This window comes from Alcanivorax sp. MD8A, from assembly GCF_002888555.1.
Taxonomy (GTDB): Bacteria; Pseudomonadota; Gammaproteobacteria; order Pseudomonadales; family Alcanivoracaceae; genus Alcanivorax.
The window spans coordinates 1-108,162 of the sequence record NZ_AQOQ01000013.1; the positions used below are offsets into that span (position 1 = coordinate 1).

Annotated in this window: 116 protein-coding genes; 89 read left to right on the forward strand and 27 right to left on the reverse strand. The window is 57.8% G+C overall.

Going from position 1 to position 108,162, the window contains the following annotated elements; translation table 11 throughout:
* The 11 genes from A15D_RS17340 to A15D_RS08575 all read left to right on the forward strand — a co-directional run.
* A partial coding sequence (locus A15D_RS17340) for a hypothetical protein (protein ID WP_233192181.1) occupies positions 1-255 on the forward strand: 255 nt, incomplete at its 5' end.
* A gap of 234 nt (positions 256-489) precedes the next feature.
* Positions 490-1,803, forward strand: coding sequence for a nucleotide sugar dehydrogenase (locus A15D_RS08530; RefSeq protein ID WP_102791589.1), 1,314 nt, complete (start codon positions 490-492; stop codon positions 1,801-1,803).
* A gap of 7 nt (positions 1,804-1,810) precedes the next feature.
* Positions 1,811-3,277: a glycosyltransferase gene (locus A15D_RS08535; RefSeq protein ID WP_102791590.1), complete on the forward strand. Its 1,467-nt coding sequence runs from the start codon at positions 1,811-1,813 to the stop codon at positions 3,275-3,277.
* Between the two features lie 57 nt (positions 3,278-3,334).
* Complete coding sequence (locus A15D_RS08540; RefSeq protein ID WP_102791591.1) at positions 3,335-4,471, forward strand: PilZ domain-containing protein; 1,137 nt, start codon at positions 3,335-3,337, stop codon at positions 4,469-4,471.
* Positions 4,453-5,802, forward strand: a complete 1,350-nt coding sequence (locus A15D_RS08545) for a tetratricopeptide repeat protein (protein ID WP_102791592.1) — start codon at positions 4,453-4,455, stop codon at positions 5,800-5,802. The genes A15D_RS08540 and A15D_RS08545 overlap by 19 nt, the downstream gene beginning before the upstream one ends.
* Positions 5,783-7,168, forward strand: coding sequence for an alginate export family protein (locus tag A15D_RS08550; RefSeq protein WP_102791593.1), 1,386 nt, complete (start codon positions 5,783-5,785; stop codon positions 7,166-7,168). The genes A15D_RS08545 and A15D_RS08550 overlap by 20 nt, the downstream gene beginning before the upstream one ends.
* Positions 7,169-7,170: 2 nt before the next feature.
* Positions 7,171-8,589: an MBOAT family protein gene (locus tag A15D_RS08555; protein ID WP_102791594.1), complete on the forward strand. Its 1,419-nt coding sequence runs from the start codon at positions 7,171-7,173 to the stop codon at positions 8,587-8,589.
* Positions 8,590-8,601: 12 nt separating this feature from the next.
* Positions 8,602-9,741, forward strand: a complete 1,140-nt coding sequence (locus tag A15D_RS08560) for an alginate O-acetyltransferase (RefSeq protein WP_102791595.1) — start codon at positions 8,602-8,604, stop codon at positions 9,739-9,741.
* Positions 9,674-10,300 carry an alginate O-acetyltransferase AlgF gene (locus A15D_RS08565; protein WP_102791667.1) on the forward strand — a complete coding sequence of 209 codons (627 nt, stop codon included), beginning with the start codon at positions 9,674-9,676 and terminating at the stop codon, positions 10,298-10,300. Before A15D_RS08560 ends, A15D_RS08565 begins: the two co-directional genes overlap by 68 nt.
* A 16-nt stretch (positions 10,301-10,316) precedes the next feature.
* Positions 10,317-11,732, forward strand: coding sequence for an alginate biosynthesis protein AlgX (locus tag A15D_RS08570; protein ID WP_102791596.1), 1,416 nt, complete (start codon positions 10,317-10,319; stop codon positions 11,730-11,732).
* Positions 11,720-12,790 (forward strand): polysaccharide lyase, encoded by a 1,071-nt coding sequence (locus tag A15D_RS08575; RefSeq protein ID WP_102791597.1) that lies wholly within the window; start codon positions 11,720-11,722, stop codon positions 12,788-12,790. The genes A15D_RS08570 and A15D_RS08575 overlap by 13 nt, the downstream gene beginning before the upstream one ends.
* Here the strand turns inward: A15D_RS08575 and A15D_RS08580 are convergent.
* Genes A15D_RS08580 through A15D_RS08590 form a run of 3 tightly spaced genes read right to left on the reverse strand, consistent with a single transcriptional unit; the run spans position 12,747 to position 16,842 of the window.
* Positions 12,747-14,048: a right-handed parallel beta-helix repeat-containing protein gene (locus A15D_RS08580; RefSeq protein WP_233192182.1), complete on the reverse strand. Its 1,302-nt coding sequence runs from the start codon at positions 14,046-14,048 to the stop codon at positions 12,747-12,749. The two genes, A15D_RS08575 and A15D_RS08580, sit on opposite strands and share 44 nt — an antisense overlap.
* Positions 14,045-15,412: a phosphomannomutase CpsG gene (locus tag A15D_RS08585; RefSeq protein ID WP_102791598.1), complete on the reverse strand. Its 1,368-nt coding sequence runs from the start codon at positions 15,410-15,412 to the stop codon at positions 14,045-14,047. The genes A15D_RS08580 and A15D_RS08585 overlap by 4 nt, the downstream gene beginning before the upstream one ends.
* Complete coding sequence (locus A15D_RS08590; RefSeq protein WP_102791599.1) at positions 15,409-16,842, reverse strand: mannose-1-phosphate guanylyltransferase/mannose-6-phosphate isomerase; 1,434 nt, start codon at positions 16,840-16,842, stop codon at positions 15,409-15,411. The genes A15D_RS08585 and A15D_RS08590 overlap by 4 nt, the downstream gene beginning before the upstream one ends.
* Positions 16,843-17,241: 399 nt before the next feature.
* Between A15D_RS08590 and rpsJ the strand changes: the two genes are divergently transcribed.
* The 29 genes from rpsJ (at position 17,242) to A15D_RS08735 (ending at position 31,357) form a co-directional block, all read left to right on the forward strand.
* Entirely contained in the window at positions 17,242-17,553 is a 312-nt protein-coding gene (rpsJ, locus tag A15D_RS08595; protein ID WP_022986497.1) for a 30S ribosomal protein S10, read from the forward strand.
* 45 nt (positions 17,554-17,598) lie between these two features.
* Positions 17,599-18,234 (forward strand): 50S ribosomal protein L3, encoded by a 636-nt coding sequence (gene rplC / locus A15D_RS08600; protein ID WP_022986496.1) that lies wholly within the window; start codon positions 17,599-17,601, stop codon positions 18,232-18,234.
* Between the two features lie 14 nt (positions 18,235-18,248).
* Entirely contained in the window at positions 18,249-18,851 is a 603-nt protein-coding gene (gene rplD / locus A15D_RS08605) for a 50S ribosomal protein L4 (protein ID WP_022986495.1), read from the forward strand.
* Positions 18,848-19,144, forward strand: coding sequence for a 50S ribosomal protein L23 (gene rplW / locus A15D_RS08610; RefSeq protein ID WP_022986494.1), 297 nt, complete (start codon positions 18,848-18,850; stop codon positions 19,142-19,144). The genes rplD and rplW overlap by 4 nt, the downstream gene beginning before the upstream one ends.
* An 18-nt stretch (positions 19,145-19,162) precedes the next feature.
* Complete coding sequence (gene rplB, locus A15D_RS08615; protein WP_102791600.1) at positions 19,163-19,987, forward strand: 50S ribosomal protein L2; 825 nt, start codon at positions 19,163-19,165, stop codon at positions 19,985-19,987.
* Positions 19,988-20,009: 22 nt separating this feature from the next.
* A complete protein-coding gene (gene rpsS, locus A15D_RS08620; protein ID WP_102791601.1) occupies positions 20,010-20,285 on the forward strand; it encodes a 30S ribosomal protein S19 in 276 nt (91 codons plus the stop codon).
* 10 nt (positions 20,286-20,295) lie between these two features.
* A complete protein-coding gene (gene rplV / locus A15D_RS08625; protein ID WP_022986491.1) occupies positions 20,296-20,640 on the forward strand; it encodes a 50S ribosomal protein L22 in 345 nt (114 codons plus the stop codon).
* A 4-nt stretch (positions 20,641-20,644) separates the two neighbouring features.
* Entirely contained in the window at positions 20,645-21,343 is a 699-nt protein-coding gene (gene rpsC / locus A15D_RS08630; protein WP_022986490.1) for a 30S ribosomal protein S3, read from the forward strand.
* Between the two features lie 13 nt (positions 21,344-21,356).
* Positions 21,357-21,770: a 50S ribosomal protein L16 gene (rplP, locus tag A15D_RS08635; RefSeq protein ID WP_022986489.1), complete on the forward strand. Its 414-nt coding sequence runs from the start codon at positions 21,357-21,359 to the stop codon at positions 21,768-21,770.
* 3 nt (positions 21,771-21,773) lie between these two features.
* Entirely contained in the window at positions 21,774-21,965 is a 192-nt protein-coding gene (gene rpmC / locus A15D_RS08640; RefSeq protein WP_022986488.1) for a 50S ribosomal protein L29, read from the forward strand.
* A 2-nt stretch (positions 21,966-21,967) separates the two neighbouring features.
* Positions 21,968-22,231 (forward strand): 30S ribosomal protein S17, encoded by a 264-nt coding sequence (rpsQ, locus tag A15D_RS08645; RefSeq protein ID WP_022986487.1) that lies wholly within the window; start codon positions 21,968-21,970, stop codon positions 22,229-22,231.
* Positions 22,232-22,281: 50 nt separating this feature from the next.
* Positions 22,282-22,650 carry a 50S ribosomal protein L14 gene (gene rplN / locus A15D_RS08650; RefSeq protein ID WP_022986486.1) on the forward strand — a complete coding sequence of 123 codons (369 nt, stop codon included), beginning with the start codon at positions 22,282-22,284 and terminating at the stop codon, positions 22,648-22,650.
* A 15-nt stretch (positions 22,651-22,665) separates the two neighbouring features.
* Positions 22,666-22,974 carry a 50S ribosomal protein L24 gene (rplX, locus tag A15D_RS08655; RefSeq protein WP_102791602.1) on the forward strand — a complete coding sequence of 103 codons (309 nt, stop codon included), beginning with the start codon at positions 22,666-22,668 and terminating at the stop codon, positions 22,972-22,974.
* 13 nt (positions 22,975-22,987) lie between these two features.
* Positions 22,988-23,527, forward strand: coding sequence for a 50S ribosomal protein L5 (gene rplE, locus A15D_RS08660; RefSeq protein WP_102791603.1), 540 nt, complete (start codon positions 22,988-22,990; stop codon positions 23,525-23,527).
* Between the two features lie 11 nt (positions 23,528-23,538).
* The gene (gene rpsN, locus A15D_RS08665; protein WP_022986483.1) at positions 23,539-23,844 is read left to right on the forward strand and encodes a 30S ribosomal protein S14; all 306 of its coding nucleotides are present in this window, start codon (positions 23,539-23,541) and stop codon (positions 23,842-23,844) included.
* 31 nt (positions 23,845-23,875) lie between these two features.
* Complete coding sequence (rpsH, locus tag A15D_RS08670) at positions 23,876-24,268, forward strand: 30S ribosomal protein S8 (protein WP_022986482.1); 393 nt, start codon at positions 23,876-23,878, stop codon at positions 24,266-24,268.
* Positions 24,269-24,299: 31 nt separating this feature from the next.
* Positions 24,300-24,833: a 50S ribosomal protein L6 gene (gene rplF / locus A15D_RS08675; protein ID WP_022986481.1), complete on the forward strand. Its 534-nt coding sequence runs from the start codon at positions 24,300-24,302 to the stop codon at positions 24,831-24,833.
* Between the two features lie 17 nt (positions 24,834-24,850).
* Positions 24,851-25,201, forward strand: a complete 351-nt coding sequence (gene rplR, locus A15D_RS08680; protein ID WP_022986480.1) for a 50S ribosomal protein L18 — start codon at positions 24,851-24,853, stop codon at positions 25,199-25,201.
* A gap of 12 nt (positions 25,202-25,213) precedes the next feature.
* Positions 25,214-25,711 carry a 30S ribosomal protein S5 gene (rpsE, locus tag A15D_RS08685; RefSeq protein ID WP_022986479.1) on the forward strand — a complete coding sequence of 166 codons (498 nt, stop codon included), beginning with the start codon at positions 25,214-25,216 and terminating at the stop codon, positions 25,709-25,711.
* Positions 25,712-25,734: 23 nt separating this feature from the next.
* Positions 25,735-25,917 carry a 50S ribosomal protein L30 gene (rpmD, locus tag A15D_RS08690; RefSeq protein WP_102791604.1) on the forward strand — a complete coding sequence of 61 codons (183 nt, stop codon included), beginning with the start codon at positions 25,735-25,737 and terminating at the stop codon, positions 25,915-25,917.
* A 3-nt stretch (positions 25,918-25,920) separates the two neighbouring features.
* On the forward strand, positions 25,921-26,355 hold the full coding sequence (rplO, locus tag A15D_RS08695; protein ID WP_022986477.1) for a 50S ribosomal protein L15: 435 nt from the start codon (positions 25,921-25,923) through the stop codon (positions 26,353-26,355).
* Between the two features lie 11 nt (positions 26,356-26,366).
* A complete protein-coding gene (gene secY, locus A15D_RS08700) occupies positions 26,367-27,749 on the forward strand; it encodes a preprotein translocase subunit SecY (RefSeq protein WP_102791605.1) in 1,383 nt (460 codons plus the stop codon).
* Positions 27,750-27,766: 17 nt separating this feature from the next.
* Entirely contained in the window at positions 27,767-27,883 is a 117-nt protein-coding gene (rpmJ, locus tag A15D_RS08705; RefSeq protein ID WP_008928865.1) for a 50S ribosomal protein L36, read from the forward strand.
* Positions 27,884-27,998: 115 nt separating this feature from the next.
* Positions 27,999-28,355, forward strand: a complete 357-nt coding sequence (gene rpsM / locus A15D_RS08710) for a 30S ribosomal protein S13 (protein WP_022986475.1) — start codon at positions 27,999-28,001, stop codon at positions 28,353-28,355.
* Positions 28,356-28,390: 35 nt separating this feature from the next.
* Positions 28,391-28,789, forward strand: a complete 399-nt coding sequence (gene rpsK, locus A15D_RS08715; protein ID WP_102791606.1) for a 30S ribosomal protein S11 — start codon at positions 28,391-28,393, stop codon at positions 28,787-28,789.
* 16 nt (positions 28,790-28,805) lie between these two features.
* Complete coding sequence (rpsD, locus tag A15D_RS08720) at positions 28,806-29,432, forward strand: 30S ribosomal protein S4 (protein ID WP_102791607.1); 627 nt, start codon at positions 28,806-28,808, stop codon at positions 29,430-29,432.
* Positions 29,433-29,452: 20 nt separating this feature from the next.
* Positions 29,453-30,460: a DNA-directed RNA polymerase subunit alpha gene (gene rpoA, locus A15D_RS08725; protein ID WP_022986472.1), complete on the forward strand. Its 1,008-nt coding sequence runs from the start codon at positions 29,453-29,455 to the stop codon at positions 30,458-30,460.
* A 50-nt stretch (positions 30,461-30,510) separates the two neighbouring features.
* Positions 30,511-30,894, forward strand: a complete 384-nt coding sequence (rplQ, locus tag A15D_RS08730; protein ID WP_022986471.1) for a 50S ribosomal protein L17 — start codon at positions 30,511-30,513, stop codon at positions 30,892-30,894.
* 127 nt (positions 30,895-31,021) lie between these two features.
* Positions 31,022-31,357, forward strand: a complete 336-nt coding sequence (locus tag A15D_RS08735; protein WP_102791608.1) for a DOPA 4,5-dioxygenase family protein — start codon at positions 31,022-31,024, stop codon at positions 31,355-31,357.
* Between the two features lie 77 nt (positions 31,358-31,434).
* On the opposite strand, the gene A15D_RS08740 is transcribed toward A15D_RS08735, so the two are convergent.
* The 5 genes from A15D_RS08740 to A15D_RS08760 form a co-directional block, all read right to left on the reverse strand.
* The gene (locus tag A15D_RS08740; RefSeq protein ID WP_102791609.1) at positions 31,435-31,827 is read right to left on the reverse strand and encodes a hypothetical protein; all 393 of its coding nucleotides are present in this window, start codon (positions 31,825-31,827) and stop codon (positions 31,435-31,437) included.
* 144 nt (positions 31,828-31,971) lie between these two features.
* A complete protein-coding gene (locus tag A15D_RS08745; RefSeq protein WP_102791610.1) occupies positions 31,972-33,237 on the reverse strand; it encodes a glycerophosphodiester phosphodiesterase family protein in 1,266 nt (421 codons plus the stop codon).
* A 113-nt stretch (positions 33,238-33,350) separates the two neighbouring features.
* A complete protein-coding gene (locus tag A15D_RS08750) occupies positions 33,351-34,151 on the reverse strand; it encodes a hypothetical protein (RefSeq protein WP_102791611.1) in 801 nt (266 codons plus the stop codon).
* Between the two features lie 2 nt (positions 34,152-34,153).
* Entirely contained in the window at positions 34,154-36,982 is a 2,829-nt protein-coding gene (gene uvrA, locus A15D_RS08755; protein WP_102791612.1) for an excinuclease ABC subunit UvrA, read from the reverse strand.
* A 140-nt stretch (positions 36,983-37,122) separates the two neighbouring features.
* Complete coding sequence (locus A15D_RS08760; RefSeq protein WP_102791613.1) at positions 37,123-37,773, reverse strand: response regulator transcription factor; 651 nt, start codon at positions 37,771-37,773, stop codon at positions 37,123-37,125.
* A gap of 292 nt (positions 37,774-38,065) precedes the next feature.
* Between A15D_RS08760 and A15D_RS08765 the strand changes: the two genes are divergently transcribed.
* The 5 genes from A15D_RS08765 (at position 38,066) to gspD (ending at position 43,837) form a co-directional block, all read left to right on the forward strand.
* Positions 38,066-39,442: an MFS transporter gene (locus A15D_RS08765; protein WP_102791614.1), complete on the forward strand. Its 1,377-nt coding sequence runs from the start codon at positions 38,066-38,068 to the stop codon at positions 39,440-39,442.
* Positions 39,443-39,516: 74 nt separating this feature from the next.
* Positions 39,517-40,029 carry a single-stranded DNA-binding protein gene (gene ssb, locus A15D_RS08770; protein WP_102791615.1) on the forward strand — a complete coding sequence of 171 codons (513 nt, stop codon included), beginning with the start codon at positions 39,517-39,519 and terminating at the stop codon, positions 40,027-40,029.
* Positions 40,030-40,038: 9 nt separating this feature from the next.
* Positions 40,039-40,779 (forward strand): type II secretion system protein N, encoded by a 741-nt coding sequence (locus A15D_RS08775; RefSeq protein WP_102791616.1) that lies wholly within the window; start codon positions 40,039-40,041, stop codon positions 40,777-40,779.
* 124 nt (positions 40,780-40,903) lie between these two features.
* Positions 40,904-41,761: a type II secretion system protein GspC gene (gene gspC / locus A15D_RS08780; RefSeq protein ID WP_233192184.1), complete on the forward strand. Its 858-nt coding sequence runs from the start codon at positions 40,904-40,906 to the stop codon at positions 41,759-41,761.
* A 33-nt stretch (positions 41,762-41,794) separates the two neighbouring features.
* Positions 41,795-43,837 (forward strand): type II secretion system secretin GspD, encoded by a 2,043-nt coding sequence (gene gspD / locus A15D_RS08785; RefSeq protein ID WP_233192185.1) that lies wholly within the window; start codon positions 41,795-41,797, stop codon positions 43,835-43,837.
* 105 nt (positions 43,838-43,942) lie between these two features.
* Here gspD and A15D_RS08790 read toward each other — a convergent pair whose 3' ends face one another.
* Together A15D_RS08790 and A15D_RS08795 are read right to left on the reverse strand one after the other, a co-directional pair.
* The gene (locus tag A15D_RS08790) at positions 43,943-44,956 is read right to left on the reverse strand and encodes a hypothetical protein (protein ID WP_102791617.1); all 1,014 of its coding nucleotides are present in this window, start codon (positions 44,954-44,956) and stop codon (positions 43,943-43,945) included.
* Complete coding sequence (locus A15D_RS08795; RefSeq protein ID WP_233192186.1) at positions 44,940-46,433, reverse strand: adenylate/guanylate cyclase domain-containing protein; 1,494 nt, start codon at positions 46,431-46,433, stop codon at positions 44,940-44,942. The genes A15D_RS08790 and A15D_RS08795 overlap by 17 nt, the downstream gene beginning before the upstream one ends.
* A 174-nt stretch (positions 46,434-46,607) precedes the next feature.
* Here A15D_RS08795 and A15D_RS08800 point away from each other — a divergent pair, with 174 nt between their 5' ends.
* Entirely contained in the window at positions 46,608-47,573 is a 966-nt protein-coding gene (locus tag A15D_RS08800; protein ID WP_102791618.1) for an alpha/beta fold hydrolase, read from the forward strand.
* Entirely contained in the window at positions 47,563-48,036 is a 474-nt protein-coding gene (locus A15D_RS08805; RefSeq protein ID WP_102791619.1) for a nucleoside triphosphate pyrophosphohydrolase family protein, read from the forward strand. The genes A15D_RS08800 and A15D_RS08805 overlap by 11 nt, the downstream gene beginning before the upstream one ends.
* Before the next feature lie 177 nt (positions 48,037-48,213).
* Here A15D_RS08805 and A15D_RS08810 read toward each other — a convergent pair whose 3' ends face one another.
* Positions 48,214-50,220 carry an SDR family oxidoreductase gene (locus A15D_RS08810; protein ID WP_102791620.1) on the reverse strand — a complete coding sequence of 669 codons (2,007 nt, stop codon included), beginning with the start codon at positions 50,218-50,220 and terminating at the stop codon, positions 48,214-48,216.
* A 249-nt stretch (positions 50,221-50,469) separates the two neighbouring features.
* Between A15D_RS08810 and A15D_RS08815 the strand changes: the two genes are divergently transcribed.
* From A15D_RS08815 to A15D_RS08840, 6 genes are all read left to right on the forward strand, one after another.
* Complete coding sequence (locus A15D_RS08815) at positions 50,470-51,102, forward strand: TetR family transcriptional regulator (protein ID WP_102791621.1); 633 nt, start codon at positions 50,470-50,472, stop codon at positions 51,100-51,102.
* Between the two features lie 122 nt (positions 51,103-51,224).
* On the forward strand, positions 51,225-51,542 hold the full coding sequence (locus A15D_RS08820) for a hypothetical protein (RefSeq protein ID WP_022986453.1): 318 nt from the start codon (positions 51,225-51,227) through the stop codon (positions 51,540-51,542).
* A gap of 98 nt (positions 51,543-51,640) precedes the next feature.
* The gene (locus tag A15D_RS08825) at positions 51,641-52,318 is read left to right on the forward strand and encodes a nitroreductase (RefSeq protein ID WP_102791622.1); all 678 of its coding nucleotides are present in this window, start codon (positions 51,641-51,643) and stop codon (positions 52,316-52,318) included.
* Between the two features lie 58 nt (positions 52,319-52,376).
* Entirely contained in the window at positions 52,377-52,739 is a 363-nt protein-coding gene (locus A15D_RS08830) for a putative quinol monooxygenase (protein WP_022986451.1), read from the forward strand.
* Between the two features lie 119 nt (positions 52,740-52,858).
* Positions 52,859-53,788 carry a MoxR family ATPase gene (locus A15D_RS08835; RefSeq protein ID WP_102791623.1) on the forward strand — a complete coding sequence of 310 codons (930 nt, stop codon included), beginning with the start codon at positions 52,859-52,861 and terminating at the stop codon, positions 53,786-53,788.
* Positions 53,788-55,149 (forward strand): VWA domain-containing protein, encoded by a 1,362-nt coding sequence (locus A15D_RS08840; RefSeq protein WP_102791624.1) that lies wholly within the window; start codon positions 53,788-53,790, stop codon positions 55,147-55,149. The genes A15D_RS08835 and A15D_RS08840 overlap by 1 nt, the downstream gene beginning before the upstream one ends.
* Here the strand turns inward: A15D_RS08840 and A15D_RS08845 are convergent.
* On the reverse strand, positions 55,146-57,563 hold the full coding sequence (locus tag A15D_RS08845; RefSeq protein ID WP_102791625.1) for a hybrid sensor histidine kinase/response regulator: 2,418 nt from the start codon (positions 57,561-57,563) through the stop codon (positions 55,146-55,148). The genes A15D_RS08840 and A15D_RS08845 overlap by 4 nt on opposite strands.
* Positions 57,564-57,691: 128 nt before the next feature.
* On the opposite strand from A15D_RS08845, the gene A15D_RS08850 reads away from it, so the two are divergent.
* Entirely contained in the window at positions 57,692-58,243 is a 552-nt protein-coding gene (locus A15D_RS08850) for a porin family protein (protein WP_102791626.1), read from the forward strand.
* A 68-nt stretch (positions 58,244-58,311) separates the two neighbouring features.
* On the opposite strand, the gene A15D_RS08855 is transcribed toward A15D_RS08850, so the two are convergent.
* Both A15D_RS08855 and A15D_RS08860 read right to left on the reverse strand, forming a co-directional pair.
* Positions 58,312-59,652 carry an AarF/ABC1/UbiB kinase family protein gene (locus tag A15D_RS08855; RefSeq protein WP_102791627.1) on the reverse strand — a complete coding sequence of 447 codons (1,341 nt, stop codon included), beginning with the start codon at positions 59,650-59,652 and terminating at the stop codon, positions 58,312-58,314.
* Between the two features lie 197 nt (positions 59,653-59,849).
* Positions 59,850-60,278 (reverse strand): phasin family protein, encoded by a 429-nt coding sequence (locus A15D_RS08860; protein WP_102791628.1) that lies wholly within the window; start codon positions 60,276-60,278, stop codon positions 59,850-59,852.
* A 254-nt stretch (positions 60,279-60,532) separates the two neighbouring features.
* Between A15D_RS08860 and A15D_RS08865 the strand changes: the two genes are divergently transcribed.
* Entirely contained in the window at positions 60,533-60,913 is a 381-nt protein-coding gene (locus A15D_RS08865; RefSeq protein ID WP_102791629.1) for a hypothetical protein, read from the forward strand.
* Positions 60,914-60,932: 19 nt separating this feature from the next.
* Here A15D_RS08865 and A15D_RS08870 read toward each other — a convergent pair whose 3' ends face one another.
* Complete coding sequence (locus A15D_RS08870) at positions 60,933-61,151, reverse strand: hypothetical protein (protein ID WP_102791630.1); 219 nt, start codon at positions 61,149-61,151, stop codon at positions 60,933-60,935.
* Positions 61,152-61,332: 181 nt separating this feature from the next.
* Positions 61,333-62,166 carry an NAD(P)-dependent oxidoreductase gene (locus A15D_RS08875; RefSeq protein WP_102791631.1) on the reverse strand — a complete coding sequence of 278 codons (834 nt, stop codon included), beginning with the start codon at positions 62,164-62,166 and terminating at the stop codon, positions 61,333-61,335.
* Positions 62,167-62,349: 183 nt separating this feature from the next.
* Here A15D_RS08875 and A15D_RS08880 point away from each other — a divergent pair, with 183 nt between their 5' ends.
* The 4 genes from A15D_RS08880 to A15D_RS08895 are packed head-to-tail and all read left to right on the forward strand — an operon-like array spanning position 62,350 to position 65,208.
* Positions 62,350-63,366 (forward strand): AraC family transcriptional regulator, encoded by a 1,017-nt coding sequence (locus A15D_RS08880; protein ID WP_102791632.1) that lies wholly within the window; start codon positions 62,350-62,352, stop codon positions 63,364-63,366.
* Between the two features lie 55 nt (positions 63,367-63,421).
* Entirely contained in the window at positions 63,422-63,820 is a 399-nt protein-coding gene (locus A15D_RS08885) for an HIT domain-containing protein (RefSeq protein ID WP_102791633.1), read from the forward strand.
* A gap of 2 nt (positions 63,821-63,822) precedes the next feature.
* Positions 63,823-64,014, forward strand: coding sequence for a CPXCG motif-containing cysteine-rich protein (locus tag A15D_RS08890; protein WP_102791634.1), 192 nt, complete (start codon positions 63,823-63,825; stop codon positions 64,012-64,014).
* A gap of 15 nt (positions 64,015-64,029) precedes the next feature.
* Positions 64,030-65,208, forward strand: a complete 1,179-nt coding sequence (locus A15D_RS08895; RefSeq protein ID WP_102791635.1) for a sodium:proton antiporter — start codon at positions 64,030-64,032, stop codon at positions 65,206-65,208.
* 6 nt (positions 65,209-65,214) lie between these two features.
* Here the strand turns inward: A15D_RS08895 and A15D_RS08900 are convergent, their stop codons facing one another.
* The 3 genes from A15D_RS08900 to A15D_RS08910 are packed head-to-tail and all read right to left on the reverse strand — an operon-like array spanning position 65,215 to position 67,054.
* The gene (locus A15D_RS08900; protein ID WP_102791636.1) at positions 65,215-65,475 is read right to left on the reverse strand and encodes a SelT/SelW/SelH family protein; all 261 of its coding nucleotides are present in this window, start codon (positions 65,473-65,475) and stop codon (positions 65,215-65,217) included.
* The gene (locus A15D_RS08905; protein ID WP_102791637.1) at positions 65,475-66,056 is read right to left on the reverse strand and encodes a YajG family lipoprotein; all 582 of its coding nucleotides are present in this window, start codon (positions 66,054-66,056) and stop codon (positions 65,475-65,477) included. Before A15D_RS08905 ends, A15D_RS08900 begins: the two co-directional genes overlap by 1 nt.
* 26 nt (positions 66,057-66,082) lie before the next feature.
* Entirely contained in the window at positions 66,083-67,054 is a 972-nt protein-coding gene (locus A15D_RS08910) for a polyprenyl synthetase family protein (protein WP_102791638.1), read from the reverse strand.
* A gap of 290 nt (positions 67,055-67,344) precedes the next feature.
* On the opposite strand from A15D_RS08910, the gene rplU reads away from it, so the two are divergent.
* The 4 genes from rplU (at position 67,345) to proB (ending at position 70,491) form a co-directional block, all read left to right on the forward strand.
* On the forward strand, positions 67,345-67,656 hold the full coding sequence (gene rplU, locus A15D_RS08915) for a 50S ribosomal protein L21 (protein ID WP_022986435.1): 312 nt from the start codon (positions 67,345-67,347) through the stop codon (positions 67,654-67,656).
* 32 nt (positions 67,657-67,688) lie between these two features.
* Positions 67,689-67,949, forward strand: a complete 261-nt coding sequence (gene rpmA / locus A15D_RS08920) for a 50S ribosomal protein L27 (protein ID WP_022986434.1) — start codon at positions 67,689-67,691, stop codon at positions 67,947-67,949.
* Positions 67,950-68,093: 144 nt separating this feature from the next.
* Positions 68,094-69,281: an Obg family GTPase CgtA gene (gene cgtA / locus A15D_RS08925; RefSeq protein ID WP_022986433.1), complete on the forward strand. Its 1,188-nt coding sequence runs from the start codon at positions 68,094-68,096 to the stop codon at positions 69,279-69,281.
* A 103-nt stretch (positions 69,282-69,384) separates the two neighbouring features.
* Positions 69,385-70,491 (forward strand): glutamate 5-kinase, encoded by a 1,107-nt coding sequence (proB, locus tag A15D_RS08930; protein ID WP_102791639.1) that lies wholly within the window; start codon positions 69,385-69,387, stop codon positions 70,489-70,491.
* 149 nt (positions 70,492-70,640) lie between these two features.
* On the opposite strand, the gene rpsT is transcribed toward proB, so the two are convergent.
* A complete protein-coding gene (rpsT, locus tag A15D_RS08935; RefSeq protein WP_022986431.1) occupies positions 70,641-70,907 on the reverse strand; it encodes a 30S ribosomal protein S20 in 267 nt (88 codons plus the stop codon).
* A 283-nt stretch (positions 70,908-71,190) separates the two neighbouring features.
* On the opposite strand from rpsT, the gene murJ reads away from it, so the two are divergent.
* From murJ to A15D_RS08995, 12 genes are all read left to right on the forward strand, one after another.
* The gene (murJ, locus tag A15D_RS08940; protein ID WP_102791640.1) at positions 71,191-72,756 is read left to right on the forward strand and encodes a murein biosynthesis integral membrane protein MurJ; all 1,566 of its coding nucleotides are present in this window, start codon (positions 71,191-71,193) and stop codon (positions 72,754-72,756) included.
* A 72-nt stretch (positions 72,757-72,828) separates the two neighbouring features.
* Entirely contained in the window at positions 72,829-73,794 is a 966-nt protein-coding gene (gene ribF / locus A15D_RS08945) for a bifunctional riboflavin kinase/FAD synthetase (RefSeq protein ID WP_102791641.1), read from the forward strand.
* Positions 73,791-76,598 (forward strand): isoleucine--tRNA ligase, encoded by a 2,808-nt coding sequence (ileS, locus tag A15D_RS08950; RefSeq protein ID WP_102791642.1) that lies wholly within the window; start codon positions 73,791-73,793, stop codon positions 76,596-76,598. The genes ribF and ileS overlap by 4 nt, the downstream gene beginning before the upstream one ends.
* A gap of 78 nt (positions 76,599-76,676) precedes the next feature.
* The gene (gene lspA, locus A15D_RS08955; RefSeq protein ID WP_102791643.1) at positions 76,677-77,171 is read left to right on the forward strand and encodes a signal peptidase II; all 495 of its coding nucleotides are present in this window, start codon (positions 76,677-76,679) and stop codon (positions 77,169-77,171) included.
* A complete protein-coding gene (locus A15D_RS08960) occupies positions 77,164-77,634 on the forward strand; it encodes a peptidylprolyl isomerase (protein ID WP_102791644.1) in 471 nt (156 codons plus the stop codon). Before lspA ends, A15D_RS08960 begins: the two co-directional genes overlap by 8 nt.
* A 97-nt stretch (positions 77,635-77,731) precedes the next feature.
* A complete protein-coding gene (gene ispH / locus A15D_RS08965) occupies positions 77,732-78,667 on the forward strand; it encodes a 4-hydroxy-3-methylbut-2-enyl diphosphate reductase (RefSeq protein ID WP_102791645.1) in 936 nt (311 codons plus the stop codon).
* Positions 78,668-78,934: 267 nt separating this feature from the next.
* A complete protein-coding gene (locus A15D_RS08970) occupies positions 78,935-79,408 on the forward strand; it encodes a GspH/FimT family pseudopilin (protein ID WP_255407672.1) in 474 nt (157 codons plus the stop codon).
* Entirely contained in the window at positions 79,408-79,929 is a 522-nt protein-coding gene (gene pilV, locus A15D_RS08975; protein WP_233192188.1) for a type IV pilus modification protein PilV, read from the forward strand. Before A15D_RS08970 ends, pilV begins: the two co-directional genes overlap by 1 nt.
* Positions 79,926-80,660 carry a PilW family protein gene (locus tag A15D_RS08980; RefSeq protein WP_102791647.1) on the forward strand — a complete coding sequence of 245 codons (735 nt, stop codon included), beginning with the start codon at positions 79,926-79,928 and terminating at the stop codon, positions 80,658-80,660. Before pilV ends, A15D_RS08980 begins: the two co-directional genes overlap by 4 nt.
* Positions 80,657-81,196, forward strand: coding sequence for a PilX N-terminal domain-containing pilus assembly protein (locus tag A15D_RS08985; protein WP_102791648.1), 540 nt, complete (start codon positions 80,657-80,659; stop codon positions 81,194-81,196). Before A15D_RS08980 ends, A15D_RS08985 begins: the two co-directional genes overlap by 4 nt.
* A 9-nt stretch (positions 81,197-81,205) precedes the next feature.
* A complete protein-coding gene (locus tag A15D_RS08990; RefSeq protein ID WP_102791649.1) occupies positions 81,206-84,235 on the forward strand; it encodes a PilC/PilY family type IV pilus protein in 3,030 nt (1,009 codons plus the stop codon).
* A 14-nt stretch (positions 84,236-84,249) separates the two neighbouring features.
* On the forward strand, positions 84,250-84,699 hold the full coding sequence (locus A15D_RS08995; protein ID WP_102791650.1) for a type IV pilin protein: 450 nt from the start codon (positions 84,250-84,252) through the stop codon (positions 84,697-84,699).
* On the opposite strand, the gene A15D_RS09000 is transcribed toward A15D_RS08995, so the two are convergent.
* Entirely contained in the window at positions 84,696-85,211 is a 516-nt protein-coding gene (locus tag A15D_RS09000) for a GspH/FimT family pseudopilin (protein WP_158245795.1), read from the reverse strand. The genes A15D_RS08995 and A15D_RS09000 overlap by 4 nt on opposite strands.
* Before the next feature lie 98 nt (positions 85,212-85,309).
* On the opposite strand from A15D_RS09000, the gene A15D_RS09005 reads away from it, so the two are divergent.
* Positions 85,310-86,401: an FAD-binding oxidoreductase gene (locus A15D_RS09005; RefSeq protein ID WP_102791652.1), complete on the forward strand. Its 1,092-nt coding sequence runs from the start codon at positions 85,310-85,312 to the stop codon at positions 86,399-86,401.
* Here A15D_RS09005 and A15D_RS09010 read toward each other — a convergent pair.
* The 3 genes from A15D_RS09010 to A15D_RS09020 are packed head-to-tail and all read right to left on the reverse strand — an operon-like array spanning position 86,350 to position 89,530.
* The gene (locus A15D_RS09010) at positions 86,350-87,735 is read right to left on the reverse strand and encodes a sigma-54 dependent transcriptional regulator (protein WP_102791653.1); all 1,386 of its coding nucleotides are present in this window, start codon (positions 87,733-87,735) and stop codon (positions 86,350-86,352) included. The genes A15D_RS09005 and A15D_RS09010 overlap by 52 nt on opposite strands.
* 12 nt (positions 87,736-87,747) lie before the next feature.
* Complete coding sequence (locus A15D_RS09015) at positions 87,748-89,301, reverse strand: PAS domain-containing sensor histidine kinase (protein WP_102791654.1); 1,554 nt, start codon at positions 89,299-89,301, stop codon at positions 87,748-87,750.
* Complete coding sequence (locus A15D_RS09020) at positions 89,291-89,530, reverse strand: PP0621 family protein (RefSeq protein ID WP_022986415.1); 240 nt, start codon at positions 89,528-89,530, stop codon at positions 89,291-89,293. Before A15D_RS09020 ends, A15D_RS09015 begins: the two co-directional genes overlap by 11 nt.
* Positions 89,531-89,679: 149 nt before the next feature.
* On the opposite strand from A15D_RS09020, the gene A15D_RS09025 reads away from it, so the two are divergent.
* A complete protein-coding gene (locus tag A15D_RS09025) occupies positions 89,680-91,305 on the forward strand; it encodes an NAD+ synthase (protein ID WP_102791655.1) in 1,626 nt (541 codons plus the stop codon).
* Positions 91,306-91,435: 130 nt separating this feature from the next.
* On the opposite strand, the gene A15D_RS09030 is transcribed toward A15D_RS09025, so the two are convergent.
* A complete protein-coding gene (locus A15D_RS09030) occupies positions 91,436-92,248 on the reverse strand; it encodes an outer membrane protein assembly factor BamD (RefSeq protein WP_102791656.1) in 813 nt (270 codons plus the stop codon).
* Positions 92,249-92,304: 56 nt separating this feature from the next.
* Between A15D_RS09030 and rluD the strand changes: the two genes are divergently transcribed.
* From rluD to clpB, 3 genes are all read left to right on the forward strand, one after another.
* Positions 92,305-93,279 (forward strand): 23S rRNA pseudouridine(1911/1915/1917) synthase RluD, encoded by a 975-nt coding sequence (gene rluD, locus A15D_RS09035; RefSeq protein ID WP_102791657.1) that lies wholly within the window; start codon positions 92,305-92,307, stop codon positions 93,277-93,279.
* Between the two features lie 74 nt (positions 93,280-93,353).
* On the forward strand, positions 93,354-94,106 hold the full coding sequence (pgeF, locus tag A15D_RS09040; protein ID WP_102791658.1) for a peptidoglycan editing factor PgeF: 753 nt from the start codon (positions 93,354-93,356) through the stop codon (positions 94,104-94,106).
* Positions 94,107-94,360: 254 nt separating this feature from the next.
* Positions 94,361-96,946, forward strand: a complete 2,586-nt coding sequence (gene clpB, locus A15D_RS09045) for an ATP-dependent chaperone ClpB (protein WP_102791659.1) — start codon at positions 94,361-94,363, stop codon at positions 96,944-96,946.
* Between the two features lie 89 nt (positions 96,947-97,035).
* On the opposite strand, the gene A15D_RS09050 is transcribed toward clpB, so the two are convergent.
* Positions 97,036-97,497, reverse strand: a complete 462-nt coding sequence (locus A15D_RS09050) for a DUF4124 domain-containing protein (protein ID WP_102791660.1) — start codon at positions 97,495-97,497, stop codon at positions 97,036-97,038.
* 459 nt (positions 97,498-97,956) lie between these two features.
* Between A15D_RS09050 and A15D_RS09055 the strand changes: the two genes are divergently transcribed.
* A complete protein-coding gene (locus A15D_RS09055) occupies positions 97,957-99,678 on the forward strand; it encodes an acetolactate synthase 3 large subunit (RefSeq protein WP_102791673.1) in 1,722 nt (573 codons plus the stop codon).
* Positions 99,678-100,169, forward strand: coding sequence for an acetolactate synthase small subunit (ilvN, locus tag A15D_RS09060; RefSeq protein ID WP_022986407.1), 492 nt, complete (start codon positions 99,678-99,680; stop codon positions 100,167-100,169). The genes A15D_RS09055 and ilvN overlap by 1 nt, the downstream gene beginning before the upstream one ends.
* Positions 100,170-100,243: 74 nt before the next feature.
* Here ilvN and ilvY read toward each other — a convergent pair whose 3' ends face one another.
* Entirely contained in the window at positions 100,244-101,128 is an 885-nt protein-coding gene (ilvY, locus tag A15D_RS09065; protein ID WP_022986775.1) for an HTH-type transcriptional activator IlvY, read from the reverse strand.
* A gap of 149 nt (positions 101,129-101,277) precedes the next feature.
* On the opposite strand from ilvY, the gene ilvC reads away from it, so the two are divergent.
* The 7 genes from ilvC (at position 101,278) to A15D_RS09100 (ending at position 107,958) form a co-directional block, all read left to right on the forward strand.
* Entirely contained in the window at positions 101,278-102,294 is a 1,017-nt protein-coding gene (gene ilvC, locus A15D_RS09070) for a ketol-acid reductoisomerase (RefSeq protein ID WP_031227132.1), read from the forward strand.
* Between the two features lie 95 nt (positions 102,295-102,389).
* Positions 102,390-103,172 carry a CDP-diacylglycerol--serine O-phosphatidyltransferase gene (gene pssA, locus A15D_RS09075; RefSeq protein WP_102791661.1) on the forward strand — a complete coding sequence of 261 codons (783 nt, stop codon included), beginning with the start codon at positions 102,390-102,392 and terminating at the stop codon, positions 103,170-103,172.
* A gap of 162 nt (positions 103,173-103,334) precedes the next feature.
* Positions 103,335-104,615: a CHASE2 domain-containing protein gene (locus A15D_RS09080; RefSeq protein WP_102791662.1), complete on the forward strand. Its 1,281-nt coding sequence runs from the start codon at positions 103,335-103,337 to the stop codon at positions 104,613-104,615.
* Positions 104,612-105,424 (forward strand): hypothetical protein, encoded by an 813-nt coding sequence (locus A15D_RS09085; protein ID WP_102791663.1) that lies wholly within the window; start codon positions 104,612-104,614, stop codon positions 105,422-105,424. The genes A15D_RS09080 and A15D_RS09085 overlap by 4 nt, the downstream gene beginning before the upstream one ends.
* Before the next feature lie 154 nt (positions 105,425-105,578).
* Entirely contained in the window at positions 105,579-106,256 is a 678-nt protein-coding gene (locus A15D_RS09090) for a hypothetical protein (RefSeq protein ID WP_102791664.1), read from the forward strand.
* Between the two features lie 122 nt (positions 106,257-106,378).
* Entirely contained in the window at positions 106,379-107,374 is a 996-nt protein-coding gene (gene msrP / locus A15D_RS09095) for a protein-methionine-sulfoxide reductase catalytic subunit MsrP (RefSeq protein WP_102791665.1), read from the forward strand.
* Positions 107,374-107,958, forward strand: coding sequence for a sulfite oxidase heme-binding subunit YedZ (locus tag A15D_RS09100; RefSeq protein ID WP_102791666.1), 585 nt, complete (start codon positions 107,374-107,376; stop codon positions 107,956-107,958). The genes msrP and A15D_RS09100 overlap by 1 nt, the downstream gene beginning before the upstream one ends.
* The last annotated feature ends 204 nt before the right edge of the window (positions 107,959-108,162 follow it).

The following is a 108,162-nucleotide window of genomic DNA, read 5'->3' on the forward strand; positions in this document are numbered from 1 at the left end:
CAAGATCACCGAGTAATTCGTTACCCGGTATCAGAAAAAGGGGTCGCTTCGGCGGCCCTTTTTTTATGTCTGATTTTTGGGTTGAGTCACACGCAGGTAACGGGTGCTGTTTTTCCACCGTTTCGAGGGGATATTTCTCTCGCTCGCTATTCGTACCCTGTGGCGACGGGGCTATACCCGCCAGCGATGACCCCTTTCATCTTTATCAGCAAAAGCGATGGCTCCATATTGGCTACCCATCGACAGGCTTGCTGACTACCCGTTCTCCTCTGGTGAAAAATCCGTTTGAGATCATACCTGCGGCTAGTTGACGCGGCTTTTAACCTGTCCCCGAAGAATGCCCTGCCAAAAAAACTGCTAGTAAGAGCGTTCCCTTTTGGTGTTACCCCTCTACACATTTTTAAATCTCGGGCGTTAGATAGTCCTCACGGTTCGAGTGTGTATCTCGCCGCTTAACGGGAACGTTGTTCAACTACTGGGGATAAGGGAATGTCCACGATTTCTGTCTTTGGGCTGGGCTATGTTGGCGCAGTCTGCACCGCCTGCTTTGCCAACAAGGGCCATACCGTTATCGGTGTGGATGTCAGTGAAGCCAAAGTCGCTCAGGTTCGACGGGGGGAGTCTCCCATTGTTGAAGACGAACTGGGTGATTACCTGGCGAAGGGGGTAGCAGAAGGCCGCATCACCGCGACCACTGACTGTGCCACTGCCGTGCGTGATTCCCGGATTTCGTTTGTCTGTGTGGGCACGCCGAGCGACGAGACCGGTAACCTGAATACGCGTTATCTGAAAGCGGTGTGTGAAGAGATTGGGCAATCGCTACGTGACAAGGATGATGTGCACCTGGTGGTGATTCGCAGCACGGTGCTGCCTGGGCTGGTGCGCGGGGAGCTGTTGCCCATTCTTGAGCAGGCCTCGGGCAAAAAGGCCGGAGAGGACTTTCTGCTGGCGGTCAATCCGGAGTTCCTTCGTGAGTCCACCGCGATCAAGGATTTTTTCAGCCCGCCCATGACTGTCATTGGTGGAATCAATGACGCCTCTTCCGATGCACTGGCGACCGTGTACGAAGGCATTGATGCCCCGGTTGTCCGTCTGGCACTGGAAGAAGCTGAGCTGGTCAAGTATGCCTGTAACTCCTGGCATGCCACCAAAGTCTCCTTCGCCAATGAAATCGGCAATATCGCCAAGCAGGCGTCGGTTGATGGGCGGCGGGTGATGGATGTGGTGTGCATGGATAACAAGCTCAACCTGTCCAGTTATTACATGAAACCCGGGTTTGCCTACGGGGGCTCCTGTCTTCCAAAGGATGTCCGGGCGCTGAATGCCTGGTGCGACAAGGTGGCGCTGCCGTCGCCTCTGTTGCGATCGTTGGCGACCAGTAATGACAACCAGGTGGAGCGGGCCATGGCCATGATCCGCCAATCCGGCATGAAGAAAATCGGCATGCTGGGATTGAGTTTCAAGCCGGGCACCGATGATCTTCGCGAGAGTCCCCTGGTCACGTTGGCCGCCCGCTTGCTGGAAGAGGGCTTCACTCTGTCCGTCTATGACAGCAACGTCTTGCACGCGAGCAAGCACAGCCCGGTTGCGGCCCAGCTATGGGAAAGTTATGGCCCGGTCTTTCATTGTCTGAATGATGACATCGATGCTCTGGTCAAGGTCAGTGAGGTGGTGGTGGTGGGCCATTCAACTGCGGAATTCCAGCAGGTTGCGGATGGCGTAAACAGTGGACGGCTGTTGATCGACCTGTGCGGATATTTGCCAGGTGTATCCATGGGCGATCGTCAGGGCATCTGCTGGTAAGTTGCCGATGAAGACGTTCACGGAGTGGCTACTGTGGATCACCGTGGTGATGGCGCTGGCATTGCTGATCGAACCGGCGTATCTGGATAGCAGCGACAAGAAGTTCATTCTGATTATCGGTGCCATCGGGCTGTGGCGGTATTCCATGGGGGCCATGCACCTGGTTCGCGGGATCTGGTTCATGCAGGTGGCGTTTCCTGCCCTGCGTCGTCGAGTGGATGAAGATCCTGGCCGTTATTTGCCGAGCCATGTCTATCTGGTGGTAACCAGTTTCCGCATACCGGCAGATACGACCTGGAACGTCTATGCGAGCGTATTCCGCGAGGCCGTGAATTGCGGGGTGCCTGCGACGGTGGTGGTCTCCATCGTCGAGCGAGGTGACGAACGTCTTATTCGCCAGTGCCATCGGCAGTTCGATCCAGATCAGTGCAGCAAGTTGATCATTTGCCGGGCGCGTGGCACGGGCAAGCGTGATGGGCTGGCTATGGCGTTCCGTGCGGTGAGCCGCTGTATGCCAGACCGTGATGCGGTCGTCGGGGTCATTGATGGCGACACCATGTTGGCACCGGATTGCGTCAGGGACTCAGTCGTGTTCTTCGGCTTGATGCCGAACCTGGGCGGCCTGACCACTAACGAGCAATGCGTGGTCCGGGGCAGTCGGGTGATGCGCGATTGGCACACCATGCGGTTCGCCCAGCGACACTTGAATATGTGCTCCATGGCTTTGTCGCGGCGGGTGCTGACCATGACCGGGCGGATGTCCTTTTTCCGGGCGGCAGTGCTGACCGCGCCAGAGTTTATTGCGGATGTGGAGTCAGATTATCTGGATCACTGGCGGCTGGGCCGGTTCCGGTTCCTCACCGGTGATGACAAATCCAGCTGGAATTCACTGATGACGCTGGGCTGGGACACCTTCTATGTACCGGATGCCCACACCTTGACGGTAGAGCACCCGCCGCATCATCGCTTTGTGCCTGCAACGCTGCAGTTGATGTTTCGCTGGTATGGCAATTCATTGCGACAGAATTTGCGCGCAACGCGGCTGGGGTGGCGACGTCTGGGATTGTTTACCTGCTTTGTGCTGTATGACCAGCGTATCAGCATGTGGACCTGCCTGATTGGTCTGACCGCCGCCTTGTTGATGGGGTTGCTGGATAACGGTCAGCTGTTGTTTGTGTATGTGTTCTGGATCGCCCTGTCTCGCACCCTGGTGGCGGCACTGTTGAATGTGACCTATCACCCGGTTGGGCCGCTCTATCCTGTGTTGCTTTATTACAACCAGGTGGTGGGATCGATGGTAAAGATTTTTGCCCTGTTTCATCTGGACCGGCAGAGCTGGACTCGCCAGAAAACACGGCTGGCAACGCAAAGCGGCGGGTTTGACATGATGCTCAGTCGTATCAGTTCCAAAACCATGTTGATGTCGAGCGCTGCAATTTTTATCTGCGTCATGTACCTGATTGCGATGGGGTAAGCGAGAGCAGGGCCTGAAGGGGACAGGGCCGTGTGGAAGGATTTGGAGGGAAGGATCATGGAAGAAAAACAGATTCGCCAGGTTCACGAATCCCAGGAGGAGCGCCAGCACGTCAGAGTGCGGCTCAACGGGAACCTGAGGTTGCGGCTGCAGAGCCCGGTGAAAGGCATTTTTTCACTGGAAGATGTGTCGATGGGCGGTTTGTCATTTATTGCAGGGCAGGTAGATCTGCCGCCGGGGTCGTTGTGCCATGGTGAAGTGGTGTTTCGACTTGGGCGTGCCAACCTGTCCATGCCGATCAGTTTTCGCATCATCTACCAGGATGACAGCAGCAAGCGTACGGGTGGCGAGTTTACCGTTATCGACCAGGAAAACGCGGACTTGTTGAGGTTGTTGATAAGCAATTACCTGGCGGGCGAATTAACGTCGCTGGATGACGTGATCGACAACATGAAACGCGAGAATTATGTGACGGCGCGAAAAGGCAAGCAGGTGGCGCCGGCGCGCAGTCTTGTCGAGCGTTGCAAGGCGGTGCTGATCAGCGGTGTGTTCTTTGTCCTGGGTTTGTTGGCGTTTGTCTTTGTCGCTTACAAACTCTATCAGCATGCCTTCATGATCAAGGCGGCAGACGCCTGGATCAGTCTGCCAGGCAAGACGCTGATCATGCCGGAGAATGGCTATGTTCAGATGTTGATCCCGGAAGGGACAGACGCCGTTGAGAAAGGCCAGCCATTGATGACGATCTCGTCACGGTTGGTGGCACGGCTGAACAATGGTGTTTTGCTGGATTCGCTGGATGCCAAACAGGTCAAAGGCTTGCTGGATGCTGCGGTCTTCGAGGTGACGCTGAACAGCCCCTGTGACTGCACGATTGCCGAACAGATGGTTGCCGATGGCGAGTATCTGCACGACGAATCCCCACTCATGCGACTGGTGGAAAAAGACGCCCCTGCCCGAGTGGTGGCACTGTTTGACCTGTCCGCTGAGCGCTTGCCCGGGCGCGCTGATGAGGCCGTTACTATCCAGTATCTGGACGGCAAGAAGGAAACCGCCGCAGAGGTGGTCGAGATGGTCAGAGATGAAGCGTCGGGCAAGCTGCGCATGGAGATTCAGCCGCAGCGTAGCCTGCCGCTAAGTGCCCAGCATCAGCCCGTCAGCGTTATGGTGCATCCCGCATGGCTGCCCGTGCTCTGATTGCTGCGCTGCTGGCGGTTCAGCTGGCTGGCTGCCAGCTTCCGGCGGACACCCGTCATGCCCGTTATCAGCTCTCCCTGGGGAACACCGAGCAAGCCAGGAAGCAGCTTAAGGGGCTGGCGGAGGCCGGCGACCCGGCAGCGCAGATCGAATACGCCAAATTGATTGCCGCTGACCAGGGCAGTGACCCGGCGGAGGCCATGGTGTGGTACCGGCGCGCCTGGGAGCAGCAGGACTATCGGGCGGGGCCGGCCAGTTTGCACCTCTACAAGCGCTATCAGGGCAGTGTTGGCTTTGGCGAAACACGGGCCCGGGAATTGTTGCGCCCTCTACGCCCTCTGGAGAGTGAGCAGGATTTGAGTCTGGCACTGGATATCGCGGTGCTCTACCCCGGGGCGGTCACGGATCGACAGTGGCAACAATGGTTGGCGCTGTATCGCCGCAGCTGTATTCAGGACTGTTATTTCGCCACCTATGCAGGGCGCTACGCCCAGCATCGGGGGGATATCGAAGAGGGCGCCCAATGGTATGAGCAGGTCCTTCACCGGGATCCACGAGCGGTGGAATATCTGCAGGATCTGTTCTGGCAGGCGGGTACCCCGGAACGCTTTGTCTCAATGATCAGGAGCATTGAAGGGGATGTGTCGCTGGACGGCATCTACTGTCTGCGCATCGCCACCCTGATCAAGGCCAATGCCACCACCGCCGAGCACGACCCTCTGGTGATGCGCTGGTTGCAGCGCGCCGCAGACAAGGGGGAGCCACTGGCCATGGTTGAGCAGCTTCAATACATGCTGGCCTGGCCAGGGGTGTATTCCTACGACGAGTTTTCTGAGGCCGTGACAACGTTGACTCCGCTGGATTCTGCCATGGCAACGTATTTCCGTGCCCGGGGGGATCTGCGGGAGGAGTGGTTTGAGCTGCGGCCGCAGCGGGCCCAGCGTGATTTGCTGGCGCTGGCGGATGCAGGGATGGCCCGCGCCTACCTGCCGCTGGGGGAATTGTATGAGAGTGGCTATCTGGGGGAGGCAGACATGGAACGTGCGGTGAAGTTTTACCTGCTGGCAGCGGAATCTGGGCTGGCGCAGGGGGATGTGTCCCTGGCCAGGCTGTACTCAACGGGCAAAGGCGTCGCCCGGGATCCTGTCAGAGCCTATGCCCATCGGGAGGCGAGCAAGGTGTTGCTGCCACGCACTGCCCGGCGGGAAAGTGAGCAGTCTGTGCCATTGCCGGAAGGTCTGCTACCTGCCGGGCAGCAGGCAGCCGGCCGGTTGATCGCGGCACGTAAACACTGGCTGGAGGAGCAGTTCCATGTTGCCTTCACGCAGTAGTGTTTGGCGCCTTGGGGCGGTGCTGATGGTATCGCTGGCAACGGTGGCTGCGGCGGCCCCCCTGCCACGTCACGAATATGATCAGCGTTTATATCTGAGTGCCGGGGAATCGCCGGATTATCAGCAGCTTTTCCAGGATGGCAGTACCGAGGCCAATGGTGTACTGCGATATGAACCCCGTTATCACTGGCGAAGCGGTGATACCGAGTGGCATCGCTGGGACGCTGAGGTGCGGGCAAAACTGCTGGTGGCTGCCGGTCGGCCCAGTAGTCTGCAAGCCGATGAAAATGGCCGCATTCGGGAAGATGAGCATTACGCAGAGTTGCGGGATGCCTGGGTGCGACGTCGCATGCTGTTTGGTCAGCCATCTCTGTCGCTGGCACTGGGGCGCCAGACCTACAAGGATGAAGAAGGGCTGATGTGGGATGGGCCACTGGAAAGCCTGCACTTTGCCTATCAGGCCAGCCAGTGGCGAGCCATGGTGGCGGTGGGGCAGCAGCTTTCCTCCTATCGCAGTGATGATTCGGATCTGGACCCTCGTGATGAGGATGTCCGGCGGGTTTTTCTCGGTGCCGGGCATCAGTGGCTGCCGGGGCATTGGTGGGACTGGCAAATGCACTGGCAGGACGATGTCTCCGGTACCCAGAAAGAGCGTATTGACGACCTTCTGGATGTGCGGGATTTCAACGGTTATTGGTCAGGGCTTAGGCTGCAGGGGGAGGCCGGTAGCGATACCCGCATCGGCTATATCCTCAACGGTATTTACCAAGAGGGTAACAGCAAGACCTTTGTTGCCAGCGGTGCAGGTGGTGCCCAGAGTGACGAGTCCATTATCCGCGGCCATTTCTGGATGGCTGAGCTGTACGGGCGTCTGGATAACCTGAGCTGGCGCCCGTCGCTAGGGGTGCGTGCGGCCAGCACCGATGCGCCGGAAACTGATCGGGATGGTTATTTCCAGAGTCGCCTGCAAAGTAACCGGCGTGCCGGGGTAGCCGATCTGTCTACCGGTGTGTTGGGCGATATGCTGGATTACGAGATGCACAATCTGGAATTCGTGGCCGCCTATTATCGGCAGCAATTATGGCCGCGGGCAGACCTGGAGGTGCTGGGTGGGGCGCTGAAGCGTATGGATCCGGCCTTGCGCGTCAGCAGTCCCATCCGCAACCCCCTGGTAGACGGTGAGGATGATCTGGGCCGTGTCTTGAATGTGGCGCTTGGCTGGCGTTCTTATCCGTTGGCAATTTCCGAGCGGCGGCAGATGCAGCTGTCTGCCCGCTTGAGTTATTCCGCTTTCGAGATGGGCGATGCCTATCAGCGGGCGGAACAAATTCATCAGGTGCTTCTGGTTATCGCAGGGAGGTGGTAGCCATGGTGTTCTCATCGAACTTGTTCGTATTCCTGTTTTTGCCCTTGTTCCTGGCGGCGTACTACCTGACACCTTCGCGTTGGCGAAACTGGACCATTCTGATCGGAAGTTACCTGTTTTACGCTTGGTGGCGGCCGGATTTCCTGTTGCTGTTCATCGCCATTACCTTATGGAACTACGGTTTTGCGCTGGCGGTGCACCGTTACCGCGAGACGCCAAGGGGGATATATTGGCTGGTGCTTGGGGTGCTGGGGGATTTGGCGGCCCTGGGCTATTTCAAGTATGCCAATTTCGGTGTTGAATCCATCAGTCAGTTGATGGTGTCGGTGGGGCTGAATCCTTTCTACCTGGAAGCGATTATTCTGCCGCTGGGCATTTCCTTTTATACCTTTCAGGCCATGGCCTATCTGGTGGACGTGCACCGGGGCGATGCACAGCCTACCCGCAGCTTCATCAATTTTGCCGCCTTTATCTCTTTCTTTCCCCAGCTGATTGCCGGGCCGATCTTGCGTTACCGGAACCTGGAGAAACAGTTCGAACAACGCACGCATTCCATGGAGCTGTTTTCGCTGGGGGCCAGCCGTTTTCTGTTGGGTTTCATCAAGAAGGCGCTGATCGCGGACAGCATTGCGCCGGTGGCAGGTTATCTGATGGCGGCGCCAGAGCCGGGTTTTGTCGATAGTGCTTTCAGTGTGGTGTTGTCGACTCTGCAGCTGTATTTCGATTTTTCCGGGTACTCGGATATGGCGATAGGCCTGGGAATGATGATGGGCTTTCGTTTCCAGGAGAACTTCAACCAACCGTTCGTGTGCCAGAGTGTCACAGAGTTCTGGCAGCGCTGGCACATCACCCTGTCTCAGTGGTTGCGAGACTACCTGTACCGGCCTCTGAAGAAGACCCTCAACTGGTCGGTGGGGGCGGCGACCTTTACGACATTGACCCTGGCCGGTTTGTGGCATGGAGCGGATCTGGCTTTCCTGTTCTGGGGGGCGGCTATTGGCGGCATGATGGTGCTGGAGCGCCGTCTGGGGTGGGTGACCAGCATGTCGACACCGTATTCGTTGTGGCGTAACTACCGCGCCCAGATTTACCTGTGGCTGATCTGGCCCCTGTTTCTCACCGGTAACCTGTCCGACGCGGGTCGAATCATGGGGGGGCTGATCGGGCTCAATGGTATTGGAAGTCTGCATAACCTTGCCCTTTGGGTTTCTCCCATGACGCTGTTTTTCTGTGTTGTGGCGTTGGTCTGGGATCGTGCCAGCGCATTTTTCAACAAGCGCTACTACCTGGGGCTGGATAAGGAAAACGTTTTTCAGAGTGTGAGTGGTTGGCGGGTGCCGTTGTTGTGGGCGGGCTTTGTGCTGGCGGTAACGCGGTTGTCGGCAGAGTCCTTTTCTCCTTTTCTGTATTTCCAGTTCTGAGCGGAGGCCACCATGATTCCCATGAAGAAGGCATCACTGATCAATGGCTGGTTGTTCCTGGTTGTCATTGCCGGCGGTTTTGTCTCGCTGCTGTGGCCGGTAGGGCAGTTTTTCCTGCATGAGCATACTGCCTGGCAGCAGTTCCGGGAGGGCGAGCTGGTTCGCCGGCTGGAGCGACGGGTGGATGAAGTGTTTGTGCTGCGCCAGCCGTCGATTGCCCTGTGGGCGGATGCCAGCTATTTGCTGTTTCATGCTGGCCGCCCCGGGGTGCTGGTGGGCCATGACGATTGGCTGTTTACCCGTGAAGAGTTCTATTTCGATCAACGCAGCGCCAGCAATTTGCAAACGAACCTGGAGCAGGTGGTTGCCACTTCCTGCCAGTTGCGGGCATTGGGAAAAGCGTTGCTGGTGGTTCCCGTGCCCGCCAAGCGCCGCCTTTACGGGGCACAGGCAGGCCGGGCCGTAACGCTGGAAATGGATAACCTCTACCCGGGGATTACCCGGCGCCTCAGTGCCGCGGGTGTGGCCTGGCTGGATACCCTCAGTATCCTGCAACAGGCATCGTCTTCTGCTCCGGTGTTCATGCGCACGGATACCCACTGGAGCCCCTGGGGAGCGAGGGTGGTGGCTGGCGGCGTGGCCGATGTCATGGCGCTGCCCGCCGGCCAACCGTTTTCCACCGTCGAATACACGGTGGAACATTATCAGGGCGACTTGCTGCGATACCTGCCCACCAGTGATGGCATTGGGCCTCGGCGAGAAGAGCCCCTGGTGCGTTATCAAACCGCCGCTGATACCGGTGAGCTGGATGCGGATGCCTTGCTCGGTGATGTCATGCCGCCTGTGGCGCTTGTCGGAACCAGCTATAGCGCCATGGATGAGTGGCATTTTCCCGGTTTTCTCAAGCAGGCAATGGGGCAGGACGTCCTGGTGTATGCACTGGAAGCGCAGGGGCCTTTTGCGGCGATGCGCGAATTTCTCGAAAGCCCGGCAGCCCGGGATCCACGCGTGACCCATGTGCTTTGGGAATTGCCGGAACGGGCGTTGATTCAATCAATGGATGTGATTGTGGAGGGGAAAGATCATGCGTGTCTGGATATTGAGTCTGCTGCTGGTGTGGAGTTTGCCGACGTGGGCCGCCCAGGAGGGTAATGAAGGGCTGTATGAAATGGCAGCACCACCGGATTCCGCCTTTGTTCGGGTAGTGAATCTGACCTCCGGGCAGCTGGAGCTGGCCATGGATGAGTGGCGTCAGTCGCTGGCGCCGGGGCGGGCGGGAGACTATCTCTATCGGCCAGGTGGCGATGCGCAGCTTCAGGTGAATGGCCAGCCTTTTGCCTTCAGCTTTGCCGCGCGCTCGGTGCAGACTCTGGCCTATGACGGCGAACGCTTGACGGCATTCGAGGACACCTACTTTAACAGCCGGCTCAAGGCGCTGGTGGTGATGTACAACCTGGTAGCACAAGGTGCCTCGCTGCAAACCGCAAACGGTGCCGTGACGGTGATCGGACCGTTGGCGGCCAGCGAAAGCGCTGACCGTGAGATCAATGGCGTCAAAGTGGCGCTGCGCGTCAGCCTCGACGATGGGGCCAGTCTGCCACTTGATGAGGCGGTCTTGCAGCGTGGGCGGGTGTACAGCGTGTGGGTAGTGGCCGGTGAGTCCGGCCCGCAGGCGCGTCTGGAGGAAGCCAATGTGGCCACGATGCCGTAATGTCAAAAGAGGCTTGATGGCAGGGCTGCTGGCGCTGTCCGGGCTGGCTCAGGCTGCGGCCTCTGCAGAAACGGAGTCTTCCCTTGCCGAGCAGCAGGCGCAGCTGATGAAGGGCGCTTATCTGGAGCCGCCGTTTGTCTGTAATGCGCTGGCGGATCCGCAGCTCTATGCGGATGGGGCCATGGCGAGCATGCGTCAGCTGATTGCCGGCAAGGAATTCTGGTTCTTTCGTACCGAGGTGGATCTGCAGCAGCGCTTTCCGCTGTCATCATTGGCCAAAAGTGCGTTTGCACAACTGGTGGCGGCGCTGGCCGAGCGCGATGTGCAGCTGGTGGTGATGCTGCAGCCGACCCGGGGGTTAATGCACGCCGATGAGTTGGTTCAGCCATGGCGAGGCAGCTACCCGCTGGCGGAAGTGCGCAGGGCGTATTGGCGCAAGGCGCAGGCGATGATGCAGCAAGGGGCCATGGTGGCAGACATGGACCCGGTGCTGCGCAGTGCGGATGAAGGCGAATACTTTTTTCGTCGCGACCACCACTGGACCCCTTTTGGTGCCGACGTCAGCGCCCGTCAGGTTGCACAAGTGATGCTGGCGGATCCGCGCATTCAGCGCATTCCCGAAGTGGCGTTTGAGACCCATGAGGGCATTCTGTTACGCAAGATGGGAACCCTGAATGTGGCCGTGGCCAGTGTCTGCGGCAATGGTTATGGCTTTCAGTGGGTTCGCGGTTACGACACGGTGCCCAGCGAAGGGGCGGACAGCGCAGATGCATTGTTTGGTGATGCGTCCGAGCCGCAGATAGCCTTGATTGGCACCAGTAATTCTGACAACCGGGATGAACGCTACAAAAACTACAACTTCCATGGTTTTCTGCAGCAGTATCTGTCTCGCGATGTGGTGAATTTTGCCATGACCGGTGGCGGGGCCATGGGGGCGCTGCAGGAGTTTCTGTATTCGCCGGCCTACCAGGAGGAGCAGTTCCGTTATCTGGTCTGGGAGCTGCCGGTCAACTTTGATCTTGAAGAACCGGAAGTCTGGCGGGAAGTGCTGCCTGCTGCCGCCGGGGGCTGCCGTGATCGCTCGGCCTATGCCACCGGTGCCGTTACCCTGCCTGTTTCTGAGCGCGATCAACGAGTGGAAGTGCTGGCCAACGCCGGTGAGCGGCGTCGTCAGACTGCCGGCAGAGGCAGCATGACTCTGGATGTTACGTTCTCCGATAGCGCGTTTCGGCATTTTTATGTGCTGGCGTATTACGACGACGGCCAGCGGGAAAAGGTACGTATTCGCCGCCCGGCAAGACTGGATACAGGGCGCTTTACCCTGCGCCTGGATCCTCCCTCCCAAGACGCGAACCTGCTGTCAGTGCTGCTGGAGCTGGAGCAGCCTGTAACGACGGCCCTGACTGTGGAGGCGACCCTGTGCGATTACTGAATGCCGTATGGCTGACACTGCTGGCCGGGTGTGCCCAGGCGGAACTGGAGCCACTGTTCGATGCCCAGCGCTTGGCTGGGGCTACGGCAGACGCGCGAGCCTTGCAGATGTGTCAGGCTCGTCTGCCGGGATTTCCTCCGTACCGGGGGGCGCTGCAGATGGACAGCAAGTATGACCAGAGTCGAACCAGCAAAGATGTCCTGGATGCCAAGGCGGCCAAGCGTTACCGCGAACAGGTCGATGAGATCTATGGGTACCTGGCCTTTTTGGGACAGATTTCCGATTACATGCGCAGTGGCACCCCCGCGTTGAGGCAGGCTGCCAGCGAGTGTTTCTCGCAGGCAATTTCTGCCTGGGCTGAGGCCGGGGCGATGACGGCCAGCAAGGCCAGCAAACAGGGCGAAGCCGTACGGAAATGGTTTCTCGCCGCCGTCGCCACCAACATGATGAAGGCGCAAGCTCTCACCGATTGGCAGCCAGGCCCGGCGCAACGTCAGTGGCTGGCTGCGTTGGCCGATCGGGTGCAACGTTATGCGACTCCGCGCCGTCAGCGTCTGGACTTGTACAACAACCATGATTACTGGTCCTGCTGGGCGGTCATGGCAACAGGGCTGGTGTTGAATGACCCGGACCGGTTGGCGTGGGCTGAGCAAGGGTACTGGTTGGCTATCGGGCAGATCACGCCGTATCAGGATGGGGTGGTGCTGCCTCACGAAGCCGCCAGAGGCAAGCGTGCGGCGGAGTACCATGCGTTTGCCCTGACGCCACTGGTATTGATGGCCGAGTCCGGCTCCCGCAATGGCTTGGATCTCTATGAAGGCAAGGGGGCGGTGCTGCATGAGCTGGCAGCCCAAGTCGTACATTTTTGGCGGCAGGATGGGCAGGGCGTACGTTTTGCGCAAAAGCAGGAAGCCATCGATGATCACATGATGGCGTGGTGGCCAGTCTATGCTCACCGTTTTCCCGAGCGTCAGCCTCTGTCTGACAAGCAGGCAGAGGCTTTCGGATCGCGGTTTACGGGCGGCTCGCTAACTGGGCTCTGGGTTGAGCATCCGTGAAAGGTATTTCAACCGGGAGGGCTTGTAGTAGTTGAGGGAGCAAGCGTGACTCGCGAGCGCTGATGTTGCCCGCCAGATACTGCCCGCGATTGCTGTGGTGTCGCAGGCTGGTTTCTTCAATCTGAACATGCCCCTCTCCACGAGTATGCAGGGCGGCAAGGCGATTGTGGTGCAGTTCGAGGGTGGCCAGGCTTGCTTGCACCTTGCCTTGTTGCCCGTCCAGCGAAATGGCGTAACGGTGATTGCCATTAATCTGTGCGTCTCTGACGGTGAGCAGGGTGCTGCCATCGAGCCGCAGGCCGTCACTTCCGTTATCGATCAAGACGAGCTGCTCCAGGTGGGCGGAGCCATCCCGTCCGCCCTTGATCTGTATCCCGTATTCCCGGTTTCTCTCACTGGTCAGGTTGCGGCCTTGCAACTGGCCATGAAAGTTCTCGATCAGTAACCCGGATCCCTCATTGGTACTGAGCAATAGCTCCTCAAGGGTGAGTTTTCCAGGGCCTTCAGCGCGGATGCCGTGCCCATGCGACCCGGCGACTCGAAGTTGTGTTAGTTGGGCGTGAGCGCCGCTAAATACCAGCCCCTGTTCACGGCTTTGGGTGATGGTCACCTCTGACAGGGTAACGTGGCTGCCCGGCTCGGCCTCAAGCCCCCGGTACAGATTCACGAATTCGGATTGGTGAATGGAGAGCCTGGGGGCTCCGCTGGTGTCCTGATAGCGGTGACGCGCCACACTGAGGCCGTGCGCGCGGTAATCCGGCCGCCCCAGACCGGCCAGTGTGCTGCGATCAATCTGTGTGCGGGAGCCGCCCCAGCCATGTATGAAGCCACTGTGCTGGTTGCCGCTACTGTGAATCTGGCTGCGTGAAATGGTCAGGGTGCCGCGGTTGATCAGGCAGCCGCCATTCTCACCGTCAATATACAGCCGCGCCCCGTCCAGCGTTAGCTGGGCGCCCGGAGCAATGACCAGAGGGTAATGCAGGGTCCATTGCGTGTCGCTGCGGCTCAGGGCGCGTTCATTAAGCTGGCTGGCCAAGCGTTCCAGTGTGTAGTGACCGGAGGCAATCACCACAGCCTGGGGGTGGCCACGTTGATAGCGGGCAATCTGCCGGAACAGCCCATTGGAGGCAAAGGTCTCCAGCGGCCAGTTGCTGGCTTCATTGGCATAAATCGGACTCAGGGCTACATTGGCGGTGGCCGGGCCGCCCAGCAGCATGATCAGCAGCACGGAGGCCAGCCAGGAGAGATGATGGCTCATGCGGCACCTCCCAGCAGGCTGCTCAGTTCCCGGGTCTTGCTGGCGAGCAGCTCGGGGTTGGAGCGGGTTTCAACATTCAGTCTGACCAGCGGTTCGGTGTTGGAGGCGCGTACATTGAAGCGCCAGTCACTGAATTCCAGGCTGACCCCGTCGGTATTGTCTTCGCTGAGGGCAAAGTGCCGGTATTGCTCACGGATTCGGGTCAGGGCGGCCTGGGTGTCTTCCACCGTGAAGTTGATCTCTCCGGAGACCGGGTAGCGATGGGCCCTGTCGCGAACCAGACTGGAAAGTGTCTGGCCGGAGCTGGCCAGTAACCGGGCCAGATGCAGCCAGGGAAGAATGCCGGAATCGCAGTAGTGGAAATCCCGGAAATAATGGTGCCCACTCATTTCGCCACCGTACAGGGCATTGTCACGACGCATGCGCTCTTTGATAAAGGCGTGTCCGGTTTTGCTCTGCATGGGATGGCCGCCGGCCTCAAGCACGGTATCGATAGTGCTCCAGGTCAGTCGGGGGTCATGAATAATGGTGCCGCCTGGCTGGCCGGCCAGCAGGGTATTGGCGAGCAGACCGATGATGTAGTAGCTCTCGACAAAGTTGCCGTGCTCGTCAAAAAAGAAGCAGCGGTCAAAATCCCCATCGAACGCGACCCCCAGTTGAGCGCCGTGCTGGCGCACCGCCTCGCAGGTTTCGGCCCGGTTTTCTGGCAGTAGCGGATTGGGGACCCCGTTCGGGAAGGTGCCGTCCGGAGTGTCGTGGTAACGATGCAAAAGGGGGTGGATGCCACGGCAGGCCAGTTCTTCCATTAGCACATCCAGAGCGGGGCCGATGGCGCCATTGCCTGCGTTGCTGACCATGCAGAAACCATCCAGCGGCTGGCAGTCCACTAGTCGTAGCAGGTGCTGGATATAGGGGTGCTTGTCGGGCCGGCGCAGGCGTTGCCCGCGCCGCTGCCCATCCGGAAAACGGTTGGCGAGCACCCGGTCGCGTATGTCGAACAGGCCGCTGTCCCCACTAATCGGGCATGCGCCGGCACGTACCAGTTTCATCCCGTTGTAGTCGGCGGGGTTGTGGCTGGCGGTAATCTGCACCCCACCGTCTGCTTGATGGTAGACAGTGCCGAAATAGACTTCCTCGGTGCCGCTCAAGCCAATATCAATGACGTCGGCCCCGCTGCTGAGAATGCCTTCGCTGAGCGCATTGCACAGTGCCGGGGAGCTTAGCCGCATGTCGGCGCCGACCACGATGCGTGATGCCCGCAATTGTTCAGACATGGCTCGGCCGATCCGCCAGGCCATGTCTTCATCCAGCTCCTCGCCGACCCGACCGCGTATGTCGTAGGCCTTGAAACAGGCCCCGTTCATGGGAGATGCGCCACTTTTTCGGCGGCGTCCTCACGGTGATAGCGGTCACTGATGCGGATAATGTCATCCTCACCCAGATAGGTTCCGGATTGCACCTCGATAAGCTCAAGGGGGATGCGGCCGGGGTTCTCAAGCGAGTGCACTTCACCAATGGGAATAAAGGTGGACTGGTTTTCGGTGACCAGGAAGGTGTTGTCGCCGCAGGTGACTTTGGCGGTGCCGGAAACCACGATCCAGTGCTCGGCTCGGTGGTGGTGCATTTGTACCGACAACTGTTCGCCCGGTTTCACGGTGATGTGTTTCACCTGATAACGGGTGCCCTTGTCCACAGAGTCATACTTGCCCCAGGGGCGATGGACCATCCGGTGGTCTTCGGTTTCCGGTCGTTTGCGAGACTTGAGTGTGTCAGTGACACGTTTGACTTCCTGGGCCTGACTCTTGTGGGCAACGAGGATCGCGTCCGGGGTATCCACTACGATCAGGTCATCGACGCCCAGCAGGGCGACCAGGCGGTGATCACTCAAGGCCAGATTGTTGTGGCTGGCGTGGGCAATGATGTCGCCCTTGAGGTGATTGCCTTCCATGTCCTTGTCGAGATGGTCCCAGAGCGATTGCCAGGAGCCGAGGTCGTTCCAGTACAGTTCCACTGGTACCACCGCGCCATCGCGGGTGTGCTCCATGATAGCGTAGTCAATGGAGAGGTCTTCGCAGCGGGAGAAGCTGGCCTCATCCAGGCGGACAAAATCCAGATCCGCTTCTCCCTGAAGCAGGGCATGAGTGCAGTGGGCCAGCATCTGGGGGTGGTGCTCGCGCAGTTCCTGCAGGTAGCGTTCGGCCCGGAACAGAAACATGCCGCTGTTCCACAGGTAGCCACCATGATCGAGGAATTGCTGGGCGGTCTGGGCGTCGGGCTTCTCGACAAAGCGCTCGATCAGGTGATGCTCGCCTTGTGACTCCCCCATACATATATAGCCGTAACCGGTTTCCGGTCGGTCAGGTTTGATGCCAAAGGTGACCAGCAGACCATCTTCTGCGGCAAGAGAGGCGCGTTGGATTCCTGCATGCAGGGCCTCGGGGTTGCGAATGGCATGGTCTGCCGGGCAGATAAAGATTTGCGCGCCGGTCTCTCGCTGGCGGGCCTGCAGGGCTGCCAATGCCACTGCAGGCGCGGTGTTACGGCCACAGGGCTCAAGCAGGATATCGGCATCAACGCAGATGTCATGCAATTGTTCGGCTACCAGGAAACGGTGCTCCTGATTGCACACCACAATAGGGCGCACGGCACGCAAATCAGCTGGCAGGCGCAACAGAGTGTTCTGCAGCATGCTGTATTCGCCGTTGAGGCGCAGCAGTTGCTTGGGGTAATGAGACCGCGAGAGCGGCCACAGCCGGGAGCCATTGCCACCGGCAATAATCACTGGAATCAGCATCGATCTATCCCTTCCAAAAGCCCACATGTCCACCAAGGGGTGGCGCGGAATCAGGCCGTCCAGACCTGTGTGATTAAAAATGCGCCGCTGGGACGGGCGGGAAAAGGGGGCGCGCGCAGGTTTTACGAAAAACCGCTCTTCTGGGTGGTTTGGTAACACCTCGGGGGGATTAGTTTATGGGGGTTCTCGCACGCCCTGCGGCTAATCCACAGATAAATTCAAAATACCCCTTGCAATCCCCCCACTGGGTGACTAATATTCGCGCCCTGCCTTCGGGCAGAACCAACCGGGGCATTGTTCCCGGGCTTGTTTTGACACCACTCACCTATCCATAAGGGCAGGTTGGTGGGCTTTTTGCCATATAAATTATGGTTCGAAACAGTCTGGAGTTTGTTAGCTATGGCTAACCAAAGAATCCGCATCCGACTCAAGGCCTTTGATCATCGTCTGATTGATCAGTCTGCCCAAGAGATCGTGGATACGGCCAAACGGACAGGCGCGCAGGTAACGGGTCCGATTCCGCTGCCGACGCGTAAAGAGCGTTTTACTGTGCTGATCTCTCCGCACGTAAACAAAGATGCGCGAGATCAGTATGAGATCCGCACTCACAAGCGTCTGGTCGACATCGTCGAGCCTACGGATAAAACCGTAGATGCTCTGATGAAGCTTGATCTGGCTGCTGGTGTGGATGTGCAGATCAGCCTGGGTTAACAACGGGCGGGCTAATAACCGCGACAGGTTGTGAAGAGGTAAACAATGGCGATTGGTGTGATCGGTCGGAAATGTGGCATGACTCGGGTCTTCACTGAAGAAGGTGTCAGTGTTCCCGTGACTGTCATCGAAGTGACCCCGAATCGGGTTGCTCAGCTCAAGACCGAAGAATCAGATGGCTATCAGGCCGTGCAGGTAACGGTGGGTGAGCGCCGTGCCAGCCGTGTGACCAAGGCTCAGGCCGGTCACTTTTCCAAGGCTGGTGTAGAAGCAGGTCGTGGCGTTTGGGAATTTCGTGCTGAAGCGGGTGAGCTGCAGCCGGGCTCCGAAGTGACCGTAGAAGGTTTTGAGGCGGGTCAGTTGATTGATGTAACTGGCACCTCCAAGGGTAAGGGTTTTGCTGGCGCCGTTAAGCGCTGGAACTTCCGTACCCAGGACGCCACCCACGGTAACTCTCTGTCCCATCGTGCTCCGGGTTCTATTGGTCAGAACCAGACCCCGGGTCGCGTATTCAAGGGCAAGAAGATGGCCGGCCATCTGGGTGCTGAGCGCGTCACCGTCCAGAACCTGGAAGTGGTTCGCGTAGACGCTGAGAAGAATCTGTTGCTGGTTAAAGGTGCGGTCCCCGGTGCTACCGGTGGTGATGTGATCGTGCGTCTGGCAGTGAAGGCGAAGGCCTGAAAGAGGAATAGAGGATGAATCTCAATACTGCCTCTGGAGGTACCGTTACCGTTTCCGAAGTCGCCTTCGGCAAGGACTTTAACGAGCCTCTGGTTCATCAGGTTGTTACTGCGTTTCTGGCTGGTGCCCGTCAGGGTTCCAAGGCACAGAAAAACCGTTCTGAAGTGAGTGGTGGTGGTCGTAAGCCATGGCGTCAGAAGGGCACTGGTCGTGCTCGTGCTGGCACCATTCGTAGCCCGATCTGGCGTGGCGGCGGCAAAACCTTTGCTGCTACCAACCGTGACCATTCCCAGAAAGTGAACCGTAAAATGTATCGTGGCGCGCTGCAGTGCATCGTGTCCGAGCTGGTTCGCCAGGAACGTCTGGTTGTTGTTGACGAGTTCACTGTTGACGCACCGAAGACCAAGGCTGTTGCTGCCAAGCTGAAAGACTTGCAGCTGAGCAACGTCCTGATCGTGACTGACAGTGTGGATGAGAACCTGTATCTGGGTTCCCGCAATCTGCCGAAGGTAGATGTGCGTGACGCTCAAGGCGTTGATCCTGTCAGCCTGATCGCTTTTGAGAAGGTGCTGATTACTGTGCCGGCTCTGAAGAAGCTTGAGGAGGCACTGGCATGAATCAAGAGCGTATCCTGACTGTGCTGCGTGCTCCGCACGTTTCCGAAAAAGCGACAGTTGCAGCTGACGAAAACGGTACCTTTGTATTCAAGGTTGCCAAAGATGCGAACAAGCTGGAAATCAAGAAAGCTGTTGAAGCTCTCTTCGAGGTGAAGGTTAAGTCTGTTCGTACCGCCAATGTGAAAGGCAAGTCCAAATTCTTCGGTCGCGTCGCTGGCAAGCGTGCTGACTGGAAGAAGGCCTATGTTTCCCTCGAGGAAGGCCAGGACATTGACTTCCTGGGCGCAGAGTAAGGAAGGGAGTAAGGAATAATGGCGATTGTAAAGTGCAAGCCGACTTCTCCGGGCCGCCGCTTTGTAGTCAAGGTGGTCAACGAAGATCTGCACAAAGGTGCTCCCTACGCGCCTCTGGTAGAAGCCAAGAGCAAGAACGGTGGTCGTAACAATAACGGCCGCATCACTACCCGTCATAAAGGCGGCGGTCACAAGCAGAAGTATCGTGTGATCGACTTCCGTCGTAACAAGGACGGTGTGGTAGGTGTTATCGAGCGTCTGGAATACGACCCGAACCGTTCCGCGCACATTGCCCTGGTCAAGTACCTGGATGGTGAGCGTCGTTACATTCTGGCTCCCAAGGGCCTGAAAGCAGAAGATCGTGTCCAGTCCGGCGAAGATGCGCCGATCAAGGTGGGCAACGCGCTTCCGCTGCGTAATATTCCGCTGGGTTCCACGGTTCACAACGTGGAAATGAAGCCTGGCAAGGGTGGTCAGATCGCTCGCTCCGCCGGTACGTCCGTGCAGGTGCTGGCGAAAGACGGTCAGTACGTAACCCTGCGTCTGCGCTCCGGCGAGATGCGCAAGGTTCACGCTGACTGCAAGGCAACCCTGGGTGAAGTATCCAACAGTGAGCACAGCTTGCGCTCACTGGGTAAAGCGGGCGCCAAGCGCTGGCGGGGTGTACGTCCCACTGTTCGTGGTGTGGCGATGAACCCGGTAGACCATCCACATGGTGGTGGTGAAGGGCGTACTTCTGGTGGTCGTCATCCGGTTACCCCTTGGGGTGTACCGACCAAGGGCCACAAGACCCGTACAAACAAGCGCACCTCCAAGATGATTGTGCGCGACCGTCGTAAGTAAGGGATAAAGAGAGGTTCAGGCTGTGCCACGTTCACTCAAAAAAGGTCCTTTTGTGGATCACCACCTGCTGAGCAAGGTGGAAGATGCGGTGGAAGCCGGCTCCCGTAAGCCGATTAAAACCTGGTCCCGTCGCTCCATGATTATTCCGGAGATGGTGGGTCTGACGATTGCTGTCCACAACGGCAAACAGCATGTGCCGGTTATTGTTACCGAGCATATGGTGGGCCACAAGCTGGGCGAGTTCGCCCTGACCCGCAACTATCGCGGGCATGTCGTGGACAAGAAGGCTAAGCGATAAGGTGACAGCCATGGCTACTGAAGTTGCAGCCCGTCTGCGCGGTGCAAGAATTTCGGCTCAGAAAGCCCGCCTCGTAGCGGACCAGGTCCGAGGCCTGGAAGTCGAGAAGGCGCTGAATCTTCTGGAATTCAGCCCCAAGAAGGCGGCAAAAATCGTTAAGAAAGTGCTGGAGTCCGCAATTGCCAACGCGGAAAACAACGACGGCGCTGACGTTGACGAGCTGAAGGTATCCACAATTTTTGTGGACGAAGGCATGACCATGAAGCGTATCCGTCCGCGCGCCAAAGGCCGCGCTGACCGGATCCTCAAGCGTACTTGCCACATTACTGTGAAAGTCTCGGAAGGTCAGGAGTAACCAGATGGGTCAGAAAGTTCATCCGGTCGGTATTCGCCTTGGCATTGTTAAAGAGCATAACTCGCTCTGGTATGCCGGACCGAAGTCTTATTCAGACTGCCTGGTTACCGACCTGCAGGTTCGTGAGTTCCTGTTCAAGCGTCTGAAGAATGCGTCTGTAAGCCGCATCAAGATTGAGCGTCCGTCCGAAAACGTTCGCATCACGATTTCTACCGCACGTCCGGGTATCGTGATCGGCAAGAAAGGCGAAGATGTCGAGCGCCTGCGTCGCGATGTCGCTGCCAAGATGGGTGTGCCTGTGCACATCAACATCGAGGAAGTGCGCAAGCCCGACCTGGATGCCCGTCTGGTAGGCGATAATATCGCTGGTCAGCTGGAGCGTCGTGTGATGTTCCGTCGCGCCATGAAGCGTGCCGTGCAGAACGCCATGAAGGCGGGTGCAGAAGGTATCAAGGTGCAGCTGTCTGGTCGTCTGGGTGGTGCTGAAATCGCACGTACCGAATGGTACCGCGAAGGCCGTGTGCCACTGCACACCCTGCGTGCCGATATCGATTACGCAGAAGTACGTGCTGAAACCACCTACGGCACCATTGGTGTGAAGGTGTGGATCTTCCGCGGCGAAGTGCTTGGTGGCATGGAGCAGGTTCAGCAGGAAGAGCAGCAGAAGCAGTCCAAGGGCGCCAAAAAGCGCGGCCGCGGTTAAAGGGTAACGAACGATGTTGCAGCCGAAGCGTACCAAATTCCGGAAAGTGATGAAGGGCCGTAACCGCGGCCTGGCACAGCGGGGCAGCAAGGTGTCTTTCGGCACCATTGGCCTGCAGGCAACCGGTCGTGGCCGCATTACCGCGCGCCAGATCGAAGCCGCTCGTCGTGCTATGACCCGTCACATCAAACGTGGCGGTAAAATCTGGATCCGGGTTTTCCCGGACAAGCCGATCACCCAGAAGCCGCTGGAAGTGCGGATGGGTAAAGGTAAAGGTTCTGTAGAGTACTGGGTTGCCCAGATTCAGCCGGGCAAGATGCTCTACGAAATGGAAGGTGTTTCTGAGGACGTTGCGCGTGAAGCGTTCCGTCTGGCCGCGGCCAAGCTGCCGGTAAGCACCCGTGTCGTAACTCGGACGGTGATGTAAGCCATGAAAGCGAGCGAGCTGAGAGAAAAGAGTGTTGAAGAGCTGCAGCAGGAGCAGATCAATCTGCTTGAGCAGCAGTTCAAGCTGCGCATGAAGTCTGCTTCCGGCCAGCTTTCCAAAACCCACGAGCTTGGGACGGTTCGCCGTAACATTGCGCGCGTTAAGACCATTCTGAGAGAGAAGCAGGGTAACTAGTCATGGCAGAGGCAAAAATGCGCCGGACCGCTACCGGCAAGGTGATCTCCAACAAGGGTGAAAAAACTATCACTGTGTTGGTAGAGCGCCGGGTTCAGCACCCGATTTACGGCAAGATCATCAAGCGTTCCACGAAGCTGATGGCGCACGATGAACAAAACCAGTGTAACGAAGGTGACCTGGTTACCATCGAGGAATGCCGGCCGATGTCCAAGCGTAAAACCTGGACGCTGGTAAATGTAGTTGAACAGGCCAACAAGGCCTGACGGACCGTTGCTGTGGCTGCCTGTAAAGGCAGAGTTGGAGAGAGTTAGCGATGATTCAGACCGAAAGCATGCTCGAAGTTGCCGATAACAGCGGCGCTCGTCGAGTACAGTGCATCAAAGTGCTGGGTGGTTCTCACCGCCGCTATGCAGGCATTGGTGACATCATCAAGGTCACAGTGAAGGAAGCAATTCCGCGCGGCCGTGTTAAGAAAGGTGATGTAATGACCGCTGTGGTAGTACGTACCCGTAAAGGTGTGCGTCGCCCGGATGGTTCTTTGATTCGTTTCGACGAAAATGCCGCGGTGTTGTTGAACAACAACAAAGCACCGATTGGTACCCGGATCTTCGGCCCGGTAACGCGCGAGCTGCGTACTGAGCAATTTATGAAGATCATCTCCCTGGCACCTGAAGTTCTGTAAAGGCGGGTGAAGGTAATGCTTAAGATCAAGCGTGATGACGAAGTCATCGTAATCGCGGGCAAGGACAAAGGTAAGCGTGGCAGCGTTCAGCAAGTACTGGACAATGGTCGCGTAATCGTTGGCGGCGTTAACATGGTGAAAAAGCATGTTAAGGCTAACCCGAACCGCGGTACTCAAGGCGGCATCGTAGAACAGGAAGCAGCTCTGCATGCCTCCAACGTTGCCATCTGGAACCCCAAGACCCAGAAAGCGGATCGTGTGGGATTCCGTTTTGAAGACGGCAAAAAAGTGCGTTTCTTCAAGTCCAACGGCGAAGCGCTGTAGGTTTAGGTGACCCATGAGTGATCTGAAAAAGATTTATCAAGACGAGATCGTAGCCAAGCTGAAAGAAGAGCTGGGCCTCGATAACATCATGGAAGTGCCGAAGATCACCAAGATCACCCTGAACATGGGTGTAGGTGAAGCTTCTGCTGACCGTAAGGCAATGGACGGTGCTGTCGCTGACATGACCGCCATTTCCGGTCAGAAGCCCCTGGTAACCAAGGCTCGTAAGTCTGTTGCCGGCTTCAAGATCCGTGAAGGTTGGCCGATCGGTTGCAAGGTAACCCTGCGCAACGATCGTATGTATGAGTTCCTGGAGCGCCTGGTTTCCATCGCGATTCCGCGTATTCGTGACTTCCGTGGTCTGAACGCGAAATCCTTCGATGGCCGTGGTAACTACTCCATGGGTCTGCGTGAGCAGATCGTGTTCCCGGAAATCGATTTCGACAAGGTCGACAAGCTGCGTGGTCTGGACATTACCATCACCACTTCAGCCAAGAATGACGACCATGCACGGGCGCTGCTGCGCGCCTTCAACTTCCCGCTGAAGGGCTAAGAGGATTTATCATGGCTAAAGAATCCATGAAAAACCGGGAAGCAAAACGCGCCAAGTTGGTAAAGCGTTTTGCCGCCAAGCGTGCAGCGCTTAAGGCGATCATCCAGGATCCCAATGCAGAACCTGAAGCAAAGTGGGATGCACAGCTTCAGCTGCAGAAGATGCCGCGCGATTCTTCCCCGGTTCGTCAGCGTAACCGCTGTCGTCTGACCGGTCGTCCGCACGGTTACTACCGCAAGTTCGGCCTCAGCCGGATCAAGCTGCGTGAAGCAGCAATGCGCGGTGATGTTCCCGGTCTGGTTAAGTCCAGCTGGTAAGCCAAGAGTTAGGTAGCGGAGCGATTGCGGCATGAGCATGCAAGATACCCTGGCGGATATGTTTACCCGTATCCGTAACGCCCAGATGGCCAAGAAAGTACAGGTTGAGATTCCTGCCTCCAAGGCAAAGGAAGCGATTGCCAAAGTACTTCTGGACGAGGGCTACATTGCTGGTTACAAGGTCAGCGATGAGAAGAAGCCGGTATTGACGGTTGATCTAAAGTATTTCGAAGGCAAGGCGGTGATCGAGAAGATCGCACGTGTAAGCCGTCCCGGTCTGCGTGTATACAAGAGCGCAGGCGAGATCCCTAAGGTTAAGGGCGGCCTGGGCGTGATGATCGTATCCACCAACCAGGGCATTATTTCTGACCGCGCAGCACGCAAAGCCAATGTTGGTGGCGAGCTGATCTGCGAAGTGTCCTAACAGAAGCGGCGTAGACGGGTTAGGTGCAGCAATGTCTAGAGTAGCAAAAAGTCCGGTAAATCTGCCGAGCGGCGTCGAGTTTAAGGTCGATGGCCAGCAAGTTACCGTAAAAGGTGGCAAAGGCAGCCTGGAGCATGAAGTTCACGAGCTGGTAGCCGTGTCTCTGGAAGAAGGTGTGGTTTCAGTGAAGCCTCACGACGAATCCCAGAAGGCGTGGGCCCTGGCCGGAACCACCCGTGCTCTGTTGAACAACATGGTGACTGGTGTGTCCGAAGGCTTTGAGCGCAAGCTCCAGCTGCTCGGCGTTGGTTACCGCGCACAGGCTCAGGGTAAGGTCCTTAACCTGACTCTCGGCTTCTCTCATCCGGTTGCTTACGAGCTGCCTGAAGGGATTACTGTCGAAACCCCGAGCCAGACAGAGATCGTTATCAAGGGCGTTGACAAGCAGCTGGTAGGTCAGGTTGCCGCCAACGTTCGGGCCTTCCGTCCGCCGGAGCCCTACAAGGGCAAAGGGGTGCGCTATGCTGATGAGCAAGTGCGCCGTAAGGAAGCCAAGAAGAAATAATCGTTGAGATTAATGCCATGAAAGACAAAAAAGTTGCACGTCTGCGCAGGGCAAAACGTACTCGTCTTAAGATTCGTGAACTGGGCGAAGTTCGTCTCTGCGTTAATCGTACTCCGCGTCATATCTATGCGCAGGTAATCTCTGCGAACGGCGGCCAGGTTCTGGCCTCCGCTAGCACTGTAGAGAAAGATCTGCGTGCTGAAGCAACCGGTAACACTGACGCAGCGGCCAAAGTTGGCCAGCTGATCGCTCAGCGTGCCAAGGAAGCGGGCATTGAGCGCGTTGCCTTTGACCGTTCCGGTTTTAAATATCACGGTCGCGTAAAGGCGCTGGCTGACGCCGCGCGTGAAAACGGGCTTGAATTCTAAGGGTGCTTGGTTATGGCGAAAGTTGATCCCAACGAAGGTCTGCAGGAAAAGCTGGTTCAGGTAAACCGGGTTGCTAAGGTTGTGAAAGGCGGCCGTATCTTCGGTTTTACCGCTCTGACCGTAGTGGGTGACGGCAAGGGTAAAGTTGGCTTCGGTCGTGGCAAGGCCCGTGAAGTGCCTGCCGCTATCCAGAAAGCCCTGGAAGCTGCCCGCCGCAACATGATTCAGGTGGAGCTGAATGGCACCACCATCCAGCACCCCATGAAGGCCCGTCACGGCGCCTCCAAGGTGTACATGCAGCCGGCCGATGAAGGTACCGGTGTGATTGCCGGCGGTGCCATGCGCGCCGTGCTGGAAGTCGCAGGCGTTCAGAACGTACTGGCCAAGTGCTATGGTTCCACCAACCCGGTAAACGTGGTTCGGGCTACTTTTAACGGCCTGAAGACCATGGCTTCTCCGGAGTCAGTGGCTGCCAAGCGTGGCAAGTCCGTCGAAGACATTCTGAACTAAGCGCAGATTACGGAATCGTTACGATGGCTGAAAAGATCAAGGTAAAGCTGGTTAAGAGCACCAACGGCCGGCTGGAAAAGCACAAGGCCTGTGTGCGTGGTCTCGGTCTGCGCCGTATCGGCCACACCGTGGAAGTTGAAGATACCCCGGCGGTACGCGGCATGATCAACAAGGTCGCGTACTTGGTACAGGTAGAGGGAGAATAAGTGATGCGTCTGAATGATCTGCATCCTGCTGAAGGTTCCCGCCCGGACGGCAAACGCGTCGGTCGCGGTATCGGTTCCGGCCTGGGCAAGACTGGTGGCCGCGGCCACAAAGGTCAGAAGTCCCGTTCCGGCGGTACTGTGAAGCCCGGTTTCGAGGGTGGTCAAATGCCGCTGCAGCGTCGTGTGCCGAAGTTCGGCTTCACGTCCAAGCTGGCAATGGGCACCGCTGAAGTCCGTCTGGCTGAGCTGGCCAAGGTAGAAGGCGACGTGATCGATCTGGCTGCCCTGAAGGCTGCCAACGTTGTGCGCCGCGACATGAAGCGCGCCAAGATTGTTCTTTCTGGCGAAATTAATCGCGCCGTTACCGTTCGTGGTGTTGCCATTACCAAAGGCGCCCGTGAAGCGGTTGAGAAGGCTGGCGGCAAAGTCGAAGAATAAGGCGACGCTCTATGGCGAAGAATCGCGCTCAGACATTGAATGGTGGCGCGCCGAAAGTAGACAGCAACGCGATGCGTGAGCTGTGGCGGCGAATCGGTTTTCTGTTGGGCGCCCTGGTGGTGTTCCGTATCGGGGCACACATCCCGGTACCGGGCATGAACCCGGAAGCGTTGCAACAGATGTTCAACAATAACCGGGACACCATTCTTGGCCTGTTTAACATGTTCTCTGGGGGCTCCCTGGAGCGCATGAGCATATTTGCTCTGGGCATTATGCCCTACATTACTGCCAGCATCGTGATTCAGCTGATGACGGCAGTGGTCCCGACTCTGGAGCAGCTCCGCAAGGAAGGTGAGCAGGGTCGACGCAAGATTACCCAGTACACCCGTTATCTGACGGTTGCACTGGGGGCAATTCAGTCCTTCGGGGTCTGTGCCGGCTTGAAGAGCCAAGGCATCACCTTGCTGCCAGAAGCGGCCACTACCATGCAGGTAGCCAGCTTCTACTTTGTGGCGGTGACCAGCCTGCTGACCGGTACCGTGTTCCTGATGTGGCTGGGTGAGCAGATTACCGAGCGCGGGATTGGCAATGGTATTTCCATGCTGATTTTCGCCTCCATCGTGGCAGGCTTGCCCGGTGCCGTGGCTCAGACTTTCGAGTCTGCCCGTACCGGTGATTTGAGCTTGATCATGATGTTGTTCGTGTTCCTAGTGGCACTGGCCGTGATTTTCGGCGTGGTGTTTGTGGAGCGCGGGCAGCGCCGTATTACGGTTAACTATGCACGACGCCAGCAAGGTCGCCGTGTGTATGCAGCGCAGCAGAGCCATCTGCCGCTGAAGGTGAACATGGCAGGGGTTATTCCCGCTATCTTTGCCAGCTCCATTCTGCTGTTTCCGGCATCGCTGACCCAATGGTTCAGTGATTCCAATCCGGATTCCTGGTGGGGCCAGGCACTGCGAAGCGTGAGTGATGCTCTGTTGCCGGGGACTCCGCTGTATATTCTGCTGTTTACCCTGTCAATCGTGTTCTTCTGCTACTTTTATACAGCGCTGGTATTCAATCCGAAGGATGTCGCTGACAACCTGAAGAAATCCGGCGCCTATATTCCGGGCATCCGCCCGGGCGAGCAGTCCGCTCGCTATATCGATACCGTAATGGGCCGTCTGACCCTGATCGGTGCGGTATACATGACGCTGGTGTGCCTGTTGCCACTGGGTCTGCAAGCAGTTGCCAATGTGCCCTTTTATCTGGGTGGCACCTCTCTGCTGATCGTTGTGGTAGTAGTCATGGACTTCTGGTCGCAAGTTAATTCGCACCTGACGTCCACCCAGTACGAGAAGTTGATGAAGAAAGCCAACCTGAAAGGGTATGGCGGCACCGGACTGGTGCGTTAACGAACGAGGCGAGTGCGATGAAAGTTCAGGCTTCTGTAAAGAAGATCTGCCGTAACTGTAAAGTGATCCGTCGTAAGGGTCGCGTCATGGTGATCTGCAGTGCCGAACCCCGGCACAAGCAGCGCCAGGGTTAAGGTTCAGTCTTCTTTTAAGTGTTTGGTTGAAATTCAGTCGGCGTAGCGCTAGACTCTGCCGCCTTTCGGCGCCTGAGAGCCTGGCGCACCCGTTTTGTGAATCGGAGATATTCGGATGGCCCGTATTGCAGGCGTTAACATCCCGGAAAATAAGCACACGGTGATTTCTCTCACCTACATCTTCGGGATCGGTCGTACCCGTGCACAGCAGATCTGTGCAGCGGCCGGTATTGAGGAAACCGCCAAGGTTCGTGACCTGAGCGGTGAGCAGCTTGACGTCATTCGTGGCGAGGTTGCCAAGTTCTCAACCGAAGGTGACCTGCGCCGGGAAATCAACATGAACATCAAGCGTCTGATGGACCTGGGCTGCTTCCGCGGCATCCGCCATCGTCGCGGCCTGCCGCTTCGCGGTCAGCGCACCAAGACCAATGCTCGGACCCGTAAAGGTCCGCGTAAACCGATTCGCAAGTAAGCTGAAACGTCAGCGGCTGGATTTGGATAGGCATTATGGCTAAGTCAAAGAAAGATAGTGGCGCACGCCGCAAGAAGGTAACGCGCAGCGTAGCGGACGGCATTGCTCACGTGCACGCTTCCTTCAACAACACCATCATCACCATCACTGACCGTCAGGGCAACGCACTGTCCTGGGCGACTTCTGGTGGTGCTGGTTTCCGTGGTTCCCGTAAAAGCACCCCGTTTGCTGCCCAGGTGGCTGCCGAAAACGCGGGTAACGCTGCCAAGGACTACGGTCTGAAGAATCTTGAAGTGCGGGTGAAGGGCCCGGGCCCGGGTCGCGAATCTTCTATTCGTGCCCTGAACGCCTGTGGTTACAAGATCACCCATATCGAGGACGTTACGCCGATTCCGCATAACGGTTGCCGTCCGCCTAAAAAGCGTCGCGTGTAACGGGAGTTAAAGCAAGATGGCAAGATACATCGGTCCCAAGTGCAAGCTTTCCCGTCGTGAAGGCACCGATCTGTACCTCAAGAGTGGTATTCGCCCTCTCGAGTCCAAGTGTAAAGCCGAGCAGGCTCCGGGCCAGGCCGCAGGTGGCCGTCGTCCAGGTCGTCTGTCCGACTACGGCGTACAGCTGCGTGAGAAGCAGAAGGTTCGTCGTACCTACGGCGTACTGGAAAAGCAGTTCCGTAGCTACTACAAAAAGGCAGCTTCTGCCAAAGGTGCAACTGGCGAAGTCCTGCTGCAGCTTCTGGAAGGGCGTCTGGATAACGTGGTTTACCGCATGGGCTTCGGCTCCACTCGCGCGGAAGCCCGTCAGCTGGTTAGCCACCGTGCTATCCTGGTGAATGGCCAGTCTGTTAACGTGGCCTCTTACCAGGTTAAGCCGGGTGACGTGATCAACGTTCGCGAGAAGTCCAAGAACCAGCTGCGCGTGAAGAACGCCATGGAACTGGCTCAGCAGCGTGGTTTCATGCCGTGGATCGAGGTAGACGAGAAGAAGCTGGAAGGGACCTTCAAGTCCAAGCCAGAGCGTATCGATCTGCCTGCCGAGATCAACGAAAACCTGATCGTCGAGCTGTACTCCAAGTAAGGACTGCCTGAGGGATCTCTATGACCGCCGTGAACGACTTTCTCACGCCCCGCTCGATCGCGGTCAACGCGATCAACCAGACCCACGCCAAAGTGGTTCTGGAACCGCTGGAGCGTGGTTTTGGCCACACTCTGGGGACTGCGCTGCGTCGCATCCTGATCTCCAGCATGCCCGGCTGCGCGATCACCGAAGTGGAGATCGAGGGCGTACAACACGAATACTCCTCCATCGAGGGTGTTCAGGAAGATGTGATCAACATCCTGCTGAACCTCAAGGGTGTAGCCCTGAAGATGGAAGACCGCGAAGAAGCCACTCTCGAGCTGGTCAAGAAAGGCCCGGGTGCGGTGACTGCGGATGACATTCAGCGTGATCACAGTGTTGAGATCGTCAACCCTGATCATCTGATCTGCACCATTACTGGCGACACCGAACTGCGTGTGAAGCTGAAAGTGCAGAAAGGTCGTGGTTATGAAGCGGCTGACGCTCGCCAGACCGACGAAGACGAGACCCGCGGTATTGGCCGTCTGCAGCTGGATGCCAGCTACAGCCCGGTACGTCGCGTGGCCTATGTCGTCGAAGCGGCGCGTGTAGAGCAGCGGACTGACCTGGACAAGCTGGTTATCGATCTGGAAACCGACGGTACCATTGATCCTGAAGAAGCGATTCGCCGTGCAGCAACCATCCTGCAGCAGCAAATCGCCGTCTTTGTCGACCTGGAACAGGATGCCAAGCCTGAGCCGAAGCAGGAGCGTGAGGAAATTGATCCCATCCTGCTGCGTCCGGTAGATGACCTGGAACTGACAGTACGTTCCGCCAACTGCCTCAAGGCTGAAAACATCTACTACATCGGTGACCTGGTACAGCGTACCGAGGTTGAGCTTCTGAAGACCCCGAACCTGGGTAAGAAGTCTCTCACCGAAATCAAGGACGTGCTGGCCTCAAAGGGCTTGTCGCTGGGTATGCGTCTCGAAAACTGGCCGCCGGTCAGCCTTCGTGACGACGACCGGCTGAACACCAAATTGCGCTAAGTTAGTTGTTGTGGACGCTGTGAAGCGCCCCTGAACATAGGAACAGAATCATGCGTCATCGCAAAAGCGGCAGAAAACTGAATCGGAACAGCTCTCATCGTCAGGCGATGTTCCGTAACATGGCTGTGTCTCTGCTGGAGCACGGAGCGATCAAGACCACCCTGCCGAAAGCCAAAGAGCTGCGTCGTGTGGCTGAGCCGCTGATCACTCTGGCTAAGGAAGACTCTGTAGCGAACCGTCGTCTGGCTTTCAACCGCACCCGTTCCAAGGAAGTGGTTGGCAAGCTGTTCAACGAGCTGGGTCCGCGTTACAAGAGCCGTCCTGGTGGCTACGTGCGTATCCTCAAGATGGGCTTCCGTGCGGGCGACAATGCACCGATGGCCTATGTTGAGCTGGTTGACCGTCCTGAGCTGGCCGAGGGCGACGCCGAGTAAGGCTTCGCACAGGTTCTCAGGATCAAAAAAACCGGGCATATTGCCCGGTTTTTTTATGTCTGTTGTTTGGCGGGCTGCCTGTACTATGCTGTTATTGGACGCAGGCAAGGCATGACGGACAGCAGGCATGGCAATCAAAGGGTTCCACGCACACGTCTATTATGACGAAGATTCCTTCACTCAGGCGGCGGCGCTGTGTCAGGCCGCGCACCAGCATTTTGATATTCCCATGGGCCATATGCACCGCAAACCGGTGGGGCCGCATCCTTGCTGGAGCTGCCAGCTGACCGTGCCCCGTCGCCTTGCTGGCGATGTCATTCCCTGGTTAATGGCCAGCCGTAACGGGCTGACAGTCTTTATTCACGGTCTTAGCGGTGATGATCTCCGTGATCATACCGAGCTGGTCATGTGGCTTGGCGAGAGTCAGCCGCTGGACTTGAGCATCTTTCAGTTTTCTGCCTGACCGGTATGGGGGAACCTCTGAGTAACGCCTTGCGCTTCAGGACGCGCTGAGCATGCAAGGCGTTATTCAGCGCTGCCTTAGCGCTGGGCAACAGCGCGTCCGCGATACATGAGCGTTTTGCCCGCTCGGTGTGGCTTGTCGCCCGTGTCTGTTTGTGTTGCCTGGTTCCCGGCGTCTATCGGTTGGCCCCGGTATCGACGAATGGGGGTGGCTGCCTCAGGGGTGACCAGCGTGTCCTCACCTTCCAGCTGAATCAATGCAAGCCGGATCTCGCCATACAAGCGCTGTAAGCCCTGAGAGCGGGTGCGCCCGGCATAGTGTGCCAGTTTCTCACGCAAGCGGGGATCGGTCAGGGAGAGTGAGTCATCGAATTCTGCACGAATCAGGCGCCGGCACTGGTTGACCAGATTGACGATGTTGTACTGCATGAGCCAACGGTGATCGCTGGTGTTATCGGCAGAGGCTGTCATCACATACTCCTTGGGCTATGGAAGGCCCAGTGGTTACCTTCGATGCATACAACAAGAGACAAAGCAGAATCCGTGCCAGCGTAATAGGGGGTTATTCGTAGGCTGTTGCCCCGACTTGGGTCGGGGCAACAAAATGAGGCGCGACTAGCGCCATCTTGGGGCGTCGCGCTGCCGCTGAAGGCAATTGGCATAGAAGGTGGTAGTGGCTGGCCAGTCAGAAAAGACGCCAATGACGCCCACTTCGCGGGCCAGCACATCAAGAAGCGTCAGCATGTCGCCGTCATTATCTATCTGTGGGCTGACACTCTGGTAGTACCAGCCACCGCCGCTGGCCAGTGGGCCAGACCGTTCCAGGGACCAGGCAATAATGTCCAGATCGGCATCCCGTGCTGCCCGGGCGTAGGTGCTGGCGACAATACGCTGATTTTTGCTGCTGACCAGCATCCAAAGTGGGGGAGCGATGATATTGACGCCATAGCCTTTCAGGGTGGCCATATCTGGCTGCCAGGTGCCAGGGTTTTGTGGGTCGAGCCCCTGGCTGTCACGTCCATCCAGATAGACGGCCTGTTTGCCGTAGTCGGGCTCTGCGTCAATCCAGTAGCGGACATCGTCGAGATTAAACGATTGAGGGTAGACATCTCTGGGGGCAACCCCGGCTTCGCGGTACTCGTCGATGAGCTGCTGGGCATAGTCCTGCTGTGAATAGTGGCCCTGCCAAGGCATTTCCACTGCCGGGGCCTTCAGCTCCGGGGTCATTTTTACGCCTAATTCCTGAAAAAGCGCGATGCTTTCCCGATGGCTCAGGAGGGTCCCGCGTTGGCGATACAGTTCCGTTCGCCAGTCGGGGGTGCCTTGCAGGTATTCGGCGACATTGGTCGCACGAGGATTGGCGCCATCCATTTTGCCCTTGAGCGTCTTGAATTGAGCAAGGGTGATGTCGCTGGTGCAGCACTGCGCTGTGGCGGGGTTGCTACCATCAAAAGGGGTGAAGGGTTGGCTGCATTGGCTGGCAAGGTCGGTTTCAAGGATATTGGTGGTCGTGTGAAGGTCGCATTGGGAGTGGCGGCACACCAGCTCCTGATCCTGGGTGAAGGCCACATCACACTCGAGAATACCGGCCCCCATACGGGCGGCGGCCCGGTAGGATTCTTCGGTATGCTCGGGAAATTGCAGCGGGGCCCCCCGGTGACCGATGGAAAAGTCATTGGGCTTCTGGGGTCGCCGTTCGGCAGCGCACGCCTGGAGCGCTTGTTTGACTGGCCCATCGTCCATGTCATTCACAAGGTAATAGGGGCGTGGGCCCAACTCAACCGTGCCTGTAGCGGGTTGGCCATGGCCGGCGCAAGCGGCGGCCGCGCCAGCCAGGCCGATAGCGGCCAGCAGTCCCTTGAGTGCCCAAATCCGTTTCATGATTAACCTCCATAGCGAGTGATGAGGGTGATCATGTTGACCGTTTATGACGTTTCGGTTGGCAGGATTATTCAGGCTGGTGACAAGCCGTGAAAATGTGATTTTCCTCTGGTTCACTGCTTGGCGAGAGCTTGTTTGCGGAGGATTTTTGCGTTGTACACAGAGCTATAGAATTCCGCGATGGTCATGCTGAGCTGTTTGGGCCTACCGTCACTAATCAGTCGCGCGGTCCAAAGTACTTTCCCGTCACTTTTCCGGATTACGGCCATATCGCTGATTGCACTGCCAAAACTGCCTGCATAACCGCTGCCTCCAGACATGGTGCTAAGGATCGCTGCTGAGGTAATCATTGTCGCTTTGGCGCCAGTTGTATGATGCCAGCCCGAAAAACGAGTGAGCAGATAACAACAACTTCCGTCTTCGTATTGTTCGAGGGGTTGAGGCAGAGAAAGGGAGTTTTGTTGCACTGGAGCTGGCAGTTCAGGTACGCCAAAGAAGGATGTCGACTCTTTTACCTGTTCCGGAGTTAAGTCGTCCGCCCAGGCGCTTGCGTAAAGTTGCGAGATGGCCTCGATGACTGGCTCATCAAGGGAGAGTGTAAGATTTTCTATTTCATAACCCTTGGCGATAAGGTCGAGCTGCTCGACTAGTAACCTCTGTCCATATCCCGGGAGCTTTGTGGTACCGGTGACCTCACCGCTGAGTGTTCTTTCTTCCATCGCAAGATCTGGGGGCAGGATGGTCATGGTGTCAAAGGACCAGTAGTCCTGTTCGCTAATATCCTGAGCGGGAAATGTGCGCAGGCAATGGTCCGCGTAACAATTAAAATTCTCCCCCAGATTCTGAAGTCTTGAGCATGCACTGAGGAAGATAGCCAAGGTAAGAATCTTGGCTGTCCGGGCGAATAATTGCATTTTTATTGGCCTATCATGGATTTCAGAAAACGCCCGGTATGACTGCCTTTCACTTTGGCGACCTCTTCCGGGGTGCCCTCGGCGATGATTTCGCCGCCACCGTCCCCGCCTTCCGGCCCCAGGTCGACAATCCAGTCTGCGGTCTTGATGACGTCCAGGTTATGTTCGATCACTGCCACGGTGTTGCCGTGGTCTGCCAGACGGTTGAGGACGTCCAGCAATAGCTGGATGTCCTGGAAGTGCAGGCCAGTGGTGGGCTCATCGAGGATATAGAGGGTGCTGCCGGTGTCCCGGCGGGACAGCTCCTTGGCGAGTTTGACACGCTGTGCTTCGCCGCCTGACAAGGTGGTGGCGGCCTGTCCCAGCTTGATGTAACTGAGCCCCACGTCCATCAGGGTCTGCAGCTTGCGAGCCAGGGACGGGACGGCATCGAAAAACTCGCGTCCTTCCTCGATGGTGAGCTCCAGTACCTCAAAGATGTTCTTGCCCTTGTAGGTGATCTCCAGGGTCTCGCGGTTATAGCGTTTGCCTTCACAGACTTCGCAGGGTACGTAGATATCCGGCAGGAAGTGCATTTCCACCTTGATGACCCCGTCGCCCTGACAGGCTTCGCAGCGGCCCCCTTTGACGTTGAAGCTGAAGCGACCGGGTTTGTAGCCACGGGCGCGGGCTTCCTGGGTGCCCGCAAACAGGTCGCGAACCGGTGTGAAGATGCCGGTGTAGGTCGCCGGGTTGGAGCGCGGCGTACGGCCGATGGGGCTCTGATCAATATCGACGACCTTGTCGAAGTGCTCCAACCCTTCGATGGAGTCGTAGGGGGATGCCTTCAGGGTGGTGGCCTTGTTCAGTCGGGTGGCCGCCAGCGGATAGAGGGTGCTGTTGATCAGGGTCGATTTGCCAGAGCCGGACACGCCGGTAATACAGGTCAGCAGGCCCACGGGAATGTTCAGGGGGTGCCCCTTGAGGTTGTTGCCGGTGGCGCCGTGAAGGGTCAGCCACTGGTCATCCTGATTCTGGCGACGCTGCTCCGGCACGGCAATTTGCTTGCGTCCGGACAGGTAATCACCGGTCAGGGAGGCTGGGTTGTCGGCCACCTCCTGGGCAGTCCCCTGGGCCACTACGCTGCCACCATGGACCCCGGCACCGGGGCCGATATCAATGACGTGGTCAGCCAGCCGGATGGCATCTTCGTCGTGTTCCACCACCAGCACGGTATTGCCCAGATCCCGTAGTCGGGTAAGGGTGTTGAGCAGTCGTTCATTGTCTCGCTGATGCAGGCCGATGGAGGGCTCGTCGAGTACGTACATGACGCCCACCAGGCCCGCCCCGATCTGGCTGGCCAACCGGATACGTTGCGCCTCACCACCGGACAGGGTCTCCGCGCTGCGTTCCAGTGTCAGGTATTCCAGCCCCACGTTCACCAGGAACTGTAGGCGGTCACGGATTTCCTTGAGAATCTTGTCGGCAATCTCGCCTTTGCTGCCGGGCAGGTTCAGCTCGCTGAAGTAGCTGTGCGCCTTGCCGACGGCCAGGCGTACCACGTCCGGCAGAGTGGTCTGCTCGATAAAGACATGCCGTGCGGCTTCACGCAACCGGGAGCCATTACAGCTGGGGCAGCTGGACGTGGACATGTAATTGAGCAGGTCTTCACGGACGGCATCGGATTCTGTTTCCCGGTAACGGCGCTCCATGTTGGGGATGATCCCCTCGAAGGGATGGTTGCGCTTGATGATGTCGCCGCGGTCGTTGAGGTAGCGAAACTCGATGCTTTCCTTGCCGGTGCCGTAAAGGATTTTCTTGCGGACGGTTTTGTCCAGTGACTCAAAGGGCACGTCCATGTCGAAGCCGATGCTCTGGGACAGGGAGTTGAGCATCTGGAAGTAATAGACGTTGCGGCGGTCCCAGCCACGGATGGCACCTTCCGACAGGGACAATTCCGCCGAGTTGATCACCTTGTCCTCGTCGAAGAACTGCTTCATGCCCAGCCCGTCACAGCTGGGACAGGCGCCGGCCGGGTTATTGAACGAGAACAGTCGTGGCTCCAGTTCAGGAATGGAGTAGCCGCAATGGGAGCAGGCGAATTTGGCAGAGAATGTGATCTCTTCGCCTTCTTCCCCCTCCATGGGGGCAATGATGGCAATGTCATCGGCCAGATTCAGGGCGGTTTCGAAGGATTCCGCCAGCCGGTTCTGCAGGTCGCCGCGTACCTTGAAACGGTCCACCACCACTTCGATGGTGTGTTTCTTGTTCTTTTCCAGGTCGGGCGTGTCATCCATGTCGTAGATGCGGCCATCCACGCGTACGCGGATAAAGCCCTGGGCCCGCAGTTCTTCAAACAGGTGCAGGTGCTCACCTTTCTTTTCGCGAATCACCGGCGCCAGCAGCATCAGTTTGCTGCCTTCTTCCATGTCCAGAACCTGGTCCACCATCTGGCTGATGGTCTGGGCGGCCAGCGGGCTGTCGTGTTCCGGGCAGCGGGGCTCGCCGACACGTGCAAACAGCAGCCTGAGGTAATCGTAGATTTCGGTGATGGTGCCCACGGTGGAGCGCGGGTTGTGGCTGGTGGATTTCTGCTCGATGGAAATGGCCGGGCTAAGCCCCTCGATGTGGTCCACATCGGGTTTTTCCATCATCGACAGAAACTGACGGGCGTAGGTGGAAAGGGACTCCACGTAACGGCGCTGGCCCTCGGCATAGAGGGTGTCGAAGGCCAGAGAGGATTTGCCAGACCCGGACAGACCGGTAATTACCACCAGCTTGTCCCGGGGGATATCCAGGTCCACGTTTTTCAGGTTATGGGTGCGTGCGCCACGAACCAGAATGGTATCCATCAACTGCCCCTGAGTACTGTCAAAATGAACAGGGCAGTATAGGCGAAATACTGTGAAGGGGAAAAGAAAGAAGCCGCTTGCACGCAACACGCGTCACGCAGGCACGGCAAGGGCGCGCGTGCTGCGTGAGGCGGAAGGGGTTAGAGGTTTTCCTGGGCCCAGTTCACCGCCTGCAGGCGGTTGGAGGCGTTGATCTTCTTGAAGATGTTGTAGATGTGAGTCTTGATGGTGTGCGGGCTCAGGTTGAGGCTGCTGGCGATTTCCGAGTTCTTGGCACCAGTGGCCATGACCTTGAGCACTTCCACTTCGCGATCAGTGAGGTTCACTTCACTGCGCGAGAAGGTCTTGTTGAAGGTGCGGCTCTTCATCAGGTAAGCCTGCAGCACCGCACGGGGGAACCACAGCTCGCCATCAAAGATGGCCTTGATGCCTTTGCTAAGCAGAGCCTGTGGGCAGTCGTGCTGGAAGCCGCCGTTGACCATGGGCAGGCCGGCCAGCTTGGACAGGGATTCGTCTGTATCCACATTGAAGACGGCGATCAGAACGTCGTTTTCGACTTCCTGATCGGCTTCCAGCAGGTGGGCAATCACCTCGTTCACGTCCACGCTGTGGTAGTCCACCAGAAACAGGCTCTGGTCAAATTCCTGCAGGGTCGCCACGGTGATGTCGCTCACCGAAGGGATGGATCGTGCAGCGATCTCTTCTTTTACCAGGAATTCGGTGAGCAAGGCATTCTGCAATTGCTGGCTGCCTACTACGTAAACCTGCTGGCTGTGTTGTTGGGTGTTCATTGGCCCGTCCATGACTGTTGGGAGTGGCGCCCCGGGACATCGTGTCCGGGTAGCGACTCCCTAGGCAGATGCCTAAGAAAAAAAACTGATCAGCATGTGAATTTATCACCGCTTTGACGGGGGTTCAATTTGCTGATGCCGGTTCCTTACGGGTTTTACTGATTTCACGATCAAAGGTAGCCGCAAGGGCGGGGATTGGGCATCCCCTCAGCTGCAGCGAATCTGATACACTGCCTGACCTTTTGTCGATAGACGGCCCGCAAGCCTGCCCGGTGAGGAGTACCAGCGTTACATGACGGCACCTGCTTCCCCTGTTCCTGATGCATTACAGCGCACGGAACTGAAGACCACCGGGTATCTGGCCACCATTTTTGCCTTGCGCATGTTCGGGTTGTTCATGATCCTGCCGATCTTTGCTGTGTATGGGCAGCGGCTGGAAGGGGCAACCCCTTTGCTGATCGGTACCGCGATTGGTGCCTACGGCTTGATGCAGGCGTTGCTGCAGATCCCCTTTGGCATGTTGTCTGACCGCTTTGGTCGACGCCCGTTATTGCTGGTGGGCTTGCTGTTGTTCATTGCCGGTGGGGCGGTGGCGGCGTTGAGCGACCACATTGCGGGCGTGATTGCCGGGCGGGCCTTGCAGGGGGCCGGGGCGATTGCCAGCGTGATCATGGCCCTGATCGGGGACGTGGTGAGCGACCGGCACCGGACCCGGGCCATGGCGCTGATCGGCATGTCTGTCGGCGGCTCTTTCATTCTGGCCTTGATACTGGGGCCATTGCTGGCCTCCTGGTTGGGGCTCTCCGGGCTGTTCTGGATGACCTCGGTGCTGGGCATCTTTGCGTTTTTCGTGGCCATGGTCGTGCCGGCGCCCCGGGCGCTGCAGGGCGAGGCTCTGCCGGCGGGGGAGCGCTTCCGTCGCGTACTTGGCAGTAAGACATTGCTGCGATTTGATGTGGGCATTTTCAGTCTTCATCTGATCATGACCGCCTCTTTCGTGGTGGTGCCGGCCCTGTTGAGCGAGCGTCTTGGCATGGGGTTGCGCAGTCACAGCCTGCTCTACCTCGGGGTGCTGGTGGCAGGGTTTTTGGCCATGGTGCCCTTGATTATCCGTGCAGAACGGCGTGGCGCCATGCCGGTCAAGCGTTTGGCAGTGATCCTGCTGGCCCTGTCGCAGCTGTTGCTGGCGCTTGCCGGGGCGGCTGTCTGGCACTTTGTGGTCGCGTTGCTGGTCTTCTTTGCGGCCTTCAACCTGTTGGAAGCGCTGCTTCCCTCTCTGGTGGGACGGGCCGCGCCGGCAGGTACCCGGGGCACGGCCATGGGGGTCTATTCCACCAGCCAGTTCTTTGGCGTGTTTGTGGGGGGGCAGCTCGGGGGCGCCATGTACCAGTGGTGGGGCGCCGCCGCCGTATTCTACGGTTGCATGGTGCTGGCGTTGGTCTGGTTGCTGGTGCTGGCAGGCATGCAAGAGCCGGCCAAACTGGATAATCGGGTGCTGCGTCTGCAGCCAGGACAGGACAGCAAGCTGCTGGCCAGTCAGTTGCAGGAGGTGCCCGGCGTAGTGGAGACCGTGATTGTGGAAGAGCAGGGGCTGGCGTTGTTGAAAGTGAATGCCCGCGAGCTGGATGAGGCCCGCCTAGAAGGGCTCGCCGGTATCGCTCAAAGCTGACACAATGGCGGTTTTGCTGCCAGCAGCAAGCACATAATGATTGATTACTGACCTTCAGAGTCACGGAGAGAGACATGGCGCGCGGCGTTAACAAGGTAATTTTGATTGGCAACCTGGGGGCAGACCCGGAAACCCGTTTCATGCCCAGCGGCGGTGCGGTGACCAATGTACGGCTCGCCACCAGCGAAAGCTGGAAAGACCGTCAGACCGGCCAGATGCAGGAGCGTACTGAATGGCACCGGGTGGTGTTCTTCAACAAGCTCGGTGAGATTGCTGGCGAGTACCTGAAGAAAGGTTCCAAGGTTTATATCGAAGGGGCTATCCGTACCCGTAAGTGGCAGGGCCAGGATGGACAGGATCGTTACACCACCGAGATCGTGGCCAGTGAGATGCAGATGCTGGACGGCCGGGGTGAAGGTGGCGGTCAGGGTGGCGGAGGCTTTGCGCCACAGGGCAACCAGGGTGGTTATCAGAACCAGGGCGACAACTTTGGCGGTGGTAATGCTCCGCAACAAGGTGGCAGCGCGAATCAGGGGGGCGGATTCAGCGGCCCCGCGGATGACTTCGACGACGATATCCCGTTCTAAGGGCGCCTGATGCCTCGCAAGCTGACTCTCGCACTGGTCTTTGTTGCCTGTCTGCTGGTGTTTCTGGTGGTGTTGATGCCCGCCGCCGTGCTGGTGGAGCGGGTTCCACAGCTCCGACCGGGGGGCGCTCCATTGACCCTGGAGACATCCCGTGGCCGCTGGTGGAGCGGTCAGGTGGACTGGCGCTGGCAACAGCAGCAGGGCACACTGGGCTGGACGCTGGATTTTCATGGCTTGACGCCAGGCGTGGAACTTTCCCTGCGAACCACTGCCGGACAGGATGTACGCCTGGCCGGCTGGGTGGGTGGCAGTGATGCGCAAAACTGGCAATTGGATCAGGTGCGCCTGTCCTTGCCGGTTGCACTGATTGCTGACCGAATCCCCCAGGGCGGGGCGGATGGCCGGGCGGATGCCACCGTCATGGGCCTGGCCATTCAGGAGGGTCAGGTGACAGATGCCAGGGCAACGTTGCAGTACGGTGGCGGAACGGTCACCTGGGGCCGCAGTGGCTCGGCCGTTGTGCCGGTGCTGCAAGGGCGGCTGAGCATGGAAGGCGAAACGCCAGTGCTGGAGGTGAATGACCCGGAAGGACAGCGGCTGATGAGTGCCCGTTTGTCTGAGGGGCGTTTCCAGCTCGAGGTGCTTCGTGCCTGGCCAATGCTTTTGGGTGTGAGCCAGGGTGGCCAGCCCGATGATGTGGTTTTTCAGATGTCCCAGCCTTTTTCGCTGGGGCAGGCAGGGACGCAGTAGTATTCTTCTCTCCCTCGCCGTTACAGAATATAGCAATAAAGGGGCGCTCGATTCCGCTAGCCTCTGTGCTCGCTGGTCGGGGTATCAGCACGTCCAGCCATAACGATAAAGGAAGAGCAGGGTCGTGAAGTTGCAGTTTTCAGAGTGGGGAAAGGCTTACCCCTGGGGCAAGCCGGTGCGGTGGCTGTTGGCCGTAGCACTGGTGATTGCGCTGGCGTGGGTATTGGCCGAGACCGTCTGGCTGTTGCTCTACGGCCCCAACGATTCTATTCCCGCAACCGAAAAGACCCGGCTGGAAATGGCCGCCAGTGGCAGTACTACCAGCCTGTCGCAGACGCAGGTGGATGGTTGGCAGCTGTTTGGCGAATATCAGGCGGAACCGCGTGAGGCAAGCAACAAGCCAACGGATGCCCCGGATACCCGGTTGCGATTGGAGTTGCTGGGGGTGTTCCAGACCCCGGACCCGGAGAAGGCCACCGCGATCATTGCCGAGAAGGGTAAGGACGCGGAGCTGTATCACATTGGTGACAGCATCCCGGGCAATGCCTCGCTGGAAGAAGTGTACGCGGACCGCGTCATCCTGCGCCGGGCGGGGCGTCTGGAAACCCTGCGCTGGTCGGAGAACGCCCTGGGCGGTGTCAGTGAGGTGAGTCGGCAGGAGCAGTCCCGGCCGGCGCCGACCCCGGTAGAGGGGGATACGGCGGACATGCTGCAGCAACGCCAGACCATCATCAAACAGCTTTCGCTGAGCCCGGTAAGTGATGGCAGCAACCAGGGCTATACCCTGGGCAAACGTGCCCCCAAACAAATGCTTGCGCAGGTTGGGCTGGAGCCCGGCGATGTGATCCTGTCCGTGAACGGCCATGGGCTGGGCACAGAGGAAAGTGATGTGGCGGCCCTGGAGTCTTTCAAACAGACCCAGCAGGCCAGTATTGTCGTCCAGCGGGGCGATCAGCAATTTACTGTGAATTATCCGCCCTAGGTGGTGTTTATGATGTCCCTTTTTAGAGCCTCTGTGCTTAAGACCCTTTTGGCCGCCTGCCTGTCGGTAGTGGTGTTGTCTGCCCAGGCGGCGAATAACCAGGTGCAGGCCAGCGATGATGGCAAGAGCTGGACGGTGAATATCCGCAATGCAGATATTCAGGCGTTTATCAGCCAGATTGCCGACATGACCGGGAAGAATTTCGTGGTGGACCCGCGGGTTCGGGCACGGGATGTGACCGTGGTGTCTACCAAGGCGCTATCGGCTGACGAAGTGTATGAGCTGTTCCTGTCGGTGCTTCAGGTGCACGGTTATGCTGCCGTTCCGGCAGGCGATATTATCAAGATTGTTCCCAACACTACCGCGAAGCAAAGCAATCTGCCGTTGGTAGACAAGGGGCAGGGAACCGGCGAGGAGTTAGTGACCCGGGTCATTCCCGTGGAGAATTCTCCGGTAGAAGAGCTGGTGCCGGTGTTGCGTCCATTGGTGCCTCAGTATGGCCATCTTGCCGCCGTTGGCTCTGCCAATGCGTTGATTATCAGCGACCATCTGGACAACATCCGCCGGATGGAAGCAATTATTGCCAGCCTGGATAATGCTGAATCTGAAGACGTTCAGGTCATCAAACTCGAGCATGCCTTTGCTGGCGACCTGGTGAAAATGCTTGAGACGCTGACACCGCAAACCGGTGGCCGCCGGGGCAAGACCCAGGAAGGCAATGTGACGGTGGTGGCGGATGAGCGCACCAACCGCCTGATCATTAAGGGCGACCGTATTACCCGCCAGCGCATGGTGCAAATGGTGAAGAGTCTGGATACCGCAGACAGTGCCAGCTCCGGCGTGAAAGTGGTACGCCTGACCCACGGGGATGCCAAGACCCTGGCGGAAATTCTGAAGAATTTTGCCGATGGAGCCTCTGCAGCCAAGCCGGGCGCGGATGGCAAGACGGTGTCTGCAGCCAACAGCAACAGCAAGGTGTCCATTCAGGCGGATGAATCGCTCAATGCGTTGGTGATCCGGGCTGAGCCGGGCATGATGAACGAGCTGCAGTCTATTATCAGCCAGCTGGATGTGCGTCGTGCCCAGATCCTGATTGAAGCGGCGATTGTTGAAGTGACGGGTGAAAATGCCAAATCGCTGGGCTTCCAGTATGTCGGCGGCAGTGATGAATCCGGTGTGGGTGCGGTGAATTTCAACAACGCAGGATTGAGCGTTAATTCTATTCTCCAGGCGTTAGCTACCGATGATCCTTCCGGCCTTTCCCTGAATGACGGGGTTGCCATTGGGCTGGGTGAAACCGATTCCAATGGCGATCTCAAGTGGGGAGCATTGATGCAGGCACTGGCCTCCTCTTCCGATGTCAATCTGCTCTCGACGCCCAGCATCTTGACGCTGGATAACGAAGAAGCGTCGATTATTGTGGGTGAGAACGTGCCATTTGTGACAGGGCAGAGCACTAACACGGGTTCTGGCGTATCCAACCCGTTTACGACGATTCAGCGTGAAGATGTGGGGCTGACGCTCAAGGTCACTCCTCATGTGGCGGGCCTGTCCACCATTCGTCTTGAGCTGGAACAGGAAAATTCCGCGGTCAAGGAATCCTCAGGTGATGCGGTTGATATTGTCACCACGACCCGCAAATTACAGAGCACGGTGCTGGCGGATGATGGCGAGACCATTGCACTGGGGGGCTTGATCAAGGACGACATCCGCAAGGTGGTACGTAAGGTGCCGCTGCTGGGGGATATTCCTCTGCTGGGTTTCCTGTTCCGGACGACGACCAATTCACGTCAGAAAAGTAACCTGATGGTGTTTTTGCGCCCGACGATTCTGGCAGACAATGATCGCCTGGTGCAGATGAGCCGCGAGAAATACATGGGGATTACGGCGCTGCAGTTCGAAGTGAATGGTGATGGCAAGCTGGAACGCGTGATCAAGCACCCGCTGCCGTCCAGTATCGACAAGGTCTTTGATGGTCGCGACCCGGTGACCCGGGAATTCAAGGATGCCTTTGAGGCAGATCAAACCCCGCCGACTTCTCCCTCAGGGGTTGAGGAGGCTCCGGCGGAGAATTAAGCCCGCAGTTGCCCATAAAAAAACGCGCCATAGGCGCGTTTTTTTATGGGCACTGGTAAATGCCATGTGTGGGCAGGGCCGCTGGCAGTGCAGCCTCAGGAAGCGTCAGGATTGCTGCAAGCTGCGCAGGTTGGTCAGCACGCGTCGGCTGCGTTCCAGTTTCTTGTTGAGCTCTTCGTCGTTGGGGTAGAGCGGGGCGACCTGTTTCCAGATTCGGTAGGCTTCCTTGTATTGGCCGCGGGCGTACAGCGCTTCGCCGGTATTCATCTCTTCAGCAAAACGGCGGCGGGCCCATTGTTCCAGGCGCTTGCGATGGCTGGTCAGGGCACTGTTGTCACGATGCGTGTCGAGAAAGTTGCGCGCAGCGAGTAGTGACTGCAGTTGGCCATTGCGTTGGTAGCGGGCCATTAGCAGTTCGGCCTCGGTCTGCAGGGCGCGGTTGCGCTTTGCCCGGGCTTGCTGGTCGGCATCGTTAAGAACTTGCTGGGCACGGGCCAGCTGCGCTGAAGGTGGCTGGTCGGGGGCCAGTTGATGGGCGTAGCGCAGCAGGTCCCGGGCCTGAACCCATTGTTGCCGGTCGGCGAAGTATTCTCCGAGCCGGGTCAGGTCTGCGACCAGAAGGGCGTACTCGTCATCCAGTCGGGCCTTCTCCGCTTTGGCGCGCGGATCGTGAAAACTGGCCAGCTGCTCGCTCAGGCGGGCAGTTTCCAACATGGATTTGGCCTGGGCCTCGCGCCGTTCTGCCAGCAACTGGTTGAGCTGAGTGCCTTCCCAGAGAGAGAGGGTGGCGGTGAGCTCATCGATAGCAGAAGGATCAATCACCTTGTCGCGCTGCCCTTCCAACAGGGCGAAAGCGTTGTCCCATTGCTGCTTGCGGCCCATGGCTTCGGCTTCGATGACCAGCCGTTGGCGGTACTCCTTGCTGGCCAGAAGGATGCCTTCGTATTGGGTCTGCAGCAGTTCGTATTGCGCGTGCTTGGGGCTGGTGTTGTCGACGATGCTGGCGGCCCGGGCATAGTCATGCTCTGCCAGCGCGTCGCTGACGTCCTGTTCCGGGTTGCCGAGGGTGGCGCAGCCGCTAAAGGCCAGCGCGCAGAGCAGACTACTCGCCTTGTGCACGTTGATGCTCCGCGCTCAGTCTTGCCAGGAACTGCGCAATACGCTGTTCCATGAGGGTTTCGGACAGCGCATGGACGCCATCGATACGGAAGGTGCTGACGGGATCGGCCTTGCCGCGAATGCGCATGGCGCCGAACTCGGTTGCCCGCACCCGAGAGGCAATATTGGGGTTGGCGAGTAACGGTGAAGCCGCAATGATTTCGTTGCCGCCAGCCATGTTGGACAGACGAGAGGCCAGGTTGACCGCATCGCCAACGACGGTGTACTGCATGCGGTCCCGTGACCCCAGATTACCCGCCAGCATGTCACCTGAGTTGATGCCGATACGGAATTCCACCGTGGTGTGGCCGTTGGCCTGCCGGTATTCATTCAGGCGTTCCACCAGTCGCTGGATCATGACTGCGCAGCAGAGCCCGTGGAACAGGTGTTCGTCGTCTTTTTCCGGCACGCCGAACACAATCATGGCGCAGTCGCCCATGTATTTGTCGATGGTGCCCCGATAAAAGCTGGTGGCGGTGGTGATAGCATCAAAATAGACGTTGAGCATATCGGCGATGGCGTCTGGCGGCAGGCTTTCTGACAGGCGGGTAAAGCCGACGATATCGGCAAATACCACCGTGGCCTGAACATCGCGGCCACCCAGTTGTACCTGGTCCAGGTCTGCCATCATGTTGCGTGCAACAGAAGGGCTGACAAAACGCTGCAGAACCCGTTCCACCTGTTCTTTCTCAAGCATGCCGTGAGCCATGGTGTTATAGGCTTCTATCAACCCGCCGATTTCGTCATTGCGGCGGTCCTGAATGCGGTAATTCAGGTCGCCCTTGCGCATGGCGCTGGTGGCAGCAAGCAGATCCTGAATCGGTTGGGCAAGCCGCCGGCTGATCACGAACGCCACAATGATGGCGATCACACTCATGATCAGGGTTGCCGTGATCATGGTATCGCGTACTGCTTCCCTGGCCGCCATGATGGGGCGATCAGACAGGGAGATGGCGGTATAACCGGCTACCAGTTCTCCCACGGGAATGGGGGCGTAGTAGGTGGTGACAGGCTCGTTTTCCAGGTTCCAGCGGCGGACAGGTTCCTGCAGGGGCGTTGCTGCCAGTGGCAGGATGCCGGCCTTGTCGATAAGGCCGCCCTCGCGGTTGAACAGGGCGGCGCCGCGCACACTTTCGCTGCGTGTGAGGTTATTGAGCTGTACCTTCAGGAAAAAGGTATCGTCGGCGAGCAGGGGCTCGCGGGCCGTATTGGCGAGTTGCTGGGCAATGGCTGCCCCGAAACTGTCGGCCTGGTCACGCATGCGGCTGAGCTGATTGTTCAGTAGCAGGGTGCCAAGGATGGTCATGCCACACAGGATCAGCAGGGAAATGGATAGCCCCAGTTTCCAGGCAACGGGAAAATAATCGGGCACATAGGGAGCCACCCACTCGCCAAGGCGAGTGCGCAGTGTGCGTTGCTGTCCTGTCTCGTCAGTCACGGCGCATCCTTGTTTCATGCCTAAACGAGTAGGCGACAGGCTTGCCTGGTGGCAGGCATGCTGTCACATTCAATGGGGTCACCCTTGTTTCTTATGCTAACAATAGCATTTTCGTCGTGTCGGGTAAGTAGCCGTCTGACGGTTTTTGAACTGGGCTCAGATTAGGAAGAGAGTATGGCATTTACGCAGGAGCGAAAGGTGGCCGCCAACGGCCTCGAATTCTTTGTGGCAGAAGCGGGTGAGCCCGGTAAGCCGCTGGTGTTATGCCTGCACGGGTTTCCGGAGTGCTGGGCTTCCTGGCGCTATCAACTGCCGGTGCTGGCTCAGTCCGGATACTACGCAGTGGCCCCGGATCTGCGCGGTTACGGCTTTACCGGCGGTCCCAAAGAGGTGGCAGCGTACCGTAACAGCCAGCTGGTCGAAGACGTCATGGGGCTGATTGATGCGTTGGGTTACGACAGTGCCATCCTGGTGGCCCATGACTGGGGATGCGGGCTGGCCTGGCAGGTGGCGCGGCGATACCCGGAGCGTATCAACGCGCTCGTCGGTATGTCTGTTCCCTATGGCGGGCCGGCCCCGGTGGCGCCAACGGAGGCCATGCGCAAGCTGTTCCAGGGTGGGTTCTTCTACATGCTCTATTTTCAGCAACCGGCGGCGCCTGAAGCTGAGCTGGAACAGGATGTCACACGCAGCTTGAAGCTGGTGTTCCACAGTCTCTCTGCGGAGGGTATCCAGGAGTATCGCCCGGCGCCGGATAACACGGCCTTCTTGCAAGGGATGCCAGAACCGGAGGAGCAGCCGCGATGGATGCGCGATGAAGATCTCGCCTATTACGTGGAACGTTTCGAGCACAGCGGTTTTACCGGGCCGATCAATTGGTACCGGGCGATGGACCTCTCATGGGAAGAAGAGCGGGATGATGACAACTGGCAAATTCCGGTGCCCACTTTATTCCTTGGGGGAATGCAGGACCCGGTCATCCAGTTCGGCCAGAAGGCGCTGCAGCGCATGCCGGATTATGTCCCGGATCTGCGTACCGTGCTGATCGATCAGTGTGGTCACTGGATTCAAATGGAGCAGGCGGCGGAAGTAAACCGGGAAATTCTGGCGTTTCTTGAGGAGGTTGAGGGTGGCCGATAGCAGTAATTTTGACCGAGTGGGTGAATTCCATCAGGCCTTTTCCCTGCCCGTAGAGTCTCGGCCTGTCGTGCCGGATGATCGAACTATCCGGTTGCGTCTGGCGTTGCTGCTGGAAGAGTTTCATGAGCTGGCGGATGCCACTTGCCAGCAGCCCAATGCTGCCCAGCGTGCGTTCCTGGATACCCTGTCGCGTGCCCGGGAGCAGCTTGAGTTGCTGACCGAGTTCAATGTCGATCTTGTGGAAGTGGCCGATGCGCTGACGGATATCAACTACGTGACCTATGGTGCGGGTCATACCTTCGGGATTGACCTCAACGCCACCTGTGAAGAAGTGCATCGCAGTAACATGAGCAAGTTGGGGGCCGATGGGAAACCGGTGAAAGATGACCGTGGCAAGGTCCTCAAGGGGCCAGACTATTCTCCTCCAGATTTGCAGCAGGTGCTGGAGAGAGCCGCCGGGTAAGAATAGAACGTCTCTGAAAGTAGCGGGAAATTGATCTGAATCAATGCAGGGGTGGTGGCGGTTGGCGACTATAGCTGCGGGACATGGTCCCGCTGCGTATGCTTCCGGTTGTCTCCGGAACATTTCAGGCCCCGCGTGTCGGGGCCTTTTCTTTTTGTGCCTGCACGGTAAGTCTGGTTACCAGTGAATTCCCTTGAACAAGCGGGAGAAGGCGGCCTGTTCCCGGCTGATCTTTTTCGGTGTGCCTTCCTTGCCGCCGAGCGCCGCGGCGGAATCCGAGAAGAGTTTGTAGCCGGTGTTCATGATCGTTTCCGTGACCTTGGGGGTGAGGAAATGCATGACCTGGCCCATGATTCCCAGGTTGGTCGCAATGCGTTTTGGTTGGCGCACAATGGCGTCACAGATCATATCGGCCGCCTGGGTCGGGCTGATGGTGGGTACGTGGTTGTAGATCTTGGTCGGTGCAATCATCGGCGTGCGTACCAGGGGCATATTGATCGTCGTAAAGCGAATCCCCTCGTGCGCCAGCTCGCTGGATGCACAGCGGGTGAAGGCATCCAGTGCCGCCTTGGATGCCACGTAGGCAGAAAAGCGGGGGGCATTGGTCAGTACGCCGATGCTGGAGATATTGATCACATGGCCGCCGCCGCGCTCAATCATGGCGGGCATCAGCTGCATGATTAGTCGCAGTGCGCCGAAGTAATTGAGCTGCATGGTGCGCTCGTAATCGTGGAAGCGATCAAAGGAGTGCACCACGGAACGACGAATAGAGCGTCCCGCATTGTTGACCAGCACATCCACGTGGCCGTGGTCGGCAATCACCTGTTGGACCAGCTGATCCACGCTGTTGAGATCGGAAACATCACAGCTGTAGGCCTGCGCTGTTCCACCAAGCTGGTCAATCTCATGCAGGGTTTCATCCAGTTTTTCTGCGGTGCGAGCGACCACCAGTACAGTGGCGCCGGCCCGTGCCAGCTTCAGGGCGGTGGCTTTGCCAATACCCGATGTGGCACCGGTGACCATGACGATCTTGCCCTCCACTCGTTCCGGCAGGGTGGGCAGGGGCTGGAGTTCATCCTTGCGCTCGCCGCGGTCCGGATCCAGATGGTTTTCCCAGAAGTCCCAGAGTTGCTGGATGTAGGTTTCCAGCTCCGGTGCCTCGATACCGGTATTTGCCAGGGCGTTGCGGCTACGGCGGTTGTCATAGTCGGTCGGGAAAGTCAGAAACTTCATTGCCGACGGGGGGATATCCAGGTTTTCCAGTGCGGCGTTGACCACCATTTTCGGCGTCATGGCACTGACACCCTTCTTGACGATGCCGGGTACGACATCGAACAGGCTGTTGTCGAGTTTGACTGCCCAGCGTGGCGCCTGCGCCGCGCCGGCAATCACATCCATGATTTCGCCCAGCGAATAGGAGCGATCGGCGGTGAGATGAAAACACTCGCCGTCGCCCTGCTCCCGGTGGGCGATGTGGTCGAGTGCATCCGCGACAAAATCTACCGGCACAATGTTGAACTTGCCGCCTTCGACACCGACCAGCGGAATCCAGTTGGGCAGCACGTCTTTGAGCTTCTGGATCAGTTTGAACAGGTAGTAAGGGCCGTCGACCTTGTCCATCTCGCCGGTTTCGGAATGTCCCACCACCATGGAGGGGCGGTAGATGCGCCAGGGGAGTTTGCTTTCCTGGCGTACCAGTGCCTCGGATTCATGCTTGGTCAGCAGATAAGGGTCGTCCAGACCGGTGGCCTCTTCAAACATGTCTTCGGTGAAGGTGCCATCGTAAAGCCCGGCGGCAGCGATGGACGAAACGTGGTGAAAACACTTGGCTTCCAGTTTCTCTGCGAGCTTGAGGGTTTGCCGGGTGCCTTCAATGTTGGTGTAGCGTTGGGTGTTCTCATCGGCGGTCAGATCGTAAATGGCTGCCAGATGGAAAAAGTGGTCGACCTGGCCTTTCAGGTCGTCCTGGTCGCGTTTACTGATGCCGAGCAACTTGTCGTTGATGTCGCCATGGATGGCCACCAGCTGGTCGGGGTCGGCACCCAGTCGACGGCGAAGGGCGTCGAGCTTGTATTCCGATCCTGAGCGGACCAGTGCGAACACCCGGGTATCGTCCCGCTTGAGCAGTCGGGCCACCAGAAAGCGGCCAATAAACCCTGTGGCACCGGTAATGAAATAGTTCATGAATTGCCCCTTGTTGCGTCCTTGCTGTCCGCCTGTGGCGGGCAGTCTGTGTTGTAGCGCGTTCGACTCTGACAGTTCGATAGTGCGCCGACCGTCTGGCAAGTGCCAAATCTCTTGCCTTACATTTGTTAGTTGGATTTTGTTTCACCTTACAAGTGTTTGTCAAAGATTATTTTGTAATCACCATGTTATTGCCAAATGATCCGTATTCATGGGAATATAAAACTAACAGTTGTTAGTGGAACGGTTATGGCTGAGACAGCGCGGCAGCGACAAAAACGGCAAACTCGTGAGCGGATCCTGGCGGCGGCACGTTCGCTGATGGCAGGGGGGCGAGGCCTGGATAGCCTGGGGTTGCGTGAAGTTGCCCGCGAAAGCGAGCTGGCGGCAACGTCACTCTACAACCACTTTCCCGATATGGAGGCGTTGGGGCTGGCGCTGATCGATTCCTGTTGTTTCCGGTTGCGTTCGGCCATGGAGTACGAGCGTCGCAGTATGATCGAGATTGGTCCGGCCCAGGCGGTGAAAGAGTTGGTTCAGCGGTTCGTTCGTTATCTGGACGAGAATGGCAATGACTTTCGCTTGTTGGTGCAGCAACGACTGGGAAGCCATGACCGTTACCGCTCGCGAATCCAGCGTGAGTTGCAGCTGCTGGTCGATGAGTTGGCGGATGATGTGGGCAAGGCTGTTGCTGCCCGGGGCGGAGCCCCGGTTCCTGCCGAACAGGAAGCGGAAGCGGCCATCGCGATTATGTTCGGTGCCGGGATCTCCATGCTTGATGCCAGTACGGCCGCCCGCAACGTGTTGGCGGAGCATGCCTGCCTGCAACTGGAGATGATGGCGCTGGGGGGGCGAGCCATGGCGGCAGGCTACCGGTTGTAAGTGTCAGTTTTGTGCCAAAGTGGCAATATCCTTGTAGTTTGTGACGTGATTCGTAGGTTTTTGACACTTTTTGCACTACAAAAGGGCATCTTCGAGCAGCTGGCCACAACAGGGAGGTGGTGATGGCGTTTGACCCCAGGGACCCGTACGATGCCGCAGCCCTCTACGACATGTGGCTGAACTGCAGTCGTTGCCCCACGTCTTTCGACTATGAGCCCGGCGGCGATATCGATCTGGACTATTATCATCGCATTGGCCAGCAGGCCCGTGTCGAAAATTGGGCGGTACTCCCCGCACGTAGCCAGGGTGATGAGCTGATGTTCAACGTCCTTTGCCCTGTGTGTGCTGACCGCCTTGGCGTCAGTGGTTGTGATGGCCGCATGGAGCTGGCAGCGCCAGTCATCGACCAGATCTGCCGCGCCATGCGCCTTGCCTCCTGATATATCGGATTTTCCTGCTTTTTTGTGAGCGTTCCTGTCATCGCTCTGGGTCTGTGGGCTGGTTAGACTCCGCTAAACCCTAGACCGGAGTATCCCTCATGAATGCCGATTCCATGTCCTTGGCTGATGCCCTCAAACAGCGCCGTTCCGTGCGTGGCTTTCTGGACAAGCCTGTGCCTCAGGAGGTGCTGGAGTCGGTATTTTCACTGGCCCAGCATGCCCCTTCCAACTGCAATATTCAGCCTTGGCAGGTGTGGGTAGCGAGTGGTCAGGTGCGGGACGCCTTGCGTGAGCGCATGGTGGACAAGGTCAGTCGCGGTGTGCCGTTTGCGCCGGATTATGAAAGCTTGCCCCGTTTCGACGGCGTCTATCGCCAGCGCCAGGTCGATTGCGCCATGGAATTGTACGGCAGCATGGGGATTGCCCGGGAAGACCGGGAAGGGCGCCAGCGGGCCGAGTTGCGTAATTTCCAGTTATTTGATGCCCCTCATGTCGTGTTTATCGGCATGGAGAAGCAGTTCGGTGTGACGGTGGCGCTGGATGTGGGGATGTATATTCAGTCCTTACTGCTGACGATGACCGCTCATGGACTGGGGGCGTGTGCCCAGGGGAGTATGCGTTACTACCCGGATGATGTGCGTGAGCTGCTGGAGATTCCGGAGTCCACGGCCATTGTGCTGGGTATCAGCTTTGGTTATGAAGATCCGGAGATCGCGGCTAACCGTACCCGTGTTGGCCGGGTGGCGCTGGGCGAGTCGGTGCGCTTCTGCGGCTGACAGGCGAGCAGGGCGGGATTGTGCTAGAATGGTCGTTTTCCCGGCAAAGCAGACCTGCATGATCATCGTCAAAGGCTCGTTCCCCATCAAGTCCGACCAGCAACCCGAAGCGCTGGAGCTGGTGCAGCAATTGGCCAGCGCCTCACGCAAGGAGCAGGGCTGTCTTGCCTACGAGGTCTATGTGCAGGCGGATGAACCCCGGGTGATCATGGTCTGGCAGCAATGGCGCTGCCTGGACTCCCTGGAGGTTCATTTCGGATCCGAGCATGTGGATGCGTTTCTGGATGCGATCCCCGACCTCATTGATGGTGAGGTGAGTTCCGCCCGTTTTGATGTTAGCGGTGTGGATGGGGAGCCGGTCGTGGATGAACCCCAGGACATTGCACCGGTAGTGCTGGCAGACAACATTACCCTGCACTGATTTTTCCTCTTTGCCCGGTTCCCGCCATTTCGTTTTAGGCAGCGGGTCTGTCGCCCGCTGCCATGCCCTTTCCCGTTAATCTGCGCTAGTCTCCCAGGTTCGTACTGGCAGGAGCGTGCATGAAAACCCGTATCGAATCCGTAGAAGACATTGTCAGCAGTTTTGCCGGGCAGGGGTATATCTGTAGCGAACAAGTGGCGCTGGCGATCTATCTGGCGGCGCAGCTGAACAAGCCAGTACTGGTGGAGGGGCCGCCCGGAGTCGGCAAGACCGAGCTGGCCAAGACGGCGTCGGCTTTTCTGGAGGCGCCGCTCATTCGTTTGCAGTGCTATGAAGGGCTGGATGAAAGTCGCGCACTGTATGAGTGGAAGTATGGCAAGCAGTTGCTGTACACCCAGTTATTGCGCGACAAGCTGGGCAGCATGCTGGCGGATACCGACAGTCTGGATGCCAGCATGGCAAGACTGGGCGATCTCGGTGAAGCCTTCTATAGCGATACCTTTCTTGAACCTCGTCCCTTGTTGCAAGCGCTTCGCAGCGACGAACCGGCGGTATTGTTGATTGACGAGATCGACAAGGCGGATCAGGAATTCGAGGCATTCCTGCTGGAGCTGTTATCGGATTTCCAGATTTCCATTCCTGAGCTGGGTACCGTCAGAGCGAAGCATCAGCCACTGGTGCTACTCACCAGTAATGATCAGCGTGAACTGTCTGACGCCCTCAAGCGCCGCTGCCTCCACCTCTATATCCCCTATCCGGCCCCGGAGCTGGAGTCGCAGATCGTTTCAGCCCGGGTGCCGGAGCTGGATGGCCAGCTGCGTGATCAGCTGGTGGCGTTTATCCAGTACCTGCGCGAACAGGACATGAAGAAGTTGCCGGCCATCTCGGAAACCCTCGATTGGGCCCGTGCGCTGGTGCTGTTGCATGCTGACAGCCTGTCGCAGGAGCTGGTGGCCGATACCCTGAATCTGGTACTGAAGACCGAGCAGGATGTGACGTTGGCACGGGAGCTGTTGCCAGGCTGGTTGCGCAAGTTCGGGAAGCGCTGATGCCGGTTCGTCGACTCTCGGAGTTTATTCGTGCCCTGCGCGGTGCGGGGCTGCGTATTTCGCCGGATGAAGCCTCCCAAGCCATGGAGGCGGTGGCTCTGGTGGGGTATGAAGGGCGTGCGCGGTTTCATGATGCGCTGTCTGTGACTCTGGTTAAGGCGGAGCAGGACCGGCTGGCTTTTGAAACCACTTTCAGTCGCTTCTTTGATGGCGAAACCGCTGAGCAGGGAGCAGGTGCCCGGGAAAGTGACTCTGCCGGCGATGTAGCGTCGATACTGCCAGCGGATCTTCTGGCTCAGATGCCTGACGAGATACAGTCCCTGCTCAATGCGGATGCCAATGCGTTGAGCCAGACCATGGCAGAAGCCGCGGCGGCCATGAATTTCACCGACATGCAGGTGATCACTCAGCAAGGACTCTACACCCGGCGCCTGCTCATGAGCATGGGAATGGGAGCCGTGGATGATCAGGTTATCCAGCTAAGTCAGGGCTCGGCGACCCAGCAAGCTCAGGCGGACCAGTTGCGGGAGTGGCGTGGCCGGGTGCGTGAGCAAGCCAGCTGCCTGGTGCGCCGCCAGTTTTTGCTGCATGGCACTGGCCATGGTCGCGAGTTGCGTGAGCAGACCATGCGCGCGGTAGCGTTCAGGGATCTTCGCGAATTTCGGGAAGTGCAGGCGCTGGTGCGAAAGATGGCTCGGCGGCTCGCCAGCCTGCACCAGCGTCGTCTCAAACGCAGTCGCCGCGGTCGCCTGGATGGCCGTCGTACGCTGGCGGGCAGTTTGCGTCATGACGGTGTGCCTGCGCAGCTTCACTGGCAACAAATGCCGCCGCGCAAGAGCCGAATCATGGTGATCTGTGATGTCTCCAGTTCGGTCAGCGAACCCGCCCGTTTTTTGCTCCAGTTTCTTTACGCGCTTAACGATGTGTTGCCACAGGTACGCAGCTTTGCTTTTGCGTCACGGGTTGATGAGGTGACGGAAGATTTCAGTCGTTACTCCCCGGATGTGGCGGTTGGCCGGGTGCTGGACAGGTTATCAGGCAGCGGCACCGATTACGGCCAGATGTTCGAGACATTCTGGCGCCGTTGCGAGCGTCAGCTGGATCGGCACACCACGGTGATTATTCTTGGCGATGCCCGGAATAATGCGCTGCCAGAAGGGGCGGAGACCCTGGCGCAAATTCGCCGCAGGGTACGTCAGGTATGGTGGCTGAATCCCGAATCCCGCTCCCAGTGGAACAGTGGCGATGCGGTGATGGACCGCTACTTGCCTCATTGTCGCGAGGCCCATCGCTGCCGTAATCTCAATGATCTGGAGCGTGCAGTGGACCGCCTGTTGGTATCACTGCGTCAGTCGTCCTAGGGCTTGTTGGCGAGACGGATGTCCGGGTCGCGCAGGATCTGTTTGAGCGTGTTTTGCAGGCGTTCAATATTGATCGGTTTTGCCAGGTGTCCGACCATCCCGGCCTCATGACAGGCCTGAATCTTGTCAGGCACCGCGTGGGCGGTGAGGGCAACGATCGGTGTGGCGGGCAGGCGCTTTTCCTTTTGCAGTCTGAGGATGGCTCTGGAAGTTTCAAAGCCGTCCATCTCTGGCATTTCGCAATCCATCAGCACCATATCGAAGGGCTCGTTGGCGGACAGCAGGACCGCAATGGCTTCCATGCCACTTTCGGCGACTTCCGTGCTGAAGCCCAGCTTGCGACACAGGCCCTCGGCCACCATCAGGTTGATGTGGTTGTCGTCGACGATCAGCAGACGCCCACCGGCATGAGGGGTATAGGGTTCAGCCCCCTCTGGCGTCGGGCGATTGTTGCCTTCCCGCGTTTGGGGAAGTGGCAAACGGAACCAGAAGCGCGAGCCTTCTCCGCGCTTGCTCTGGACACCAATTTCGCCGCCCATGATTTCTACCAGCTGCCGGCAAATGGCGAGCCCCAGGCCTGTGCCGCCATAGCGGCGGCTGGTGGAGCTGTCCCCCTGCTGGAAGTGGTCGAACAGGTTGGTGAGCTGTTCGGCGCTGATGCCGATGCCGGTATCGCGGACTTCGAAATACACGTAGTCGCGGTTTTGGGCATCCCGGTGCGCCGTAATACTGATTTCGCCGTTGTCGGTGAATTTCACGGCATTACTGATCAGATTGACCAGTATCTGGCGAAGGCGCACTGGGTCGCCCACGCAGTAGCTACCCAGGTCGTTTGCCAGGCTGACAGTGAGCAGGTTGGAATGGACGCGAGCCTTGTGCTGGAACAGCGCCATGCTGTCTTCGATCAGTTCGTCCAGTGCGAAACTGGTCTGCTCGATGGGCATTTTGCCGGCTTCGATGCGCGAGTAATCGAGGATGTCGTTGATCAGGTTGAGCAGGCTGTTGCCAGATTGCTCGATGACGTGAAGGTTGTGTTTTTGCTCCTCGTCCATGGGGGTGCCCTTGAGCATATCCACGGTGCCAATGATGCCGTTGAGGGGCGTGCGGATTTCGTGGCTCATGACGGCGAGGAATTCACTGCGGGCGCTCAAGGCCGCGTTCAGCTCCCGGGTGCGTTCATCGACCCGGCGTTCAAGGGCCTCGTTGGCTTCGCGTTGAATGCGGGCATTTTCGCTCTTCAGCACTGTCATCCGGTGGGCCAGGGCAAACGACAGTAGTACCGCTTCCAGAAAGGTGCCCAGTTGCATGGCATTTTCCAGTAGCCAGCCGCCTTCGAGAAGTTGAAAGGACTTCAGCACATAGAGCAGTGTGGCAACCGCAACCGCCAGAAACGCCAGCAGAAAATAGCGGGCGGGGCTGTAGCCCTGCAGGACAAGCCATACGGCAAGGCCGGCAGCTATCAGCGGCCAGGGGAAGACAATCGCGGTAGAAACCTGAATGGCCACATGGAAGTTCAGCAGTGTGAACGGGGACAGGACAATCAGGACCCAGGCCATCAGGGTGATGCCACGATGGATTTTCGGGGCGCGGCTCTTCAGATCCAGAAACAGTGTGGTGAAGAGTAATGAAAAGGCCAGGGTCAGCAGGTTCAGTATGGGCAGGGAATAATGGTTCCACAGGATGGCATCTGGCCACAGCCATTGGTAGCCAAGGCCTTCGCGGGTGAACAGGTTGAGCCCGAAGGTGCCCAGATAGAGAACGTACAGCAAGTAACTGCTGTCGCGGATCGAGAAAAACAGCAGCAAGTTGAACAGGCACATGGCGATGATGGCGCCGTAATAGAGCCCGTAAAAGATGGATAGCTGATTGTCCTGGTGGTTGAAGGCTGCAGGGGCACTGAGCGTGAGCGGCATTTCAATGACGTTGTCGCCCTGGGCGCGGAGCAGCAGGAAGCGTTTGCCGTTCTCTGGCAGGGTCAGCAGGGTGACCAGATGGTAGTGAGGGAACTCGCGCAGGCTGAAGGGCACGCGGTCCCCCAGTCGTTGGTGATCCAGCGAGTTGCCGTGTTCATCAAACAGATAAACGTCGAGATAATCGAGGTGGGGGCGGCCCATGCGCAGAAACCAGAACGGCAGTGGGGTCTGGTTTTCCAGTGACACCAGGAACCACTGAAAACCATGCTGAAATCCCAGTGACGGGTAATCCTTGTTGAGCTCGGTGCCCTGACCATTTTGCAGCGCCAGCAGTGCGGATTCCGGGGTGTAGCTGTGGCGGGGGTCTGCCAGCCAGCGCATGCCGTTGGCGACCTCGTAACGGTCCTGTTCCCCGTTGAGGATGACGGCGTGGCCCAATGATGTCAGCAGCAGTAATGGCACCAGCAGTGCCAGGCCCAGCAAGACGCGTCCCTTTGTCATTCCCGATCCTGTTATCGCTGTTATGTGGATCCCGAACAGGTTGTTTTTACAGAATTTACCGGATCTTCTGGAACTGTACGACCTATTACGTCTCGAAAACCATGACTGAACGAAAAAGGAGTCTCGAAATGAAAGTCATGATTCGTCGTGTGTTGATGCTGTCTTGTTCCATGCTGGTTGCCCAGGGTGCCTATGCAGCAGGGCCGTACATTGGTGGTAACTACAGCCAGATCCAGTATGACAACGAAGAGTTCGATTCCGATACGCTCAAGATTGATGCTGCGACCCTGAATGCCGGGTTTGAATTCACCGATTTTCTGGCACTGGAAGCCCGCGGTGGTGTAGGCGTTGATGAAGACAGCCAGGGTATCGTCGACTTTGAAATGGATCACCTCTACGGGGGTTACCTGAAACTGGGTGCACCCATTGGTGAAAACCTGCGCCCTTACATCATTGGTGGTTATACCAAGGTCAAAGGCAAGGTATCTGCCAACGGTGATATTGCTGGCGTGAATTATTCCTACAGCGACACCGAGACCTTTGAAGATGAATCCTACGGTGCAGGCCTGGATTTCAACTTTACTGACACCTTTGGTGCGAATCTGGAATACATGCGCTACGTCGATACCGATGAAGAAGAGATTTCCGGTATCAGTGTGGGTCTGCGCTCCGCCTTCTAATCCGGCGTTGAACCAACCCTCTTGCAAGAAAAGCCCCGCTCTGCGGGGCTTTCTTTTTTCTGCTTGCGTCAGTGTTCGGGGCGCGTGTCGCTCTGCAATGCTCGCTCCAGATTGGGTCGGAAGGCGGCAATGACGCCCAGATGCATCAATGTCCAGTAGTGCCCGCTGACAACGCGCTCTACCAGCAGGCTGCGCGGGGAAGGCTGGAATTTCATCATCTGTTCCAGTGAAGTACGTTTTACCTGTTTAAGAATGTCTGTGTGCAATTGGGAGCGGGCAAAGTCGAAGGGTTCCCGCGAAAAGGCACGCAGCAGGAGTTCGATCCAGGTGGCGTAGAAGTCGCCGCTTACGTCGCTGTCGTGTTTGCGGGCGCCCAGTCTCTGCAGCTGCTGATCCAGCGTCTCCCATTCTTCCTTTATGGCGCTGGTCACGATGTCGCGGAGCAGTTGCGCATCCTGTGAGGGCAGGCGTTTCACTGCGCCAAAGTCATACATCACGATGGTGCCGTCCGGGCGAAAGGCAAAATTGCCGGGGTGGGGGTCGCAGTGTACGGCGCGGAATTCAAAGATCTGCTGGCCAATGGCATCAAACAGGCGTTCGCCCAGCAGGTTGCGGGTGTCCTGGTCAAAGCCGTTGCGGTTGTTGACGTCGTCCAGCGCGGTGCCGTCTTCGCGGCTTAGAGTGAGTACTCGCTCGCTGGATAGTTCCCTGTATACGCGGGGGATCACCAGCCACGGCTGGTCTGCATGGCGTTGCCGAAACTCGTCAAGATTGGCGGCTTCCTGACAGTAGTCCAGTTCTTCATGCAGCTGGTTACGAATTTCCTGGAAAACACCGTCCAGGGCGGCTTCATCGACCTTCAACAAGCTGCCCAGGCGCAGAATGCGTCGCAGGTGTTTCATGTCCGAGTCGATGGATTCCTTGACGGCAGGGTACTGCACCTTGACCACCACCTCCTCACCCTCATGGGTGGTGGCGTGGTGGACCTGGCCAATGGAGGCAGCCGCAAAAGGCGTTTCTTCGAAGCGGGAGAAGAGGCTGTCGATCGTGTCTCCAAGCTCTTTTTCCAGCTGGCGACGGATCACATGGAATGGCATGGGGGCGGAGGCGTTTTGCAACACCTTGAGTTGTTCGCTGATCTCCCGGGGCAGGATGTCCTGCATCTGGGACGCGATCTGGCCCACTTTCATGACTGCCCCTTTCATCTCTCCCAAGGTAGCGGCCACTTCCTTGCCGATGTGCTGCATCAGCTTTTCCCGGTCTGCGGCCTTGGCAGCATCGGACTGAAACAGCCCTTTGACCTGATGCCCTGCTACACGTGTGGCAACCGAGGTGGTCATGCCGGCAAGGCGGAACAGCCGGCCGGTCGTGGAGGTGGGGCGTTTTTTACGGCGGGGCTGGTCAGCCATGGTCCCTCGCGTAAGCAGTAGCGTGTATTGTCGGAATTATGCTTCAACGGTAGACCGGCCATCACGGGCTGTACAGGGGGAAAAGGGGCCAGAAGGCGGTTATTCAGAGGTTCCCTGGGTGACTGGCAAGGTGCCAGGCAAAAGAAAGGGGCCAAAAAGGCCCCTAAAAGGAGAGTAACAACAGAAAGGAAACAGAATCAGCTACGTTTCTGTCCGGCAGAAACCAGATCGTTGAACAGTTTCTCGCCTTCTTCACGTGCGGTGGCAACAGCACCCAGGCCGGCCAGCACGAATTCGTTGGTTGCGTCGGCTTTCTCGCCACGCTCTTTCTTGCCTGCTTCGATCAGTTTCTCATACAGGGCCTGGCGCTTTTCCGGTGCGCTGTCGAGCAGTTCGCGGGCCGCTTGCAGGGCGCCACGACCGGCCAGCAGGGCTTTCGGTTTGCCTTCGGCATCTTCGCCGTAGGCGGCAGTGCCAGCTTCTACGTACTTGTTCAGCAGGTCTTCGGAGTTTTCTTCGGCCTTGTCATAGGCGCCCAGGCCAGCCAGATACAGCTTGTTGCCCAGGTCCTTGGCACGGTTTACCAGAGATTCGCTTTGTTCACGCAGATCTTTCAGCTCGCCCATGTGGTTAATTCCTTGCATTGTCCGGTGTAAAGAAAATTTGTTTGCAGTCAGAGTGTGGACTGCACGAGGATGAGATTAAGGCGAGCGCGCCCTGCCGAGCTGTCATTCTGTCTAACAATTATACACCGGGCTAATGGCGGGGAACTTTCAAGGTGTGATATCCATCAATGTCAGTACGCCAAGTCATACGTGGTCGTCATTTATTCGCATGCGTACACTGGCAAAAAAGACTGTACCGGTTTAGAGAGAACAGAATGATAGAAAAATTCATTGCCAAAGTGCCTGGCCGAATTTGGGCGGATGGGCGTCCGGCCAAGGCGCGTCAGTGGGAAGCGGAATTCAATGTGGCCTCCTGGGTGAGGGTGGCCGGTGCCGCAGGTCAGGTGCAGCTGGTGGTGCGCTACATCGACAGCAAGTCTGAAAAAGCGGTGTTGGTGGATACCGCTGAGGTCGGCGGAGAAGGCAGCGCATTGTTGTCGGGGTCCATTCGCCTGAAGCTGACAGCGGATGTGGAGCAGGTGCAGATCTCGCTGCGCCTGAGCGATCCAGGCATGACCCACGTTGTGGAAGAGCTGTTCATGCAGCGCCGCGGGGCCGCGCTGAAGAGCTCGGACAAGCTGATTTCCAATTATTGAGTGGTCGGTCGGCGCGCCGTCACCCCTGCTTGCGCGCCTTTTCCTCAAGGTGAGAAACCGTTGGGGCGGTCTTTCTGACTGCCCTTTTCTCCTGTGGTGCACTTTCCTGTGCGTCCTGTGTCTCTGCGTGGTTGACCAGGGATTCTGGCCAGCTATCAAAATCCAATCCGGTGACCCGGTTCAGATTGTCTAGCGCCTTTTCCGGTCGCAGTGTGTTCAGTTTCAGAATCTTGCTCATGGCACAGAGTCCCTGTGTTTGCCTGCAGGGATAAAAGCGAGAATTGTGCCAGTCTTGTGAAATAATTTTTATTCTTATATTTCAGCAAGTTAAAAATCTCGTTGTGCGATCGATCACATTATGCCGGCGAACCTCGGCAGCAAGTGACAATTTTGGTAACCCCGCATGGCGGGGCTGCCTCTTAATCCAGAAAGAAATCAGGGAGTAGCTGGTTGTCTTCCAGGGTGGGGTCCACCCGATAAGGGCTGAAATCGCTGACGCCGGTGTCACGGAGGATCTCTTCGTCGATGAAGAAGTGGCCGGAGGCCGCGGCGACGGGGCGCGTCAGGATGGCGTAGGCGGCATCGGCCATAATCGAGGGCTGACGGGCAGCCTGCACTGCCGGAACGCCGCCCAGCTGGTTTTGTACTGCCGCGGTGTTGATGACGGTCTTTGGCCACAGGGCGTTGACGGCCACCTTGTTCTTGTACTCGTCTGCCATGCCCAGTACACACAGGCTCATGCCGTACTTGGCCATGGTGTAAGCCACATGCCGGCCGAACCAATGCGGCGCCATGTTGAGCGGTGGCGCCAGATTCAGGATGTGTGGGTTGTCGGATTGCCTGAGATGCGGCAGGCAAAGTTTGCTGGCCATGAAAGTGCCGCGGCTGTTGATTTGATGCATCAGGTCATAGGACTTCATGCTGGTGGCTTCTGTGCCTGTGAGGGCGATGGCGCTGGCATTGTTGACCAGAATGTCGATGCCGCCAAAGGTCTCCACGGTCTGGTCAATCGCCGCTTTGAGCTGTTCTTCGTGGCGGATGTCGCCTACGCAGACCAGTGGGGTGCCGCCGGCGTCGCGGACTTCTTCGGCCGCGGTGTAAATGGTGCCTGGCAGTTTGGGGTGGGGTTCTGTGGTTTTGGCAAACAGGGCGATGTTGGCGCCGTCTGCGGCCGCCTTGAGTGCGATTGCCTTGCCGATGCCACGGCTGGCGCCGGTGATAAACAGGGTTTTGCCTTTCAGGGATGGGTTCATGGTCCTCTCCGGAGGGTGGCTGTTGCGATGACAACCTAGCAAGCGCTTGGTTAAATCGCAATGACGTTGGCTGCAGGGCGGGTCAACAAGTGTCCCTCGGTCACTTGTCAGCATGGGTTGGGCAGGATAAGGTTCTTTTTTCGGTCATTTGGGGCCATGGAAGGTCAGAGCTGAGTAATAACCATGACAATTCTGAAAATGGACCCGGCGGAGTACTCCGTCTCCGCTGAATATCTGTCGCTGATGCTGGACGTACTGGCGCGCCGTGGTGTGGATACCGAGCAGGTGCTGGCGGGCACGAATATTGAGTCAGGGTGCTGGCGTGACCCGAAGGCTCGTATTACTGCCCAGGATTTCGAGCGAGTGGCGTTGCGTGCCGTCAACATTACGCAAGAGCCCTGGCTCGGTTGGGAGCTTGGTGCGTCAATGACGCTCTCTTCCCATGGTTTTCTGGGGTATGCGGCGATGAGCAGTGCCACCCTCGGTGAGGCGCTGGAATTGGCCGTGAAGTATTTTCGCACCCGCAGCACCATGGTGCAGCTGGAGACTTTTCAGGATGGTGATATGGCCGTCCTGCAAGTCAATGAGCTGTTGGCGCTGGGGGAGCTGGCTCCCATGACCATGGAAAGCCTGTTCTCCAGTTTCCATTTCATGGGGCAGAAGTTGTTGCCAGGCATGGATGTGATTGGCGAGCTACGGTTTTCCTACCCCGAGCCTGCCTATTTTGAGCGTATGCGCCCGCTGATGCCGGTGCCGGTCTATTTCGATTGCGCTTACAACCAGATGCGGTTCCCGGTAGAGCGGCTGGATTACACGCTGCACTTCGCGGACCCCCGTCTGGCTCGCATGGCGGCGGACCAGTGCGAGCAGGAAATGGCCTCGATCAAGGCCCCTCCTGCACTGCTGGGACAGGTGCGCCGTATTATTCTGGCGGGCGGCGGGCGTTTTCCCGGTGTGGAAGAAGTGGCCAGCGAGCTGCATATGTCGTCGCGAACGCTGAAGCGCAAGTTGCAGCAGCTGGGGACCAGTTATCAGGAAATTCTCGATGGCCTGCGCAAAGGGTTGGCGGTGGAGTTCCTCACCCAGTCTGACCGCACGGTGGACGAGATAGCCATGTCTCTTGGTTACTCGGATGCCTCCAATTTTGCTCGTGCCTTTCGTCGCTGGACCCAGCGCAGCCCGTCCGATTATCGTCAGTAACCCAAAATATTGCCCTGCACGACGGGTGCAGGACTGAATCTGTCTGGAGTCACTCATGGCAACGCTTCACCCCCGCCTGGCGGCGGATACCCGTGCTCTGGGAGAAACCGAGCTGTGCTGGCTGCGCTGGATGAACGATCAGCGTTTTGCCTGGCTGATTGTGGTGCCCAAGCGTGACGGTCTGCGTGAATGGCATCATTTGCCAGCAGACGAGCAGGTCGCCTTGCTGCAGCAGGTGAATACGTTGGCGATGGAGCTGGAGAACATCACCGGTGCCGACAAAATCAATATCGGGGCGTTGGGCAATATGGTTCCGCAGCTCCATATTCACATTATCGCCCGGTTTGAGGGGGACCCCTGTTGGCCAGGGCCTGTCTGGGGACAGGGGGCCCCTGAGCCTTGGGGAGAGGGCGAGAGTCCGGCCTGGCTGGATGCGTTGGGCGGTCGAGTCTGACCATGGGATTGGAGCCGGTGGCAATACAGTGCCCCTGTTGTTGGGAGCAGATTGAGATTTTGGTGGATACCTCTGTGCCCGAACAGGAATATGTTGAAGACTGTCAGGTTTGCTGTCGGCCCATGGTGTTGACGGTAACGTTGTCAGAAGGGGGCGAGCGGCCCGACGTCTGTGTTCGGCCGGAAAATGACTAGGGAAGGGCGTGGGGAATGTTGCTGATTGGGATTTTTATTGCACTGGTCTTTGCCTACGGATTGGTATCGAAACGACTTGAGGGCGGTTACCTGACGGCCCCAATGCTGTTCACTCTGGCTGGCATGCTTGTCGCGTTTCTGTTGACTCCGGGGTTGGCGATGGAATCAGGGGGGCAGGCGTTTCTGACTGTGGCTGAGCTGACGTTGGTGCTGCTGTTGTTCACGGATGCCAGTCACACCAATTTACGGGAGCTCCGCCGCGATGGAATGCTGTCGGTGCGATTGTTGACGACTGGCATGCTGCTCACCATTGTGCTCGGCGGGATGTTTGCCTGGTGGCTGTTTCCTTCGCTGGGGCTTTGGTATGCGGCGATTGTAGGCGCCATTCTGGCTCCCACGGATGCGGGCCTCGGGCAGGTGATCGTGAACAGTCCTGCGGTGCCGGAAAGAGTGCGCGAGTCCCTCAATGTGGAGGCAGGACTGAATGATGGGTTAAGTGTTCCTTTCCTGTTGTTTTTTATTGCCCTGACGGGAATGCAGGGCTTTGAGGCCAGTGGAATGTTGCTCGAATACATTGTCGAGCAATTGGGCTATGGCGCGGTCATTGGTCTTCTGGTTGGCGGGATTGGAGGGCTGCTGCTGGCGAGCTTTTCGCGCCTTGGCTGGCTGGCGGAAGATGGCGAGCAAATGGCGATCCTGTCGCTGCCGATCATGGCGCTGTTGTTGTCCGAAATGGTTGAAGCCAGCATGTTTATTGCGGCGTTTGTCGCCGGTCTGGCGTTGCAGTGGCGTTTTCGTCCGGCCAGCCGGGAGGACCGTTTTTACGGGCTGCTGGGTGGGTGGCTAAGCCATTCCGTGTTTTTCCTGTTTGGCCTGATCGCGTTAACAGCCCTCCAGAGTCTGGAGTGGCGATATGTGGTCTATGGCTTGTTGAGCCTGACCCTGATTCGCATAGGGCCGGTGTTGCTGGCGCTGGCCGGCACGGCGTTAACTATGCGGCAGCGCTTGTTCATGGGTTGGTTTGGCCCCAGGGGGCTGGCGTCTATTGTGTTGGGGCTGGTTTTTCTGGAGCAGCACGGGCAGGGCGAAGGGGTTGAGCTTGTCAGTCAGCTGGTGGTGGTGACGGTATGGCTGAGTGTGATGCTTCACGGTGCAAGCGCAAGTTCTGGCATTCGCTGGTTGAATCGTGGCTAGCCAGGGCTACCGGTCATGGTGGCCCAACGAGCGGTCTGGGCAGATTACATCCCTGACCCGCCGTTTGAGTTCGCTGATGTCGGGGAAGCTGCGCTCCCAGATGCGCTGTTCATCTGCGTCTATCCAGAATGCGCCTCCGGTGCCGGGCTGAAGTGTGACTTCGTCCAGTTCATCCGCGAAGGTGCCCAGCAGTTCCTGCGCATACCATGCACTACGCAGCAGCCAGTTGCACTGGCTGCAGTAGTGGATCACCACACGGTGGGTCATCAGGGAGTGTCGTTCCCGGCCAGGAAGGCCTGCATTTCAGGATCGTTCAGCATGCGGGTAATTGCGCCGCTGAGGATGGCGTTTACCATCTCGCCGTTGCGTTTTGCCGTGGGCGTAAGGGGCAGGTCATGCTTGACGCTGCTGCGGTAAGTGCCGGTATGGGTGATCTCGTCACGGCTGGCGACGCCTTCAAGGGTCAGGGTCAGGGTGACGCTGTTCACCACAGAGCCTTCTTCCGGTACGTAGTCCAGCTGCTCAAGGCGCACTTCCAGTCGCGTCGCGTCGTCATCGGGGTTGAAGGCGTTAAAGCCCTGGGTTTGTAGTCCTTGTCGAACGGCTTCTTCCACGGCGGTTTTAACGTCATTGGCCGGTTGCACCAGCGAGGTTTCTTTGTAGACGCCACCGCGGGTGCCGAAGGCGAGTTGATCACGGGAATCCACGGCATACACCAGTACTGGCTTGTTCTGGCCGATGTTGGCGGCTTCCACATCCGCCACAGGTTGCACGTCAATGGACTGCGGGCTCAAGGCGCAGCCGGCAAAGGCGGCACTGAGGGTAAGAAGCAAGACGGCTCTAAGCATGGTGTCTCCTTGTCGGGGCCGGTGATTCAGAAAGTGCGGTTCAGGGATTCCTGGGCCAGAGTGGTGAGCGACTCCTTGTAAGGGGAGGCCGGCACCTCGGCAATGGCGTCCAGGGCAAGGCGAGTATGTTCTGCGGCCTTGTCCACTGTATATTGCAGACCGCCACTGGCCCGAACAGTTTCCACAATCTCCTCCAGGTGATCGAGTCCGCCGCTGCGAATGGCATCCTTGATCAGGGCTGCCTGGCTATTGGAGCCGTTGGCAATGGTATAGATCAGCGGCAAGGTGGGCTTGCCCTCGGCCAGATCGTCCCCCACGTTTTTGCCCAGCTCGCTGGCATCCCCTTGATAGTCCAGCACGTCGTCAATCAACTGGAAGGCAATGCCGAGATGGCGGCCATAGGTTGCAAATGCCTCGGTAAAGTCAGTGTTGTCGTCGGCGGCCAGCACGGCGCCGGTTTCGGCTGCAGATTCGAACATCTTGGCGGTCTTGTGGTGAATGACCCGCATGTAGTTCTGCTCGGTGGTGTTGGGGTCGCGCACGTTGATCAGCTGCAGGACTTCACCTTCAGAGATGGTGTTGGTGCTCAGAGAGAAGATGTCCAGCAGACGAGGATGGCGCAGGGCGACCATCAGTTGCAGGGCGCGCGAAATCAGGAAATCGCCCACCAGCACGCTGGCGGCGTTGCCCCAGACGGCGTTGACGGTGGGGCGGCCTCGGCGCAGGTTGGACTCATCCACCACATCGTCGTGGAGCAGGGTGGCGGTATGCAGGAACTCGATGATGGCTGCCACGTCCACATGCCGGTCACCGCGGTAGCCGCCGGCGCGGGCGCAGAGGATGGCAACCAGCGGACGCAAGCGCTTGCCGCCAGACTGGACAATATAGTCGCCGACTTCGCGGATCAGGGGGACGCCGGAGTCCAGATGGTGAGTGATAAAGGTGTCTACAGCGGCAAAATCCTGTTCGACCGCGGCATAAATAGCCTTGAAATCCATGTACTTGAGTCCGGGCGAGTGATGGTGGCGCAACAGCGGGCAATGCTAACAGCGAGGGGCCGCCAGTCAATGAATTCCGCCTTATTGTCACTGTTGGGTGTCAAGCTGGCGTGACCAAAGGAAGGATCAGGGGGGCGGGGCGTCAGTTAACGGGGTTTGGGCGTTGCATGAGGGGGCGGTTTGCCGTAAACTTCGCGGCCCGATTTAACCCTCTGCCTGGCCCGCAAGTGGTGATCGCCCGAACAGGGTGTTGTTGCCCGCCTGAGTGGAGTCGTGCTGGAGCACAAACGATGTACGCAGTAATCAAAACCGGTGGCAAGCAGTATCGCGTTGAAGAAGGCGATGTTGTTCGCATCGAGAAAATTGAAGTGGCAACTGGCGAATCCGTGGATTTCGACCAGGTGCTGCTGGTTGCTAACGGCGACGACGTAAAAGTCGGTCAGCCGGTTGTGGATGGTGCCAAGGTTACTGCCGAGGTGCTGGAGCAGGGTCGTCACAAGAAAGTGAAGATCATCAAGTTCCGTCGTCGCAAGCACCACCGCAAGCAGCAGGGTCACCGTCAGTGGTACACTGCGGTGAAAATCACCGGGATCCAGGGCTGATCCTTAGACACACATTCAAGAGGATTTAGATCATGGCGCATAAAAAAGCCGGTGGTAGTACTCGTAACGGTCGCGATTCGCAGAGTAAGCGCCTTGGCGTTAAGCGTTTCGGCGGCCAGCTGGTAAATGCAGGCGAAATTATTGTTCGTCAGCGTGGCACCAAGTTTCACGCTGGTGTGAATGCCGGCATGGGTAAAGACCACACCATCTTTGCCACTGAAACAGGTCGTGTAAAGTTCGAGGTTAAAGGCCCGCTGAGCCGCCAGTACGTGGTGATCGAGCCTGTGGCCTGATCCTGACGGATCAGAAAAAACCCCGCGAGGCTTCGCCCGCGGGGTTTTTTTGTATTTGCGGCCGGGGCTTTGTCCGGCCGTATCTGTCCCCAAAATGAATGCATTGCCGTAGAATGGCACCGTTCTGAAAGAGAGTCTGTTCCCATGCAATTTGTCGACGAAGCCACTATTGAAGTCCATGCCGGAAAGGGCGGTGATGGCTGCCTGAGTTTCCGACGCGAAAAGTATGTGGAGTTTGGCGGCCCGGATGGCGGTGATGGCGGTGCTGGCGGCAGCGTGTATTTTCAGGCCGACAGCAATCTCAATACCCTGGTGGATTACCGTTACGAACGCATTTTCAAGGCGCGAAATGGTGAGCCCGGCAAGGGGCGGCAGATGACCGGAAAATCCGCGGATGACGTGACGCTGTTGGTGCCGGTCGGCACCACCGTGATCGATGTGGATACCGATGAAGTGCTGGCCGACCTGACCGACCCGCAAAAGCCGGTGATGATCGCCAGCGCAGGGCGTGGCGGTCTGGGCAACATCCATTTCAAGAGCAGTACCAATCAGGCTCCCCGCAAGACCACCAAGGGCAAGCCGGGGGAATCCCGTCGCTTGCGCCTGGAGCTCAAGGTGCTGGCGGATGTTGGCTTGCTGGGGATGCCCAACGCGGGCAAGAGCACTCTGATTCGGTCCATTTCTGCCGCCAAGCCCAAGGTGGCGGACTATCCCTTCACCACGCTGGTGCCGAATCTGGGTGTCGTCAAGGCGGACCGTCATCGCAGCTTTGTGGTGGCAGACATTCCGGGGCTTATCGAAGGGGCGGCAGAAGGGGCCGGGTTGGGGATTCGTTTCCTCAAGCATCTGGCGCGAACCCGTTTGTTGCTGCATGTGGTGGATATTGCGCCCATGGATGGCGGTGATCCGGCAGACCATATTGATGCCATCGCGGATGAGCTGGATCAGTTCTCGCCGGCGCTGGCGGAGCAGGAACGCTGGCTGGTGTTTAACAAGATTGATTTGCTGGCGGATGACGAAGCTCAAGCCAAAATCGATGCCATTGTGGAGGAGCTGGGCTGGCAGGGGCCGGTTTACGGCATTTCTGCGGCGGCAGGCGTGGGTTGCGAAGAGCTGGTTTATGCCCTGATGAATGCCATTGAAGATCGTCGTCGCCTGGAGCAGGAAGATCCTGAGTATGCTGCGGCTCAGCAGGATCTTCGTCATCGCCTGGAAGAAGAGGCTCGTGAAAAGGTGCAGGAGCTCAAGGCGGAAGCGCGGCGCGCCCGGGACAATGACCGGGATGACGACGATGATGACGATCACGACGTGGAAATCATCTACGAGCCGTAATGTAGGGCGGAAATGGGCGAGCGCCCATCTCCGTCGTTACCGCTTGGCTGGCGGAGATTGGCTGGCGCCAATTTCCGCCCTACGGAACTTGTAAGGAGCGAAGGTGGCAGATCGCCAGCGTTGGGTTATCAAGATCGGCAGTGCCCTGTTGACCAATGATGGCAAAGGGCTCGATGTGGCGCTGATGCAATCCTGGGTGGATCGCATGGTAATGCTGCGTCAGCGCGGTATTGAGGTGGTGATTGTTTCCTCTGGCGCAGTGGCCGAGGGGATGACCCGTCTTGGCTGGGGGAGGCGCCCGGATTCCGTGCACGAGCTGCAGGCGGCCGCTGCTGTCGGGCAGATGGGGCTGGTGCAAGCCTGGGAGTCCTGTTTTCAGCGGCATAATCTGCACACCGCCCAGGTGCTGCTGACCCACGATGATCTTTCTGATCGCAAACGCTACCTGAATGGCCGTTCCACGTTGCTAACCCTGCTGGGGTTTGGTGTGGTGCCGGTGGTGAATGAAAACGACACCGTGGTGACCGACGAAATCCGTTTCGGTGACAACGACACGCTGGCTGCCCTGGTGGCGAACCTGGTGGAGGCGGATCGTCTGGTGATCCTGACCGACCAGGAGGGGCTGTTCGATGCTGATCCGCGTAGCAACCCCGATGCGGGTCTGATTCGGGAGGCGCAGGCGTCGGACCCGGCCATTGAGCGAGTGGCGGGTGGCGGTGGTCTGCTGGGGCGTGGTGGCATGGCGACGAAAGTCCGTGCTGCCAAACTGGCGGCCCGTTCCGGGGCGTTTACCACGATTGCCTCGGGTCGCAGCCCGGAGGTGTTGGTTGAGTTGGCAGAGGGGCTGGGGCCTGGCACCACCTTGTTGCCGGACACTTCCCCGATGAATGCCCGCAAGCAGTGGCTGGCCGGGCATCTGCAGATGCGCGGTCGGCTGGTGCTGGATGCGGGTGCGGTCAGGCGTGTTCGTGAGGGGGGCTCAAGTTTGCTGCCGGTGGGGGTGGTTGATGTGTTTGGCCAGTTCTCCCGTGGCGAGATGGTGGCCTGCGAGACCGAGCAGGGTGAGCGGATTGCCTGCGGTCTGGTGAATTACGATGCGGCAGATGCGCGTCGGATCTGTCGCAAGAAGAGTGCGGAGATCGCGGATGTGCTGGGTTACATGAACGAAGAAGAATTGATCCACCGGGACAATATGGTGGTGTTTGAGTAGCGCTCACACGCTTTCGCGCAACACGCTTGCACGCTAAAAGCGGGTCTCTGCGTGCGGTCGAAGGTTGGCGTGTTGCGTGAAGGCGATTGGCGGACATAAAAAAACCGGCGCGAGGCCGGTTTTTTTATGTCCAACGTGAACACGTTCGATCAGGCAGCCATGGCCTTGATCTTGGTGTTCAGGCGGCTCTTGTGGCGAGCGGCCTTGTTGGGGTGAAACTTGCCCTTGCGGGTGGCTTTGTCCAGCACGGATACCGCTTGGGTGTAAGCTTCCTGGGCGGCACCTTGGTCGCCGGACGCAATAGCCGCGTTCACCTTTTTCAGGTATGTGCGCACCATGGAGCGCATCGCTGCGTTGTGCTGACGGCGCTTTTCCGCCTGACGCGCACGCTTGCGTGCTTGCGGTGAATTAGCCAAGGTCCTGCTCCTATCTTGAATTCTGAGGTCGAAATTGGGTTTATGACACAGGCCGCAGGGCGGCCGGCACACGTTGTCGCGATCAGGTTGTGATCAAAAAACAGGCGTGCCACGGTCTAAAGACGCGCAACTATGCCGATCATGAGGGGCATTGTCAATGGGAAAAGGGCGCTGAAATGATCACTGGTAGCGGTTCGTGTGGCCTTTCGCTAACCTTGCCCGGTTCCGCCCGGATGAGGGGCGTTGTGGGCTGCCCGGGTGGCGCCCGGGCATTGGAGACCCCATGACAGACAGCACGCAGACCCCACCCAAAAAAGCCGGCTTGCTGGCCTCCACCCTGGTGGTGTCGAGCATGACCATGCTTTCGCGGGTGCTGGGGTTGATCCGTGACGTGGTGATCGCCCGCATGCTGGGGGCGTCCGCCGGGGCGGATGCCTTTTTTGTTGCCCTTAAAATTCCCAATCTCCTGCGTCGCTTGTTTGCTGAAGGGGCGTTTAACCAGGCCTTTGTGCCGGTGCTTAGCGAATACCGCAACAAGGGCAGCATGGCGGCCACCAAACTGCTGGTGGACCGGGTTGCCGGGACACTGGGTGGCACCCTGATGCTGGTGACGTTGCTGGGGGTGCTGGGCGCGCCCTTGATCATCTGGGTGTTCGCGCCCGGGTTTGGTGATGAGCCGCACAAGCGGGCGCTGGCAGTGGAAATGCTGCGTCTGACCTTCCCTTATCTCTTTTTTATCGCCCTGACGGCTTTCGCGGGCGGCATCCTTAACAGTTGGAACCGGTTTGCAGTGCCGGCGTTTACCCCGGTGCTGCTCAATCTGAGCCTGATTGCGTGTGCCTTGTTTCTGGCGCCGCACTTTGCCGAGGACCGGATGGCGGTGGCGCTGGCGTGGGGGGTGTTGATCGCCGGTGCGGCCCAGCTGCTGTTTCAGTTGCCTTTTCTCGCGCGTCTGAATCTCATGCCGGTGCCGCGTATGGGGTGGCAGGACCCGGGAGTGCGCAAGATCATGGGGTTGATGGCGCCGGCGTTGTTCGGTGCGTCGGTCTACCAGCTGAATTCGTTGGTCAATACGGTGCTGGCCTCCCTGCTGGAGACCGGGTCGGTGACCTGGCTGTATTACACCGATCGCTTGATTGAGCTGCCACTGGGTATTTTTGCGGTCGCCATCGGGACGGTGATTCTGCCGAGTCTGTCCCGGCAACATGCCCAGGCAGATCCGCAGGCGTTTTCCCGCATGCTGGATTGGGCGATTCGCCTGGTGCTGTTGATTGGTCTTCCGGCGGCGCTGGCATTGGCGGTGCTGGCAGAGCCCTTGCTGTCCACCTTGTTCCAGTATGGTGAGTTTACCGCGCTCGATGTGGCGAAAACGGCTGAATCCCTGCGCGCCTACAGCTTCGGATTGCTGGCGGCCATGCTGATCAAGGTGCTGGCGCCGGGGTATTACGCGCGCCAGGACACCAAGACTCCGGTGAAAATCGGGGTGGTGTCCATGCTGGCAAATATGCTGTTTGGTGCTCTGCTGGTGTGGGAATTCCGTCATGTGGGCCTGGCCACGGCCATGGCGCTTTCTGCCTGGCTGAATGCCGGGCTGCTATATATCGGGCTGCGCCGCAGCGGCGTCTACCAGCCTTTGCCAGGTTGGACGGGGCACGGGCTGCGCATGCTGGTGGCCGGGGGCGCCATGGCAGCAGGAACCGGGTGGCTGGCGCAGCAAACCCAGGTATGGACCGAGGCCGGCGCAATGCTGCGCGTTGGTTGGTTGAGCCTGATCGTAGTGGCGGGCCTGGGGACCTATGGTCTTTGTTTGCTGGTGTTGGGGCTGAGGGTGCGACATTTGCGCCGCTAGCCAGGACCTACAACCGTCGTGCAGCCCGGCAGCGTTCCTGTATAATCTGGCGTCTTTCGAGACGAGGGTGTGATGCGACTGATTCGCGGCATTCACAATCTGCGCGAGACGCATCGTGGCTGTGTGGCCACCATCGGCAATTTTGATGGGGTGCATCTGGGCCATCAGCGCATTCTGGATCAGGTGATCACGGAAGCCCGTCGCCGTGGGTTGAAATCCACGGTGATGCTGTTCGAGCCTCAGCCCCAGGAATTTTTTGCGCCGGATCAGGCGCCGCCCCGGTTGATGTCGCTGCGCGACAAGTTGATCGCCTTGCGAGAGGCCGGGGTAGATCAGGTGTTGTGTGTGCGTTTCAATGCGCGCTTCCGGGCGCTTACCGCCGAGGCCTTTGTCAAAGGCCTGTTGGTCGATGGCTTGGGTGTGGACTATCTGGTGGTGGGCGATGACTTCCGTTTCGGTTGCGGCCGTGATGGCGATTTCGCCTATTTAAGGCAGGCCGGTGAGCGTTTCGGTTTTTCGGTGACGGACACGGCCACCTGTGAAGTGGACGGTGAGCGGGTGTCCAGCACCCGGATCCGGGCGGCCCTGAGTGCCGGGGCGTTTGATCTGGCCGCGCAGTTACTGGGCCGGCCCTTCGCTATCAGCGGTCGGGTGCGTCACGGTGACAAGATCGGTCGCACCCTGAATTTGCCCACGGTGAACCTGGCCCTGAAACGATTGCAGTCTCCCCTGAATGGTGTGTTCGCTGTCAGCGTAAGTGGTGCGGGCCTGACGGATCAGCCGGGGGCCGCCAATATGGGCACCCGGCCCACCGTGAATGGGACCGAGAACCGCCTGGAAGTGCACCTGCTGGATTTTTGTGAAGAGGACGACGGTGCCGGTTTTGGCAAGGACGGCCTGTACGGCAAGCACCTGACGGTAGCGTTCCGCCATTATGTGCGGGCGGAAGAAAAATTTGCGGACCTGGACCAGCTCAAGACTGCTATCTGGCAGGATGTGGAAGCGGTCCGAGACTACTTTGAAAAGACGGGAATATGACGGACTACAAGGCAACGCTTAACCTTCCCCATACCGACTTCCCCATGAAGGCCGGTTTGTCCCAGCGTGAGCCCGCGCGGCTGAAAGAGTGGCAGGAGAAAGCGCTCTATCAGAAGATTCGCGAGGCTTTTGCCGGTCGTCCCAAGTTTATTCTTCATGATGGTCCTCCCTACGCCAATGGCAATATTCATATTGGCCATGCGGTAAACAAGATCCTCAAGGACATGATCGTCAAGTCGCGCACCCTGGCGGGTTTTGATGCCCCCTATGTGCCCGGCTGGGATTGCCATGGCCTGCCCATCGAATTGATGGTGGAAAAGAAAGTCGGCAAGGCTGGCCACAAGGTCGACGCCCGCACCTTCCGGCAAAAGTGCCGTGAATACGCCAGCAAGCAGGTGGAAGGTCAGAAGGCCGACTTCAAGCGCCTGGGTGTGTTCGGTGATTGGGACAATCCCTACCTGACCATGGATTACGGCTTCGAGGCCAATATCATCCGTGGCCTCGGCAAGATCGTGGACAACGGTCATCTGCAGCAGGGCTTCAAACCGGTGCACTGGTGCCTGGATTGCGGCTCTGCCCTGGCCGAAGCGGAAGTGGAATATTACGACAAGGTGTCTTTTGCCATTGATGTGGCATTCCCGGTGGTGGACGGTGCGGATTTCACCGCGCGCAGCGCCATCGAGGCGAAGGCGCCACGCCTGGTGATCTGGACCACCACGCCCTGGACCTTGCCGGCCAACCGCGCGGTGGCGGTACACCCGGAGCTGGAGTATGTGCTGCTGACCGCCACGCAGGATGGTGAGGCCGGTGAATGGCTGGTGGCCGAGGCGCTGGCGGATGATCTGGTGGAAAAATGGGGGCTGGAGAATGTGTCCCGCTCCGCGTCTGTCGTGGGCGCCAAGCTGGAAGGCTTGTCCCTGCAGCATCCGTTCCTGGCGTATCAGGTGCCGGTGATTCTCGGCGAGCATGTTACCACCGATGCCGGTACCGGCCTGGTGCACACGGCCCCGGGCCACGGTGCCGATGACTTTGTGGTCGGACAGAAATACGACCTGGATCCAGTCAGCCCGGTACTGGATAACGGCAAGTTCCGTGACGACCTTGAGGTGGTCGGTGGCCTGCACGTGAGCAAGGCTAACGAGCCGGTGATTGAGGCCCTGAAAGAAAGCGGTGCGCTGGTGAAGTTCGCCAAGCTGGAACACAGCTACCCGCACTGCTGGCGCCACAAGACCCCGCTGATTTTCCGCGCCACCGCGCAGTGGTTCGTGTCCATGGACAAGAATAGCCTGCTCCAGCGTGCCCAGCAGGAAGTAGAAAAAGTTCAGTGGCTGCCCGAGTGGGGCAAGGCTCGCATCGACGGCATGCTCAGCGACCGCCCGGATTGGTGTATCTCCCGGCAGCGTACCTGGGGCGTGCCCATTGCGCTGTTCGTGAACAAGGAAACCTCCGAGCTGCACCCCGATACCCCGGCGTTGATCGAGCAGGTGGCGCAGCGTGTCGAAAAAGAGGGCATTGATGCCTGGTTCGATCTGGATCCGGCCGAGCTGCTCGGCGACGAGGCGGACCAGTACAGCAAGGTCACCGATACCCTGGACGTGTGGTTCGATTCCGGCGTGACCCACTACTGTGTGCTGGATCAGCGTGAACAGCTGCGAGCCCCGGCGGATCTGTACCTGGAGGGCTCTGACCAGCACCGTGGCTGGTTCCAGTCCTCCTTGCTGACCAGCTTGGCTATCCGCGATGCGGCGCCCTACGAGACGGTGCTGACCCATGGCTTCACCGTGGATGAGCAGGGCCGCAAGATGTCCAAGTCCATCGGCAACGTGATCGCTCCGCAGGAAGTGTGGAACGATTTGGGCGCCGACATCCTGCGTCTTTGGGTGGCGGCCACCGACTACCGTGGCGAGATGTCGGTGTCCAAGGACATTCTCAAGCAGATGGGCGACAGCTATCGCCGTATCCGCAATACCAGCCGCTTCCTGCTCTCCAATTTGAGTGGTTTTGATCCTGCGGTGGATGCATTGCAACCGGAGCAGATGCTGGCACTGGATCGCTACATTGTGGATCGTGCCCTGCAGTTGCAGGACGAGATCAAGGGGCTGTACGACGGTTATCACTTCCACCAGATCTACCAGCGCCTGCATCACTTCTGTGCGTTGGATCTGGGTGGCTTTTATCTGGATATCATCAAGGATCGCCAGTACACCACCCAGGCAGATTCTGTGGCACGGCGCTCTTGCCAGACGGCCCTGTACCATATTGCCCAGGCGCTGGTGCGATGGATGGCGCCGATTCTCAGTTTCACCGCTGAGGAAATTTACGAAAACCTGCCCGGAGAGCGGCTCGATTCCGTGTTCCTGGCCGAATGGTATGACGGCCTGTTTGCCCTTGAGGGCGACGCCATGGGGCGTGAGTTCTGGCAGCAGGTGCAAGACGTGAAACAGGGCGTTAACAAGGCCATTGAAGGGGCGCGCCGCGACAAGGTGATCAAGGGTGGGCTCAGTGCGGAAGTGACCCTGTTCGTGGAGGCCGACAAGCAGGCGTTGCTGGAAAAACTGGGTGACGAGTTGCGTTTCGTGACAATCACCTCTGCGGCGACTCTCAAGCCGTTGTCTCAGGCTCCGGCCGGGCTGGATGACAGTGTGCCCGGGCTGAAAGTGGAAGTGGTCGCGTCGGCCCATACCAAGTGCGTGCGGTGCTGGCATCACCAGCCTGATGTGGGTAGTCATGCGGGCCATGAAGCGCTGTGTGGCCGCTGTGTCACCAATGTGGACGGTGACGGCGAAGTGCGGCATTACGCCTAAACGCTCTGTAAGGCGGAAAGGGGTGTCAGCCCCTCTCCGCCATTACAGTGCCCTGCGAATGAACCCGGTAGAAAACAAATGACCTCATCGAAGATTCCCGGCCAGTTGGTGTGGCTATGGCTCAGCGCGGTGGTGATCGTGCTGGATCAGATCACCAAGCATATGATTGTGGATCGTTTTTCCCTGTATGAGCGACTGGACGTGTTCCCGCACTTCAATCTGACGCTGGCCTACAACAGTGGCGCGGCGTTCAGCTTTCTGGCGGATGCCGGTGGCTGGCAGCGCTGGTTCTTCACGGCCATCGCGGTGGGGGCCTCGGTCATGATCCTGATCTGGCTGGCGAGGTTGACCAGGGCGGAAACCCTGCAGGGTGTCGCGCTTTCACTGATTCTTGGCGGTGCGCTGGGTAACTTCTACGACCGCCTGGTGCTGGGACATGTGGTGGATTTCCTGGACTTCTACTGGGGCGATTACCACTTCCCTGCCTTTAATATTGCTGACACGGCCATCACCATTGGTGCTGGCCTGATTTTGCTGGACATGCTGCTGGGAGCGAAAAAGCGCCATGACTGAGATTCTTCGCGCTGGCCCGGAAACCCGGGTCACCCTGCACTTTGCGGTGCGCCTGATGGATGGCACGGAAATGGACTCCACCTTCGGCGGTGAGCCGGCGGCCTTCGTGTGGGGCGATGAGTCCTTGCTGCCCGGCTTTGAGAACTCCATTCGCGGTCTCAAGGCTGGCGACAAGCGCAGCGTATTCCTGGAGGCGAAAAAAGCCTTCGGTGAGTACAACGAGGAAAACGTACAGCATTTCACGCGTGAGACCTTCATTCAGTACGACACCCTGGAGTCGGGCATGGTGCTGAGCTTTGCCGATGCGGCTGGCGGTGAGTTGCCGGGCGTGATCAGCCGGGTGGAGGATGACTGGGTCTATGTGGATTTCAACCACCCCTTGGCAGGCCGCGACCTGACCTTTGAGGTGGAAATCATCGCGGTGGAACGCTATGCCCCGGAGCAGCCGGTGACATTGAATTGATGCCTCTCACGAACCGTGAATGTGTCAGGATTAACCGTTAGACTCGTAGCATCAGCCTTTTGCTGTTAACTCTTCACTGTTAACTGTTCACTGCCTTATGGAAATTCGTCTCGCCAACCCCCGTGGCTTCTGTGCCGGGGTGGATCGCGCCATCGACATCGTCAACCGGGCTCTGGAAGTGTTCGGCCCGCCCATCTATGTGCGCCACGAGGTCGTTCACAACCGCTATGTGGTGGAAGATCTGCGTCAGCGTGGAGCGGTATTTGTGGAGGAGCTCCATGAAGTGCCGGATGATGCCATTGTGATCTTTAGCGCCCATGGTGTTTCCAAGGCGGTGCAGCAGGAGGCGCAGCGGCGTGACCTCAAGGTGTTCGATGCCACCTGTCCGCTGGTCACCAAAGTGCATATGGAGGTGATCCGCTACGCGCGCGAAGGCCGTGAAAGCATTCTGATCGGCCATGAAGGGCACCCTGAGGTGGAAGGCACCATGGGGCAGTACGATCGCTCCCATGGCGGTGATATCTATCTGGTGGAAGACGAAGCCGATGTGGCTGCGCTACAGGTGCGCGACCCGGACAAGCTGGCCTTCGTGACCCAGACCACCTTGAGTGTGGATGATACCGCCAAGGTGATTGATGCCCTGCGGGCGCGCTTTCCCACTATTCACGGCCCCAAGCGCGAAGATATCTGCTACGCCACCACCAACCGTCAGGACGCTGTTCGCCAGCTGGCACTGGAGTGCGGCCTGGTGCTGGTGGTCGGCTCCGTCAACAGCTCCAACTCCAATCGCCTGCGCGAACTGGCCGAGCGTTGTGGTGCCGAGGCTTACCTGCTGGATGAGCCCAGCCAGATCGACAAGGCCTGGCTGGAAGGCAAAAAGGTTGTCGGTGTTACCGCCGGTGCCAGTGCCCCGGAAGATCTGGTGCAGCAAGTGATCGCGACCCTCAAGTCGTATGGCGGCGAAGAGGCACAGGAAATCCCCGGCCGCGAAGAAAATATCCGTTTCTCCATGCCCAAGGCGTTACGTCCGTAACGCCTGTCTGCGGTTTTTGGCCGTTCATACTCATCTTTTTGCATCTAATTCTTTTGGCTAGGCATGTAATGGCACTGGTCTACGATTAAAGTGTGAGTGCTGTCACACCCGAAAGTACCAAAAATCATTATTTTTCAGCAGCTTATACCGTTCAGAGCCGCCAAGACTCCACTGGTCTCCATTCGATTGATGACCCGTGGGCCATTGCTAAAGTGGTATCCGTGTCGAATTAGAACAACTGTTGGGGCAGGGATGAGGAACAAAGCAATGAGCCGGCTAGAGTCGGGATTTACGCTTGTGGAGCTGGTCGTGGCAATGCTGGTGGCAGGCATTGTGCTGGCCATTGCGGTCCCAGCTTTCAATGACTTCCATGCCCGTGGCGCAATCAGGGCAACTGCGGCCGACTTCATCACGGCGGTGAATACTGCCCGCATGCAAGCGGTTAGTTTGAGAACCACTGTGACTCTGAAGCCGATAGAGGGGCAAAACTGGGCTGGCGGTTGGCAGATTGAATACCCTGCAGATATTACCTCCGAAAAAAATCAGGAGTTTCGCCCTCAAGGCTCATCTGCTGTTGTTCCCGATGCTGCGCTGAATCAGATCGAGTTCCGTAGCTCCGGTATCACCTCTGCAGGTGAAGTGAAGTTCACGCTTTGCGATGACCGCACCGGTGAGCAGGGGAGGGAGATCACCATCTCGCCTTTTGGAAAAATTACCAACGAGACGAAGAGCTGTAGCTGATGAAAAAGTCACGGATGAAGAGACAATCCGGGGTAGGGCTGATCGAGGTCATGATTGCACTGCTGGTGTTGGCCATTGGGGTGCTCGGTTATGCGGGGATGCAGCTGACTGCACTGAAGGCAGCTGAAGATGCCAATAGTCGGGCTCAGGCAACCCTGCTGGCGCAAGATGCTCTTGAGCGCTTTCTGGCTAATGAAACCGCAATGGATACCTATACCGATGCCAGCTCTTGGCCAAAAGCAAGTATGGAGCCGGGAGTGAAACCTGCAGATCTTAATGATTGCATCAACAAGGTTTGTACTGCGGATGAAATTGCAGAGTGGGATGTGAGTATGCTCGCCTGGCAAGCGGCAAATTTGTTGCCTGGGGGAATGATTGCAGTGGATGAGTGTGAGCATTCAGATCAGGTAAGTTGTGTTGCTGTTAGCTGGAATGACCAGACCCCGCAGACCTGTTTTGATGCTGGCGGGGTTGTCACCGATGAAGGCACCGAATGCGTGGTTCTGGAGGTGGCGAGATGAAAAAGAACGCCTTGGGTTTCAGTCTTGTTGAACTGATGGTGGCGATGTTGCTGGGTCTGCTGATTACAGGGGCTGCATTGCAACTGTTTCTGGCAAATCAACAATCGTTTGCCTTGCAGCAAACTCTCTCCCGTGTTCAGGAGGATGGCCAGCTTTTTGTCCGTTTCCTTGTTGGGGATCTGCGTCGCACAGGACTTGAGATGGCAGGTGTGGGTTCGACCTTTGACAAGGGAGTTCGATTTACTGCAACCGGTGCTATTCCCGGCTCTGACAACGGAGCAAATGCAGATCGGCTTACGCTCTCGTATCACGGGACGGCCGACTGTGAGGGCGGAGCTTTGGCTGGTTCCGTCATGACTGAGATTGTGAATACATATTACGTAAACGATGACAATGAGCTCGTTTGTCAGGGGAATCTGACTGGTGGCGCAGGTGTTGTGCTGCTGACGGATGTCGAAGCGTTTGAGGTTCTTTATGGCATAGACCAGAACCCCGATGGCTATGCCAATGTCAGTAGCTATGTCGAGGCGGGGGCGCAAGGGGCGAACCCGGTGATCGCTGTACGTTTCGCTTTGCTGCTGAAGGAAGAGAGTGGTTCTCTTCCTGAAGGCGATGGAAGCAAGACGTTTTTTGTACTGACAAAAGAAATTAACGAGCCGAAGGACAAGGCCGTGCGACGGGTATTTATGTCGACGGTGAAATTGCGTAACTACAACTGGGATGCGGTATGACTATCTCTATCCATGGCCGGGCACGGCAGCAAGGTGTCGCCTTGATGGTGGCGCTAATGATTCTGGTGGTGGTGTCAATACTGGGTATTTCTGCCATGAAGTCCAGTGTGTTCTCCGCCAAGGTAGCGACAGGTACCCAGGCTGATGCGATGACATTCGAGGCAGCAGAGACAGCGCTCACTGAGGTGTATCGAGAGCTGAACGCAATGAGCGGCGAGGATCTCTACGGCAATCTTGCTGGTGACGCGATGATACAGCGTTGTGTGTCCGGAAAAAACAAAAGCAAAGAAGGTGTGTGTCAGGCGGCAGATTATCTGGATTCGCGCTCTTTGCTCAAGTCAGAGTCAACCAGTCGACTGAATGGATATGAGCCTGTGGAAGGCTCACAGATCAGTACTACGGGCGGTGGTGCGATTTTTGTGGATTATAAGATCGCAATGCTTGGTGAGAGCCAGATGAGCAGTTTTAACCTGGACAATCACCACCTTCAGGAGGCCCTGAAGCGTGGGATTAAACCAGGGTCAGAGATTGAGTAGGAGGGGGACATGAAGAATTCAGCAAAGGTATATCTGCTTCTTTTGATGGCTGTTTTTTTGGCGCCAACAACACTTTATGCAGACGATACGGAAATTTATTACTCCCAGGCGAAGGCAGATAATAGCCAGAATACGCCTTCTGCTAACGTGATGGTGCTCCTGGATACCTCGGGCAGTATGCGGTGGTGTCAGAACTCTTCAAACGGTTGGTGTAGCGATGCTGACAAGCGTCGTATCAACATGCTTGAAGATGCGATGCATGTGTTGATTGATTCCATTCCCTCTGATGTAAAGATGGGGCTGGGGCGTTTTAATGCAGGGTACAACTGTAATGGTGGGCGCAACACCTGTGGCGCGCATATTCTTTTGCCGGTAACTGACATTGACTCTTCTACCAAGCGGGTATTCAAGGATACGGTTTCTGCACTGAATTCGGCTGGCGATTCTTCAAGTGGGTCGAACCAAGGCTCCCCATACGGCAGTACCCCGACCGCTGAGGCGTATTGGGAGCTTGGGCGCTACATGATTGGTGTCTCCCCGCAAAGTTATACCTCTTATGGCAATGATTCTGATGATGACAACACGAAAAGTGTCTGTCTGGAGTACGAAGAAAGCACTACCTGTCAGGATGTTGCCCGTTATGACTGGGTCGCATTGCCTGATGGTCAGCGGTGCAATACTCGTGACTGGGATTGCCGGCAGGAATGTGTACGTGGTGGGCGCCGCTGTCGCGAGTATGAATACCAAAAATACCAGTATGTCGGAACCGAACAGCAATGTGATGTAACCACCACTTGTAAGCGCGAAGAGCCGATTGTTGCTGATAATGGCAACTATGTATCGCCGCGCAATCTGTCAAACCAGTGCGAAAGTAATCACATCGTTCTGTTTACTGATGGTGAAGCCAATGATGTTAACCTTCCCTGCTCCGGGAATGGTTCTTCCTACGATTGTCAGCGTGTTATCTCCAACTATCTTCATGGGAACTATGATATCAGTACCTACAATGTGGGGCTGTATATGGACGATAACCGTTCCAATATGGAATCGGTCTCCACTGATGGCGCCGATGGGACCTATACTGCGTCTGATGCAGAATCTCTTGCCAGTGCCTTCCTTGATATCTTCGACTTGATTGACAAGCGCTCCCGCTCAATCGCTGCGCCGGGGGTGGCAATCAACCAGATGAACCGCTTCCAGCATCTTGATCAGTTGTACTACTCCATTTTTGAACCCAGCGAAAACAGCTACTGGGAAGGTAACCTCAAGCGTTACAAGCTTGAGGATGGAGTCATTAAAGATCAGGTAGGCAGTGACGCCGTCGATCCCGATACCGGGTTCTTCAAGGAGTTCTCGCAGAGCTACTGGAGCGACAATGTCGATGGCTATGATGCCAAACTGGGTGGGGCACGTGAGGAGGTTGTTTCTCGCAAGTTGTTTTATACCACTGCGGGAGGTGCCACTCGTCAGGTGAACTGGAATGACCCCGGGGCAACCGGTTTGAGCAAGGCGAGTGTTGGTCTGGATAACGCGACACCAGATGAAGTTTACGAAGACCTGTTTGCTGAGCTGCAGACCATGTGGGGGGATCCGCTTCACAGTGTTCCTCTGATGGTGAACTACGGTGGCGACAGTGAAAACAATGTGGTGTTCGTTTCCAATAATGGCGGCATGCTGCATGCGATTGACGCGAAAGATGGTGAAGAGAAGTTTGCGTTTATGCCGTATGAGCTCTTCAGCAAGGCAAATGAATATACCGTCGAGCGGCAGGGGTTGCTAAATGGCAATGAGCGCCAGACCTACGGGCTGGACGGTAGCTGGGTGGCCTGGCGCCGCCCCGGGGATACCGTTGATGCGGCCCCTGCTGATGTCTTCCTTTATGGGGGGATGCGGCGTGGTGGTCGTGAATACTATGCGCTTGATGTCGGTAATGTGAATAGTCCATCGCTGAAATGGCAGATTTCGGGCGGCAGTGGCAACTTCGATAACCTTGGCCAGACCTGGTCAACGCCAACACTGACGCAAATACCGGTGGGTGGTGATATCGTGCCCGTGTTGATTTTTGGTGGTGGGTATGACCCGCTCGCACATGATGGCAAGCAGGGGCAGTCTCGAGGAAATGGCGATGCCATGGGTAATGCGGTTTATATTGTTGACGCCCGCTCTGGTGATCTGATCTGGTCGGCAAGCGATAGTGGAGCTGATACCAATAATGCCAATATGAAATGGTCTATTCCCAGCAGTATTGCTGTTGTTGATAAGGAATTTGATGGCGTGGCCGACTTCCTGTATTTCGGCGATTTAGGTGGCCAGCTGTTCCGTGTCGACATCGATCAGACCGGCGGTAAAAAAATGAAGGTGAGCAGGCTCGCCAGTCTTGGAGGTAGTGGTGCGACGGGCAACCGGCGTTTCTATGAGGCGCCTTCGGTTGTCTATTTGAATGAGGACGGTGTGAAGACGCTGTATGTGGCCATTGGTTCGGGTTATCGGACGCATCCGCTGGACGAGAATATTGAAGACGGTATTTTTGTCGTGAAGGACAAGACGGCAATGACGGGGACAGGGGAGGCGCCGCAGGATGTGTCTCTGTCCGATATGACCAATGTTACCAGTGGGACGCCGAAGAAGGATGAAATGGGCTGGTATTATTTCTTCGAGAAAGGGGAGAAGTCGCTGGCCTCACCTGTTGTGTTTAATAATGTGTTGCGTTTCACCACCTACGAGCCCAAGCAAGAAGTGGATGAGGAGAATCCCTGCTCTGTGACTTACGGCAAGGCTTATCTGCATACGGTTGGTATTGAGACTTCCCAGCCAGTGCCGAATAACAATGACGGTACCGTTCCCACTGATCGCCGTGAAGAGTTGGAGCAGACAACGCCTCCCCCGACCCCAGTTCTCGTAACCGACGGTGATGGCAATGTCCATGTTGTCGTAGGGACAGAGGTGATCGACGATACGGAATTGGGCTATGACCACTTGCGTAAGCGCCGCTGGTACCAAATGGATAAAACCCAGGCCAATGAATTCAAGGCGCCCTGATAGCGAGGAAACGTATGAATACAGCAACGCGTCAGGTAGTTGGGCCCCTCAATCAGCGTGGATTCACGCTGATTGAGCTGCTGATTGTGGTGGTGGTGATAGCCATTCTGGCTTCCATCGGGTATCCGAGCTACACCAAGTATGTTGAGAGAACCCGGCAGGCTGAAGCGCAGGGTGGAATGATGGAGCTTGCCGGGGCGCTGGAGCGTTACCGGGCCAAAAACTTTTCCTACAAGGACGCGGATGGAAAACTCTCGACCTTGGCGCCCAGCTTGTCAAAAAGTGAGTACTACAAAGTCACAATCACAGTGCAAGGAGCAGGAAGCCAACAGTACTTGTTGACTGCTCAGCCAAAGGGGCTGATGAGCGATACAGAGTTTATGGCACTTAACAGTGAAGGGCAGAGCTGCATCAAGAAAAGCTCTTGCACGATCGGAACTGACCCGTCTTGGAAAGACGACTAATCACAGTCATCTGGATTGGCATCCTCTACTCGGGGGCGGCCAATCCAGTTCATGACGATCCGCCTGGCGGCAATTTTATTGCAAATATAGAAGCTCCCGTTTTGGAAATGAGCATTTCCCCGATTATGGAACTTCAAGGCATTACCCTTGAAGCGTCTCCATACCAACTGTGTACCTGATGGCAATTGATACTGTTCCCGGATTTCCGTGTCGGAGAGCTGGTTATCACCATTTTTGTCGTAACCAACCCAGATAAGCCGAGTGCTGCCAAAGTGTCCGCATCCATGGAGTCCGTCACAGATCATTTGGTTGCCGTGGGAGATGGCGTCCGCGCGAGCCTTACGGATCAGGCCATGCATCATGGCTGCCGCTGAACTGACACGGTAGCGTGGCAGCATGTCATTAAAAGCGTGGCTGGCACCGCCAAGAGCAATAGCTGCCACGGCGAGAGTTATCATCAGTTCTGCCAACGTAAACCCTTGGTGAAAGCGGCGTAAACGGAGGGCGTTCATCATGGCTCCTGGTCTGAAAACACTAGCCTAATGGGGAACGGGGCCCGGGGTTGTGCTACTGTTGCGTCTTTCTTTGTCAGTTGTTGTTGGTAGTAACCATGGCGGATGTGCTAGTCATCGGTGGGGGAATTGTCGGTTTGCTCAGTGCGCTGGAGCTTACAGCGCGGCAGTTCTCTGTCACTCTCATCGACGCACCGGATGCGGTTAAGCCGGCATCCTGGGCGGGCGGTGGCATCCTCTCACCTCTTTATGCGTGGCGATATTCCAGCGCCATGAACCGTTTGACGGTCGATGCGCCCTCACGATATGACGAAATCCTTTGTCAGCTCGGTGAAAGCCAGCCTCTGGTGCACAAAGGTGGGTTGTGGGTCGAGGTTTCAGCTGGTGAGATGAGCCGGGCGAAAGAATGGGCGGACGCATGGGGGGTGTCGTGTAAACAGGCCTCTGGAGCTTCGGTCATGGCGGCTGGGCTGCCCTCTGAAGGGCTGTACTTCCCATCGGTAGGAAATATTCATAATCCGGGTCTGCTTAAACTGTTGAGGGACCATCTCAATCGCCATGGCGTGCAGTTTGAAAATGCGGTGATTGAGCGGCTGAGGCCAGAGCCTTCCGGAGGTACGGTGTATGCCTGTGATGGACGACGCTGGTCCTCTGGCAGAATCTTGCTGAGCGCCGGGTATGCGTCCTCAGGATTGTTGGAGTCTCTGGGTATCACACTGCCCTTGTTTCCTGCGAAGGGCGAGATGCTGCGTTATCAAACGGTCATGGATAGCGTTCCTGCCGTTATGCTTACCGAAGCGGGTTATCTTATCCCACGAAATGATGGCTCGGTCTTGGTGGGATCGACCTTACGAATGGGGGATTCCAGCCAGTGCCCAACTGTTGCAGGGCGTTATCAACTTGAGGCGCTGGCTGAGCGCTTGTGTCCGTCGTTGGCGAAAATCAAGCCAGCGAACCATTGGGCTGGTGTGCGACCGGGCAGTGATAGAGATCATCCCTATCTTGGTGGGGTGCCGGGATATAACGGGATTTACGCAGCAACGGGACACTACAGGAACGGGCTTGTGGCAGCGCCGGCCAGTGCGAGGCTTATTGCGCAGATGATGTGTGGCGAGGCTCCTTTCATTGACCCGGAACCCTACTCACTGCCTTCATCATCCCTGTCGAGACCCAGTTTCTTGAGCCGGTAACGCAGCGACCGGAATGTCATGCCAAGTTTCTTGGCCGCGGCCGTACGGTTCCAGTGGGTAGTATCAAGGGCTTTAAGAATTTCGGTTTTCTCGATGTCTTGCAGAAAATCTTCAAGGGGCTGTTGTGATGGGCGCAAGGGAATAGCGCCGTCATTCTGTGAGGAACTGGTGTTGGCAGCAGTGATTGGGGCGTCCTGAAGTCGCAGATGTTCCTTGTCAATCAAGGTGCCATCACACAGGGTGAGGGCCCGTTCGAGCGTATTTTCCAGTTCCCTTACGTTTCCGGGGAAGGGGTAGCTGGACAGTGTTTTCATTGCTGCATTGCTGACTTCTGGTGCGGAAATGTCCCACGCCTTGCTGAGTCGGTCGAGAATATGATCGACCAGAGCAGGGATGTCGTCCTGACGGTCTCGTAGCGGAGGTACATGGGCTTCAATAACATTCAGTCGATAAAAAAGATCCTGTCGGAAGCGCCCCTCCTGCATTTCGAAAGCGAGATCTTTGTGGGTCGCACACAGAATACGCAAGTTGACCTGAAACTCCTTGGCCTCCCCGACCGGTCGAACGGATTTCTCCTGTATGGCTCGGAGTAATTTCACCTGCATGTGCAGAGGCAGGTCTGCGACTTCATCCAAAAACAGGGTGCCTCCATCGGCTTCACGAAACAGCCCTTTGCGGTCTTCTACCGCACCGGTAAATGCGCCCTTGCGGTGGCCGAAAAATTCACTTTCCATCAGCTCGGAGGGGATTGCCCCACAGTTAACGGCTACAAAAGGTTTTTCCCGTCGTGGGCCCATGCTGTGAATCAGGCGTGCTATGCGTTCTTTGCCGCTTCCGGATTCGCCACTGATATAAATGGGGGCCTGACTGCGGGCCAGTTTGCGGACCTGAAGCTTCAGGGCCTTCATTGCTGGTGCTTCGCCAATCAGGTTATCTTCATCTTCACTGCGTTCCTCGACAGCATTGATGCCCAGGCCGTCCTCAATCAGCTGGCGAAGACGGTCTAGTGCGACAGGTTTGGCAATGAAGTCGAAAGCCCCATACTTCATTGCGTCGGTGGCTGTTTCCATATTGCCGTAGGCTGTGATGACAGCGGTAGGCATTTGTGGGCACTGCTGGGAAATAAACTGCAGCAGCTGCAGGCCAGTGCCGTCGCCAAGATTCATGTCTGTCAGGCAGAGGTCAAAACTCTGGCTTTTGAGTTCATCAAGTGCACTGGAGAGGGAGTCTGCAGCCGTTGCTTTTAGCTTCATGCGGCCAAGCGTAATCACCAAAAGTTCTCGAAGATCGGCTTCATCATCGACTACCAGCACATGGGGGGCTGCGGTGCTCATAATTCTGACCTGTTATTGAAATTGTCGGTGCGGGTGGGCAAAGGTTATCACAAAGCAGGCCCCAGACTTGCTTTCCTCAAGCTCAAGATTTGCCTGATTTGCCTGACACAGTTCTCTACACAGGTAGAGTCCAAGTCCATTGCCATCCGATGCGGTGGTATAAAAAGGCTCAAACATGATAGCGGCGACTTCGGCACTGATTCCGTTACCGTTGTCGCTAATTCTCAGCCAGGGAAGTCCGGTCTGATCGTGTTGTCCGCAGTTAAGACTGACTTGGCATGTTTCGCCGCCATGACGTAGTGCATTCGTCACTAGATTATCGATGACCTGATTTAACTGATTTGGGTCAAAGCGTACTTCCACATCGGAAATACACTTGAGTTGCACCCGATCAGAGAGGCCTTCAATCTGCCAGCGTTCCTGCATCTGCTGCAGGAAGCCTGATAGATCGAAGCGCTCTGCATTCCCTTTTCCTCGGCGGGAAAGGTCAAGAACATCATGGATAATGCTGTTCACCCTGCTGACGTGGTTGCTGATGATCTTAAGGAGATGTTTGTCTTCATCCGAAGGGTCGCCCTCGATCAGCAGATCGGTGGCGTGGTTGATGGCGCTCAAGGGGTTGCGAATTTCGTGCGCAAGAGTGGCGGATAGTCGTCCCAGTGAGGCCAGGTTCATTTGCTGGGCTTCCTGGGCAATTTTGGCAGAGTCTTCCAGAAAAAGTAGCGTCAGATCTTCATGGCCAGTATCGAGTCTGGCGAAGCGGGGGTTGAGCACCGGACTTTGCTCTGAGACCCGAAGAGAGGAGGAAGGAAGAAGAGGGTTTTCCTGCCAGCGCTCGTGGCGACTACTCAATGCTTGTGGCAGGCGCTTTCCCAGCATGGGAGTGGCAAACATGTTGTTGGCAGATTGATTGGACATCAGGATTTGGTGTTTCTCGTCAAACACCATGACGCCGGTTCGCATGCGTTGAACAATCTGCTGGTTGAGCGCTTCCAGTCTTTCAATGGCGACTCGCTGCCGTTGGGCAATCCTTTCGCTATGTTCCAATCGTTGAGAGATCTGCTGAATAATCAGCGAGACCATGAAGAAGGCAATGCCAAGTAACCCGGATTCGGTAAGCAGAAAAGGTGAGGCAGTAGATTCCTGAATCGAGAAATAGAATTGCTCAAACATGGCAGAGAGCGTTGCCAGTGCAGCAATCAGGAAGCCAAGGCGGCCTCGTAGCAAAATATTTCCCGCAGCGACAGTCACCAGAAGCAGAACGGCGAGGCCGCCCTCCAGGCCTCCATTGGCATGGACGACCAGTGTGAGCATCACCAGGTCAGTGATGAGTGCGGTGGGTTGCGCCCAGTTTGGGAAGGCTCGCGAGTTACGGCGAAAATCCAGGGTTGTGGATGCAAGCGTAAGGCCAAGATAAAGAAATACGGTGGTTTCAAAAAGTGTAGCCGAATGCTTCCCGACCAGAGGGATCTCTGGGGCAAAGTGAAGAAACATCAGCACACAGGCGATCGCAATCCGGTAAACGTTATAGATGCGGGCCGGGGTCCAACGTTGATTAGGATTCATGATGTTCCAGATACTGGCGCTGGTGATCCTGGCAGCAAAAGTGCTTGCCGTTGTGACTGAAGGCTTCGTTGGCGGGCACGTGGACACCGCATTGCTGGCACTTCAGCATGTTCTGGGACTGGGTTGGCGTCGCCGGTGGTTTGCCTTGCGGGCCGGCAAGCAGGCGTTTTGCCACTCGCCAGGCAAGGTATATCAGTGCAGCGATGATCAGCAGGCGAATCAGCCCCATCCTTGTCCCCTTGTTTTTATGCTGGTTGGTGCATTCATGGATTGCTGGCTAAAGAGTACAATCAGCGCTCATTTGAGGAAAGCTCGGCCCGCACAGGGTGGGGCGATCGTGGCCGGATCGGGCCAATAGTCTGAAAAGCAGGTCTTGAAATGCGAATAGTCATGGCCCAGCAGAACGCGCTGGTGGGGGATATCGAAGGGAATGCCCAGCGGGTTATTGCGTCAGCAGATGAAGCCCGGCGTTTGTTGGGGGCGGACCTTGTGCTGTTTCCTGAACTGATGCTGACCGGCTATCCGCCAGAGGATCTGCTGCTGCGCCCCAGCCTGAACAGCCGTGTGGATGAAGCGCTGGCGGAGATCGGCGCCAGAGTCTCTGTCCCCGTCGTGCTGGGTTACCCTGCGGTGCGTAATGGTTTACGCCGAAATGCGTCAGGGGTGATTTTCCCGGGAGACAAAGGCCCCCGGCACGAATATTTCAAACAACACCTGCCCAATTACCGGGTGTTTGATGAAAAGCGTTACTTTCAGCGAGGCGACAAACCCTGCACCTTTGAGCTGCAGGGGTGGACGCTGGGGCTGACCATCTGTGAGGACATCTGGCATGCCGAGCCTGCTGCGCAGTTGCAGCAGGCGGGCGTGGATGTGGTGCTCAACCTCAATGCCTCGCCGTTCCGGGCCAACAAGGTGGCGGAGCGTCTGGAGCAGGTCGAGGCCCGCAGTCGTGAAACTGGTCTGCCGGTGCTGTATTGCAACCTGGTCGGGGGCCAGGATGAGCTGGTGTTCGATGGCGCCTCTTTTGTCTGTAACAGCAAGGGCGAGCGCTGTGTGCAGGGGGCCAGCTTTAATGAGGCGCTGGTACCCGTGGACCTGCAATGTGCGGATGGGCACTGCGAACCGGTCGGCGAGGTGTTGCCCGTTCCGGGGCTTGAGGAAAGCATTTACCAGGCGCTGGTGCTCGCCACTCGCGATTACGTCAACAAGAACGGTTTCAAGGGGGCGTTGCTGGGGTTGTCCGGGGGGATTGATTCGGCCCTGACTCTGGCGGTTGCTGTCGATGCGCTGGGCCCAGAGCGGGTAGAAGCGGTCATGATGCCATTCCGCTATACCTCGGCCTGGAGTCTGGAAGATGCCGAAAAACAGGCGCGCACATTGCGGGTGAAATATCGCGTGATGCCTATTGAGCCTGCTTTTAACGGCTTTATGGGCATTCTTAGCGAGGCTTTCGAGGGGTTGGCCAAGGACACTACCGAGGAAAACCTGCAGGCCCGTTGTCGTGGGGTGCTGTTGATGGCGCTGTCCAATAAAAGCGGCTCGGTGGTTCTCACCACCGGTAACAAGAGCGAGATGGCAGTGGGTTACGCTACCTTGTACGGGGACATGGCCGGTGGCTTTGCCGTCCTCAAGGATGTCTTCAAGACCATGGTGTATCGCCTTTGTCGCTGGCGGAACCAGAAGGCAGGGATGGAAATTGTCCCTGACAGGGTCATCACCCGCCCGCCCTCTGCGGAGCTGGCGCCGGATCAGGTCGACAGTGATTCGCTACCCGATTACGACGAGCTGGATGCGATCCTGGAGCGCTATGTGGAGCAGGACATGAGTGCGGAAGCGGTGATTCGGGATGGGTTCGACCGTGATAACGTCTACAAGGTGGTCAAACTGACCGACCGCAATGAGTACAAGCGCCGTCAGGCTGCGGTGGGGCCCCGGGTCAGTCGCCGTGCCTTTGGAAAGGACCGGCGCTATCCGATCACCAACGGTTGGCGGCCGGGGGACTAAGGACAGCGGCAAGCCTCAAGCTACAAGGAAGATCAAAATCAAAAAACAGAACCCATAAAGGGGGGTGCCGAATGTGGGCCGGGGCCACCCTTTTTTGTAGCTTGTAGCTTGTAGCTTGTAGCTTGTAGCTTTAAAGCAAGTCGAAGGTCAGCAGGCTCAGCAGACCATTGTCTTCATCCGGCCACCAGGCCAGATCCACCTGTTTGTCCTTGCCCAGATAGTCGCTGTCGGGGAAGTTCAGGGCGAGCACATTGCGGCTTTTCTCTGCCAGCTTGGGGTAATCCAGGCGCTCATAGCCTTTCACCATGATCGCCAGCGCTTCCTCTACCGCAGGGGTCTGCTGGTAGTGCTTCACGACATACTGGGCCCGGTTAATAGAGGCGACAATGGCGCCGCGGCGGGCGTAGTAGCGGGCCACATGCAATTCCTGGCGAGCCAGCTGGTTGCGAATGTGGACCATCCGCGAGCGCGCATCCGGTGCATATTCGCTGTCCGGGAAGCGGGTCACCAGCCGCTCAAAATCCCGGAAGGCATCCTTGGCGGCATCCATGTCCCGTGCGGACTTATCAGAGGTGACGAGGTTGTCGAACAGGCCTTTTTCCATGTTGAAATTGGCAAGGCCGCGCATGTACAACGCATAGTCCACCCGGGCATGGGCGGGGTAATTGCGCATGAAACGTTGGGCGGCGACCACCGTGGCCGGGTAGTCTACGGCCATGTAACTGGCGTAGATCAGGTCCAGACCCGCCTGCTCGGCATAGTCGCCATAGGGGAAACGTGCCTCAAGCTCTTTCAGTTCATCGATGGCAGTCAGGTAGTTCTTTGACTCGATCGATTCGTGGGCTTCACGGTACTGGTCGGCTTCGGTGAGCTCAGGGCGTTCCTTGGTGGCGCAGCCAGCGAGCAACAGCAAACACAGCAGGGGCCAGAAAATGCGTGGCATTCTTTCCTCGTTGAACGGGTTACAATAGCGGGTCACATTTAAACACAGGTTGGATCATGGGACATCTTGGCGGCGAGAAAATTCAACGTACCGAGCAGGTGCGGGCAGAACAGGCGGGTCAGCGGGTGGATCAGGCCGCTGCCGAACTGTTTGATGGCTTCTCCCGCTCGCGCCTGCAGGCATGGATCAAGGGCGGCGTACTCACCGTCAACGGCAACAAGGCCAAGCCCAAGGACAAGCTCACCGGCAATGAATCCCTCAGTCTGGAGGTGGTGATCGAGCCTGAGCTGGAGGACCAGCCTCAGTCCATCGAGCTGGATATCGTCTACGAGGACGAGGACCTGTTGGTCATCAACAAGCCCACAGGCCTGGTGGTGCACCCGGCAGCGGGCCACGCTGATGGCACCCTGCTTAACGGCTTGCTGCACCATGATGAGCGGCTTAACAGTCTGCCCAGAGCGGGTATTGTTCACCGGTTGGACCGGGACACCACCGGGCTGATGGTGGTGGCGCGCTCGTTGGAGGCCCATACCAGTCTGGTCTCCCAGCTGCAGGACAAGAGCCTGTTCCGCCAGTACGAAGCCATTGCCGTCGGAGTGATGACCGGTGGCGGCAAAGTCGATGCCCCCATGGGGCGCCATCCGGTGGATCGCAAGAAGCAGGCAGTATTAAAGGAAGGCGGCAAGAATGCGGTCACCCATTACCGGGTAATGGACCGCTACCGTGCCCACACCCGAATCCAGGTGCAGCTGGAGACCGGCCGGACCCATCAGATCCGCGTTCATATGGCCTTCCGCAACTATCCGTTGGTGGGCGATCCGCTCTACGGCGGCCGCCTCAAGTTTCCGGCGGGGGCGAGCGAGGAATTGCGCCAGGCGCTGCGGCGGTTTCCGCGTCAGGCGCTGCATGCCCGCAAACTTGGCTTGATTCATCCTGCCAGTGGCGAATATTGTGAGTTCGAATCACCGCTGCCGGATGATATGCAGGCCCTGATTTCGGTTCTGGAGCGCGACGCCAAAGACGAGCCATAGGGTGGCCATCGCCGCAGGCGCTCTCCATCTGCCATCCCGGTACGGGGTTTTCACTGTCTGCCCGAGGCTTCCCGATGGACTTTCCCGAACGCGATCAATGGTTATGGCCTGACTGGCACCCTCATCCTGCGGTTCGTGCGGCGGTGACGACCCGTGCCGGCAACGTCTCCCCCAAACCCTGGAATGGTTTCAATCTGGGCCTGAACTGCGGTGACCAACCCGCACGCGTGGAACAGGCCCGTCACTACGTGGAAAAGCACCTGGATGCTGACCACCCGGTGGCGTGGCTCTGGCAAGTGCATGGCAAGCGGGTCATCCGCGCAGGCGAGCAGGATAACGAGGCCGACGGTGTCTGGACCGACCAGCAACGGTGGCCTTGTGTGGTGCTTACCGCTGACTGCCTGCCGGTGCTGTTGGCGCGTACGGATGGCACCGCAGTGGCCGCAGTGCACGCCGGCTGGCGGGGGCTGCAGGCAGGCATTGTTGGCGAAGGTCTGGCCAGCATCGCGCCCAATGGCGAGCCGGTCAGCGCCTGGCTGGGCCCTGCCATCTGTGGCAAATGCTATCAGGTGGGGGACGAGGTCTACCGCGCGTTCGTCGATAGCAACGCCGCCTTCAAACCCGCCTTCCAGAAAGACGCGACGCCTCACCACTGGCGGTTCTCCGTGGCCCATGCCGCCATGATCGAACTGGCCGCCCTCGGCGTCACCGATGTCCAGGGCGGAGACCTCTGCACCGCCTGCGACCTGAACCGTTTCTATTCCTACCGCAAGGAAGGTGAGACGGGGCGGTTTGCGTCGTTGATATGGCTGGATGAAGGCAGTTAACAGTGAATAGTGAACAGTTAACAGCGGCGCGAGAGCGCTTGTCAGGTTTTAAAAGGTTGGTGGCCGCGCCCAACCTTTGGTCGCGGCCTCCAAGCGTTCACAATACGTTAACCCCGATCGCGAGCTGTTAACTGCCCTTGTGTTTGGCCCAATCGGACCCATCTCTCTATCAGTTGATTGATAACCGGTGATCGCGCTGGGCTTGCCGTCAGGGAGTCCTTTTGCGGGTCACGACCGGATAGGAGCGTTTACGAATGCGAATGGACAAACTCACTGCGCGGCTGCAGGAAGCCCTGTCGGATGCGCAATCCCTGGCCGTGGGGCAGGGCAATAGCACTATTGAACCGGTTCACCTGATGCTGGCACTGATGCAGCAGCAGGGGGGCGTGGCAAAACCCCTGCTGGAAAAAGCCGGAGCCAATACGGCGGATGTGGTGACCGCGCTCAACATGGCCGTGGACAAACTGCCAACGGTGAGCAATTTCAATGGTGATGTGCAGATGGGGCAAGGCACCGGCCGGCTGTTGAACCTGGCCGACCGTGAAGCCCAACAAAATGGTGACCAGTATCTCTCTTCCGAGGTGGTGCTGCTGGCGGCCTGTGATGATAACGGTGAGCTGGGCAAGCTGCTCAAGCACGCCGGTGTGACCAAGAAGGTGCTGGCGGCCAAGATCGCGGAAGTGCGTGGCGGGGAAACGGTCAATGATCCCAACGCAGAAGACAAGCGCGAAGCACTGGATAAATACACCGTGAATCTCACCGAGCGCGCCGAGTCCGGCAAGCTCGATCCGGTGATTGGCCGCGACGATGAGATTCGCCGCACGATCCAGGTGTTGCAGCGTCGTACCAAGAATAACCCGGTGCTGATCGGTGAGCCCGGTGTGGGCAAGACCGCGATCGTCGAGGGCTTGGCCCAGCGCATCATCAATGGCGAGGTGCCGGAGGGACTCAAGGACAAGCAGGTGTTGTCGCTGGATATGGCGGCGCTGATCGCCGGTGCCAAATACCGGGGTGAATTCGAAGAGCGCCTCAAGGCGGTGCTCAACGAGTTGGCGAAGCAGGAGGGGCGCATCATCCTGTTCATTGATGAGCTGCATACCATGGTCGGCGCTGGCAAGGGCGAAGGTTCCATGGATGCCGGCAACATGCTCAAGCCCGCATTGGCCCGCGGCGAACTGCATTGTGTCGGGGCGACCACGCTGGATGAGTATCGCCAGTACATTGAAAAAGATGCCGCCCTGGAGCGTCGCTTCCAGAAGGTGCAGGTGGATGAGCCCACCGTGGAAGACACCATTGCCATTCTGCGTGGCCTGAAAGAGCGCTACGAAGTGCACCATGGTGTGGACATTACCGACAGCGCCATCATTGCCGCGGCGCGTCTGAGTCACCGCTATATCACCGACCGTCAGCTGCCGGACAAGGCCATCGATCTGATTGACGAGGCGGGCAGTCGTATCCGCATGGAAATTGATTCCATGCCGGAAGAAATGGACCGTCTTGATCGTCGTCTGATTCAGCTCAAGATGGAACGTGAAGCCCTGCGCAAAGAGGAAGACGAGGCCAGCAAGAAGCGTCTTGAAAAGCTCGAAGGCGACATCGACGAACTGGAAAAACAGTATGCCGACCTGGAAGAAATCTGGCAGGCGGAAAAAGCGGCCTTGCAGGGTGCCCAGGAGTACAAGGCGGAGCTGGAGCAGGCCCGTGTAGAGCTGGAGCAGGCGCGCCGGGCGGGTGACTTGAATCGTATGTCCGAGCTGCAGTACGGCGTGATCCCGGATCTGGAGAAGAAGGTGCAGGCGGCTCAGGACCAGGAAGAGCAGCAGGCCCAGACCGAGAACCAGTTGCTGCGTAACAAGGTTACCGACGAGGAAATTGCCGAGGTCGTTTCCAAGTGGACCGGGATTCCGGTGTCCAAGATGCTGGAGGGCGAGCGCGACAAGCTGCTGCGCATGGAAGAGGCCCTGCATGGCCGGGTGGTGGGGCAGAACGAAGCCGTGGAAGCCGTTTCCAACGCGGTGCGTCGTTCCCGTGCCGGGTTGTCTGACCCCAATCGTCCCAACGGCAGTTTCCTGTTCCTGGGTCCCACGGGGGTTGGCAAGACCGAGCTGTGTAAGGCACTGGCCAACTTCCTGTTCGATACCGAAGAAGCCATGGTGCGTATCGACATGTCCGAATTCATGGAGAAGCATTCCGTGGCCCGGTTGGTGGGGGCGCCTCCCGGCTATGTCGGCTATGAAGAAGGCGGCTACCTGACCGAAGCGGTGCGTCGCAAGCCTTACTCGGTGGTGCTGCTGGACGAGGTGGAGAAGGCCCACCCGGATGTCTTCAACATCCTGTTGCAGGTGCTGGATGATGGTCGCCTGACCGATGGCCAGGGCCGTACGGTGGATTTCCGCAATACGGTGGTGGTGATGACCTCCAACCTGGGGTCGGATCTGATTCAGACCCTGGCCAGTGGTGGAGATTACGAGGCCATGAAGTCCGCGGTGATGGAGGTAGTGGGCAATCATTTCCGCCCTGAATTCATCAATCGGGTGGACGAAACGGTGGTGTTCCACCCCTTGGAGAAAGACCAGCTCAAGGGAATCGCCTCCATCCAGCTGGAGTACCTGCGCAAGCGTTTGGCGGAGAGAGAGATTCGTCTGGAGCTCAGCGATGCCGCCTTGGGCAAGTTGGTGGATGCAGGGTTCGACCCGGTCTACGGCGCTCGGCCTCTCAAGCGGGCCATTCAGCAGCAGCTGGAAAACCCTCTGGCACAGGCGTTACTGCGAGGCGAGTACGCTGCGGGCGATCTGGTTCGGGTCGATGTGGAGGGCGAGCAGTTCCATTTTTCCCATTGAGTGACTCGACCGGGGGTTGCCAAACAGAAAGGCCGCACTGAGTGCGGCCTTTCTGTTTGGCGGACTGTTTGGAGGAACAGACGCCGCTATCAGCTTGCCTGACACTTGCCCAGGGCTTCCTGGGTTTCCTCAATCATCTTGTCCTTGGCTTCCTGGTCGAGTACTTCCATTTCGCCTGTGTCCGGGTTCTGGCGGCGTACAATGGGCTTGTTCTTCAGGGTATCCAGGTTCTGCTGGTGTTGTTCGCAACGTTCCTGGGCCACTGCTTCAGGCTCGGTTTCCAGACGTTTCTCTTCTTCCGCCTGTTTTTCGGCGGTGGCTTTGGCGCGCGCCGCAGCTTCGCGTTTGGCATTCAGGGCGTCAATGGCGCTGTCCTGATCGGAGCTGGCATTGGTGCGGGTATTGATCTCGGTGGCCTGCACCCCCTGGGGAGGCGCGGCGTCATAATGGGTCACCCCGTTGTCATCGACCCACTTGTAGAACTTGGCCGCGGAGCTGACGCTGGCAAGGGTGAGCAAGGCGCCCCCAAAGAACAGGCTGAATCTGGTCATAGTGTCGGTCTTCTTATGGTTTTGCGGAGTCCGTAAGACTTTAGCATGAACCGGGACGGGGCATTTCTGCAAGCCCGGCCCGACCAAGGGCTTTGAATCGTCGCACATTTCTGACAAAATTGAGTCTTTCCGGAGATCGGGACCCGCATTTGCTTACCGGTAAATGTGTGGCCGGGACCCGGGGCATCGTTACCGCGATGTCCGGTCAGCAGTATCACTGCACTCTCGTCCCGCTGTGGGAGCCTCCGGAGGATTCTGTTTTCTTGCGGGGTAGCTCCGTCTTCTCCCCCTGAATTCAGCGCCTCCTGTTTGCCTCTCTGCCTGCGTCTGCGTCGGCCACCTCCGACGGGACTTCAGAATGCCCAACTATGGCGTTCTCTCTGCAGGTCTCCAGCAACGTCGTCCTGCCCCCGGTATCGGGAAGCAGGGGTTATGCATTCTGATTTTGAGGTAGCAACCGTGGAAATGTTATCCGGCGCGGAAATGGTGGTCCGTGCGTTGCAAGACGAGGGGGTGGAGTACATCTTCGGGTATCCTGGAGGGTCCGTACTGCACATTTATGATGCCCTGTTCCAGCAGGACAAGGTAAACCATATTCTGGTGCGTCACGAGCAGGCTGCGACCCACGCGGCTGACGGCTATGCCCGTGCCACCGGCAAACCGGGCGTGGTCATGGTGACCTCTGGTCCGGGTGCCACTAATGCCATTACCGGCTTGGCCACGGCGTTCATGGATTCCATTCCCATGGTGGTGTTGTCCGGGCAGGTCCGTTCCGACTGGATTGGCGATGACGCTTTCCAGGAAACCGACATGATCGGCGTATCCCGTCCGGTGGTGAAGCACAGCTTCATGGTCCGTGATGCCAAAGACATCCCGGAGATCATGAAAAAGGCGTTCTATATTGCCACCACTGGCCGCCCCGGCCCGGTACTGGTTGATATCCCCAAGGATCAGACCGCGCCGAACGTGAAGAACCCCTACGAATACCCGAAGAAAGTGAAGATGCGTTCCTACGCACCGGTCAGCCGTGGCCATTCCGGCCAGATCCGCAAGGCGGTGGAAGAGCTGATGAAAGCCAAGCGCCCGGTCATCTATGCCGGCGGTGGTGTGGTGCAGGGGGAGGGCAGCGAACTGCTCACCACGCTGGCGCATCGTCTTAACTTCCCGGTGACCAATACCCTGATGGGGCTTGGCGGTTTCCCGGGAACGGACAAGCAGAACGTGGGCATGCTGGGCATGCATGGCACCTATGAAGCCAACATGACCATGCACAATTCCGACGTGATTCTTGCCGTGGGTGCGCGCCTGGACGACCGGGTGACCAACAATGTGAAGAAGTTCTGCCCGGGTGCCAAGATCATCCACATCGATATCGACCCGGCTACTATCTCCAAGAACGTGATGGCGCATATCCCCATCGTTGGCCCGGTAGATCAGGTGCTGGAAGAAATGCTGGCCGCGCTGGATGAGCACGGTGGCGAGCCGGACCAGAAGGCGCTGGAGCGCTGGTGGGAAGAAATTGCCGGCTGGCGCAAGGTGCATGGCATGCGCTATGAGACCAACGAAGACGGTCCCATGAAGCCCCAGCAGGTGGTCCAGGCGCTGTATAAGGCCACTAACGGCGATGCCTATGTGACCTCTGATGTGGGGCAGCACCAGATGTTCGCGGCCCAGTACTACCAGTACGACAAGCCTCGTCGCTGGATCAACTCCGGTGGTCTGGGCACCATGGGTTTCGGTCTGCCAGCGGCCATGGGTGTGCAGTTTGCGTTCCCGGAGGCCACGGTGGCGTGTGTTACCGGTGAAGGCTCTATCCAGATGAACATCCAGGAGCTCTCCACCTGCCTGCAGTACGGCCTGCCGGTGAAGATCATCAACATCAACAACCAGGCGTTGGGCATGGTGCGTCAGTGGCAGGACATGCAGTACGGTGGCCGCCACAGCCAGTCCTACATGGAGTCCTTGCCTGACTTTGTGGCCCTGGCAGAAGCCTACGGCCATGTGGGTATGAAGGTGACCAAGTTCGAGGACCTGGAAGGGGCCATGAACGAAGCCTTCGCCCTGAAGGATCGTCTGGTATTCATGGATATCTATGTTGACCCCACCGAGCACGTTTACCCGATGCAAATTGCTGACGGTTCCATGCGCGACATGTGGCTGAGCAAGACGGAGCGGACCTGATGCGTCGAATTATTTCTATCCTCATGGAAAACGAACCTGGCGCCCTGAGCCGGGTCATCGGTCTGTTCTCCCAGCGTGGCTATAACATCGACACCCTGTCGGTGGCCCCGACGGAAGACAAGACCCTGTCTCGCCTGACCCTGACCACCTTCGGTGATGACCTGAAGATTGAGCAGATCACCAAGCACCTGAACAAGCTGATCGAGGTGGTCAAGTTGGTTGACCTGACCGAAGGGGCCCACATCGAGCGTGAGCTGATGCTCATCAAGGTGAAGGCCACCGGCGCTCAGCGTGCCGAGGTGAAGCGCAGTGTGGATATCTTCCGTGGCCAGATCGTGGATGTGACCAGTACCGTCTACACCATCCAGCTGACGGGTGCCTCTGACAAACTGGATGCCTTTATCGGTGCCATTGGGGAAACCCAGGTACTGGAAGTGGTGCGTTCCGGTGTGTCCGGGATCTCCCGGGGTGAGAAGGTGTTGAGCCTGTAAAGACTCACACCGCCCACAAAAAAGCCGCTCACGTTAGAGCGGCTTTTTTGTGGGCGGTGTGTTGCGCGAAAGCGTCATTCGGCCACCTGTGACCAGAAAGCGTTAATCAGCGGTTCTTCCTTGCGGCGCTCCTGTGTAAAGAGGCCCACTTCATAGGGCGCCAGAGCGGGTTGGACGTCCAGTGTCCGGGTGCGTCCTGCCAGTGGGCTGTTGTCGAGCACAATCTTGGGCACTACCCCGACCCCAAACCCCAGACTCACCATGCTGACGATGGCCTCGTTGCCGCCGACCTGAGCATAAATATGGGGTTTGACCCCCAGTTGCCGAAACCACCGATCCACGCGTTCCCTGGCCAGGCCTTCTTCAGAAAGGATCATGGGGGTGTCTTCCCAGGCGCTTTTGCTGGCGGTGCCGCTGAGGTGTTCCGCCAGTTGGGCCTGCCCGGCCTGGGCAATGAACAGCAAGGGCGAGCGGGCGATGGGGCGAAAGGCAATCCCGGTTGGCAGGTGGTCGGGCCTGGCGCCGATGGCGATATCCTCTTCGCCCTGCTGCACCCGGTGCACGGCTTGTGCCGGGTCCCCGGTGTGCAGTTTGAGTTCAATTCGCGGGTACTGGTGGCGGAAACTGCTGAGCAGGTCATACAGGAAGCTGTAGCTGGCGGTCACCGAACAATACAGGCTCAACTCCCCCTGTAACACGCGGCGGTCTTCCTGCAAGGCGTGGCGCAGGTTGTCCCAGCGGGTGAGGGTGTCGCGGGCATATTCCTGAAAACGCTGCCCTTCGCGGGTCAGCGTGACACTGCGATTGTCCCGGTAGAACAGCGCGGCTCCCAGCTCGTCTTCCAATTGTTGAATGGTACGGCTGAGCGTGGAGGGGCTCACGTGGCACATGCTGCTGGCCCGGCCGAAGTGCAGGGTGTCTGCCAGGGTCAGGAACAGGCGAAGGGGTTTGGTATCCATGGCTTTGTTTCTTTAATCGCAATGCAATGTTTCAAATATATCATTTTACGCAATGCGACAGATAGCCTAGAGTGGCTGGCCTGTTCGGGGCCGTACCATCGGCCTCGCCACCGTTTTCTTCACCCCCAGAAAGAGCCAGAACTATGAGCATGCAAGTTTACTACGACAAGGATTGTGACCTTTCCATCATCCAGGGCAAGAAAGTGGCCATCATCGGCTACGGTTCCCAGGGCCACGCCCATGCCTGCAACCTGAACGATTCCGGTGTCGACGTGACCGTGGGTCTGCGTCCTGGCTCTTCTTCTATCGCCAAGGCTGAAGCCCACGGCCTGAAAGTGAGCGACGTACCTTCTGCCGTTGCTGCTGCTGACGTGGTGATGATCCTGACTCCCGATGAGTTCCAGGCCCAGCTGTACAAGGCTGAAATCGAGCCGAACCTGAAGGAAGGTGCTACCTTGGCGTTCGCCCACGGTTTTGCTATCCACTACAACCAGATCGTGCCGCGCGCTGATCTGGACGTGATCATGATCGCCCCGAAAGCGCCGGGTCACACCGTGCGTACCGAGTTCACCAAGGGTGGCGGTATTCCTGACCTGATCGCGATCTTCCAGGACGCTTCTGGCAATGCCAAGAACGTTGCCCTGTCTTACGCTTCCGGCGTGGGCGGCGGCCGTACCGGTATCATCGAAACCACCTTCAAGGACGAGACTGAAACCGATCTGTTCGGTGAGCAGGCGGTACTGTGTGGTGGTGCGGTAGAGCTGGTGAAAGCCGGTTTTGAAACCCTGACCGAAGCCGGCTACGCGCCGGAAATGGCCTACTTCGAGTGTCTGCACGAACTGAAGCTGATCGTCGACCTGATGTACGAAGGTGGCATCGCCAACATGAACTACTCCATCTCCAACAACGCGGAGTACGGTGAGTATGTGACTGGCCCGGAAGTGATCAACGACGAATCCCGTGCTGCCATGCGCAATGCCCTGAAGCGTATCCAGAGCGGTGAGTACGCCAAGATGTTCATCGCCGAAGGCGCTCACAACTACCCGTCCATGACCGCAGCTCGTCGCAACAACGCGGCTCACCCCATCGAGCAAGTGGGTGAGAAGCTGCGTGGCATGATGCCGTGGATCAAGGCGAACCAGATCGTCGACAAGAGCAAAAACTAAGCTTTTGTGACGATTGCAGAAACGCGGCTTCGGCCGCGTTTTTTGTTTTCGGGGGGTGCGTTACACTAGCCTCATCATCTTTGGGACGGACTTCCATGCAGGACAACGACAAGACAACTACCCCACCCCAGGAAACCTTTGAAGTGGTGGAGGCCGAACAGCGTACCGGTGCCCGCCACAAAGGGGTTTACCTGTTGCCGAACCTGTTCACTACCGGGGCCCTGTTCGCCGGCTTTTATGCCATCGTGGCGGCCATGAACGGGCTGTTCGAGAACGCAGCGCTGGGCATCATTGTGGCCGGCATTCTCGATGGCATGGATGGCGGTGTTGCCCGCCTGACCAACACCCAGAGCAAGTTCGGGGCAGAGTATGACTCGCTTTCCGACTGTGTGGCTTTCGGTGTGGCGCCGGGACTGGTGGCCTATTCCTGGGCGCTGTCCGGGCTGGGCAAGTTTGGCTGGATGGCCGCCTTCATCTACGTCGCATGTGCCGCACTGCGTCTGGCGCGCTTCAACGTACAGGCCGAATCGACCGACAAGCGCTTCTTTATCGGGCTGCCTAGCCCCACCGGGGCCGGCTTGGTGGCTACCATGGTGTGGTTGGGGGCGAGCCGCGGTATTGAGGGCAGTGACGTATCCTGGCTGGTAGCCTTCATGGTCGCCGGGGCGGGCCTTTTGATGGTGTCCTCGGTGAAGTATCACTCCTTCAAGGAATTCCACATTGGCCGGGTGCCGTTCAAGGTATTGCTGGGCGTGATTATTGCCTTTGCCATTGTGTTTCTGGATCCTCCTCTGGTGTTGCTTTCTGCTGCTGTGATCTATGTGGCTGTCGGACTACTGATGAGTCTGTGGCACCTGCGAAAAGGCGGGCGGGCATAATAATCAGGCTGCCGCTAAGCCGGTATTGTGAAGCGAAAGCCTATCTCCTTTATGTGATCGGGCGGGAACGTGATTAAACAGATACGCGCTTCTATTACCTGCCTGACATGCTGGGTGAAAAAGGCGTGGGGTGCCGTCCCTGTCAGAATCAGGCCATTCATTGTGAATGTACTGGTTGGGGTTGCCATTGTGCTCTGGCTTCACCTGAACCCTGATTCCTCCATGGTAAAGCGGCAGCAGGATAGGGGGCTGGACTGGCTCTCGCGTCTGGTGACCAACACCTCGTTTGCTCCGCAACCCAGTCAGCCTATCTTCATGGTCAATGTGGATTCCGAAACCTATACCGAGTGGGGCGAGCCTTGGCTGACCCCGGCGGATAAGGTCGCTGACATCATTGGCCGACTGCTTCAGGCCGGTCCTGCACAAATCGTTGTGGATTTTGATTTCAGTCGGCGTAGGGATCTGCAGCCCTTGATGGAGGTGTTGGCGCCCTATCAGGAAGACGATGCGCCTGAGACCCAGCTGATATTCATGAAAACCCAGTCCTTACAGTTGCCGGCCAAGAGTGTTCTCCCGGCGTTTCGGCGATCTGCACTGGATGACTTGGTGGCGTCCAGTGCCAGGCTGCATTGGGCTGCCCCGCTTTTCCGTCCGGACAGGGATGGTGTCATCCGGCACTGGCAGCTGATCATTGGGGGATGCAATCAAGGGGGCTTGCAGCTACTGCCCTCAGTGCAGTTGCTGTCTGTCATGCTGAGTCATGGTGTGGATCAGGATCTCTATGCGTTATTGGCGCCGGGCCAAGAGGGTTGTCTCTCGATGCCACACTTTGCCGGGCGTGTCCGTCTCAATGCTGATAAGCAGATCGAACTGGCGGGAGACGAGCTACGACACCGTATAGTCTTCGCCTTGCCGCCAACCCCTGAGGATGGCTATCTGCCTGTTGACTGGCAGGGAGTTTCCCTCCCTGCTGTTACCGCGTTGTCGGCAAGAGATGTGGTGGCGGCGGAGACTCTGGCTACAGGTGGATTGCTGGATGGGGCCTTGGTAATCGTTGGGGCCAGTCACCGGGATTCTGGTGATATTCATATGACGCCAGTGGGGCGAATGCCGGGGTCTCTGGTCCTAGCCAACAGTATTACCGCGTTGCAGGGGCTGGAGCAGGTGCAGCGCCCGCCGCTGCTGTTGATTGTGGCCGTGGAGTTGTTGTTGATCGTTGTGACGTCCTGGCTATTCATGATCATGTCGCCCTTTGCGGCAACCCTGGTGAGCTCGGCCGGCATTGCCTTGCTGGTTGTGCCGTTAAGTCTGCTGGCCTTCAGTCAGGGGGTATGGCTGGACTTTGCATTGCCGATTCTTGCGGTGCAATTGAAGAGCCTGTTTGTTGAGGCTTCCCTGGGGTACAGCAAGATGCGAGAGAAAGGGGTCAGGGGATTGTTATGACGCGATTCGGATCGATATTGTTGGGTGGCTGGCTGGTGACAGTCGCATCCGTAGCTGTTGCACGCGATGCCGTCGGGGTGATTACGGCGGTGGCCGACTCGGGGCTGGTAACTCTGCGGGGAGCGCATGAGCGCCCAGCGAGCCTGTTTGCGGTAATCCAGCCTGGAGAGCAAGTGGTGGTGGCGCCTGGGGGGCGCGCTACCGTCCGCTATGCTGGCGAAGATATCAACGTAACCGCGGCAAACAGTCCGTACCGCCTTCCTGCCGAAGAAACCGGAGATAGCATCGCCGGTAATATGCTCGATTGGGCTCTCTCAGTTCTAGGTTCTACCGATGCCGAGCTTGAGGAGCCTGTGGCAGTGGCGATGGCTTCCCGCGGCTTCCACTCTTTGTCCCTTTATTATGTTGGGCCATTTGGCAACCATTTGCAGCGCAGGGATCAGATGGTCGTGATTCATGATGCCAGCATGGTTGTGGAATCTGTTGTTGTGGGCGGGGAGCTACAGGTGCTGCCGGTGGTGCCGGTGCAGCCAGGGGTGAGCGCTGTGGATATGCGTGGCCTGCCAGAAGGAGATTATGTGCTACATGTGTGCGCAGCTGAGCGGTGCCTTCAGTTTCCTCTGCGTTGGCAGGAAATACTGGATGAGAGTCCACAAGCGGTGGAGGATCTCCCCCCGGAGCTCGCGGCCCTGGCCCTGATACGTGATGGCGATCTTTATCAGCTTGAAGGGATTCAGCAGCTCTGGGGAGCGAGAGAAAACAGTGAACTGGCACAGGCCTTGTTTGCTCGATTGCAACCTGTGGAATAACACTGGAATTAGTGCCTATCCCTCAAATGGGGGATGCGGGAGTCGTGCTTGCCGGGCTATAACGGCACGGGTTAAGGCTTCGGGGGGCTGATCTGTACCGGGGTCATTGCGACTATTCCGCGCTCGAGCCGGATTTTGACTAGAAGGGAATATCATGAAAAAGAATGTAATTGCGTTGTCCGTCGTGGCTGCCATGGCGTTGCCTGGTGCGGCTCTGGCCGACCAAAAAGACGGAGAAAATGTGGATTCCACGGCCAAAGTGCAAGCCAGCCCGGCAATGGATGCTCTGAGTTTGGCTGCAGACCTTGAGGCGCTGGGGCGTGACAAGAAGGATGCCCTGTTACTGGCAGCGGCCTTGCGTTTGCAGCAATCTGTGGCAACCGAAAATGCCTCCAGGGAAAAGACGGTTCAAGGCGATGCTGACGAGTCTGCCGACAAACCCGGGCAGGTGGCGTTAGCCGAGTTGGCGAAGGAGTATGCCGGTGACAATGAAGCGCTCCTTTCTGTTGTTGCCATGGCAGGTGACACAGTTGCCTCTCGGGGTGCTCACTACGGTGCGATTGGACATGAAGACCGGGTTTACGCACGCACGACCGATGTTTATGACATTACCTTTACCGGCGGGCGCCAAGCTGAGATTCTGGTTCGCGGCGATGGTGATACCGATCTCGACCTCTATATCTATGATGAGTATGGAAATGAGATCTGTTCTGACACCTTGAGGGATGATCGCCCCTATTGTGTCTGGAATCCCCGCTGGACAGGTGAGTTCTCTGTGCATGTGAAAAACCTGGGCGGTGTTTACAACAACTATGTCTTGCTGACCAACTAATCGAATTTGCATGACGATGGGTGTAACAACCTGTCAGCTATCACATCAAAAAGGGGCGTCTTCACGAAGGCGCCCCTTTTTTCGTTTAGTCTGGTGGTAAACCAGCCAAACCGGGAGTTGTGATGATTATCCGCCACAAGGATCCTTCAGAGCCGAAAAGCCACGAAATCACCCCGGAGTCGGTGTATCTCAAGCGCCGGGAGTTGATGGCGTTGGGAGGGTTGGCCGGGTTGTTTGGTGCCTTGCCTGCCTGGGCACACGGATTCAGTCCGGTGGATGAGGATGGCTCGCGCCCCCGCTGGCTGAAAGACCAGGTGGCCAAAGCACGGGAGGGGCAGCCTGATGTGGATGAGGCGCTGACGCCCTATAAGGATGTGACCGGATATAACAATTTCTATGAATTTGGCACCGGTAAGACGGACCCGGCGGATAACGCTCATACGTTGCAGACGGACCCGTGGACCGTCACCGTCGCCGGCGAGGTTGAAAAGCCGGGTGACTATCCGCTGGAGACCCTGCTTGAGGGGCTGACACTGGAAGAGCGGATCTACAGGCTGCGTTGTGTCGAGGCGTGGTCCATGGTCATTCCCTGGGTCGGGGTTCCTCTGGCTGCGTTACTCAAAAAGGTGCAGCCGACCAGCAAGGCGAAATATGTGGCCTTCACTAGCCTCGCAGACCCGGAGAAGATGCCGGGAGTGAAATCCCCCTTCACCGGCATTGATTGGCCCTACCGGGAAGGGTTGAGGCTGGATGAGGCGATGCATTCACTGACATTGATGGCAGTCGGCCTCTATGGGCGAACGCTACCCAATCAGAATGGCGCGCCGTTTCGGTTGGTCGTGCCGTGGAAATACGGTTTCAAGTCCATCAAGTCCATTGTCAGAATCGAACTGACCGAGAGCGAACCTGCCACGACCTGGAACATGCTGGCGCCAGGGGAATATGGGTTTTATGCCAACGTTAACCCGGAGGTTGATCATCCTCGCTGGTCGCAGAGCCGTGAGCGCCGCCTGCCCAATTCCTTTTTCGACCCGAACTGGGTGCCAACTCGTATGTTCAATGGCTATGAGCAGGTCGCCTCGCTCTACAAAGGCATGGACCTGAAGCGGAATTATTGATGAAAACCCGCTATTGGACCTGGCTGGGATGGCCGTTGGGGGCGGTGCCTCTGGCATGTCTGGTATTGGAGGCGGCCAGTGGACAGTTGGGGCCCGACCCGGCTGAGGTGCTTGTGGAGCGCCTGGGCTGGTGGGCTCTGGTGCTGTTGCTGACCTGTCTGGCCATGCGGCCCGCGGCACAGCTACTGAGGGTTCCGGGTCTGGTGGTCTGGCGGCGCACCTTTGGGTTGTGGGCATTTGGCTATGTCAGTCTGCACTTTCTTGCCTGGGCAACCTTGTTGCTGGGCTGGGACCCAAACTATCTTGGGGAGGAGCTTGGCAAGCGGCCCTATATCATTGTTGGTTTGCTTGGCTGGCTGGCAATGTGGCCATTGGCGGCAACCAGTACCCGCAAGGCCCGTCGTCGCATGGGCGCGCGGTGGGGCAAATTGCACCGTTTGGTGTTCCCGGCGGTTATATTGGGGGTGGTGCACCAGAGCTGGGTGCAGAAATCCGGCTACGGGGAGACCCTGATCTTTGCGCTGGTCCTGGCGATGCTGTTGATTTATCGCGGCCTGAAAGACCACAGGTTGAGCAACAAATAGCCGAAAACCGGGGTTTTCGGCGCTTTTTTGCACTCCATGCTCAAAAGGTGACCGTTTGATAAAAAAGTCGTGAAAAAAGTGTTGACGGTTCTCCGGAAATCTCTAGAATGCGCCCCCACAACGACGGCGGACACGGCAACACGCCAACGACGCAGTCGGGAAGCAAACAGCTTCCAAGCTCTTTAACAATCAGGCAAGCAAACG

Coding starts and splice junctions, on each gene's coding strand:
- A15D_RS08530 (WP_102791589.1), top strand. CDS start 490: ATGTCCACGATTTCTGTCTTTGGGCTGGGCTATGTTGGCGCAGTCTGC.
- A15D_RS08535 (WP_102791590.1), top strand. CDS start 1,811: ATGAAGACGTTCACGGAGTGGCTACTGTGGATCACCGTGGTGATGGCG.
- A15D_RS08540 (WP_102791591.1), top strand. CDS start 3,335: ATGGAAGAAAAACAGATTCGCCAGGTTCACGAATCCCAGGAGGAGCGC.
- A15D_RS08545 (WP_102791592.1), top strand. CDS start 4,453: ATGGCTGCCCGTGCTCTGATTGCTGCGCTGCTGGCGGTTCAGCTGGCT.
- A15D_RS08550 (WP_102791593.1), top strand. CDS start 5,783: ATGTTGCCTTCACGCAGTAGTGTTTGGCGCCTTGGGGCGGTGCTGATG.
- A15D_RS08555 (WP_102791594.1), top strand. CDS start 7,171: ATGGTGTTCTCATCGAACTTGTTCGTATTCCTGTTTTTGCCCTTGTTC.
- A15D_RS08560 (WP_102791595.1), top strand. CDS start 8,602: ATGATTCCCATGAAGAAGGCATCACTGATCAATGGCTGGTTGTTCCTG.
- A15D_RS08565 (WP_102791667.1), top strand. CDS start 9,674: ATGCGTGTCTGGATATTGAGTCTGCTGCTGGTGTGGAGTTTGCCGACG.
- A15D_RS08570 (WP_102791596.1), top strand. CDS start 10,317: ATGGCAGGGCTGCTGGCGCTGTCCGGGCTGGCTCAGGCTGCGGCCTCT.
- A15D_RS08580 (WP_233192182.1), bottom strand. CDS start 14,048: ATGAGCCATCATCTCTCCTGGCTGGCCTCCGTGCTGCTGATCATGCTG.
- A15D_RS08585 (WP_102791598.1), bottom strand. CDS start 15,412: ATGAACGGGGCCTGTTTCAAGGCCTACGACATACGCGGTCGGGTCGGC.
- A15D_RS08590 (WP_102791599.1), bottom strand. CDS start 16,842: ATGCTGATTCCAGTGATTATTGCCGGTGGCAATGGCTCCCGGCTGTGG.
- rpsJ (WP_022986497.1), top strand. CDS start 17,242: ATGGCTAACCAAAGAATCCGCATCCGACTCAAGGCCTTTGATCATCGT.
- rplC (WP_022986496.1), top strand. CDS start 17,599: ATGGCGATTGGTGTGATCGGTCGGAAATGTGGCATGACTCGGGTCTTC.
- rplD (WP_022986495.1), top strand. CDS start 18,249: ATGAATCTCAATACTGCCTCTGGAGGTACCGTTACCGTTTCCGAAGTC.
- rplW (WP_022986494.1), top strand. CDS start 18,848: ATGAATCAAGAGCGTATCCTGACTGTGCTGCGTGCTCCGCACGTTTCC.
- rplB (WP_102791600.1), top strand. CDS start 19,163: ATGGCGATTGTAAAGTGCAAGCCGACTTCTCCGGGCCGCCGCTTTGTA.
- rplV (WP_022986491.1), top strand. CDS start 20,296: ATGGCTACTGAAGTTGCAGCCCGTCTGCGCGGTGCAAGAATTTCGGCT.
- rpsC (WP_022986490.1), top strand. CDS start 20,645: ATGGGTCAGAAAGTTCATCCGGTCGGTATTCGCCTTGGCATTGTTAAA.
- rplP (WP_022986489.1), top strand. CDS start 21,357: ATGTTGCAGCCGAAGCGTACCAAATTCCGGAAAGTGATGAAGGGCCGT.
- rpmC (WP_022986488.1), top strand. CDS start 21,774: ATGAAAGCGAGCGAGCTGAGAGAAAAGAGTGTTGAAGAGCTGCAGCAG.
- rpsQ (WP_022986487.1), top strand. CDS start 21,968: ATGGCAGAGGCAAAAATGCGCCGGACCGCTACCGGCAAGGTGATCTCC.
- rplN (WP_022986486.1), top strand. CDS start 22,282: ATGATTCAGACCGAAAGCATGCTCGAAGTTGCCGATAACAGCGGCGCT.
- rplX (WP_102791602.1), top strand. CDS start 22,666: ATGCTTAAGATCAAGCGTGATGACGAAGTCATCGTAATCGCGGGCAAG.
- rplE (WP_102791603.1), top strand. CDS start 22,988: ATGAGTGATCTGAAAAAGATTTATCAAGACGAGATCGTAGCCAAGCTG.
- rpsN (WP_022986483.1), top strand. CDS start 23,539: ATGGCTAAAGAATCCATGAAAAACCGGGAAGCAAAACGCGCCAAGTTG.
- rpsH (WP_022986482.1), top strand. CDS start 23,876: ATGAGCATGCAAGATACCCTGGCGGATATGTTTACCCGTATCCGTAAC.
- rplF (WP_022986481.1), top strand. CDS start 24,300: ATGTCTAGAGTAGCAAAAAGTCCGGTAAATCTGCCGAGCGGCGTCGAG.
- rplR (WP_022986480.1), top strand. CDS start 24,851: ATGAAAGACAAAAAAGTTGCACGTCTGCGCAGGGCAAAACGTACTCGT.
- rpsE (WP_022986479.1), top strand. CDS start 25,214: ATGGCGAAAGTTGATCCCAACGAAGGTCTGCAGGAAAAGCTGGTTCAG.
- rpmD (WP_102791604.1), top strand. CDS start 25,735: ATGGCTGAAAAGATCAAGGTAAAGCTGGTTAAGAGCACCAACGGCCGG.
- rplO (WP_022986477.1), top strand. CDS start 25,921: ATGCGTCTGAATGATCTGCATCCTGCTGAAGGTTCCCGCCCGGACGGC.
- secY (WP_102791605.1), top strand. CDS start 26,367: ATGGCGAAGAATCGCGCTCAGACATTGAATGGTGGCGCGCCGAAAGTA.
- rpmJ (WP_008928865.1), top strand. CDS start 27,767: ATGAAAGTTCAGGCTTCTGTAAAGAAGATCTGCCGTAACTGTAAAGTG.
- rpsM (WP_022986475.1), top strand. CDS start 27,999: ATGGCCCGTATTGCAGGCGTTAACATCCCGGAAAATAAGCACACGGTG.
- rpsK (WP_102791606.1), top strand. CDS start 28,391: ATGGCTAAGTCAAAGAAAGATAGTGGCGCACGCCGCAAGAAGGTAACG.
- rpsD (WP_102791607.1), top strand. CDS start 28,806: ATGGCAAGATACATCGGTCCCAAGTGCAAGCTTTCCCGTCGTGAAGGC.
- rpoA (WP_022986472.1), top strand. CDS start 29,453: ATGACCGCCGTGAACGACTTTCTCACGCCCCGCTCGATCGCGGTCAAC.
- rplQ (WP_022986471.1), top strand. CDS start 30,511: ATGCGTCATCGCAAAAGCGGCAGAAAACTGAATCGGAACAGCTCTCAT.
- A15D_RS08735 (WP_102791608.1), top strand. CDS start 31,022: ATGGCAATCAAAGGGTTCCACGCACACGTCTATTATGACGAAGATTCC.
- A15D_RS08740 (WP_102791609.1), bottom strand. CDS start 31,827: ATGACAGCCTCTGCCGATAACACCAGCGATCACCGTTGGCTCATGCAG.
- A15D_RS08745 (WP_102791610.1), bottom strand. CDS start 33,237: ATGAAACGGATTTGGGCACTCAAGGGACTGCTGGCCGCTATCGGCCTG.
- A15D_RS08750 (WP_102791611.1), bottom strand. CDS start 34,151: ATGCAATTATTCGCCCGGACAGCCAAGATTCTTACCTTGGCTATCTTC.
- uvrA (WP_102791612.1), bottom strand. CDS start 36,982: ATGGATACCATTCTGGTTCGTGGCGCACGCACCCATAACCTGAAAAAC.
- A15D_RS08760 (WP_102791613.1), bottom strand. CDS start 37,773: ATGAACACCCAACAACACAGCCAGCAGGTTTACGTAGTAGGCAGCCAG.
- A15D_RS08765 (WP_102791614.1), top strand. CDS start 38,066: ATGACGGCACCTGCTTCCCCTGTTCCTGATGCATTACAGCGCACGGAA.
- ssb (WP_102791615.1), top strand. CDS start 39,517: ATGGCGCGCGGCGTTAACAAGGTAATTTTGATTGGCAACCTGGGGGCA.
- A15D_RS08775 (WP_102791616.1), top strand. CDS start 40,039: ATGCCTCGCAAGCTGACTCTCGCACTGGTCTTTGTTGCCTGTCTGCTG.
- A15D_RS08800 (WP_102791618.1), top strand. CDS start 46,608: ATGGCATTTACGCAGGAGCGAAAGGTGGCCGCCAACGGCCTCGAATTC.
- A15D_RS08810 (WP_102791620.1), bottom strand. CDS start 50,220: ATGAACTATTTCATTACCGGTGCCACAGGGTTTATTGGCCGCTTTCTG.
- A15D_RS08815 (WP_102791621.1), top strand. CDS start 50,470: ATGGCTGAGACAGCGCGGCAGCGACAAAAACGGCAAACTCGTGAGCGG.
- A15D_RS08820 (WP_022986453.1), top strand. CDS start 51,225: ATGGCGTTTGACCCCAGGGACCCGTACGATGCCGCAGCCCTCTACGAC.
- A15D_RS08825 (WP_102791622.1), top strand. CDS start 51,641: ATGAATGCCGATTCCATGTCCTTGGCTGATGCCCTCAAACAGCGCCGT.
- A15D_RS08830 (WP_022986451.1), top strand. CDS start 52,377: ATGATCATCGTCAAAGGCTCGTTCCCCATCAAGTCCGACCAGCAACCC.
- A15D_RS08835 (WP_102791623.1), top strand. CDS start 52,859: ATGAAAACCCGTATCGAATCCGTAGAAGACATTGTCAGCAGTTTTGCC.
- A15D_RS08840 (WP_102791624.1), top strand. CDS start 53,788: ATGCCGGTTCGTCGACTCTCGGAGTTTATTCGTGCCCTGCGCGGTGCG.
- A15D_RS08845 (WP_102791625.1), bottom strand. CDS start 57,563: ATGACAAAGGGACGCGTCTTGCTGGGCCTGGCACTGCTGGTGCCATTA.
- A15D_RS08850 (WP_102791626.1), top strand. CDS start 57,692: ATGAAAGTCATGATTCGTCGTGTGTTGATGCTGTCTTGTTCCATGCTG.
- A15D_RS08855 (WP_102791627.1), bottom strand. CDS start 59,652: ATGGCTGACCAGCCCCGCCGTAAAAAACGCCCCACCTCCACGACCGGC.
- A15D_RS08860 (WP_102791628.1), bottom strand. CDS start 60,278: ATGGGCGAGCTGAAAGATCTGCGTGAACAAAGCGAATCTCTGGTAAAC.
- A15D_RS08865 (WP_102791629.1), top strand. CDS start 60,533: ATGATAGAAAAATTCATTGCCAAAGTGCCTGGCCGAATTTGGGCGGAT.
- A15D_RS08870 (WP_102791630.1), bottom strand. CDS start 61,151: ATGAGCAAGATTCTGAAACTGAACACACTGCGACCGGAAAAGGCGCTA.
- A15D_RS08875 (WP_102791631.1), bottom strand. CDS start 62,166: ATGAACCCATCCCTGAAAGGCAAAACCCTGTTTATCACCGGCGCCAGC.
- A15D_RS08880 (WP_102791632.1), top strand. CDS start 62,350: ATGACAATTCTGAAAATGGACCCGGCGGAGTACTCCGTCTCCGCTGAA.
- A15D_RS08885 (WP_102791633.1), top strand. CDS start 63,422: ATGGCAACGCTTCACCCCCGCCTGGCGGCGGATACCCGTGCTCTGGGA.
- A15D_RS08890 (WP_102791634.1), top strand. CDS start 63,823: ATGGGATTGGAGCCGGTGGCAATACAGTGCCCCTGTTGTTGGGAGCAG.
- A15D_RS08895 (WP_102791635.1), top strand. CDS start 64,030: ATGTTGCTGATTGGGATTTTTATTGCACTGGTCTTTGCCTACGGATTG.
- A15D_RS08900 (WP_102791636.1), bottom strand. CDS start 65,475: ATGACCCACCGTGTGGTGATCCACTACTGCAGCCAGTGCAACTGGCTG.
- A15D_RS08905 (WP_102791637.1), bottom strand. CDS start 66,056: ATGCTTAGAGCCGTCTTGCTTCTTACCCTCAGTGCCGCCTTTGCCGGC.
- A15D_RS08910 (WP_102791638.1), bottom strand. CDS start 67,054: ATGGATTTCAAGGCTATTTATGCCGCGGTCGAACAGGATTTTGCCGCT.
- rplU (WP_022986435.1), top strand. CDS start 67,345: ATGTACGCAGTAATCAAAACCGGTGGCAAGCAGTATCGCGTTGAAGAA.
- rpmA (WP_022986434.1), top strand. CDS start 67,689: ATGGCGCATAAAAAAGCCGGTGGTAGTACTCGTAACGGTCGCGATTCG.
- cgtA (WP_022986433.1), top strand. CDS start 68,094: ATGCAATTTGTCGACGAAGCCACTATTGAAGTCCATGCCGGAAAGGGC.
- murJ (WP_102791640.1), top strand. CDS start 71,191: ATGACAGACAGCACGCAGACCCCACCCAAAAAAGCCGGCTTGCTGGCC.
- ribF (WP_102791641.1), top strand. CDS start 72,829: ATGCGACTGATTCGCGGCATTCACAATCTGCGCGAGACGCATCGTGGC.
- ileS (WP_102791642.1), top strand. CDS start 73,791: ATGACGGACTACAAGGCAACGCTTAACCTTCCCCATACCGACTTCCCC.
- lspA (WP_102791643.1), top strand. CDS start 76,677: ATGACCTCATCGAAGATTCCCGGCCAGTTGGTGTGGCTATGGCTCAGC.
- A15D_RS08960 (WP_102791644.1), top strand. CDS start 77,164: ATGACTGAGATTCTTCGCGCTGGCCCGGAAACCCGGGTCACCCTGCAC.
- ispH (WP_102791645.1), top strand. CDS start 77,732: ATGGAAATTCGTCTCGCCAACCCCCGTGGCTTCTGTGCCGGGGTGGAT.
- A15D_RS08970 (WP_255407672.1), top strand. CDS start 78,935: ATGAGCCGGCTAGAGTCGGGATTTACGCTTGTGGAGCTGGTCGTGGCA.
- pilV (WP_233192188.1), top strand. CDS start 79,408: ATGAAAAAGTCACGGATGAAGAGACAATCCGGGGTAGGGCTGATCGAG.
- A15D_RS08980 (WP_102791647.1), top strand. CDS start 79,926: ATGAAAAAGAACGCCTTGGGTTTCAGTCTTGTTGAACTGATGGTGGCG.
- A15D_RS08985 (WP_102791648.1), top strand. CDS start 80,657: ATGACTATCTCTATCCATGGCCGGGCACGGCAGCAAGGTGTCGCCTTG.
- A15D_RS08990 (WP_102791649.1), top strand. CDS start 81,206: ATGAAGAATTCAGCAAAGGTATATCTGCTTCTTTTGATGGCTGTTTTT.
- A15D_RS08995 (WP_102791650.1), top strand. CDS start 84,250: ATGAATACAGCAACGCGTCAGGTAGTTGGGCCCCTCAATCAGCGTGGA.
- A15D_RS09000 (WP_158245795.1), bottom strand. CDS start 85,211: ATGAACGCCCTCCGTTTACGCCGCTTTCACCAAGGGTTTACGTTGGCA.
- A15D_RS09005 (WP_102791652.1), top strand. CDS start 85,310: ATGGCGGATGTGCTAGTCATCGGTGGGGGAATTGTCGGTTTGCTCAGT.
- A15D_RS09010 (WP_102791653.1), bottom strand. CDS start 87,735: ATGAGCACCGCAGCCCCCCATGTGCTGGTAGTCGATGATGAAGCCGAT.
- A15D_RS09015 (WP_102791654.1), bottom strand. CDS start 89,301: ATGAATCCTAATCAACGTTGGACCCCGGCCCGCATCTATAACGTTTAC.
- A15D_RS09020 (WP_022986415.1), bottom strand. CDS start 89,530: ATGGGGCTGATTCGCCTGCTGATCATCGCTGCACTGATATACCTTGCC.
- A15D_RS09025 (WP_102791655.1), top strand. CDS start 89,680: ATGCGAATAGTCATGGCCCAGCAGAACGCGCTGGTGGGGGATATCGAA.
- A15D_RS09030 (WP_102791656.1), bottom strand. CDS start 92,248: ATGCCACGCATTTTCTGGCCCCTGCTGTGTTTGCTGTTGCTCGCTGGC.
- rluD (WP_102791657.1), top strand. CDS start 92,305: ATGGGACATCTTGGCGGCGAGAAAATTCAACGTACCGAGCAGGTGCGG.
- pgeF (WP_102791658.1), top strand. CDS start 93,354: ATGGACTTTCCCGAACGCGATCAATGGTTATGGCCTGACTGGCACCCT.
- clpB (WP_102791659.1), top strand. CDS start 94,361: ATGCGAATGGACAAACTCACTGCGCGGCTGCAGGAAGCCCTGTCGGAT.
- A15D_RS09050 (WP_102791660.1), bottom strand. CDS start 97,497: ATGACCAGATTCAGCCTGTTCTTTGGGGGCGCCTTGCTCACCCTTGCC.
- ilvN (WP_022986407.1), top strand. CDS start 99,678: ATGCGTCGAATTATTTCTATCCTCATGGAAAACGAACCTGGCGCCCTG.
- ilvY (WP_022986775.1), bottom strand. CDS start 101,128: ATGGATACCAAACCCCTTCGCCTGTTCCTGACCCTGGCAGACACCCTG.
- ilvC (WP_031227132.1), top strand. CDS start 101,278: ATGCAAGTTTACTACGACAAGGATTGTGACCTTTCCATCATCCAGGGC.
- pssA (WP_102791661.1), top strand. CDS start 102,390: ATGCAGGACAACGACAAGACAACTACCCCACCCCAGGAAACCTTTGAA.
- A15D_RS09085 (WP_102791663.1), top strand. CDS start 104,612: ATGACGCGATTCGGATCGATATTGTTGGGTGGCTGGCTGGTGACAGTC.
- A15D_RS09090 (WP_102791664.1), top strand. CDS start 105,579: ATGAAAAAGAATGTAATTGCGTTGTCCGTCGTGGCTGCCATGGCGTTG.
- msrP (WP_102791665.1), top strand. CDS start 106,379: ATGATTATCCGCCACAAGGATCCTTCAGAGCCGAAAAGCCACGAAATC.
- A15D_RS09100 (WP_102791666.1), top strand. CDS start 107,374: ATGAAAACCCGCTATTGGACCTGGCTGGGATGGCCGTTGGGGGCGGTG.